We start from the raw sequence: 112716 nt of genomic DNA on the forward strand, positions 1-112716 counted from the left end.
CACGAGGACGTCGAGGCATGGGTCGCCGAGGTACGCCGCGGCGAGCTGCCGCCGCTGCCAGCCGGCGGCGCCTGGCGGCTCGACCTCCGCTCCGAGCGCCCCCTCCACCCGCTGCGCCTGCGCGAGGAGCTGGACATCCTCGGGGGCGGCCCCCGCCGATCGCGCGGTTGCTTCTGGCTCCCGACCCGCCCCGACGACATCTGCGTCTGGGACGGCGCCGGCGGCCAGGTGAGCGTCGGCGCCTCCCGCACCTGGGGCCGCTCGCAGCCCCTCACCCGCATCGTCGTGACCGGCCTCGGCGAGCAGGGCCAGATCGAGGCCGCCTTCACCCGCGCGCTCCTCACCGACGCGGAGATCTCCCAGCGTGGCCAGATCTGGGAGGAGACCTGGGACGGCCTGGAGTCCTGGCTCGGCCCCATCCACCGCGCCGCCTGACCCCAGACCCGCCGAGTCGGCGCAACTGCCCCAGCTTCAGACGCCCAGTCGGCGCAACTGCCTCAGATTCTGACGCCCAGTCGGCGCAACTGCCCCGAGTCCGTGAGGCAGATGCGCCGACTCGACGCGCCACAGCGAGGCAAACGCGCCGACTCGGCGTTTCACAGCGGGGCAGATGCGCCGACTCGGCGTTCCACAGCGGGGCAGATGCGCCGACTCGGCATTCCACAGCGGGGCAGACGCGCCGACTCGGCGTTCCACGGCGGGGCAGATGCGCGGACTCGGCATTCCACAGCGGGGCAGACGCGCCGACTCGGCGTTCCACGGCGGGCATAGAAGAAGGGCCGGATCTGGATCGATCCGGCCCTTCTTCTATGCAGCTAGGGACTCAGCCCGGCCGCCTTCGGCGGCGGGCCTTCGTCGCTCAGCGAAAGTGCACGAGCAAGCTCGACACCTTGCTTCGCTCCTCAGCCCTTGGCGACCCGCTCCTTGAACGCGGAGCCGGCCTTGAACGCCGGGCCCTTGGAGGCCGGGATCTTGATCTCAGCGCCGGTCTGCGGGTTCCGGCCGGTGCGAGCCGAGCGCTCGCGCGACTCGAACGTACCGAAACCAGGCAGCGTGACCTTGTCGCCGTCAGCGACGGCCGCGCTGATCGCCTCGATGGCGGCACCCAGGGCGGCGTTGGCCTGCGTCTGGGTGATCTCGGCCTGCTTGGCGATTTCGCTCACCAGGTCGGTGCGGTTCATGCGATCTCCTTTAATCGTTGATCCGAGCCGCAGCGGTTGACGAGATGCGGCTCATCGCCAGCGTAGGCCAGACCTGGGGATGTTCAATGTTCACGCGCCGTGTGTTTCGCGTCGTTCCGGGCTCTGCGGGGGTTCGAGGAGGCGCCAACCCTCCGCTTGCGTACGTTCGCGCCAGAAGTCGAGGTAGCGCCCACCGCGGGCCAGAAGCTCCTCGTGCGAGCCGCGCTCGACGATCCGGCCACCGTCGAGGACGACGACCTGGTCGGCGGCGACGACGGTCTGCAGCCGGTGGGCGATGACGATGACGGTACGGTCGGCGGCGAGCGCGGTGAGGGCCGACTGCACCGCGGCCTCGTTCTCGGCGTCGAGGGCCGCGGTGGCCTCGTCGAGGAGCACGACCGGGGCGTCCTTGAGGAGCGCCCGCGCGATCGAGACCCGCTGCTTCTCGCCGCCGGACAGCGTGGAGCCGGCCTCGCCGATGCGGGTCTGCCAGCCGTGGGGGAGCCGTTCGACGATGTCGTCTACCCGAGCCAGCCGGGCAGCCTCCCGCAGCTCCTCCTCGGACGCGTCCGGCCGCGACATCACCACGTTCTCCCGAAGGGTGCCCTCGAACAGGTAGACGTCCTGGAAGACGATCGAGACGCGCTGCATCAGGGCCTCGGTGCCGAGGTCGCGTACGTCGACGCCGCCCAGCCTCACCGAGCCGTCCGTGACGTCGTGGAACCGAGCGACCAGACGCAGCAGCGTGCTCTTTCCCGAGCCCGACGGCCCCACGACCGCGGTCAGCGAGCGCGGCGGAGCGGTCAGCGAGACGCCGTCGAGCACCCGGGTCTCCCCGTCGTAGGAGAACCCGACCCCGCTCAGCTCGATCCCGCTGCCGACCGGTGTTCCCGGCGCGGCCGGCTCGGGCAGCGGCGGAACGGCGAGCACGTCGAGCACACGTTGCAACGACCCCTCGGCGATCCGCAGCGCGCTGGAGAGCTCGCCGTAGTCGATCAGCGACTCCACGAACCGCACGGTCAGGACGAGCAGCCCGATCGCCGCGGCAGGCGCGAGCGTGCCGCCGAGGCTGAGGTGGACGGCGAGCGCGATCACCACGGTGAGCAGGGCCTGGATCGAGAGCAGCTGGATCCCGAGGCCGCCGAACCCGGTCACCAGCAGCCGCCGAGACGCTCGCTTCTGCTCGCGCAGCGCGGCCTCGACCAGCTCGTTGCCGTGGACGGTGCGCCCGAAGACCCGCAGCGCGGGCTGGTTGAGCGCGAACTCGACCACCCGCGCCGACCCCTCGGCCATCGCGGCGTCGTAGGCACCTTCGCCGCGGCCGACGATCACCGCGAGCAGCCGGGTGGCGGCCAGCACGGCGCAGACACCCACGAGCAGCGCCAGCGCCAGCCGCCACTCCCAGAACGCCATCGCCACGACCACCGTCACCGGGCTGACCACCGCGGCGATCAGGGGCCGCAGCAGGTGTCCGGGCACCGAGGCGATGTCGGTGGCGCCCTTCGACGCCATCCGGGACAGCTGCCCGGTGCGGTCCCGGTCGTACCAGCCCAGCGGCAGCCGCACCGTGTGCTCGCCGAGGCGGGCGAGGGTGATGTCGAGCAGGTCGCAGGCCAGGTCGTAGCCGTCCAGGTTGCCGATCGTCAGCGCCACGTGGTGGGCGACGAAGAGCCCCAACAGCACACTCAGCCAGGTGGTCGCGGCGTCCCAGTCCTGGCGCAGGGCCGCGTCGAGAACCGGCACGACGCAGGCGAAGGCGAGACCCTGGAGGACGCCGGTGGTGACGAACAGCGCGACCACACGGGCGAGCTGGCGCCGGTGAGGACGGTCCACCAGAGCGGCGAGCAGCCGGACGATGCTGATCATGCCGACTCCTCCTCGGCCCGATCGTCGGCCCAGCCGTCCACCGGGTGGGCGCGCTGATCGGCCGCCCACAGCCGGGCATAGCGCCCGCCACGTGCGAGGAGCTCCGCGTGCGTGCCGCGCTCGGCGACCCGGCCCTCGTCGAGGACGACGATCTGGTCGGCCGCGGTGACCGTGGAGAGACGATGGGCGATCACCAGGAGCGTACGTCCCGCGACCAGGCGCGACAGCGCCCGCTGCACGAGCGCCTCGGACTCGGGGTCGGCGGCCGCCGTGGCCTCGTCGAGCACGAGGATCGGGGTGTCGGAGAGCAGCGCCCGCGCGATCGCGACCCGCTGCCGCTCGCCGCCGGAGAGCTGGGCGTCCTCACCGACCACCGAGTCGTAGCCGCGCGCGAGCTCCTCGATGCGGCCGGAGATCTGCGCGGCCTCCGCCACGCGGCGTACGTCCGCGTCGGGCGCCTCCGGGTGGGCGAGCCGGATGTTGTCCCGGATCGAGGTACGCAGCAGACCGGTGTCCTGGAAGACGAAGGAGACCTGCGCGTAGAGCTGAGCGCTCGTCATCTCCCGCAGGTCGACCCCGCCGATCGTGATCCGCCCCGCGACGGGGTCGGCGAAACGGGGCAGGAGCTTGGCCAGCGTCGACTTGCCCGAGCCGGAGTGGCCGACCAGCGCGGTGACGGTGCCGGGCTCGAGCACGAGGTCGACGTCGCGGAGCACCGCGGGTGAGCCGGGGGAGTAGGCGAAGGAGACGCTCTGGAACTCGACGCGAGCGGAGCCAGGCACGGGGCCGAGATCATCAGGCTCAGGAAGCTCCGGCTCCGCGAGCAGCCGCTGGATCCGCCGGGCCGCCTCGGTGGCCTCGCGCAGCTCGCGGGCGGCGTAACCCGCCACGGTGACGGGCGCGGTCATCGCCAGGCCGAGGACGAGGAAGGGGACCAGGTCGGGCCCGGTGATCCACGAGACGCGCAGCATCCAGACCCCGGCGCCCAGGACGAGCACCAGCGTCAGCGCAGGTGTCAGCGCGAGCTCCATGAGCAGCATCCCGAGAGCGGAGTGGCGCATCCAGGCACGGTTGAAGCCACCGAACCGCACCGCGACCTCGGCCAGCCGCTGATGGGCCCGGCCGGTCGCGCCGAAGGTCTTGATCTCCGCGATCCCGCCGGTGTTCTCGACCGTCGCCGCGGCGAGCTCGGCCAGCCCGGCGTCATAGTCGCGGTAGAGCGCACCCGCGCCGCGCATCGAGATCCGGAAGCCGACCACCCCGAGCGCGAGCGGCACCAGGGTGACCAGGGCGAGCGGCGGCGAGACCACGAAGAGATACACCGCCACCACCACAGGCATCGTGATCGCCGCGGTCAGCTCCATGACCGAGTGGGCGACCAGGTGGTGCAGCGCGGCGACGTCGTCCTGCACCGCCTTCTTGACGGTGCCGGAGTTGCGCTCGGTGAACCAGGCCAGCGGCACCCGGCCCAGCCGCGCCACGAGCCGCCGGCGCAGGTGGATCGAGAGGTCCAGGTCGGCGACGTGGGAGAGCCACGAGGAGCCGAGCACCGTCGCCAGCCGCACCAGCAGCGCCGCCACGCTCACCCAGACCACGACCCAGGCGCGCTCGGCGTCCACCGCAGAGCCCGACGCGGCCGGCAGCAGGATCCGGGCCAGCTCGACGATTCCGACCAGCGGCACCAGCGCGGCGACGGTCGAGGCGACCATCAGCAGCAGGCTGCCGAGCAGCCTTCCGCGGACAGGTCGAAGCGTTTGGAGGAGGGGTGAGCGCAAGGAATGTCCTGCCGAGATCGAGGGGTTGCTGCGTACGAGCCTTGAGGAGCGGTCAGCCGCCGTGGCCGTTCGGAGCCAGGAGCCGCTCGAGCTCGTCCTCCTTCTCGGTCGGGACGACGAAGAGGAGCTCGTCGCCCTGCTCGAGAGGCTGCTCGGGTGTGGGTACGTAGACCTGCCCGTCACGCAGCAGCGTGACCAGCGCGCAGTTCTCCGGGAACGGCACCAGGCCGGTCGGCTTGCCGACGTAGGGGGAGTCGGCCGGAAGCGTGATCTCGACCAGGTTGGCCTGGCCCTGCCGGAAGGTGAACAGGCGCACCAGGTCGCCGACGGTGACGGCCTCCTCGACCAGCGCGGACATGATCCGCGGGGTGGAGACGTTGACGTCGACGCCCCAGGCCTCGGTGAAGAGCCACTCGTTGTTGGGGTGGTTGACCCGGCCGACCGTACGCGGCACCCCGAACTCCGTCTTGGCCAGCAGCGAGCAGACCAGGTTGGCCTTGTCGTCACCGGTCGCGGCGATGACCACGTCACAGTTGTCCAGGCGCGCCTCCTCGAGCGAGGAGAGCTCGCAGGCGTCGGCCAGCAGCCACTCCGCGTCGGCGACCCGCTCGGGCTTGATCGAGCCCGGGTTCTTGTCGATGAGGAGCACCTCGTGGCCGTTGGTGATCAGCTCGCGGGCGATGGAGCGGCCTACGGCGCCCGCTCCGGCGATAGCAACTCTCATCGTCAGTCGTCCTCGGGGCCGTGCTTGATGGTCTTGTAGGCCTGCGCGGTGTTCTCCTCGCGCATCACGATGTGGAGCACGTCGCCCTCCTGGATGACGCTCTCGCGCACCGGCAGGACACCCTCGCCGAGCCGGTCGATCCAGGCGATCCGGCTGCCGGACTGCTGCTGGAACTTCACCGTCCGCTGACCGACCCAGGACTCGGGCATGAGCACCTGGTCGATGCGGATGTTGCCGGACATGTCCCGGAAGTCGGGCTCGGCACCGGCCGGCAGGAGCCGGCGGAGCACCTGGTCGGCGGTCCACTTCACGGTCGCCACGGTGCTGATCCCGAGGCGCTGGTAGACCTCGGCGCGGCCGGGGTCGTAGATGCGGGCCACGACCTGCTGGATGCCGAACTCCTCGCGCGCGACCCGGGCGGCGATGATGTTGGAGTTGTCACCGCTGGAGACCGCGGCGAACGCCTCGGCGCGCTTGATGCCGGCCTTGAGCAGCACCTCGCGGTCGAAGCCCATCCCGGCGACCTTGTCGCCGTTGAAGCCCGGCCCGAGGCGTCGGAACGCGTCGGGGTTCTGGTCGATGACCGAGACCGTGTGGTTGCGGTCCTCGAGGCTCCTGGCCAGGGTGGAGCCGACACGGCCACAGCCCATGATCACTACGTGCACCGTGTCATGATTGCACTCGTCCGGCTGTCGCGTCGCGTACGCCCGCGGGGTTGGCGTGTTCGCGCTGGTGGCGCGCTTCACGCTGATCCGAAAGCGCACGGAAGCGGCGATGTGCCGTAGCGTCTGCGGTTGTGGGTGTTGGTGACGTATCCAAGCGGATCCTGATCGGGCGCAAGCTCCGCAGCTCGCAGCTCGGTGAGACGCTGCTGCCGAAGCGCATCGCCCTCCCCGTTTTCGCCAGCGACGCGCTCTCCTCGGTGGCCTACGCCCCCGACGAGGTCTTCATCATGCTCTCGGTCGCCGGCGCTTCGGCCTACGTGTGGTCCTGGAAGATCGCGCTGGTCGTCGTCCTGGTCATGATCGCGGTGATCGCATCCTACCGGCAGACCGTGCACGCCTACCCCTCCGGCGGTGGCGACTACGAGGTGGCGAGGGTCAACCTGGGTGACAAGGCCGGTACGACGGTGGCCAGCGCCCTGCTCGTCGACTACGTCCTCACCGTCGCGGTCTCGATCTCCTCGGGCGCCAACTACGCAGGGGCGGCGATCCCGTTCCTACGTGGCCACGAGGTCCTGCTGGCTATGGGCCTGGTCGTCCTGCTCGCCGCGATGAATCTGCGCGGCATCCGCGAGGCCGGCACCGCGTTCGCGATCCCGACCTACCTGTTCATGTTCGCGATCGGCGCGATGGCGGTCACCGGCTTCGTCCGGATGGCGACCGGTGACCTGCCGAAGGTCGAGAGCGCCTCGCTCGACATCGCGCCCGTGCCCGGCTGGGAGGAGCCGCTGGGCGGGCTGGCGCTGGCCTTCCTGCTCGCCCGGGCCTTCTCCTCGGGGTCGGCGGCGCTGACCGGCGTGGAGGCGGTCTCCAACGGCGTACCGGCCTTCCGCAAGCCCAAGTCGAGGAACGCCGCCACCACTCTGGCCATGCTGGGCCTGGCCGCGATCACCATGATGATGAGCGTCATCGTGCTGGCCCGCGAGATGGGCATCCGGATGGTCGACCCCGCCGAACAGCACCGGCTGCTGCTCGACGGCGTGCCGCTCTCGGACAGCCACGTCCAGGACCCGGCCATCGCGCAGATCGGGCGGGCGGTCTTCGACGGGTTCCCGCCCGCGTTCTACCTGGTCGTGGTCGTCACCGGCCTGATCCTGGTGCTCGCCGCCAACACCGCGTTCAACGGCTTCCCCGTGCTCGCCTCGATCCTGGCCAAGGACGGCTACGCCCCGCGGGCGCTCGGCGCCCGAGGCGACCGGCTGGCCTACTCCAACGGCATCGCCTTCCTGGCGATCATGGCGATGGTCCTGATCCTCGTCTTCGAGGCCGAGACGACGCGGTTGATCCAGCTCTACATCGTCGGCGTCTTCGTCTCCTTCAACCTCAGCCAGCTCGGCATGATCCGTCACTGGACCCGCGAGCTGCGCACGACCCGCGACCCCGGCGTACGCCTGCGGATGCAGCGCTCGCGGTTGATCAACACCGTCGGACTGTGCCTGACCGCGGTGGTGCTGGTCGTCGTGCTGGTCACGAAGTTCCTGGCCGGGGCCTGGATCGCGATCCTGGCGATGGTGATCTTCTACGCCGGGATGCGCAGCATCAGCCGCCACTACGCGAACGTCGCGCGCGAGCTCGCCGCCGACGAGCAGGACCGGGTGCTGCCGACCCGGGTGCACGCGATCGTGCTCGTCTCGAAGCTCCACAAGCCGACCTTGCGCGCGCTCGCCTTCGCCCAGGCCACCCGGCCGAACGCACTCGAGGCGGTGACCGTCTCGACCACCGACTCCGACACGGCCGAGCTGCTGGAGCAGTGGGACGAGCGCAACCTGCCGATGCCCCTGAAGGTGCTCCACTCGCCCTACCGCGAGCTGGTCCGGCCGGTGGTCGAGTACGCCTCGGCCATCCGGGACGCCAACCCGCGTGGTGTGGTGGCCGTCTACATCCCCGAGTACGTCGTCGGCCGGTGGTGGGAGCAGTTCCTGCACAACCAGACCGCACTGCGGCTCAAGGGCCGGCTGCTGTTCACCCCCGGCGTCATGGTGATCTCGGTTCCCTACCAGCTGGCTTCGGGCAAGGAGCGTGCCAAGGAGATGCGCGACGAATACTGGCTCGCCCCCGGCCTGCGCCGCGGAAGCGGCCGTCGATGAGCCGGGGCAACCGCGGCCGTCGGCCACGTCCGAAGGCGGCCAAGGGCGAGTCCTACGCCGGTCGGCGCTTCGAGGTCGAGATCGGCCCGGTCGCGCACGGCGGCCACTTCGTCGCCCGGTTGCAGATCGAGGACGCCTCCCGGGTGGTCTTCGTACGCCACGCCCTGCCCGGCGAGCGAGCCGTCGTCGAGATCACCGAGGGGCGTGCCGGTGACCGGTTCTGGCGCGGCGACGCCGTCGAGGTCCTCGAGCCGGCGCCGGAACGGTTGGTTCCGCCCTGTCCCTACGCCGGCCCCGGCCTCTGCGGCGGCTGCGACTTCCAGCACGTCGCCCTGCCCGCCCAGCGTGAGCTGAAGGCGAGCGTGCTGCGCGAGCAGCTGGTGCGGCTCGGCGGCCTGGCCGCCACCGACCCGCTGGTCGCCGACCTCAGCGTCGAGGCGGTCCCCGGCGACGTCGACGGCCTCCGCTGGCGCACCCGTCAGCGCTACGCCCGGATGCCTGACGGCGGCCGCGCGATGCGCAAGTACCGCTCCCACGAGGTCATCCCGATCGCCGACTGCCTCATCGCCGCGCCCGACGCCCGCGAGCCGGCTCCCGGCACGGTGGTCGAGAAGGTCGCCGTCGACGGTTCCGAGCACGCCTTCAAGGTCGCCGCCGACGGCTTCTGGCAGGTCCACCCCGGCGCCCCGACAGCGCTCGTCTCGGCCGTGCTCTCCGCCCTCTCGCCGGCCCCCGGCGAGTCTGTCCTGGACCTCTACGCCGGCGTCGGCCTCTTCTCGGCCTTCCTGGCCGACCGCGTCGGCCCGGCGGGACGGGTCGTGGCCATCGAGGGCGACCCGACCGCCTCCTCCCTCTCGGTCGGCAACGTCCCCGCCGCCGAGGTGTCCGCCGGCGACGTCGCTACCGTGCTCGGCGGCCTCGAGCCGGGCCCCTTCGACCTCGTCGTCCTCGACCCGCCCCGCGAGGGCGCGCGTCGCGCGGTCGTCGAGGCGGTCGCCGCTCGGGCCCCTCGCAAGGTGGCGTACGTCGCCTGCGACCCCGCCGCCCTCGCCCGCGACGTCGCGATCTTCGCCGAGCACGGCTACCACCTCCGCTCCTTGCGCGCCTTCGACCTCTTCCCGATGACGCACCACGTCGAGGCCGTCGCGCTGCTCACCCGCTGAAGCGGCCCTCCGGTGGTCGATCTCGTCGAGACCTGGTTGCCCCGGTGGTCGGATATCTGTTGCGCCCGCACCGGATCAGCGCTGTGCTACTCCCGTGAGCGATGACCTGTGGGGTACCGACCGGCTCGACCTGCCCGCCTACCTGGAGCGCATCGGCCGCACCGAGCCGCCGGGCCCTTCACGTGAGGCGCTGGAGGAGCTCTACGACGCCCATCTGCGCACCTTCACCTTCGACAACATCGACGTGCTGCTCGACCAGCACCCTGGCGTCGACCTGCCCGACGTGCAGGCGAAGTTCGTCGGCCGGGGGAGGGGCGGCTACTGCTTCGAGCACGGCACGCTGTTCGCGGCGGTCCTGGACCGCCTCGGCTACGCCGTCGAGCGCCGCCTCGCCCGGGTCGGCGACCCCACCGCCGCAGGACGTACGCATCTGGTGGCCGCCGTCGACCTCGGCGGCGAGCGGCTGCTGGCCGACCCCGGGTTCGGGCTGAGCGTGTGGCGGCCGATCCCGCTGGTCGACGGCGCGGTCGACGAGATGGGCGGCATCACCCACCGGGTGCGGCGAGGGGAGTTCGGCTGGGCGCTGGAGCGCGCCAAGGGTGACGGCTGGGAGCTCATGCACACCCACGACGAGGCGCTGGTGGTGCCCGTCGACGTAGCGATCGGCCACCACTACACCAGCACCCACCCCACGGTGCACTTCCGTCACCGGCTGATCACCACCAAGCTCCTCGCCGACCGCCACGTCAGCCTCACCCACAACACGGTCACCATCCGCCGCGAGGGCCAGGAGACCGAGCACCGCGAGATCGGGCTCGACGAGGTGATGGCCTACCTCGAGGAGCTCGAGGTGCCGCTCACCGACGACGAGCGGGTCCGCCTCCGCGAGCGGTTGGCGTCGCTCGACTAGGGGCAGGCGCGGGGAACTCGGCAGCGTGCTCGATGGCCCACGTGGCGAAGGTGGTGGCTGGTCGCCCGGTGAGGCGTTGGAGATGATCGGTGATGCGGGTTGAGGCCGGTCGCTGCGTCGAGGCCGCGATCAGTGCTTCGACGAGGGGCTGTGGCCGACCGTCAGTGAGCATGCGCGCCCGCGCCTGGTCTACCGGGAGCGGCCGGAAACGCAACGGGCGCTGCAGCGCGGCACCTAGTCGACCCACCTGCTCGGCGCGGGTGAGGGCTTCGGGGCCGGTGAGGAGATACGGGCCGTCGTCGAGGTGGGCGCGCGGCGTGAGCAGTGCGGCGGCGACGGCGCGGGCGACGTCTCGTTCGTCGACCACGGGTGTACGCGGAACGTCTGGGCCGGCGACCTCGTCGGTCACGCGCAGCTGCGCCACCCAACCGCGTGCGTTCGACGCCAGCGTGTCGCTGCGCAGCACGATCGGATCCAGGCCGGCTTCATCCAGCAGGGCCTCCACCTCTGCATGGACCTGGACGATCGGATCGCTCTGCTGAGGTGCGCTGTCGTCGATGGCGGTCGACGACAGGTAGACGACGCGAGGCGAGGTCCTGACGAGCTCGGCGAGGATCTTCCGAGCCGGGCTGGCATCGAGTAGCGGCCAGATCAGGAAGACCGCGTCCATCCCGTGGAGCGCTGCACGTACGTCAGCGGGGTCCGTGAGGTCACCCACCAGCCAGTCGACGTCAGGTCGCGGCCCGGGCGATCGCCGCACCAGGCATCGCACGTGCGTGTCGAGCGCTACGAGCCGATCGACCACTTCCCGACCGACGTTGCCGGTCGCGCCGGTGACGAGGATCGATGGACGGTGACGAGAACCCGCGGGGCCAGGTGTGTCAGGCATGATCGGGACGCTAAGGGTTCATGTCGACATGAAGGCAAGGTGTGATGGTGCGGACGATCGGTGAGGTGGCCGCAGAGGTCGGCGTCGAGCCCCATGTGCTGCGGCACTGGGAACAGGTGGGCGCACTCACTGTGAGCCGCGACGGGAACGGATATCGCACCTATGACGACCGCGCTGTCGAGCAAGCACGCACGGTGCTGAAGCTCCGGCGGGTGGGGCTCTCGCTGCCCGAGGTGATCGCCGCCATGGCGCCGAAGAAGGCAGCCGCGCAAGCGATCGTGACGGCGAAGATCGACGACCTGGAAGGCGAGATCACCCGTACGCGGCAAGCGATCACGTTCTTGCGACACACGGCCGAGTGTCGCCATCGATACCTCGACGACTGCCCCGAATGTGCGAGCTTCGTCCGGGAACCCTGAGTCGCGACCGCGAATCTCGACCGCGGGTCTCGACCGCCGACGTTGCCTGCTCGCCGTCGGCGGGGCCCCATGCGACGGTCAGCGCCCGGCGTCCTCGATCATCTGGATCGCCATCGTCGGGTCCTCGGAGAGGTCGGTGATCAGCTGGCGACGCTCGAGGAGGGCTTCGTCTAGCTGAGGCCCGATGCCGAGCAGCTCGCGCGTCCCGGCGGTCGGCAGCGCGTCGAGCACGCGGCGACGGCGGCGCGAGGAGGGAACCACCCGCGCCAGCACGCCGGCCACCGACCGGGTCGCCTCCGCAAACGGTGCGGTCAGCGGGTCGGTGATCGGGCTCAGCCAGTCGGCGGCACGGACCGCCTCGGCCTGGGAGGTGCGTGCCTTCAGATCCCCGAGACGTACGTCCTGCAGCGCCTGCTCCAGCCGACGCTGCTCGGCAGCGGCGCGGCCGACGAGGACGGCTGCGCCGAGCGCGCCGAGGAGAGCGAGGCTAGCGACCAGCATGGACGCGTACCTCCGCCACGACGCCTTCGTCGGCGAGGCGCTCGCGCAGCGACTCGGCGGCCTGGTCGTAGACCATCTTGGAGAGCAGCGCGGGCCGCACCCGGTGGAGCATCGCGGCGGCCTTGGACTGGGCGGAGGCCAGCTCGAGCGGGTTGAGGATGCGGATGCTGAGCAGCCGGTCCTCCAGCGGCAGCTCGGCCTGAGCGGTGCGCGGGGCCGAGAGGTCGGCCTGCTCGAGCCGCCACATCAGCCCGATGGTCTCGGCGCGCAGCGCTTTGTTGGCGCGCTGCAGGCGCCACGCGACAGCGGCGGCGGCCGTGGCGACCAGCAGCGCGACGACGGCGATCAGGGTGCTCAACGCTCTCCTCGCATCACTCGCGGCCTCGACGGGAACCGTTCTCCCGGGGCCAGGACGGACCAATCATGCGGCATCCGAGGATCGCCGTCAGCGGCGGTGGTCACAACTCGGCACGCCGGGTGATTCGAATTGTCGTTCGATATCGTGTATCTTGATGTCAAGAGATTGAGGCGGGTGACCGCCTCCCAAAGGTTAGGTGAGCCTTCGTTTTCCTGGTGCAGGTGGCCGGGGCAGGATGGGGTTCCAAAGACTTGAATTCGTACGTCTGTGGACGCGAGCAAGGAGATGAACGCGTTGGCCAGCAAGGACAGCTTCGGTGCCAAGAGCACTCTGGACGTGGACGGTAAGTCCTACGAGATCTTCCGCCTGGATGCGGTCAAGGGTGAGGGCCTCGACGTCGCGTCGCTGCCCTTCTCGCTGAAGGTGCTGCTGGAGAACCTCCTGCGCACCGAGGACGGCGCGAACATCACCGCCGACGACATCAAGGCGCTTGCCGGGTGGGACGAGACCGCCGACCCCGTCAACGAGATCCAGTACACGCCGGCGCGCGTGATCATGCAGGACTTCACCGGCGTTCCCTGCATCGTCGACCTGGCCACCCTGCGTGAGGCCGCGGCCGAGCTCGGCGGCGACCCGACCAAGATCAACCCGCTCTCGCCCGCCGAGATGGTCATCGACCACTCGGTGATCGCCGAGGTCTTCGGCACCCCCGAGGCCTTCGAGCGCAACGTCGAGATCGAGTACGAGCGCAACCGTGAGCGCTACCAGTTCCTGCGTTGGGGACAGACCGCCTTCGAGGACTTCAAGGTCGTCCCGCCGGGCACCGGCATCGTCCACCAGGTCAACATCGAGCACCTGGCTCGCACCGTCTACACCCGCGAGGTCGACGGCGTGCTGCAGGCCTACCCCGACACCTGCGTCGGCACCGACTCCCACACCACCATGGTCAACGGCCTGGGTGTGCTCGGCTTCGGCGTCGGCGGCATCGAGGCGGAGGCCGCTCTGCTCGGCCAGCCGGTCTCCATGCTGATCCCGCGCGTGGTCGGCTTCAAGCTCCACGGCGACCTGCCCGAGGGCTCGACCGCCACCGACCTGGTGCTCACCATCACCGAGATGCTGCGCAAGCACGGTGTGGTCGGCAAGTTCGTGGAGTTCTACGGCGCCGGCGTGACCGCGCTGCCGCTGGCCAACCGCGCCACGATCGGCAACATGTCGCCGGAGTTCGGCTCCACCGTCGCGATCTTCCCGGTCGACGAGGAGACCATCAACTACATGCGCCTGACGGGCCGCTCCGAGGAGCAGCTCGCCCTGGTGGAGAAGTACGCCAAGGAGCAGGGCCTGTGGCACGACCCGGCCGCCGAGCCGCGCTTCTCCGAGACCCTCGAGCTCGACCTCGCCACGGTCGTCCCGAGCATCGCCGGCCCCAAGCGCCCGCAGGACCGCGTCCAGCTCACCGACGCCAAGTCCTCGTTCGAGGGTCACCTGCCGACGTACACCTCCCAGGCGGACGCCAAGATCCCGGTCAAGCTGGCCGACGGCACCGAGTTCGAGCTGGAGAACGGTGCGGTCACGATCGCCTCGATCACCTCCTGCACCAACACCTCCAACCCGTCGGTCATGATCGGCGCCGCGCTGCTGGCGAAGAACGCGGTCGAGAAGGGCCTGGCTCGCAAGCCGTGGGTCAAGACCACGCTGGCTCCCGGTTCCAAGGTCGTCACCGACTACTACGACAAGGCCGGGCTGACCCCCTACCTGGAGAAGGTCGGCTTCAACCTGGTCGGCTACGGCTGCGTGACCTGCATCGGCAACTCGGGTCCGATCATCCCCGAGGTCTCCGCCGCGGTGAACGACAACGACCTCGCCGTCGTCTCGGTGCTCTCCGGCAACCGCAACTTCGAGGGTCGCATCAACCCCGACGTGAAGATGAACTACCTCGCGTCGCCGCCGCTGGTCATCGCCTACGCCCTGGCCGGCAACATGAACCTCAACCTTCTCGAGGACCCGCTCGGCCAGGACAAGGACGGCAACGACGTCTACCTCCGCGACATCTGGCCCTCGCCGGCCGAGGTCGAGGAGACCATCGCCACCGCGATCGACTCCGACATGTTCACCAAGGACTACGCCGACGTCTTCGCGGGCGACGAGCGCTGGCAGAACCTGCCGACCCCGACCGGTGACACCTTCACCTGGGACGAGGAGTCGACCTACGTACGCAAGGCTCCCTACTTCGAGGGCATGGCCAAGGCTCCCGAGCCGGTGACCGACATCGAGGGCGCGCGAGTGCTGCTCAAGCTGGGCGACTCGGTCACCACCGACCACATCAGCCCGGCGGGCAACATCAAGAAGGACTCGCCGGCCGGCCAGTACCTCACCGAGCATGGCGTCGAGCAGCGTGACTTCAACTCCTACGGCTCGCGCCGAGGCAACCACGAGGTCATGATCCGCGGCACCTTCGCCAACATCCGGATCAAGAACCAGATCGCGCCGGGCACCGAGGGTGGCTACACCCGCGACTTCACCCAGCCCGACGGCCCGGTCAGCTTCGTCTACGACGCGGCGCAGAACTACGCCGCGGCCGGCACTCCGCTGGTGGTCCTCGGTGGCAAGGAGTACGGTTCCGGCTCCTCGCGTGACTGGGCCGCCAAGGGCACCTCGCTGCTGGGCGTGAAGGCGGTCATCACCGAGTCGTTCGAGCGCATCCACCGCTCCAACCTCATCGGCATGGGCGTCATCCCGCTGCAGTTCCCCGCGGGCCAGAACGCCGACAGCCTCGGTCTGACCGGTGAGGAGACCTTCTCGATCACCGGCATCACCGAGCTCAACGAGGGTCGCACCCCGAAGACGGTCAAGGTCACCACCGACACCGGTGTCGAGTTCGACGCGGTCGTCCGCATCGACACCCCCGGTGAGGCCAACTACTACCGCAACGGCGGCATCCTGCAGTACGTCCTGCGCAGCCTGGTCAACGCCTGATCCTGACCGCTGAACGGCCCGTCACCCCGTGTGGGTGGCGGGCCGTTTCGCATCGGTCGGGTACGACGGGGAGTTCGACAGGGGTTACTGGCGCGTAACCCCCGCCGAACTCCCCGTCGTACCCCGGCAGACCGCTGCCTGGTCCCGCTGCTCCTAGGTTCGTTCTGGCCTGGGGGCGCCTCGGATGATCGCGAAGCATGGGTCTCGGACGCCGGGGACGGTCTCGGTCGCCACGAACCGCAGGGAGAACATGCGATGACGATCAAGCAGCGAGATATCACTGAGACGAAGGTCGTCCTGATCACCGGGGCCTCGAGCGGCATCGGAGCCGCGACCGCACGCCGACTCGCGGGGGAGGGGCACACGGTCGTGCTCGGGGCACGCCGCCGCGAGCGCCTCGAGAAGATCACCGCCGAGATCACCGACGACGGAGGTACGGCACTGGCGGTCCCGCTCGACGTCTCCGAGAAGGAGAGCGTACGAGCCGCCGTCGACCAGGCCGTCGACGCCTACGGCAGGCTCGACGTGCTGGTCAACAACGCCGGTGTCATGCCGCTCTCCCCGCTGGCCGCCCTGCATGTCGAGGAGTGGGAGGCCATGATCGACGTCAACATCCGCGGGGTGCTCCACGGGATCGCCGCGGCCCTGCCCGTCATGGGCGCCCAGCGCAGCGGCCACATCATCAACGTGGCCTCGACCGGTGCCCACGAGGTCGTACCGACCGCGGCCGTCTACTGCGCCACCAAGCACGCCGTCTGGGCGATCAGTGAGGGGCTGCGGATCGAGTCAGAGCCGTGGCTGAAGGTCACCACCATCACCCCCGGTGTGACCGAGTCCGAGCTGGCCGACTCGATCACCGACCCCGGCGCCCGCGACGCCATGCGTGCCTACCGCGCCAACGCCCTCCCCGCCGCCGAGATCGCAAACGCCATCTCCTACGCCGTGACGGCAGAGGCGGACATCAACGAGCTCATCCTCCGCCCGACGACCCAGCGGCCCTGACCGGTTCGCGTACGACGGGGAGCTCGGCAGGGGCTACCTGCCCGTAACCCCTGTCGAACTCCCCGTCGTACCCCCGGCTCCGGCGGGCCTGTGGATAACTTCTGCAGGAAGATCGGCAGCGGGTGATGATCTCGGCATGGTCGTTTCCGCCGAGCTCTTCGAGCCGCCTGCCTTCCATGTACGTCGGCCGGGGCTGGTGCGGCCTGTGCGTATCGATCCAGCGGGGCGGGCCGGGCCGACGCGGGGGCAGGCGGCCGGGAAGGGGTGGCGGCGCACCAGTCGCGGGTTCTACCTCCCCGCTCGGTACGACGCCGACTCGCCCGAGCAGCGGATCGTCGAGGCCGCGGTCACCCTCGGCCCGGACGACGCGGTGACCGGCTGGGCGGCACTGCGCTGGCTCGGCGGGGTCGGGTTCGACGGCGTCGATCTCGGCGGGGAGGTGCCCGTGCCGCTGCTGACGATCGGCCACCGCATCGACCCGCCGCCGGGCGCGTTCGTCACCGCCGAGCGACGCCAGAGCGAGGACCGGCGACGCATCGACGGCCTGATGGTGACCCACCCGCTGCGCTCGGTCTGCTTCGAGATGCGGTACGCCGCGTCGCTGGTCGAGGCGGTCAAGATCTTCGACCTCGCCGCGTACTCCGACCTCGTCTCCAGGAACCAGGCGGCGCACTACGTGAGGCGCCTGACGGCGTGGACCGGGGTCGGCCAGTGCCGCGACGCGATCGTGCTCGGCAACGAGAACACCTGGTCGCCGATGGAGACCGAGATGCGGTTGCTGTGGCGCCGGATCGGCCTGGTCGCCGTAGTCAGCAACCACCCGGTCTTCGACGCCGCCGGCAACCACATCGGCACGCCGGACCTGCTCGACCTCGAGCACGGGGCCGTCGGCGAGTACGACGGTGCCCTCCATCTCCAGGGCAGGCAGCGCGCGAAGGACATCCGCCGCGAGAGCGCCTTCCGTCGGGTCGGGCTGGAGTACGTCACCATGGTCGCCGCCGACCGTCACGACCCGACCGACTTCTTCCAGCGCACCCTGGACGCCTGCCGCCGCGCGACCGGCGGCACCACAGACCGCTGGACCATCACCCCGCCACCCTGGTGGACCCCGACGACCACGGTCGCGGCCAGACGCCGCCTGACAGCCGCGCAAGAGGAGAAGTACCTCCATCCCCGAGCCAGCTGACGCCGTCGTACGCAGCGGCCTCAGGCCAGAGCCGCGATCCGCGCGCGGTTCTCGGCCGACAGCGCGGCCAGGAGGGCATCCGCCGCCTCGCCGTGGTCGGCGGTGGCGGCGACCACGGCTGCCAGGGTCTCGTCGGAGAGGTCGGCGAGGATCGGGTCGAGGACCGAGGGGTCGTCGAGGAAGACCGCGACCTGCAGGATCTCCGCGCCGGAGGCGCCCTCCAGCACCTGGAGCGAGACCTCGGGGGAGACGACGCCCGTGAACCGCGCGAGCGTGAGGACATGACCGGCGGCCAGGAGGCGGCGGCCGATGTCCACGACGACGGCCTGGTCGAGCTTCGCGACGATGCCCTTCACCCTGCTGGGATCGAGGTGGACGGAGAGCTCGGCGAGGAACTGCGGCTTGAGGTGACCGGCCAGCTTCGCGGCGTCGACCGGGTCCATCACCGCGGCCACCCGAGCGCTCAGCATCGGTCCCATCGCCAGCTCGGTGATCTTCGCGACCACCGGGGCGGGCAGCTTGGTGCTGACCGCGGCCAGCCCCTTGACCCGCGACTCGTGACGGCTGAACATCGCGTGCGAGACGATCCCGCGCAGCTCGCGCAGATCATCGGGGGACGAAGCGGCCAGGAAGGCGAGGTCGGCCTCGTCCACGTGCATCTCGTGGGCGAGCTTGGTGATCTCCAGGGAGCTGGTCAGCGCGGTCATCGGGCACCTCCGAGCATCCTCTGGACGACGCCGCGCAGCATCTTCGGCACCATCCGCAGCGCTTGGTTGAGGGAGGCGTCGAAGGCCTCGTCCTCGGCGCGCATCGCTCCCTGGGTCAGATCGTCGAAGCGGCGCAGCTGCTCGTCGTCGTACGCCTCCAGCGGCGCGAGCCGCGTGGTCGGCACGCCGAGCGTGGCAGCGAGCCGGTCGAGTCCCTCACTCATCGATCCCTTTCTGCCGGGGTGGCACCGTCGGCCCCCGGTGGCGCAACTATAGGCAGGCCGAGGAGTCCGTGGGGCGGCCGTTCGCGTGTCGTCTCACGCGATGCCTCAGCACGCCGAGATCTCGCCGGTTCGAGAACCGATCGCCTTCGAGGTGGGTAGGTTGAGAGCATGCTTGTCGCCTTTTCGATCGCGCCGACGACGACGGACTCTGCCGATGGCTCGGTGACCGCTGCGGTCGCCGAGGCGGTCAGGATCGTGCGTGAGTCCGGTCTGCCCAACGAGACCAACTCGATGTTCACCAACCTCGAGGGCGATTGGGACGAGGTGATGGCGGTGATCAAGCAGTGCGTCGACGCCGTCTCCGCCGTCTCTCCGCGGGTGAGTCTGGTGATCAAGGCCGACATCAGGCCCGGCCGGGAGGGGCAGCTGACGGCGAAGGTCGAGCGGATCGAGTCGACGCTGCGGGAGAGCTGACGGTGCCGCGTCCCCGACCTTGAAGGGGACGAGGCACGTGCTCAGTTCATGAACATGCCGCCATCGACGTTCAGCGTCTGGCCGGTGATGAAGTCCGCCTCCGGAGAGGCGAGGAAGAAGATCGGACCGACCAGGTCCTCGGCATGCTGGTCGCGGGGGATGGCCCGGCTCTCCCGCTGGGACTCGATGAGCTCGGGCGGGAAGTGCTCGAGCACCGGCCCGGTCAGTGTCACGCCCGGCGTGAGCAGGTTGACGGTGATGCCGCCGCCGCCGACCTCCCGCGCCAGGCTGCGGGTGAATCCGACCAGCCCGGACTTGGCCGTGACGTAGTGGACCTGGCCGGCCACGCCTGGATACATCGACGCCGAGCCGACGTTCACGATGCGTCCCCACCCGCGAGCGCTCATCAGCGGGAGCAGTGCTCGGGTGACCAGGAAGTAGCCGGTCAGGTTGATGTCGATCACGGTGCGCCAGCGCTCCGCGGTCATCTCGGCGAACGCGTCGAAGGGGAAGAACCCGGCGACGTTGAGGAGGACGTCGACACCGCTGGCCGCCCTCGCGGCGTCGGCGAGGCGGCCGACGTCGTCCTCGTCGGCGATGCTGCCGGCCACCGTGACCAGGTCGCCGCCGGCATCGAGATCGGCGGCGGTCTCGTCGAGAGCGTCTGCGGAGCGGTCGGTGGCGATGACGCGGTCACCGTTGTCGAGGAACCGCTTGGTCAGGGCTGCGCCCATGCCGCCGGCGGCGCCGGTGATCACGACGACCCGCCCGGTGCTGTGCGGGTTGCTCGTCTCGGAAGTGGATGTGGTGGTCATGAGGTCCTTCTTTCCGGGCTCTCTGAGCCCCTGAGGGTGGGCGACGGCTCCGTCACTTCGCCGTGCCGGGGCCGGTGCGGGTGGGGTAGTCGGTGTAGCCGGTCGCGTCCCCGCCGTACGCCTTGCTCAGGTCGGGCATCGCCAGCTCGGCGCCCGCTGCGAGGCGGTCGACGAGATCGGGGTTGGAGATGAAGAGCCGGGCGTAGGAGACGAGGTCGGCTGCTCCGTCGTCGACGAGCGTGAGCCGGTGGGGGTGGTCGAGGGGGTCGGGGGTCGCGGCGTTGAGGATGAGCGCGCCGCCCCAGGCCTCGCGGATCACCGGCGTCAGCGCGGGGTCACCGGCCTCGACCAGGTGCAGGTAGGCCAGGCCGCGGCCGCCGATCCTGAGGTCGTCGAGCTCGGAGACCAGCAGCGGGTACGTCACGGCGTAGTCGTCCTCGAGGGTGTCGCCGAGCTTGTTGTTCGGCGAGATCCGCAGTCCGGTGCGCGCCGCTCCGATCGCCTCGGCCACGGCCCTGACGATCTCGACGGTCAGCCGGATGCGGTTGCGAGGGCTGCCGCCCCACTCGTCGGTGCGCTGGTTGGCGTTGGTGGCGAGGAACTGGTGGAGCAGGTAGCCGTTGGCGCCGTGGATCTCGACACCGTCGAACCCCGCCGCGATCGCGTTGCGCGCGGCGTCGGCGAAGTCGGCGATCGTCGCGACGATCTCGACCTCGTCCAGCTCCCGGGGGACGACGTGGTCCTGGGGGCCGGTCGGGGTGAAGATCTGCCCCGCGGCTCTGACGGGCGAGGGGGCGACGGGGACCAGACCGCCGTTGCCGACAGCTTCCGTGCTGCTGGGGTGGCCGATCCGGCCGGTGTGCATCAGTTGAGCCACGATCACGCCACCCTCGGCGTGCACGGCGTCGGTCACGGGCCGCCACGACTCGACCTGCTCATCGGTGTGCAGACCAGGGGTGGCGGGGTAGCCCTGCCCGACCGGGCTGGGCTGGATGCCCTCGGTGATGATCAGCCCGGCGCCGGCGCGCTGGGCGTAGTAGGTCGCCATGTCGTCGGTCGCCCGGGTGTCGTAGGCCCGGCTCCGGGTCATCGGCGCCATCACGATCCGGTTGCGCAGCCGAAGGTCGCCGACCGTGATCGGCTCGAAGGCGGTGGCGGCCTCGGCGGCAGGCTGGTCGGTTATCTGGTTCATCATCAGCGTTCTCCTCGATGGGAATGGATTGCTCCGTGATTACCTGTTCGAACAAGTAAGTTGTATCTCGCATTCCCTGTCCGAACAACTAATTGCGATAGGATCGAGCCATGAACGGCGAACCACGCATGGAGGCAGGCCCGCTGAGCTCGGCGATCTTCCGCGTCGCGCGGGTGCACAAGGCGCTGGCCGGGAGGCTGCTCCGCGAGCACGGGCTCCATCCGGGTCAGGAGCTGGTGATGATGACGCTGTGGCAAGACGGCCCCCAGCGCCAGGTCGACCTCGCCGAGACGCTGGACAGCGATGCCGCGACGATGACCCGCGGGATCGCCCGGCTGGAGCGCGCCGGTCTCGTGCGGCGTACGCGTTCGACGACCGACCGGCGCGCAGTCATCGTCGAGGCCACCGAGGAGAGCCAGGGGCTCAAGAGGCTGGTCGGGGAGGCCTGGGCAGAGCTCGAGCGGGCGACGCGAGGCGGGATGTCACCTGCCCGCGTCGAGGCGGCCCGGGAGCTCCTCGCCGAGCTGGAGGCGAACGTGACGGCGGTCTATCGAGGCGACGACGCAAGCGCCGGTCCGGAGAGGTCCGGGTAGGCAAGGTCTGAACAGCTGCCGGGCAGCACAGACGACACAGTCCCGCTCCGGGCTCGGAGCGGGACTGTGCGTGGTCCTGGAGGAGAAGGCTGGTGCTCGTGGCGGGAGGGGGATCAGAGCCCCTTCGCCATCGCCTCCTGACCGGTCTTGATGGCCTCGCGGATGCGGGAGTAGGTGCCACAGCGGCAGACGTTGCGGATCGTGTCGAGGTCGGCCTCGTTGATGGCGCGACCCTCGGCGCGGACCTTGTTGACCAGCGCGACCGCGGCCATAATCTGGCCGGGCTGGCAGTAGCCGCACTGGGCGACGTCGTGCTCGAGCCAGGCGTCCTGCATCGGGTGGAGGCCGTCGCCGGGGGCGGTGTCGGCCAGGCCCTCGATGGTGGTGATCTCGTCGTCGGCCTTGATGTCGGCGACCCGCACGGAGCAGGGGTTGAACGCCTTGCCGTTGATGTGGGACGTACAGGCCTTGCAGACGTTGATGCCGCAGCCGTACTTGGGGCCGGTGACGCCGAGGATGTCGCGCAGGACCCAGAGGATGCGGACGTCGTCCTCGACGTCGACGGTGACGGTCTCTCCGTTGAGCTGGAAGGTGTGAGAAGGCATCTTGGGGGACCTCAGAACGTGTAGGCGAGGCCGTCGGTCGGCGACTCGGGGACGGACGGGATGAAGGACTTGGGCTCGAAGTGGAGCGGCTCGTGGAAGTTGATCGGGAACTCGGTCGGCATCTCACCGGTCGCGCGGGCGTAGGCGCAGGCGACGGCGGCCATCGAGGCGGCCACACCGGCCTCACCGACGCCGCCGGGCTGGCTGCCGTGCGACTCCATCACCTCGCACTCGAACTCGAACGGCGTGTTCCACTGGCGGGTGTAGGCCGAGTTGTCCCAGCTGGCCTCGAGGAAGTGCCCGTCGACCAGGTGGTTGCTGTAGGTCAGCGCCTGGCACATCCCGTCGGAGAAGCCACCCATCATCTGGGCCTTCACGCCGGCGGGGTTGATCACCAGACCGACGTCGGCGACCACGACGGCCTTGGTGACGCGGGGGCCGGTGACCGCGTCGCGCACCTCGCGGTTGACAGTCTCGGGACGACAGTCGATCTCGACGAGGACGGCGGTGGCGCCCTTGTACTCCTTGTGGATCGCGATGCCCTGCGCGGTGCCGGCAGGCATCTTCTTGCCCCAGCCGCCGATCTCGGCGGCCCGGTCGAGCACTCGGCGGACGGTGTCGCTCTTGAGGTACTTGCGGCGGAAGGAGACGGGGTCCAGCTTCAGCTTCTCGGCGAGCTGGTCGACCATCAGCTCGCTGGCCGTGGCGACGTCGGGGGAGTAGATGTTGCGCACCGAGCTGGTGTTGAAACGGTCGACGGCCGGCTTCGGCTCGTTGAGCAGCTGGGTGACGACCCCGAAGTTGTAGGGCAGCTCGGTGGCGAGCATGAAGATCGTCTCGGAGAAGGTCAGGTTCGACAGGCCGGTCGGCAGCGCGGCCGCCTCGGCGGTGATCCGCTCACCGAGGCCGTGGGTGAAGTCGGTGGCGACGCTGGAGTGGCGCTGCTCGAAGGTGAGCACGCCGCCGGCCAGCACGGTCGCCCGGACCCGGGAGACCGCCATCGGGTGCACGCGGCCCTGGCGCGGCTCGTCGGCGCGGTGCCACATCAGCTTGACCGGCACCTTGAACGCCTTGGAGGCGTGCGCGGCCTCGAGGGCGGCGTCGAAGAAGAGCTTGCGGCCGAAGGAGCCGCCGCCCTGGACGACGTTCACCGTCACGTCGGTCGGCAGCATGCCGAGAGCCGCGGCGATCTTCTCCTGGGCGGTGACCGGCGACTTGAGACCACCCCAGATGGTGGCCTTGCCGTCGCGTACGTCGGCGACGGCGCAGTTGGGCTCGAGGGACGAGCCGCTGCGGAAGTGGAAGGTGAACTCGCCGTCGACCGAGGTCGCGCCGATCTTCGGCACCGCGAGCGGGATCTGACCCGCCTTGAGCTCAGCCTTGATGTCCTTGGCCGACTTCGTGGTGACGGTGCCGGAGTTCCAGGTGACGTCGAGGGCGCGCACGGCGTCGATGCACTGCCCGAACGTCTTGGCCCGCACCGCGACGCCGGTCGGGATGATCGCGACGTGGGTGACGCCGGGCATCTTCAGGACCTCGCCCTTGTTGTTGATCGAGTGCGCGGTGCCGTTGAGCTCCGGCGCCCGGCAGACCATCGTCGGCAGCGCGCCGGGGACGTCCACGTCCATCGCGAACTGCTTCTTGCCGGTGACCGCCTCCAGGGCGTCGATACGGCGGTGGGGCTTGCCGATGACCTTGTGGTCGGAGGTCTTCTTGAGCTTCACCTCGACCTTCTCGGTCTTCGGCTTGGCGGCCTTCGCCGCCGCCTCGCCGTACGTCACCGAGGAGCCGTCCGGCAGCCCGATGACGCCGCCCTTGGCAACCAGCTGGGCGACGTTGGTGCCGAGCAGGATCGCGGCCGCCTCGAGCAGCGACTTGCGGGCGATGGCCGCGGCGACGCGTACCGGCGTGTACATCGAGATCATCGAGTTGGAGCCGCCGGTCAGCTGGTTGAAGAGCAGCTCGGGCCGCGCCGGGGCGAGGGTCACGTGCACGTGGTCGACGGGGAGGTCGAGCTCCTCGGCGATCAGCATGGCGATGGCCGTGGTGATGCCCTGGCCGACCTCCATGCGGGGGAGCGCGAAGTGGGCGTGACCCTTCTCGTCGATCTCGATCGCGATCAGGTTCGAGGTCGGCAGCGTGCAGTGGGTGAGGAAGTCGTTGAGGTCGTAGACCTCGGGCACCTGGGGCACCGACGGGATCGGCGCCGCGTGCGCCGCCTCCGGCGTCAGGCCCAGGTCAGCGGCAGCGATGAGGGTCGCTCCACCGATGACGTAGCCGACGAACGAGCGGCGGGAGACCCGAGACGGGCCCTCAGTGGGGTGGTTCTCCATGGTGTGTTCACTCCTGGGTCTAGCGGGCCGAGATCGTTGTGACCCTTGACACATGGCTAGCACCATTCAGCAGCCGTAGCGCGTTTGAAAAGGGCGCGTCGGGAAATGTGTGAGTTCGTCATAAATAGCCTGGTGACCGGCTATATATGTCTCCGGATGCCTCGCCGGGTATCCCTTCGTTGCGGCGTCAACGTTGTCGTGCGGCAGGATGTCGTGCGTGAGAGCCATCGCGCCACGGTCATGGCAGGCCGGCACGCCACGAGCGCGGGGCGTCGATCGCCTTGTCGCCGGCCCACAACCTCGAAGGAGGGGATCGCAGTGAGGACCGAGCCGATCAACCGCATCGTCGAAGGCGTCCGGGAGAACCTTCCGGCCACTGTGGCGCTCTTCCTGCAGCGCACCTGGGAGCAGGTGCCGGCGTACGCGGCCAGCCCGGACCCCGACCTGCGCCGCGATGTCGCCCAGCACGCCGACGCCGTCTTCCGGGCCGTGCTGGTCACTCTCGAGGAGGGCCGCGCCGCAGTCCGCGAGGACTTCGACCTGAGCACCGGCCAGGCCGCCAGCCGGGTGCGCCAGGGGATCACGCTCGCCGACTTCCTGCAGGCGTTCCGCCTCGGCCAGGTCGCGCTCTGGGAGAGCATCGTCGACGTGGCCGCCGATGATCCGGACACCGGCCGCGCGGCGCTGGACGCGGCCTCGCACGTGATGCAGGTGATCGAGGTCGGCAGCTCCGTGGCGGCCGAGGCCTACCTCAGCTCTCAGCAGATGGAGCTCGCCGAGGGCGACCGGATCCGGCGGGACCTCGTCGAGGACCTGCTCGCCGGCCGCGAGGTGCCGGCGGGCCCGCGGCTCGACATCGCGCGTGCGGGCGGGCTCGAGCCCGACGGCCGCGCAGTCGTGATGGTCGCGGTGCCGGTGCGTCCGCTGAAGGCCGGCCAGAACCTGCGCGAGGTGCTCCGCATCGTCCGCACCGAGCTCGGCCCGGCCCAGGACGGCCTCGCGGTGATCCGCCAGGAGCAGCTGGTCGGCATCATGCCGATGGCCCACGACGACGCGACGACGGTCGTGCCCGGTATGCGCCGGGTCCACGGCCAGGTGGCCAGGTACGGCATCGAGCTGGCAGTGGGGGTCAGCACGGTCCACACCGGGTGGTCAGGGGTGCCTGCTGCGTACGCCGAGGCGGGGATCGCCCGCGACTCGCTCGGCGAGGAGGCGGGGGTGGTGGCGCTGCCGATGCTCTCGACCGTCGACTACCTGGTGCTGCGCGAGGACCCGACCGCACGGCGGCTCGTCCGCCCGCGGCTTCGCCAGTTCGTGCTCGAGGACCAGGCGCGCGACGGCGCGATGATCGAGACGCTGCTCGCCTACGTCGCCAGCGACCTCAACGCGAAGCTGGCCGCCGAACGGCTGCACATGCACGTCAACACCGCCTACTACCGGCTCGAGCGGATCGCCGAGCGCACCGGCTGCGACCTGCGCCGGTTCGCCGACGTCGAGGAGCTCCTCTTCGCGATCCGGCTGCTCACCGGCGCCCGGGGACGAGTCAGGCCGGCTTCCGGCCGATGAACCAGTAGGCGGCCGCCCCGAGCAGGTTGGTGGTGCCCCACAGACGCCACAGCAGCCGCGGTCCGCGGATCTGGTCGTCGGAGCGGTGCTGCAGGTCCCTGAGGATCACCGGCGCGATCGCCGCCTGGAGCGCGAGCGCGCCGGTGGTCATGATCGCCTTCTGCTTCGAGGTCAGTGCCATGTCGCCAGTCTTTGCCTTGGCTTGTGTCCAGTCAAGGGACGTACGTCTCGTCTGCGTGTCCCGGGCCGGCGGCCGTCGACGTCGCGGTCCGGGGGCGGTGACTAGGCTCGCTCCTCATGACCGAGTTCGCTGCCGTGATCCTTGTCGACCGACGTGGCTGGGTGCTGCTCCAGGAGCGGGACGAGCACCCGCGGATCGCGCCGGAGAAGTGGTCCTTCAGCGGCGGACATCTCGAGCCGGGGGAGGACCCGCTGGCCGGGGCGATCCGCGAGCTCGAGGAGGAGACCGAGGTGCGGCTGAGCCCCGGTGACCTCGAGCTGGTCACCGTCGCCGACGTACGCCACCCCGAGACCGGCAGCGAGGACAAGATCCATCTCTTCGCGGCCGGGGTCGACCTCACCGACGCCGACATCGTGTGCCACGAGGGTCGCCAGATCGTCTTCGTCGACCCGGCGAAGGCGTTTGACCTGGACCTCAGCGACTCGGCCAGGACCGCGCTGCCGTCCTTCCTGGGATCGGCCCAGCACGCGGCGCTATCCGGATCCGCCTCGCTCAGGGCCGAGACGTAGAATCCGGCCCATGGGTCTCCTCGAACGCATCGCCGCGCCGCAGGATCTGCGTGATCTCTCCGACGACCAGCTCGACCTCCTCGCGAGCGAGATCCGCGACCTGATGATCCGGACCGTGGCCACCAACACCGGCCACCTCGGTCCCAACCTCGGCGTGGTCGAGCTGACCCTGGCCATGCACCGGGTCTTCGACAGCCCCAGCGACAAGATCGTCTTCGACACCGGCCACCAGTCCTACGTGCACAAGCTCGTCACCGGCCGCGCCGGCGACTTCGACACGCTGCGCCGCGAGGGCGGGATGAGCGGCTACCCGAGCCGGTCCGAGTCCGACCACGACCTGGTCGAGAACTCCCACGCCTCCACCGCCCTCTCCTACGCCGACGGTCTGGCCAAGGCGTTCACGATCAGGGGCGAGGACCGTCACGTGGCCGCCGTCATCGGCGACGGCGCGCTGACCGGCGGGATGGCCTGGGAGGCGCTCAACAACATCGCGATCCAGCACGACTCGCGGCTGGTCATCGTCGTCAACGACAACGGCCGCTCCTACACCCCGACCATCGGCGGCCTGGCCACGGCGCTGACCTCGCTGCGTACGAACCCCCGCTACGAGGTGCTGCTCGACATGGTCAAGCGCCGCCTCAACGCGGTGCCCGGGATCGGCGCGGTCGCCTACGACGCACTGCACGCGGTGAAGAAGGGGCTCAAGGACGCGGTCGCGCCGCAGGGTCTCTTCGAGGACCTCGGCCTGAAGTACGTCGGCCCCGTCGACGGCCACGACCGGCACGCCGTCGAGCAGGCGCTGGCCTCGGCCAAGCGCTTCGGCGGTCCGGTGATCGTGCACGCGATCACGCGCAAGGGCTACGGCTACGACCCCGCCGAGCGTCACGAGGCCGACCAGTTCCACTCGCCGGGTCCCTTCGACGTCCAGACCGGCGCCGAGAAGCCCAAGGGCCGGATCTGGACCGACCACTTCTCCGACGCGATGGTTCGCCTGGGCGAGCGGCGTCCCGACATCGTCGGCATCACCGCCGCGATGATGCACCCGGTCGGGCTGGACGCCTTCCAGGCCCGGTTCCCCGAGCGCACCTTCGACGTCGGCATCGCCGAGCAGCACGCCGCCACCTCGGCCGCCGGCCTGGCGATGGGCGGCCTGCACCCGGTCTTCGCGGTCTACGCGACCTTCCTCAACCGCGCCTTCGACCAGGTGCTGATGGACTGCGCCCTCCACCGTGCTGGGGTCACCTTCGTCCTCGACCGATCCGGCGTCACCGGTGACGACGGCGCCTCCCACAACGGCATGTGGGACATGTCGCTGCTCCAGGTCGTGCCCGGCCTCCGCCTGGCCGCCCCGCGCGACATCACCCGGCTCAACGAGCTGCTCGACGAGGCCGTCGAGGTCGACGACGCACCCACGGTCGTGCGGTTCCCGAAGGGCCCGCCTCCCGAGGACATCCCCACCATCGACAGGCTCGGCAACGCCGACGTCCTCGTCCGCAACGGCACCAAGGACGTGCTCGTCCTCGGTGTCGGCTCGATGGCCGAGGTCGCGGTGGGCGTGGCCGAGCGGCTCACCGCCCAGGGGATCGGCGTCACCGTCGCCGACCCGCGCTGGGTCAAGCCCGTCGACCCGGCCCTGGTCGAGGCGGCCGCCGACCACCGCCTGGTCGTGACCATCGAGGACAACGGCGTCGCCGGCGGCGTCGGATCCTCCTTCCTGCAGGCGCTCACCGCTGCCGACGTGCGCACGCCGGTCCGGATCCACGGCATCCCGCAGGAGTTCCTCGATCACGCCAAGCGCCCCAAGATCCTCGAGGCGATCGGCCTGACCCCTCAGGCGATCGCCCTGGACACGATCGACCGCCTGGCCACGCTGACCCCCGAGTCCCTCCCCCGAGACGTCAGCATCTGACGCCGAACGGTCGATTTTCGACGCCGAACGGTCGAAATTTGACGTCGAGAGGTCGATCTCTCTGGTCGAGCCACTCGCGTGGACGGCCTGGTTTGGGCTTAGAGTGGAGTCCGTCGGGGGCGACGAGGACCCTCGGCATTCTCACTACAGCACTCGGGGGGTTCAATGCTCTATGACGACATCGTGGCCGAGTTCCGCTGGTCACCCGAGCAGATGTCGGCGCCGTTCGATCTCAGAGCGGCAGATGAGATGATCCGCAAGAAGATCGAGAGCCGGCGCGGCACACCGCAGGCCGCCGGCCGCCAGCAGCGCCCTCGAGCGCGTCAGAGCGCCACCACGTCGGATCGAGCCGTACGCCGCGCCCAGGCCTCCAGCGACAAGGCCTGAGCCGCGGTACGAGACGGCAGGTGCGGTTGACGTACTGCCGTCTCGCGGCCGATATCTGACGCCTCGGCGTCGAGAACTGACGTCTCGCCGCCAGAATCTGACTTCTCGGCGAAATCGGACCCGCCCCCGACCGACTCACGTCGGACGAGGGCGGGTTTCCGGTTCTCCGGAGTCGGGCCGTCAGTGGAACTTCTTGCCGGTGACCTTCTCGGAGATGCCCTCGCGGTCGAGGAGCTGGGTGATGCCGCCGTTCCAGAACTGGAAGCCGGCGCCGGTGATCATCGCCAGGTCGATGTCCTCGGCGGCCTGGGCGACGCCCTCGTCGAGCATCCGGCCGATCTCGTCGGCGATGGCCTCCAGCGACTGCTGGCGGGCCTGCTCGGCGGTCTTGACCACGTCCCCGGAGGTGAGCAGCGCCTCGACCTCGGGGTCGAGGGTGCGGCCGTCGGGGCCGAAGAAGGAGCTCTTCTTCGCCTCCACCACACGGTGGAGGTTCTCCGAGAGGTAGAACCGGTCGGGGAACGCCTTCGCGAGCGTCTCGTTGTTGTGGTAGGCGATCGCGGGACCGACCAGACCGATCAGTGCGAACGGGCCCATGGGCGCGACACCAGCGAAGGCCGACTCGACGACGTCGATCGGGGTGCCCTCGTCGGCGACCTTGGAGACCTCGCCCATGAAGCGGCCCAGGAGGCGGTTCACGATGAAGGACGGGCTGTCCTTGACCAGGATCGACGTCTTCTTCAGCGACTTCGAGACCGAGAACGCCGTGGCCAGCGCAGCGTCGGAGGTCTTCTCGCCGCGGATGATCTCCAGCAGCGGCATGACCGCGACCGGGTTGAAGAAGTGGAAGCCCACGACCCGCTCGGGGTTCTTCAGCTCGGCGGCCATCTCGGTGATCGAGAGGCTGGAGGTGTTGGTCGCGAAGACCGCGGTCTCCGGCGCGACGGCCTCGGCGTTGGCGAAGACGGTCTTCTTGACGCCCATCTCCTCGAAGACGGCCTCGATGATGAAGTCGGCGTCGGAGAACGCCTCCTCGTAGTCGACCGAAGCCGTCACGAGGGCCTTGAGGCGGTTGGTGGCGTCCTGCGAGGCGCGGCCCTTGGCGAGCTTCTTGTCGAGCTCGGCGTGAACGTACGCCACGCCCTTGTCGGCACGCTCCTGGTCGAGGTCGACCATGACGACCGGCACCTTCAGGCGCTGGACGAAGAGCAGCGCGAACTGCGAGGCCATCAGACCGGCACCGATGATGCCGACCTTGGTGACCTTCTGCGCGAGCGCCTTGTCGGGCGCACCGGCAGGCCGCTTGGCGCGCTTCTGCACCAGGTCGAAGGAGTAGAGCGAGGCGAGCAGCTGCGGGGTCTTGGACATCGCGACCAGCGCGTCGTCCTCGGCCGCAAAGCCCTCGTCGCGCGAGGCGGTCTTGGCCAGGGTGAGCAGCTCGACGGCCTTCTTGGCAGCGGGGGAGGCGTCGCCGGTCTTGGCCCAGGCGAAGAAGCCCGCGTTCTTGGCGGCCTCGTCCCAGCCCTCGCCGCGGTCGATCGGCTCGCGCTCGACCTTCTCCTCGCCCGACAGGACGCGGTCGGCCCACAGCAGCGACTGCTCGAGGTAGTCGGCGCCGCCGAACATCGCGTCGGCGATGCCGAGGTCGAAGGCCTCGGCGCCCTTGAGCACCTTGCCGTTGTTGAGCGGGTTCTCGATGAACACCTTGGCGGCCTTGGCCGGACCGATCAGGTTCGGCAGCAGGTAGCCGCCGCCCCAGCCGGGGATCAGGCCGAGCATGACCTCGGGCAGGCCGACGGCCGGCACCGAGTCCAGGATGGTGCGGTAGTCGGCGTGCAGCGCGACCTCGAGGCCACCACCGAGCGCGAGCCCGTTGATGAAGCCGAAGGAGGGCTTCTTGACGCCGTTCGCGCCGTCGCCCAGCTTGCGGAAGACCGCGTGGCCGAGCTCGGCGATCGTCCGGATCCCGTCGGGGCCACCCGCCTGCAGCGAGGTGAGGTCGGCGCCCGCCGCGAGGATGAACGGCTTGCCGGTCACCGCGATCGCGTCGATCTCGTCGTCGGCCAGCGCCGCGTCGTACGCGGTGTTGAGCTCGACCAGCGACTTCGGCCCGAACGTGTTCGGGCGGGTGTGGTCGTGGCCGTTGTCGAGGGTGACCAGGCCCAGCACCTTGCCCGACGGCAGGTTGACCTTCGCCAGCTTGGCCGCGGTCACGACCTCGTCGTCGGAGTAGAGCTTCTCGACGTCGGCGAGAAGAGTGTTGATGTCAGTCACTTCGACTCTCCAGTCCAGTTGGGGTTCTCCCAGATGACCGTGCCGCCCATACCCAGGCCGATGCACATCGTGGTGAGGCCGTAGCGGACCTCGGGGCGCTCCTCGAACTGGCGGGCGAGCTGAATCATCAGCCGCACACCGGAGGAGGCCAGCGGGTGACCGAACGCGATCGCACCGCCGTAGGGGTTCACGCGGTCGTCGTTCTGGTCGATGCCGAAGTGGTCCAGGAACGCGAGCACCTGGATCGCGAAGGCCTCGTTGATCTCGAAGGCCTCGATGTCGTCGATGGTCAGCCCGGCCTTGGCCAGCGCCTTCTCGGTCGACGGGATCGGGCCGACGGCCATGACCTCGGGGGCGACACCGGCGAAGCTGTACGACACCAGCCGCATCTTGATCGGCAGACCGAGCTCGCGGGCGACCTCCTCGGAGGCCAGCAGCGAGGCGGTCGCGCCGTCGTTGATGCCCGCCGCGTTGCCCGCGGTCACGCGACCGTGCGGGCGGAACGGGGTCTTCAGCTTGGCGAGGTCCTCGGTGGTGGTGCCGGGACGCATCGGCTCGTCGGTGGTGGCCAGGCCCCAGCCATTCTCGGCGCTGCGCGTCGCGACGGGGACCAGGTCGGGCTGGATCTTGCCGTCGGCGTACGCCTTGGCGGCCAGCTCCTGGGAGCGCACGGCGAACGCGTCGGTGCGGTCCTTGGTGATCGCCGGGTAGCGGTCGTGGACGTTCTCGGCGGTGTTGCCCATGACGAGCGCCGAGGGGTCGACGAGCTTCTCGGAGATGATCCGCGGGTTGGGGTCGACGCCCTCGCCCATCGGGTGGCGGCCCATGTGCTCGACACCGCCGGCGATGGCGACGTCATAGGCACCGAAGGCGATGCCACCGGCGGTCGTGGTGACCGCGGTCATCGCGCCGGCGCACATCCGGTCGATCGCGTAGCCGGGCACGGACTGGGGGAGTCCGGCGAGCAGGCTCGCGGTGCGGCCGATGGTCAGGCCCTGGTCGCCGATCTGCGTGGTCGCGGCGATGGCGACCTCGTCGATCCGCTCGGGGGGAAGCTCGGGGTTGCGGCGCGTGAGCTCACGGATGAGCTTGACGACCAGGTCGTCGGCGCGGGTCTCGGCGTACTGGCCCTTGGCCTTGCCGAAAGGTGTGCGTACGCCGTCGACGAAGACGACTTCTCGCAGCTGTCGGGTCACCGTGTCACTCCATGTGAATTGCCGGTCGGTTGCCGCTGAACGGCGTTGTCGATTCGGGCACGGGTGGTGCCCGAGCGCTTACATTACCCGCTAGTAACAACGAGCGCACCGAGGGGGAGGTCACACGGTCCGGCAGAGGGGAGCCCGGCCGCGTCCGCGCGTCGGCTTGGGAATATCGTGGGCGTCCAGAATGCTGCCCTGACGTCATGTGGAAGCGTGTATTGAGAAGGTTGAGCTCGCGGGCCGAGACCCCGGGCCGGGCAGACGGCCGAGCAGACGACGGCGCAGACGAGAGCGTGGCCCGTACGGGCCGTACGCGACGGGAGGAGGCACCGATGGCGGGATCGCGACTGGTGCACATCGTGGACGACCTGCCCGAGGAGATCCTCCTCGCCGGCGGTGACCGGCTGCCGCTGGTGGTCGTCCTGGACGGCTTCCTCGACGCGGGCAAGGCGGCTGAGCGCGCCGCCGCCCATCTGATCCAGACCTCGAGGCGGGCGCCCGTGGTGGCGACCTTCGAGGTCGACGAGCTCCACGACTACCGTGCGCGACGCCCGGCGATCTCGTTCGTCAGCGACCACTACGAGTCCTTCGACGCGCCACGGCTGGTCGTCCGGCTGCTCAAGGACACCGGTGACACGCCCTACCTGCTGCTCCACGGCCCCGAGCCCGACAACCGCTGGGAGGGGTTCGCCGGCGCCGTGCGCGAGGTCGTCGAGCGCCTCGGTGTGACCGAGGTGATCTCGCTGACCTCGGTGCCGATGGCGGTGCCGCACACCCGTCCGCTGACCACGACCCGGCACGCCAACGACCCGGCCCAGGAGCTCTCCGGCCAGGTCTTCGAGAGCCCGTGGAAGGGCGAGATCCGCATCCCGTCCTCCGCCCAGGCCCTGGTGGAGGTACGCCTGGGGGAGTGGGGCCACCCCGCGGGCGGCTTCGTCGTCCACATGCCGCACTATCTGGCCCAGAGCGACTTCCCCGCTGCGGCGGTCGTGCTCGTCGAGGAGCTCGAGCGGGCCGCCCGGCTGACCATCCCGGTCTCGGACCTCGAGGCCGAGGCGCAACGCCGCGAGGAGGAGATCTCTGCCTACATCGAGGACAATGCCGAGGTGAGGGAGGTCGTGGCCGCTCTCGAGCAGCAGTACGACACCTTCCAGCGTGGCGAGGAGTCCGGGCGGTCCCTGCTGGCGCCGGACGAGCCGTTGCCGACGGGTGACGAGCTCGGTGAGCAGTTCGAGCAGTTCCTGGCCGGGCTGAACGGCCCCGACCCCGATGACCCTGAGAAGGATTGAGAGAATCCGAAGAATGACGACCGAGGCCGTACCGGCGGCGCAGGCAGTGGCGGAGCTGGTCGGCGTGCTCGACCTGGTCGAGATCGACAAGGATCTCTACCACGGTGCCACCACGACCCGTAACTCCCGTGGACGCGCCTACGGCGGCATGGTGGCCGCCCAGGCGCTGATGGCCGCGGTGCGCTCGGCCGATCCGGACTTCACGGTGCACTCGCTGCACTCCTACTTCCTGCTGCCCGGCGACCCGTCCTACCCGATCGTCTACGACGTCCAGCGGATCCGCGACGGACGCTCCTTCGAGACCCGGCGGGTCCGGGCGCGGCAGAAGGGTCGGGAGATCTACTACCTGAGCGCCAACTTCCAGCGCGCCGAGACCGGCTTCGAGCACCAGGACGCGATGCCCGACGTGCCCGCGCCCGAGAAGTGCGTCGACTTCCTCAAGGTGATGGCCGACTCCGGCAGCCCGGAGGCGGTCTCGCTCGCCCGCGAGTGGGAGGCCGTCGAGGTACGCGCCGTCGGCAACTCCCTGCTCGGCATCGAGCCCGACCCGAAGCGGCCCGCGCAGCAGCGCCTGTGGATGCGCCTCGGCGCCTCGCTCCCCGACGACCCCGACATCCAGCGCGGCGCCTTCACCTGGGCCTCCGACATCTCCCTGCTCGGCGCCTCCATGGCCGCCCACTCGCTGGACCACAAGGGCGTCCAGATGGCCTCGCTCGACCACTCCATCTGGTTCCATCGCCCCTTCCGTGCCGACGAGTGGTGGCTCTACGACCAGGAGAGCCCCTCGGCGTACGGCGGCCGCGGCCTCTCCATCGGCCGGGTCTTCACCGCCGACGGCGTCCTGGCCGCGACGGTCGCCCAAGAGGGCCTCATCCGCCCACCCCGCTCCTGACCCCTCCGCCGACTCGGCGCATCTGCCCCAGATCTGGACGCCCAGTCGGCGCGTCTGCCCCGCTGTGGGACGCCGAGTCGGCGCGTCTGCCTCACCTTTGCTCCAAGTAGGGCGACGCACTATCGCACACCCTGGTCGCCCGCCGCGATAGCGCACCGAGCCCGCGGGCTAAGGTGAGCGCGTGGACCAGATCACCGTGTACGAGAAGCCGACCTGCACGACCTGTCGGAACCTGTTCGCTCTGCTCAAGGACGAGGGCATCGACTTCGAGAAGGTCGACTACCACGTGCTCGGCCTGAAGGCCGAGGAGGTTCGCGACATCCTCGCGAAGACGGGTCTCAGCGCTCGCGAGGTGCTGCGGAAGCGGGAGCCGGTCTACAAGGAGCTCGAGCTCGACAAGCGTGATCTCTCCGAGGACGAGCTGGTCGACCTGATGGTCGAGCACCCGGCGCTGATGCAGCGCCCGATCGTGCTCAAGGGCGACCGTGGCGTGCTGGCCCGGCCGGTCGAGAAGGTGCGCGAGATCCTCTGACGGTCGTGTGCGTGCGGGCTCAGCCGCGGAGCCGCTCGACCGGCTGGCCGGTCGTACGGGTGATGAGGGCGATGTCCTTGTCTGCGTGCAGGACCGTGAGCTCGGCCTCCTCGGCGACCGCTGCGACGAGCAGGTCGGGCACCGACGGCGCGCGGAGCCGGCCGTCGCGGAGCACGAGCCGCTGGATCTCGAGCGCGCGGGCCTCCGTACGCGGCGTGAGGCTCGCGACGGGCATGTGGATCACCGGCACGTCCTCGACGAGCTCGGACCACTCACGCTCGGAGCGCGCGAGGTGACCGATCTCCAGCAGCGTCGTGGTGGTGATGCGTACCTGTCCCAGCTCGATCAGACGGGACCACTTGTCGGCGTCGGGGCTGGATGACATCCGGGCGAGCGCCGAGCGGTGCATCAGCCAGGGTCGACTCACGACCATGCGTCACGCATGAGACCCCGGTCTACCAGCGGGGCGAACTTCTCGAAGTCGGCTCCGGCCACAGGGCGGGCCGGCGGGAGCGGACGCAGCGCGTCGGGGGAGAACCACCGCCGGAGATACTCGTTGCGGGTCAGGCCGAGCCGCGTCGCCTCGCTGTCGATGCGCGCGAGCTCGTCATCCGAGAGGCCTCGGATCAGTACGTCGGACATGTCTGTCCACCTCCTGGGGGCACGATGCTAGCCCAGAGCACCCACCGAAGGCGGGATCAGGGGCGGGTCGCGCGGTGCACCCAGGTCGACTCGACCTCCATGCCGACGCGGCGATAGAGGTCGAGAGCGCCGGTGCGGGAGTCCGTCGAGAGGGTCGCACGGGCGGCCCCGTGGGCGCGGGCGGCGTCGAAGGCGTCGGCGAGCAGCGCCTGCGCCAGACCGCGGTTGCGCTGGTCTCTGCGGGTCGCCAGCCTGCTGACGAAGCCCTCCCGGCCGTTCTCGGTCATCACCAGGACCGCAGCGGCCACCACGGCGCCCTCGGGGTCGGTGACGACGCGGATGTTCCACGGCTCGGCGCCGGGACGCTCGACGTTGGTGGCGACCCAGTCGGCGTAGGTCTCGCGCTCACGCTCGGACCACTCCAGGAATGCGTCCTCGATCACGGTCCAGACCTGCTCGTGGTCCTGCGTGGTGGCAGCCCGGACAGCGTACGCAGCGGGCAGCTCCCGTGCCGGGATCGCTGTCTCCTCGGGCAGCGCCAGCACCCACGACTCCCAGCGGACGAACCAGCCCAGGGAGTCCAGCAGCCGGTCGCCCGGTGAGTCCTGGGGGACCGGCATCCCGATGACCGGCTCGCCGAGCTCGGCCGCGCGGGCGCTGACCCAACCGGCCAGGGCGGTCCCGATGCCCTGGCCCCAGTGGTCGGGGCGGACGGCAGCATCGGCGCGGGCGCCGCCGGAGCACTCCGCGTAGGCCACCAGGTCACCCGACGGCCCGAGGACGCCGACGGTGGCCGCGCCCACGTCGAACGATGGCCGCTGCCACTCCGCGACGATGTCGGCCTCCTCGATGTGGACCTCGCCGGTGGTGGCCAGCTCGTCAGCGGCCATCAGGCGAGCCACGGCGCCGGCGTCGGCGAGGGTCAGCGGGCGCTCGGCGTAGCGAGGTGGGAGGTGGAGCGGGGCAGGCATGGCGACACGTTCTCACCTGCCCGAGGCCGACCGCCACGGGTTATAGCCGACTGGGGCGCCCGTGGCGGTCGGTGATGGACCCGACGGAGATCACAAGGCGGTGGTGCGCCCCAGCAGATGAAGGGTGTCCGAGCCCCGCTTGTGGAGCGAGAAGTCGTAGCCGTCGAGGTGCTTGAGCGACCCGAACGCGACCGAGGACGGCAGGAACACCGGCTTCTTGAACGCCACGTCGACGCGTACGGCATCCGGGAGCCGGTTCTCCAGCGCCGCGATGCAGCGGGCCTTGGTCCACATCCCGTGCGCGATCTGCCGCTTGAACCCGAGCGCCTTCGCGGTCAGCGGGTAGAGGTGGATCGGGTTGTAGTCACCGGCGACCTTCGCGTAGCGCCGGCCCAGGTCGGCCTTCAGCGGGAAGACCGGACCGGAGGGCGCGACGTCGACGAGATCGGAGGGCCAGGTCGCGTCCGGGTTGCGGCGGCCGCGTACGAGGTAGGTCGAGGTGGACTCCCACACGACCTCGCCCTCGACGGTGGCGACGGTCAGGAACCGGTAGGCCTTGCCGACGGGGTGCGGCTCGGGCTGACCGACGGTCGCCGTCACGGCGACCGCCTCGCCGACCGCGATCGGCCGGTAGCCGCTGATGGAGTTCTCGATGTGGACCATGCCCATCGCGGGCGAAGGGAAGTCCGGTGAGGACATCAGCGCCATGTGGAGCGGGAAGGCCAGCATGTGGGGGTAGGGGAGCGGGACGGTGTCCTTGATCGGGAAGCCGCACAGCTCCGCGTACGCAGCCACGTCCTCCCGCTCGAGGACGACCGGCTCGCGGGCCAGGCTGAGCTCCTCGTAGTCGACGCCGGTCTTCTTGACGCCCGGAAGCGTGTTGACGCCCGGGATGGCCGGCAGCGCCGCCCGCAGGAGCAGCGCGGGGCCGGACCGGCCGGAGTAGATGTCGCTCATCAGGCCCCCAGCATCATCTGGCCGCAGACGCGGACGACGTTGCCGTTGACGGCGGTGGAGGCCGGCGAGGCGTACCAGGCGATCGTCTCGGCGACGTCGACCGGGAGTCCGCCCTGCGACATCGCGTTGAGGCGCTGGCCGACCTCACGGGTCGCGAACGGCACCGCGGCGGTCATCTGGGTGATGATGAAGCCGGGGGCGACCGCGTTGACGGTGATGCCGTCGGGGAGCTCCTCGGCCAGCGAGTCGACGAAGCCGATCACGGCGGCCTTCGAGGCGCCGTAGGACGTCTGGCCCAGGTTGCCGGCGATGCCGGCGATCGAGGAGACGCCGATGATGCGGCCGTTGGGACGGATCAGCTTCTGCTCGAGCAGCTCGGCGGTGATCCGCTCGGGCGCGGTGATGTTGATCTCCAGCACCTTGCCGAAGCGGTCGGGCTTCTGGTTGGCGAGCTTCTTGTCGAGAGTGACCCCGGCGTTGTGCACGACGATGTCGACGCCGCCGAACTTCTCCTGGAGGTAGGCGGCGATGGTCGCCGGTGCGTCCTCGGCGGTGATGTCGGCGGTGATGTAGTCGGGGGTGACCTTCTTCAGGTCGTCCTCCGACGGCGGGATGTCGAGACCCACGACGGTGGCGCCGTCACGCTGCAGCACCTTGGCGATCTCCTCGCCGATGCCGCGGGCGGCGCCGGTGACCAGGGCGACCTTGCCGGTCAGAGGCTTCTTCGGGTCGACCTGCTCGGCGGCGGGGGAGGCGTTCTTGGTGCCGATCCGGACCACCTGGCCGGAGACGTAGGCGCTCTTCGGGGAGAGCAGGAAGGCGAGGGTCGAGAGGAGCGAGCTCTCGAAGCCCTCGGCGACGTAGACGAGCTGGACGGTGCCGCCCTTGCCGATCTCCTTGCCGAGGCTGCGGGTGAAGCCCTCCAGGGCACGCTGGGCGACGCGCTCGCGGCCCTCGAGCTGCTCAGGCGGGGTGCCGATGACGACGACGCGCGGGTTGTTCTCCAGGCTGCGCATCACCGGGGTGAAGAACTCCTGCAGCGCGACCAGGTCGGCCGTCGAGGTGAGGCCGGTGGCGTCGAAGACGAGACCCTTGAACCGGGCGCCGGTCGCCGCGGTGTCGGTCGCGGTGATGTCCAGCTCGCCCAGGAGGCCGGTGAGCGACTCGGCCAGACGGCCACGGCCGCCGACGAGGACCGTGCCCTTGACGAGCGGGGCGCCTGATGCGTACCTCTCGAGCTTGGCGGGGTTGGGCAGGCCGAGGTTCTTGACGAGGATCTTGCCGATCGCCGACTGGGTGAAGCTCTGGTACTTGTCGCTCATGGTCTGCTCTGATCCTTCTGGACGTGGTCTCGGAGGGTACGTTGGTATGTTACTGGCCAGTTGTAACTAGGCGTGTAACTCGGTGTCCACTTTTCGTGATCTCCCTGACATACCCTTCTCCAAAGCGCGTCATCAGACAAGGATGAACCCATGACCACCACTCGCCGTGTCGCCATCGTGGGCGGCAACCGCATTCCCTTCGCCCGCTCCAACGGCGCGTACGCGACCGCGTCGAACCAGGAGATGTTCACCGCCGTCCTCGACGGTCTCGCCGCGCGCTTCGGCCTCGAGGGCGAGCGCATCGGTGAGGTCGCCTCCGGCGCGGTGCTCAAGCACTCGCGCGACTTCAACCTGACCCGCGAGTCCGTTCTCGGCTCGCGTCTGGCTCCTGAGACCGCCGCCGTCGACCTCCAGCAGGCCTGCGGCACCGGTCTGCAGGCGGCGACCTACATCGCCAACAAGATCGCGCTCGGCCAGCTCGACTCCGGCATCGCCGGCGGCACCGACACCACCTCCGACGCGCCGATCGCGCTGGGCGAGAAGCTCCGCAAGATCCTGCTCGAGGCCAACCGTGCCAAGACCAACGTCGACCGCGTCAAGGCCTTCGCCAAGCTCCGCCCGGCGGACGTGATCCCCAACATCCCGGCCAACGTCGAGCCGCGCACCAAGCTCTCCATGGGTGAGCACGCCGCACTGACCGCCCAGGAGTGGGGCATCACCCGTGAGGCCCAGGACGAGCTCGCCGCCGCCTCCCACCAGAAGCTGGCTGCTGCGTACGAGGCCGGCTGGTTCGAGGACCAGATCACCCCGTTCCGCGGCCTGGAGAAGGACAACAACCTCCGCCCCGGCTCGACCGTCGAGAAGCTCTCCACCCTCAAGCCCGTCTTCGGGGTCAAGGGCGAGAACCCGACCATGACCGCCGGCAACTCCACCCCGCTGACCGACGGTGCCTCCGCCGTGCTGTTCGCCAGCGAGGAGTGGGCCGCCGCCAAGAACCTCCCGGTCCTGGCCTACTTCGTCGATGCCGAGGTGGCCGCTGTCGACTACGTCGCCGGTGGCGAGGGCCTCCTGATGGCTCCCGCCTACGCCGTACCGCGCCTCCTGGCCCGCCACGGCCTCACCTTCGACGACTTCGACTTCTTCGAGATCCACGAGGCCTTCGCCTCGCAGGTCCTCTCCACCCTCGCCGCGTGGGAGTCCCCGGACTTCTGCAAGGACAAGCTCGGCCTCGACGCCCCGCTGGGCACCGTCCCGCGCGAGAAGCTCAACGTCAAGGGCTCCAGCCTCGCCGCCGGCCACCCGTTCGCCGCCACCGGCGGCCGCATCATCAACAACCTGGCCAAGCTGCTCGATGAGAAGGGGTCCGGCCGCGGCCTGATCTCCATCTGCGCCGCCGGCGGCCAGGGCGTCGTCGCGATCCTGGAGAAGTAGACCTCGGGAACATCCACCCCCTCCCCGACGTACGCGGCGCCCGGCTCTGCCGGGCGCCGTCGTCGTTTGCCGAGACGTCAGCTGCGTCGGTCGAGACGTCAGCTGCGTCGGTCGAGACGGCAGTTCTGTCGGCCGAGACGGCAGTTCTGTCGGTCGAGATGGCAGTTCTCTCGAACGAGACGTCACTTAGGTCGTCCGAGTGCGCAAGGTGACATCTCGAACGACGTACCTGCCGTTTCGATCGTGCGCAGTGACGTCTCGGCCGGCCACAACTGCCATCTCGGGCGACGTACCTGCCGTTTCGGCCGCCACAACTGCCGTTTCGGGCCTGCCGTTTCGGCCGCCGTGTGTGCCATCTCGGCCGACCTAACTGCCGTTTCGGCCGACGTACGCGACGTCTCGGTCGACAGAAGTGACGTCTCGGCGGGGTTATTTGGCGGTGAGGGCGAGGGCGGAGGTGACCAGGAAGTCGCGGACCTGGTCGGGGGAGACGGAGCCTACGGTGGGTACGCCGGGGGCGGACTCGGAGACGAGGATGCCGACGCGAGCGAGCTGGAGGGCGCCGAGGCCGGAGGCGTAGAGGGTGTTGGCGAGCAGGTTGGCGTCCTGGACGTGGAGCTCGCCGGAGGCGGCGCCGTCCTCGAAGACCGTGGTGAGGATGGTGAGGCAACCGTTCATCGCGCGGCCGAGGCGGAAGAGCGCGCTCTCGGAGAGCTCGTCGAGCAGGTCGGAGCCGCTGCGGCGCATCAGGGTCTGGGCGCAGTCGACGAAGGCGGGGTGCTCGATGCCGTAGTCGACGAAGGCGCCGACGACGTCGCGGACCACGTCAGTGGGGGTGCTGTCGCCCTCGGTCGCGGTGAGCATCTGCTCACGGAGCTCGTCGAGGTAGCCGACCAGGGTCAGCGCGAAGATCTCGTCCTTGCCGGTGAAGTGGCGGTAGACGATCGCGCGGTTGATGCCGACCGCCTTGGCGATGTCCTCGATCTGGGCGTCGCTGACCCCGCGCTCGTCGAAGAGCCGGCGAGTGGCGGCAACGATGTCGGCCTCGCGTGCGCGGCGGCGGGCGGCGGCGGCGGAGCGGCGGCCGTCGGCCTCTGTCCCACGGGGAGAAGCGGATCCGGAGGAGGTTGGTCGGGTGCTCACAGGCACACTGTACGCGGTGTGCAACTCGGAGTTGCAGTGCAAGTGTACGTGCTCACACCGGGCTACCGGAGCAGCGCTCGTCGAGCACCTGCGACGTCGTCGGTCGTGACGAAGTCGACTCCGGCCACCGCCGCTCGCAGCACCGCAGCGGTCCCGACCGCAGGCCAGGTGCCGACCTTCGCCTTGCGGCGGTGGAAGCGGTCGACGTGCTCTGCGTCCAGGAGCCGGGTGTGGATGTGCACCTGCGCGTAGGGGCGCCGGTAGTCGTCGGCCGGGTCGGGCTCGTCCTTGACCGCGATCTTCTCCATGCCGGTCCGCTCGACGCCGGGGAAGTCGAAATGGCGCGCCTCGAAGCTCATGAAGAGCGCCTTGTCGTCGTGGCCCTTCTTCGACACCCAGGTCGGACGCAGCCCGACCACCTTGCGATAGAGCGCCTGCATCTCGGCGGCACTCTCCCCCTTGAGCTCGATCACGAGCCGTACCCGGTGCCGGTAGCGCCGCTCGGCGGCCTCGATCGCGTCGAACGCCTCCTCGATGGTCGGCACCCGGCTGCCCTCGAACTCCGTCCCCATCCACGAGCCGGCGTCGAGCGAGCGCACCTCCTCCAGCGTGAACTCCCGCGGGCTGTCGGTCCGGCGCTCCGGGAAGCGCTCCTCGACATCGGTCGTACGCCGGAAGTCACTGTCGTGCAGCAGCACCCACTCACCGTCGGCGGTGGGCTGGAAGTCCATCTCGATGAAGTCGGCGCGATGCCGCACAGCGCTCCGGTACGCCTCGAGTGTGTTCTCCGGATAGTTCGCCGAGTCGCCGCGCCAGGCCATCACACCGACGGGCTTCTTCCCCAGCGCGTACACCGCAGCGGCCCGCCCGATGAACTGAGGTGCGCCCCGATGCGCCCGAGCGACCGTGCGGAACCGGGTCTTCGCCACGTCCGCGGTCTTGAAGACGTGCCGAGCGTGGCCGGTCGCGTCGGCTCTGAGGTCGGTGACCTTCTTCCAGCCGTCTCCGCTGTTGCGCTGGAGCGTCAGCTGCCTACCCGGTCGGGCCGGCGAGGCGAAGAGCGTGATCCGGACGGTCCCGCCGGCACGCACCGACCGCTGCACGCTGGTGGTGACGTTCTGACCCTGCCCGAAGAGCGTACGCGGCGTCGAGACCAGCTCCGCCCCAGCCGATCCTGGACCCTCGACCGCCGGTGCGAGGACTCGCCAGCGCGATCGCCAGGACGGCTGCGTCACGACGAACGAGTAGCGGCCGGAGTCCGCCACCTCCTGTCGCTGCACGGTCTGCCACTCGCCGTGCTGGAAGTGCTGCAGCAGCACCTCCCGGCTCTGCCCGGTGCCGACCGAGCCGTTCAACCGGAACGTCTCACCCATGATCGGGCGCACCACGTCGGCTTCCGGTGCTGCGAGCGTGGTGTCGTCCGCGGCGGTTCCAGCGGCCGCGGACGCCGGGGTGACGTGGCTGGTCCCGAAGGCGATCGTCAGCGTCGCGATGAGCGCGAGGAGGCGAGCGTGTGGGGGCACGCCGAGTGAGGTTATGGGATGAGTCGGGGGCACGGGCACCCGGTATCCACATCAGCTCAAGGTAGATACGCCCTGACCGTGTCGATCGTGTCCGCCTCCTCCGGCTTCTTGTCGTCGCGATAGCGCACCACCCGGGCGAAGCGCAGCGCGACGCCGCCCGGATAGCGCGTGGAGCGCTGCACCCCGTCGAAGGCGATCTCCACCACCTGCTCCGGCCGCACCCGCACCTGCCAGTCGTCGGTGCCGTCGACGGCGAGCTCGGTGAAGCGCTCGGTCTGCCAGGCGAGGATCTGGTCGGTCATCCCCTTGAACGTCTTGCCGATCATCACGAAGCCGTCCGGACCGCGTGCGCCGAGGTGGATGTTGGAGAGCCAGCCTTTGCGGCGCCCCGAGCCCCACTCGATGCCGAGAACGACCAGGTCGAGGGTGTGGACGGGCTTGACCTTGATCCATCCGGACCCGCGCCTGCCAGCCTCCCAGGGGAGCCCGACGCCTTTGACGACCACGCCCTCGTGGCCGGAGGTGATGGCGTCGGCGGCGAACCGCTCGGCCTCCTCGGCATCGACCGTGACCAGCCGCGGCGGTCGGTGCTGCTCGGGGACGATCCGGTCGAGCTCGGTGATCCGCTGGTCGAGCGAGAGGTCGATGAGGTCACGTCCGTCGACGTGGAGGATGTCGAAGAAGTAGGGCGCCACCACGGCGTCGGCCGCCGACCTCGTGGCCGTGCGCGAGGCGGTCTCCTGGAACGGTCGCGGTCGGCCGTCGGGGCCGAGTGTCATCGCCTCGCCGTCGAGCACGAGCGACTCCGCCGGGAATCCCGACACGATCTCGGCGACCTCGGGCAGCCGCGAGGTGATGTCCTCGAGCGTGCGGGTCGCGATGCGTACCTCCGAGCCGGACTTGTGGGCCTGGATCCGGATGCCGTCGAGCTTGGTGTCGACCAGGACGGCCTCGCCGAGCTTGGACATCGCCTCCTCGACCGAGCCTGCGGACGAGGCGAGCATCGGCAGCACGGGCCGCCCCACCACCAGGCCCACCTCGGCGAGCGCCTCCTCGCCGTCGAAGGCGAGTCCGGCGACGACGACGGTCGATCCGGCGAGCATCGCGGCGCGGCGTACGGCCGGTAACGGCACCTCCGCCGCCGCCGCGATCGCCTCCTGGACCAGCGAGTCAAGCGCCCCCTGGCGGACCTCGCCGGTCACGACGCCGCGCAGCCAGGCCTGCTCGGCCTCGGTCGCGGCACCGAAGAGCGCGTCGGCCTCACGCTTCCGTTCGACCTGCGAACCGGCGCCCGCCACCTGTGACATCCGCTCGAACGCCTCGTGGACGTCCTCGACGCTCAAGGACGGTTCTGCAGCCGGCGCAGGGAGATCGTTGAGCGATCGCCACCCCAGTCCGGTGCGCCGCTGCAGCAAGGTGCCGGACAGGTAGGCCGTCACCACCGGCAGCTCGTTGCGCGAGGTGGCGGCAAGGCACTCGGCCAGCGCGGTGACCTTCGCCTTGCGCGACCGGGTAGCGGCGACGGCGTTGGAGGTGGAGACGATCTCGGCGAGGAGCATGCTCCCAGTGAACCCCACACCACCGACAAACGCGCCGAGATCGCCCTGACCTCAGGCTTTCGGCCACATGCCGGGGTCGCGTCCCAGCAGGCGCAGCGCGTCGTCCCAGGTGTTGTCGCCGCGCTCCTCGAGCGCGGTGGCGAAGACCGCCGTGTCGCCCGGACCGGCGGCGATCTGTCGCGCCAGATCGAGCACCACGTCGATCGTCGCCTCGGTGGGCCGGTAGGTCCGCCCGAGCGCGGCGGCTACGTCCCAGGCGTGCACCGCCGCGTCGAGCAGTTGCATGCCCAGGGCGACCGCGACGGTCGGCCGGAACCCGAACTCGGCGAGATGGATCGTCGCCTCCGGGTCGGCGGCGGCGAACGCCTGGCGAACGGCGTCGGAAGACGACTTCCAGCGCCGGGCGACGTCGTCGGCGGTGACCGGCACCGAGACGTACGCCTCGACCGGCGCATCACCGGCAGCGACGGCGGCAGCGAAGCCGAGGTTCTGGCCGATCATGTGGCCGAACAGGTCGGCGAGGTCCCATTCCGCGCACGGCGTCGGCACGCTCAGGTCCAGGGCGTCGACAGCGAGCGAGGTGGTGTCGTCGAGCGCGTGGTCGTACTCCGCGAGCATCTCAGTAAAAGTAAGCATAGGTATATCGTAAGCGCGCGTAGATTATCTGTCGAGCGGTTAGGATTCCCCGGTGGATCGACCCGAGCTCGGCTTCCTGCTGTCCCGACTGATGCGTGAGGTGATGGCCCGTGAGAAGCCGATCCTCGAGGCAGCCGGGCTGGAGATGTGGGACTACGCGGTGCTGACCGCGCTGGCCGACTCCGCCGCGCCCACCCAGGCGCAGCTCGCCGCGACCACGGGACGCGACAAGACCCGCCTGATCGGCAACCTCGACCGACTCGAGGCCGAGGGCATGGTGGCGCGCAGACCGGACCCCGCCGACCGCCGCAACCGGATCGTCTCGCTGACCCCGGCCGGCTCGCGGGTCCTGCGTCGCTGCCGAGAGGCCATCGAGGCGATGGAGACCGAGCTGCTGGCCGACCTCGACCCTGCCGACCGCGCCGGCTTCGAGCGTGCCCTGACCAGCCTTGCCGAGACCGACCGATGAGGACCATGACACCGACGACCGCCCACGCCTGGCTCCAGGACGAGCTGCCGGCCCTGCTGGAGAAGCACCGGGTGCCCGCGGCAGCCGTCGGGGTGCTCCAGGACGGCGAGGTGGTCGACCATGCCAGCGGCATCCTCAACCTCGACACCGGCGTGGAGGCGACGACCGACTCGCTGTTCCAGGTCGGCTCGATCACCAAGCTGTGGACCACCGACCTGGTGATGCAGCTCGTCGACGAGGGCAGGATCGACCTCGACGACGAGATCCAGCGCCATCTGCCGGGCTTCCGGGTCGCCGACGAGGAGGCCGCCCGCACCATCACCGTGCGCCATCTCCTCTCCCACACGGCCGGCTTCGAGGGCGACGTGTTCACCGACCACGGCCCCGGCGACGACGCCGTGGAGCGGTTCGTGGCCTCGATGGGCGACCTTTCGCAGATCTTCGCGCCGGGGGAGCGGTTCTCCTACTGCAACACCGGCTTCGCCGTGCTCGGTCGACTGGTCGAGGTGCTGCGCGAGGCCACCTGGGACCGGGCGCTCCAGGAGCGGCTCGCCGCCCCGCTGGGCCTGACCCACGTCGCGACGACCGCCTACGACGCGATCCGGTTCCGCGCCGCGATGGGCCACATCGACCCCGCCCCCGACCACGTGCTTCGCCCAGGCCCGTCGTGGGGGATGGCCCGCGCCAGCGGGCCGGTGGGAGCGATGCTCTCGATGCGCGTACGCGACCTGCTCGGCTATGCCGCGATGCATCTCGCCGACGGCATGGCCGGGGACGGCACTCGCATCCTCTCCGCAGATGCGTGCGCCGAGGTGCTCACCCGTCAGGTCGACCACCCGGCGTCGACCCGATCCGACGCACGCGGCCTGGGCTGGTCCCTCGACGACCTCGCGCAGGGGATCGTCGGCCACGACGGTCAGACCATCGGCCAGTCGGCCTTCTTCCGGGTCGTGCCCGAGCAGGGGGTGGCGGTCGCGCTGCTCACCAACGGAGGCGACACCCACGGCCTCTACCACGACGTCGTCGGCCGTCTCCTCGACGAGCTCGCCGGCGTACGCATCGCCGCCGACCCGACGTCGCCCGACCAGCCACCGCACGGCTTCGACGCCGGGCGTCTGCTCGGCACCTACCGCGCTCGGATCGTCGACTGGAACCTGCGACAGGCCCCTGACGGCCGCCTCTGGGTCGAGGAGCTGCCCGGCCCCGAGGCCGCGGCCGCGGGCGACAAACCACACAGCTACGAGGTCGTCCCGTACGCCGTCGACCAGGTCGTCACGCGCCACGCGCTGCACGGCGCCCACCACGTCTTCGGCTTCACCGGCCGCGACGACTCCGGGCGGGCGACGCATCTGACCACCAGCCGGGTGATCCCGCGGGCTAGCCTCGACTCATGAGCTCGCAGCGGACGGTCCGGCCGGGGTACCCGGTCGGCGTCGCCTCGATGCTGCGGCCGCTGCGGCGCGGTCCGGGTGACCCGACCTACAAGATCATCGGCGAGGACCACTGGCGCGCCGTCCGTACGCCCCAGGGCACCGCCACGCTCAGACTGCGCCAGCGCGGCACCGAGGTCGAGTCCCAGGCGTGGGGCGAGGGAGCGGAGTGGGTGCTGGAGCAGGTGCCGGCGCTGCTCGGGGCCGAGGACCGACCGGAGGAGTTCCACACCGACGACCCGCTGCTCGCCGGTCTGCTCGAGCGCTTCGAGGTGCCGCGGTTCGGCCGCACGCAGCTGATGATGGAGGCCCTCGTCCCCGCCATCATCGAGCAGAAGGTGACCAGCCAGGAGGCGTTCCGCGGCTTCGGCGCCATGGTGCGCCGCTTCGGCGAGGTCGCTCCCGGCCCCGATCATGGGCTCCGGGTCCAGCCGTCGCCGCAGACACTGCGGACGATCCCGAGCTGGGACTGGCTGCGTATGCCTGTCGACCCGGCCCGCTCCAAAGCGGTGCTCCAGGCGGCCAGGGTCGCCTCCGCGATCGAGCGCACCGTCGACCTGGCCGGCGACGAGGTCGAACGTCGGCTCACCACCATCCCCGGCATCGGCGAGTGGACCGTCGCAGAAGTACGTCAGCGTGCGCTCGGCGACCCGGACGCGGTCAGCTTCGGCGACTACCACATCGCCAAGGACATGGGCTGGGCGCTGACCAACCAGACCTGGAGCGACGATCAGCTGCGGGAGTATCTGGAGAAATTCCGGCCGCATCGGGGGCGGGTCGTCGCTCTTGTCTATCGGGCGGCTGGGAAGCGGCCTCGGCGGGGGCCTCGGATGTCGCCTCGTACGCACTTGCCTCGGTGAACCCCTCATGCCTCGCGGCGAGTCGGGCATCAGCCCCTCATACCCCGCGCCGAGTCGGCGCATCAGCCCCCTCGCGCTCGCTTCGCTTCGCGCGGCACGGGGGCAGATGCGCCGACTCGGCAGTACCAGACGGGGCAGATGCGCCGACTCGGCATGCCTCAGAGCAAGGGTCGCAGAGGGGTGAGCACGAGCTCGGTGAACTTTCGGTGGATGTCGCGGGCGGCCCACTCGTCGGCCGTGAGCTCGAGCGCGTTGGACTCGTCGCGGGAGAAGATCTCCTCCATCTGCTTGGCGACGTCGCGGTCGAAGATCTCGAGGTTGATCTCGTAGTTGCCGGTCAGGGAGAGGCGGTCGATGTTGGCGGTGCCGACGGTCGACCAGAAGCCGTCGACGGTGGCCGTCTTGGCGTGGATCATCGCGTCCTTGAACCGCAGGATCCGCACGCCGGCGTCGAGGAGCTGGGAGAAGTAGCCGCGTGAGATCCAGTCGACCACGACGTGGTTGGACTTCAGCGGCAGCAGGATGCGTACGTCGACCCCGCGCTGGGCCGCGGCCTTGAGCGCGTCCACGAAGTCCTCGTCGGGGACGAAGTAGGCGGTGGTCAGGTAGACGTTGCGGGAGGCACGGTTGATGGCCTCGAGGTACATCGACCGGATGGGGAACATCCACAGCCGCGGCACGTTGCGGTGGAACCGGAGGTCGGGGTCCCACGACGGCGCGGTCTCGATGAGCAGCGGGCCCTCGGCGTCGGTGCGGTGGGTGAGCGGGTGCGGGCGGCGGCGGTTGAGGTTCCAGAAGTCGGCGAAGGCGCGGCGCAGGTCCCATACCCCGGGGCCGGTGATGCGCACGTGCGTGTCGCGCCACTCGGTGGCGTACGCGTTCCCGATGTTGTAGCCGCCGACGAACCCGACGGTGTCGTCGACGACCAGGATCTTGCGGTGGTCGCGGCCGTAGCGGGAGAGGTCGAAGAAGCGCAGGCCCGCCGCGTAGGTGGGGTAGCGCAGCACGTGCACGCCCTCGGGGAACCGCTTGAAGCGCGAGGGCACGACGAGGTTGGCGAGCTCGTCGTAGATGCAGTAGACCTCGACGCCGCGCTCGGCGGCTGCGCCCAGCGCCTCCTTGAACCGCTGGCCGACGTCGTCGCCCTTCCAGATGTACGTCTCGAAGAAGATCTGCTTCTTGGCGCCGTCGATGGCGGCGATCATGTCCTCGTAGAGGTCGTTGCCGAAGGTGTAGGTGGTCACGGTGCCGTCGCCGACCGCGTTGGTGCGCGGCGGGGTGACCGGGAACGGCTTGCCCCTCCGGCCGCGGGCGCCACGGCTGCGATAGCCGTCGACGAGGCTCATCACGACAGCGAGCGCCACCGGAACGCCGAACACGGCGAGGAGCAGGCGGCGTAGGAACCTCATGACGCCCCCCGGCGAAGGTCTCATCACGGTCCCCAATCTAACTGGCGCATCCTGTCGATACACACCGGTGCGGACTTCTACCTCGAGCCGGTGGTCTCTCATCGCACGCACAGGCCGGGACCAGCATGCGAGAACGACCTTCACGAGTCGCGCCGCCGGGGTGGAGGATCTGTGACCGCCGTCACCTACCGGCGGGTAAGTCGTGGGAACGAAATACCTCCCACCCTGTTCTCGGACTTGTCAGGAAGGGTCGTTGCCCTCAGAACTGAAACATGTTCTACTACTGGTTCACAAGCGTGAGCCGAGTCACAAGACCGCGTGCGGAAGGTGAAGGATGGCAGTGCAGTTCGCCTCGCTGGTCCGAGGTGTCGGCGGGATGGGGCTGATGACCGGAGAGGTCGTCAAGGGCACCTTCACGACCAAGTTCCAGCTGCGCGAGTTCCTCGAGCAGGCGTGGTTCATCACCAGCGTCACGATGATGCCGGCGGTGCTGGTCTCGATCCCGTTCGGAGCGGTGATCTCGCTGCAGGTCGGCAACCTCGCCGGTCAGCTCGGTGCGCAGTCCTTCGCCGGTGCGACCGCGGTGCTCGCGGTGGTCAGGGAGGCCGCACCGATGGCGGCCGCGCTGATCATCGCGGGAGCCGCCGGGTCGGCGATCTGCTCCGACATGGGCTCTCGCAAGATCCGCGAGGAGATCGACGCGATGGAGGTGCTGGGCATCGACCCGGTGATCCGGCTGGTGATCCCGCGGGTGCTCGCGTGCCTGTTCGTCTCGGTGATGATCAACGGCATCGTCATCGCGACCGGGATCGGCGGCGGCTACTTCTTCACCGTGATCGTCCAGGGCGGTTCGGCGGGTGCGTTCCTGTCGAGCTTCACCGCGCTGGCCAGCCTTCCCGACCTCTACATATCGATGGTCAAGTCGGCCCTGTTCGGGTTCCTGGCGGCGATCATCGGCGCCTACAACGGCCTCAACGCGCAGGGCGGCCCCAGCGGGGTCGGGCGAGCGGTCAACGAGGCCGTGATCATCGCGTTCATGATGCTGTTCGTCCTGAACTCCATCATGACCGCGGTCTACTTCCAGATCGTTCCTCAGGACGGGTTGTGATCCCCCCGTGTCCAACACGCTCGCCCAGGTGGGCAACCAGATCGTCAAGGAGCAGCGCGAGGCCGTCGAGGGCTACGGCGACCAGCTGCTCTTCTACGCCAAGGCACTGGCCTGGGCGCCCCGCACCGTGCGCCGCTACAAGCGGGAGGTGCTCAACATCCTGGCCGAGGTCGCCTTCGGCGCCGGCGGCCTGACGATGATCGCCGGCACCGTCGGCGTGATCGCGTTCATGGCGTTCTTCGCCGGTTCCGAGGTCGGCATCCAGGGCTACGCGAGCCTGAGCCAGATCGGTGTCGCGAAGTTCTCCGCGTTCATCTCGGCCTTCTTCAACACCCGTGAGGTCGCCCCGCTGATCTCCTCGATCGCGCTCGCCGCGACCGTCGGTTGCGGCTACACCGCCCGCCTCGGCGCGATGCGGATCTCGGAGGAGATCGACGCGCTCGAGGCGATGGGCGTCCCGAGCCTGCCCTACCTGGTCACCACCCGGATGATCGCCGGGTTTCTCGCGGTCATCCCGCTCTACGTCGTCGCGCTGTGCGCCTCCTACCTCAGCCCGCGGCTGATCACGACGCTGATGTACGGGCAGTCGGGCGGGACGTACGACCACTACTTCCTGGCCTTCCTGCCACCGATCGACATCCTCTACAGCTTCCTGAAGCTGATCATCCTCGCGGTCGCGATCATCCTGATCCACTGCTACTACGGCTACACCGCCTCGGGCGGCCCTGCCGGCGTCGGCATCGCGGTCGGCAAGGCGATCCGCACCTCCATCGTCACCGTGGTCGTCGCGGACTTCTTCCTGAGCTTCGCGATCTGGGGCTCGACCACCACTGTCCGGATCACAGGATGAGGTCGGTGCCCACCAGATGCTGATCGGAATCCAGCGCGACACCCGCGCCGAGCACTCCAAGCTCTTCGTCTCCGGGATCGCCTTCACGGTGACCCTGGCCCTGCTGATCGCGCTCTGCGTGGCGATCTACCAGAAGGCGTTCGTGCAGTTCACCACCGTGAAGGTCGAGGCCGAGCAGGCCGGCCTGCAGTTGCCGCGCTACGGCGACGTACGCATGCACGGCGTCATCGTCGGCCAGGTCCGCGAGATCCACCAGGACGGCAAGAAGGCCGTCATCGAGCTCGGTCTCGAGCCGGAGCAGGCCGAGCGCATCCCCGCCAACGTCAGCGTCCAGATCAAGCCGACGACGCTGTTCGGGCAGAAGTACGTCGAGGTCATCGACCCCAGCGGCGACCGCACCGGAGCGCTGAGCAACGGCACGGTCATCCCCGCCGACCGGGTGCGCACCAGCGTCGAGCTCGACGTGATCCTCGCCCGGCTCTTCCCGCTGCTGAAGTCCATCCGTCCCCAGGACCTCAACAGCACCCTGCACGCCCTCGCCACAGCGCTCTCCGGCAACGGGGAGAAGCTCGGCGAGACCCTCGTCAAGCTCAACGACTACCTCGAAGAGATGAACGTCCACCTCCCCACGCTCGAGAAGGACCTCGAGGACATGGCCGACGTCGCGGAGACCTACTCCATGGCCGCCCCCGACCTGGTCAAGGTCCTCGAGAACACCACGACCACCGCCAAGACCGTCACCGACCAGCGCGCCCGTCTGGGTGGCCTGCTCACCTCCGTCACCGGCGTCGCCGACACCTCCGAGAACCTGCTCGCCGAGAACGAGAAGGAGATCAGGTACGAGACGGAGCTGGCCGTGCCGCTGCTGAAGCTGCTGGCCGACTACTCCCCGGAATACACCTGCCTGCTGCGCGGCCTCGACGACTACACCGAGCTGCTGGCGACCGTCTTCCAGCAGAACCGGGTGCGGCAGACGATGGTGCTCGACGGCACCCAGAAGCCGGCGTACGGCCGTGCCGACCGCCCCGAGTGGGGCGAGGTCGGCCACGGGCCGTGGTGCGACGGCCTGCCGACCCCGAAGGTGCCCGCCGGGCCCAAGGAGCTGAAGAACGGCACCGAGGACATCCCGTGGGCGCCGGGGAACGGAGGTCTGCAGTGAACAAGCGCGATCTGAAGACCGCGGTCGCCGGCACCAAGCTGGTCGTCTTCACCCTGGTCTCGATCCTCGTCACCGGCACCCTCGCCTCGATCATGGGCAACGTCGGGTTCGGTGACCGGGTCTCCTACCGGGCCGAGTTCACCACCGCCTCGGGCCTGAGCGAGGGTGACGACGTACGCGTCGCCGGCATCACCGTGGGGGAGGTGCTCGCCGTCGAGATCGAGGGCGGCGACCACGCCATGGTCACCTTCCGCGTCGACAAGTCGGTGCCGCTCACCACCGCCAGCGGTGCCCAGGTGCGCTACCTGAACCTGGTCGGCGACCGCTACCTGGCGCTGACGCAGGACGCCGGCAACCAGGGCGCGAGCGATCCCAGCCCGCTGCGGAAGGGCCAGGCGATCGCGCTGGCCAACACCACGCCCGCGCTGAACCTGACCGAGCTCTTCAACGGGTTCCAGCCGCTCTTCCAGGCGCTGCAGCCCAAGGACGTCAACAAGCTCTCCCTCAACCTGATCCGGGTGCTGCAGGGAGAGGGCGGCACCGTCGCGAGCCTGCTGTCGCAGACGGCCTCCCTCACCAGCGCGCTGGCCGAGCGCGACGAGCTGATCGGCGACGTCATCACCAACCTCTCCAAGACGCTGAACACCGTCAACGAGCACCACTCCGAGCTCGCCGAGCTCATCCAGCAGCTCAGCGGCTGGATGAAGGACCTGGCCCGCGACAAGGAGGCGATCGGCGACTCGATCTCATCGATCGGCGACCTCACCGACGAGCTGGCCGGGCTGCTCACCGACGTACGCCCGTTCCTGAAGGAGGACATCAAGCAGCTCAAGCGCGTGATGGCCGTCCTCAACAAGCCGGGCAACCAAAAGCTTCTCGACAGGACCCTGGAGCGGCTCCCGGCGACCCTGGAGTCGCAGGCGCGGATCGGCAGCTACGGCTCCTGGTACAACTACTACCTCTGCGACCTCGACTTCTCGATCAAGCTGCCCTCCCTCGGCGAGCTGCTCGACAACTCGCCCGCCGTCAAGGCGATCCAGAAGCAGCTCGACAACGTGGCCTTCTACAGCAAGTCCGAGAGGTGCAAGCTGTGAGTCACCACTCCAACACGAAGCTCACCCGCACCGGCGTGATCACGATCGTCGCGATCGTGCTGGTCCTGACGGCGGCGTTCAACCTGCGCAAGCTGCCGTGGTTCGCCGGCACGACCTACCAGGCGGAGTTCTCCGACGCCAGCGGCCTGCACGTGGGCAACCGGGTCGAGATCGCCGGCATCCGGGTCGGCCGAGTCAGCGACATCGAGATCGAGGGCGCCAAGGTCGTGGTCTCGTTCTCGGTCGAGGGCACCGAGATCGGTCACCGCAGCGAGGCGACGATCGGGGTGCTCAACCTGCTCGGGGAGAAGTACCTCGACATCAAGCCGCAGGGCGGCCACCTGCTCGACGCCGGATCGACGATCCCGCTGGCGCGCACCAGCGCGGGCAGCGACATCGTCGGCACCTTCGGCGACCTCACCGAGACGACCGAGGCGATCGATACCCAGCAGCTGGCCAAGGCGCTGACCACGATGTCCGGCACGCTCGACAAGGCCGGGCCCGAGGTGCAGGGTGCCTTCCAGGGCATCGCGGCGCTCTCCCAGACCATCGCCTCCCGTGGAGACGAGCTGGAGTCGCTCCTGCAGGACGCCGAGAAGGTCGTCCAGCTCGTCAACCAGCGCAAGCACGACATCGTCAGCGTGATGGAGAACGGCGACCAGGTCTTCGCCGAGCTCATCTCGCGCCGCCAGGCCATCCACCAGCTGCTGGTCAACGCCACCGCGCTCTCCGAGCAGCTGCAGGCGCTGGTCAAGGAGAACGAGAAGCAGATCGGGCCCGCGCTGGACGCGCTCGAGACGGCGCTGAAGTTCCTCAACGCCCGCGAGAAGGACCTGACCAAGACCATCCAGAACTACGGGCCGTACGCGTCGATCCTGATCAACATCATCGGCACCGGCCCGTGGTTCGACGCCTATCTCGGCAACCTGACCGGCATCGCGAGCGGCGAGTTCGTGCCCGGACGACGACCAGGGATCGTGGAATGACCAACATCATCGAACGACTGACCGAGGTGCCGCGCGGCAGGGGCCGACGGCGTACGAAGGCGCCGGTCGCGGTCGCCGGCACCGAACGGACCTCGCGGCCCAGCCTGAGGTCCAAGTGGGCGGCGCTCCCGCTCGCTCTGGTGCTGATGTGCGGCCTGCTGCTGGTCTCCGAGGTCGCCGCGCCCGACACCAAGCTGGTGACCGCGAGCTTCCCGCAGGCGGTGAGCGTCTACGAGGGCTCCGACGTCGTCATCATGGGGGTCAAGGTCGGCCGGGTCGCGTCGCTGGAGCCCAAGGGTGACCACATCGAGGCCGTGATCGAGTACGAGAGCGACTACAAGCTGCCCAAGGACGTGAAGGCGGCGATCGTCACCCCGACCCTGATCGCGGACCGGTTCATCCAGCTGACCCCGGCTTACACCGGCGGCCCGGCGATGGCCGACGGCGGCGAGATCCCGATCGAGCGCACCGCCGTCCCGGTCGAGCTCGACCGCATCTACTCCAGCCTCTCGGAGCTGACCACCGCGCTCGGACCCAACGGCGCCAACAAGAACGGTGCGCTGAGCGACGTCCTGCGTGAAGGTGCGGCCGCGCTGGAGGGCAACGGCAAGGTCGGCAACCAGGCGATCGCGGACATGTCCGAGGCGGCCCAGGTGCTCGGCGGCAACTCCGAGCAGCTCTTCAGCACCCTGTCGCAGCTCTCCGAGGTCACCACGACGCTGGCGAAGAACGACGAGACGACCGAGAAGTTCCTGACCGACCTCTCGACCGTCTCCACGCAGCTCGCCGGGGAGAGCGACGAGCTCGACCAGGCGCTGGTCGCGATCGCCCAGGCGGTCAAGGTGACCAAGTCGTTCGTCGAGAACAACTCCGACGCCCTGGTCGGCGACGTCAAGGAGCTCAACAAGACGCTCCACATCCTGGCCAAGGAGAAGAAGACCCTCGGCACCGTCATCGACCTGGCGCCGCTCGGTCTCGGCAACCTGGCCGAGGCGTTCGACCCGGCTTCCGGGTCAGTCGGCTTCCGGCTCCAGGTGGGCCCGATGGGCACCGACCTGGCCAACATCCTCTGCATGGCCGTGGAGAACGACAAGATCCCGGCCGCCAAGCAGATCTGCGCACTCTTCAAGGCGCTGCTGCCGACCAGTGCGACCGCGCCGATCGGACAGGCGATCACCGACGCCGGCGTCCCCACCGACCGCAACACCCAGGCCGAGAGCCCCGCCAAGGGCGCCAAGGCGAAGAAGAAGCCCGAGGTGAAGCCCCAGGTGGTCCAGGACGGCGGAATCGGCGCTCTGAGCGGGTCCCTCCAGGACCTGATGTCAGGAGGCAAGAGATGAGGACGCGGGTCTTCTTGGCGATGCTGGGTCTGATGGCCTTGGGAAGCGGCTGTGGCGTACAGGCCTATGATCTGCCGCTTCCCGGCAAGGAGGTCGGCTCGGGTGACGGCTACGTCGTGACCGCGAAGTTCAACGACGTCGTCGACGTGGTGCCGCGCACCAAGGTGATGGCCAACGACGTCCCGGTCGGCCAGGTCGACGCGGTCGAGCGGGAGGGCTGGCACGCCAAGGTCACCATGACCATCCGCAAGGACATCGAGCTCCCGGCCGACGCGCTGGCCAACGTACGCCAGACCAGCCTGCTCGGCGAGAAGTACATCTCGCTGGTGCCGCCCCAGGGCTCCACGGTTGCGAGCGCAGGCAAGCTCGGCGACGGCGCGGTCATCGGGCTCGACCGCACCAACCGCAACCCCGAGGTCGAGGAGGTGCTCGGCGCGCTCTCCTTCCTGCTCGCCGGCGGCGGCGTCGGTCAGCTGAAGACGATCAGCGACGAGCTCAACACCATGATGGACGGGCGCACCGGCGGGATGAAGGACCTGCTGGGCAACCTGGAGACCACGGTCGCCTCGCTCAACCAGCACAAGAGCTCCATCATCCGGGCGATGGAGCAGGTCGACCGCCTCACCCGCACCCTCAACAAGGAGTCCGAGAAGATCGAGGAGGCCATCGACTCCTTCGGGCCCGCCCTCGAGGTGCTGCGCCAGCAGCACGCCGACCTGCTGAAGATGATGAAGGCGCTCGACCGGCTCGGCGTGGTGGCCACCCGGGTGATCAACCAGAGCGGCGCCAACCTGACCACGGCGCTGGACGAGCTGGCGCCGACGCTGCGCGAGCTCGCCGACGCCGGTGCCTCGCTACCGCGCGGACTGATGATGGCGGCCAGCTTCCCGTTCCCGGAGAACGCCGCCGGGCTGGCGATGGGCGACTACTCCAACGCGCTGTTCCACATGGACCTCGACCTCGGCAAGCTCGTCGGCAGCCTCACCAACGGCAAGTCCCCCGGTCTGCTGCCGCAGGTCTTCCAGCTGTGCCTGTCCTACTCCAAGGGCTGCGAGGCGATCCAGCCGCTGGCCAAGGCGCTCTGCGACCTGACCAACCTCCAGCTGACTTGCTCGGTCGTCGGCAAGGAGGACACCCCGGCCAAGCCCGGTGAGAAGACGCCGAAGCTGCCCGACGTCGCCGACCTGCTGCCCAAGAGCTCGACCTCGACCTCGACCAAGACGCCGGGGCTCAGCGGCCTCGTCCCGGAGATCGCCGAAGGACTCTCGGCGCCCGCCGACGCGGACACGCCGAGCGCCGAGCCGACGACCGGCGGCCTCACGGGCCTGCTCGAAGGACTCCTGGGAGGGGGCAAGCGATGACCCGCAGCGTACGCAACAAGCTGGTGGTCTTCCTGGTGATCGCCGCGGTGGGCATCTTCTACGTCTCGGCCGCCTATCTCGGTCTCGTCGACCGGATCCTGGGCCGCCATGTGGAGGTGTCCGTCGACCTGCCGGCCTCCGGCGGTCTCTACGTCGGCAGCGAGGTCAACTACCGCGGCCTCGGCATCGGCCGGGTCTCCTCGATGACCGTCACCGACGACGGCGTCCGCGTCGGCCTGGAGCTCGACCCCGGCACCGAGGTGCCGCGCGATGCTGCCGTGGAGGTGCACAACCTCTCGGCGGTGGGGGAGCAGTACATCAACTTCATCCCCGAGTCGGCCTCCGGGCCCTATCTCGCCGAGGGCGACGTCGTCACCGCCGGCCCCGAGTCGATGCCCGGCACCACCGACGAGCTGCTCACCCAGCTCGACAGCTTCACCACCTCGATCAACGGCGAGGACCTCAGCACCGTCGTCGCCGAGCTCGGCACGCTCTTCCGCGGCAACGCCGAGAACCTGCGTACGCTGCTCGACTCCGGCTCCACGCTGGTCGACGACGCCACCAAGCACCAGAAGGACACCATCCGGCTCCTCGACACCAGCCAGACGGTGCTGAAGACGCAGAAGGAGCACAGCGGTGACATCCGCGAGTTCGCCGACGGGCTTGAGAAGGTGACCGCCACCCTCGACAAGCGCGACCCGGAGCTGCGCGAGATCCTCGAGGGCGGCGAGGCGACCGCGTTGCAGGTGCAGTCGCTGGTCGACGGCCTGCAGCCGCTGCTGCCGGTCTTCCTGGCCAACCTCAGCACCGTCAACGAGGTGCTCACCGCCCGGCTGCCGGCGATCGAGCAGACGCTGGTGACGTTCCCGCGGGTCGTGGCGACAGGGTGGACCGGCTCGCCCGGCGACGGCTACGGTCACCTGTCAATGGGTCTCGTCTACACCACGCCGCCGTGCCAGAAGGGCTACAAGCCCCCGGAGCAGTGGATCCCCGGCACCGTGACCGAGAAGCAGCCGCTCTACCCGGCCAAGTGCACCGACAAGCGGGCCCAGCCCGACTACGAGGGCGACAACCCGATCATGCAGCGCGGGGTCAACATGGTGCCGAAGCCCGAGGGCGTGGAGAAGTACGTGACGTCCTACGACCCCAAGACCGGGCGCACCCGCCTTCCCGACGGGAAGACGGTCACGATGTCCGCCCCGAACGATGACGGAGGCCTGGTCTCCGCCCTGTCCGACGACTCCTGGCGATCGATGATCCTGGGTGAGGAGTGAGCTCGATGCCACCTACCCCCGAAACGGCCGAGAACCTCGACGTGAAGCTGTCGATGGCCAGACTGGGGCGGCTCAACACCGTCCTCGCGGCGGTGGTCGTCATCCTGGTCGTGCTGGCGGCGGCGGTCTTCATCGGCGGTGCCCGGATGCTGCCCTGGACCACCTCCGCCGAGGCCGCGGCCGCAGACTACGACGAGGCCAAGTCGGTCGCCGAGGAGGGTGTGATCGCCTTCCTCGACGTCGACTACCGCGACATGGACCCGCGGATCCAGGCGGTCAAGGAGATCTCCACCGGCACCTTCGGCAAGGAGTACACCGCGATCGCCGAGCAGATCCGGCAGGCTGCGATCCCGGCCCAGACCGTCTCCAAGGGGAAGGTCAAGCAGGTCGGCATCCGCACGATCGGCCCGAAGAAGGCGGTCGTGCTGGTCGCCGTCGACTCGGTCGTCACCAGCAGCCAGACCGCTGAGCTGAAGAAGAGCGAGACCTGCCCCTACGAGGGTGCGCGGTGCTCGAAGTACCGCTTCAAGGTGTCGCTGGACAAGACGAAGGACGGATGGCGCATGTCCGACCTGGCAGGAGTCAACTGATGACAGGCGTACGAGCGAACGGGTCCGTCTCCAGCGACCAGAAGGAATGTCCCTTCTGCGCGGAGACGATCAAGGCGGCCGCGATCAAGTGCCGTTACTGCGGGTCCGACCTGCTGCCGCCCACCGACGAGCCGGAGGACGTACGCGACGAGGTCGCTGCGCCGGAGGAGGCGGAGGTCGACACCAAGCCTCAGGCTGAAGCTGAGGGTGAGGTCGAGGGTGAGGCTGGTGACGACGCCGGTGACGAGGCCGAGGAGAGCACCGAGGAGAGCCCCGAAGAGCGGGCCGGTTTCGCCGAGCGGTGGCTGGGCGATGGCAGCCGGACGCTGACGGCCGTGCTCGGCGTACTCGTCCTGGTGGCCGGCGCAGCGCTCTGGCTGGCCGTCGACCTGGTCTCGAAGGACGACGTGGCGCCCGGCGGTGAGCTGACCGCGGCCGGGTCGCGGGCCGCGATCATGGAGCACTCGGTCGGGCTGACGCAGACCGTGATGTCCTACCAGGCGGCCAGCGCGGAGAAGGACATCGCGGCCGCGAAGAAGCTGATGACGCCGGGGATGCAGAAGGACTACGAGAAGACGCTCCCGGGCGAGGACAAGCGCAAGGAGCAGGCCAAGCTGGGGATCAAGGTCTCCGCGCAGGTCGCCCCGCTCTCCGAGGAGGGCGCCAAGGCGGGCGAGAAGGGCAAAGCGTGCATCGAAGAGGACTGTGCCGCCTCGATCATCTCGGCGACCGAGGACGAGGCCGAGGTGCTGCTCTTCGTCAACCAGAGCGCGAGCGCACCTAAGACGAAGAACACAGTGGTCAGCCCTACCTGGGAGGTGCTGACGCTCGTCAAGGAGGATGGCGGCTGGCTGATCTCCGAGATGAAGGCTGCCTCGTAGATCTCGCGCAGCGGTCCCCTTCGGGGGCACCTCTGTCCCTGATATGGTAGAACGTGTTCTAGTTCTCATGCTCGAGGAGGGCACATGGCCGGCTCCCGCCAGTCCGTACAGCTGACCGATGGCGAGATCGAGGACTTCCTCGGATCGCAGATGAAGGTGCAGGTCGCCACCGTCGGTGTCGACGGCGCGCCACATCTGACCACGCTGTTCTACGTGCTCGACGAGGGGAAGATCGCCTTCTGGACCTACGGGTCCTCGCAGAAGGTGCGCAACCTGCGCCGCGACCCCCGGGTGACCTGCCTGGTCGAGGACGGCGTCGACTACTTCGAGCTGCGTGGCGTCAGCATCACCGGTCACGCACGGCTGGTCGAGGACTACGACGAGATCAAGGACATCGGCTCCCGGGTGATGACCCGGATGGCCGGCGGTGCGGATCTTGGTGAGCTCGGCGACGACCTGGTCTCGAAGCAGGCACACAAGCGCGTCGGCATCGTCATCGAGCCCGACAAGATCGCAAGCTGGGACCATCGCAAGCTGGGTGCGCTGCCCGGTCAAGGATGACGACAACGAGGAGATGACGGACATGGCAAAGGTGATCGCGGACTTCGACCTGTGCGAGTCGAACGGGATGTGTGAGGCGTTCGCTCCCGACGTGTTCGAGATCGACGACGACGACTTCCTGCAGATCGCGGACCCGACCGTGACCCCGGAGAACCGCGACCGCGTCGAGCAGGCCGTTGCCGGCTGCCCCAAGGCGGCCCTGAGGATCGAGGAGTAGCCCCACGTGAGTGTTGATCTGACCGATAAGATCGCGATCGTCACCGGTGCCGGAGCCGGTCTCGGCCGGGCCGAGGCCGTCGCCCTGGCCCGGGCGGGCGCGCGGCTCGTGCTCAACGACCTGCCCGGCGCGGCCGAGGAGACCGCCGAGGAGATCCGCGGCTTCGGTGGCGAGGCGGTGATCGCCGCCGGCGACGTCGGTGAGCGGGCCACCGCCGACGCGATGATGGCCGCCGCCGTCGACGACCTCGGTGGTCTCGACATCGTGGTCAACAACGCCGGCATCACCCGCGACAAGATGCTCTTCAACATGTCCGACGAGGAGTTCGACCTCGTCGTACGCGTCCACCTGCGAGGCCACTTCCTGCTCACCCGCAACGCCTCGGCCCACTGGCGCTCGGTCGCGAAGTCCGCCGGGGCGCCCGTGGACGCCGCGGTCGTCAACACCTCCTCGGAGGCGTTCCTCTCCGGGCCTCCCGGACAGGCCAACTACGGCGCCGCCAAGGCCGGCATCACCGCTCTGACCATGTCGACCGCCCGCTCGATGGGCCGCTCCGGCGTACGCGCCAACGCGATCTGCCCGCGGGCGGCGACCGCGATGACCGAGGGTGTGCTGTCCGGTGACTCCTACGGCCCCGAGCACGTCGCGCCGCTGGTCACCTACCTCGCCTCGCCGGCCGCCGCCGCGATCACCGGCCAGGTCTTCGTCGTCTACGGCGGGATGATCGCCGTGCTCGCGCCGCCGACCGTGGCCGAGCGGTTCGACAACGCCGCCTGGGACCTCGACTCCCTCGACAAGCAGGTCGGCGGCTGGTTCGCCGACCGTGACCCCTCGGCCGGGTTCTCGGCCGACTCGATCATGCAGCTGAAGCTGAAGGACTAAGGAGCAGTCATGGCACGTCTCGAGGGCAAGATCGCGATCGTCACCGGTGGCGCGCAGGGGCAGGGAGCCGCGATCGCGCGCGCCTTCGTCGCCGAGGGCGCGAAGGTGGTCATCGCCGACGTGGCCGACGAGCCCGGCAAGCTGCTCGCGGACTCGCTGGGGGAGTCGGCGCTCTTCGTCCACCACGACGTGAGCTCGGAGGAGTCCTGGACGTCGCTGGTGGCCGAGACCACCGCTGCGTACGGTCCGGTCAGCGTCCTCGCCAACAACGCCGGGATCCTCCGCTTCGGCGAGATCCTGACCCAGCCGGTCGAGGAGTTCGAGCTGCTGTGGCGGGTCAACACCCTCGGCTGCTTCCTCGGGATGCGCTCGGTGATCTCGACGATGAAGGAGAACGGCGGCGGCTCGATCATCAACGCCTCCTCCATCGAGGGCCTCGCCGGGATGGCGTTCGTCGCCGGCTACACCTCCACCAAGTTCGCCATCCGCGGCATGACCAAGGCGGCCGCTCTCGAGCTCGGCCCCAGCGGCATCCGGGTCAACTCCGTACATCCCGGCATGATCGACACCCCCATGACCCGCGGCGTCGGCGCGGACGACGCCGCCATGGAGTTCGGCGCCGGCAAGGTCGCCCTCAAGCGCGTCGGCCACCCCGAGGACATCGCCCCCCTCTACGTCTACCTCGCCTCCGACGAGTCCGGCTACGTCACCGGCGCCGAGATCGCCATCGACGGCGGCGCCACCGCCACCCACGCGTACGGCGGCTGACCCCCTTCTCGCCGAGGCGTCATCCCTGCCGGCCGAGACGTCAGCTCTGTCGATCGAACAGGCAGGTACGTCGGCCGAGACGCCACTTCCGCCGGTCGAGTTGGCGTCGACGTGCCGTCTCGATCGACGTAGGTGACGTCTCGATCGACGGAATTGACGTCTCGGTGAGCGGACCGCGTCAGCGCAGCAGCAGGCGTACGGCTACGTCGATGGACTTCTCGACGTCCTCGGCGTCCATCCGGCCGGTGACCCAGGAGATCAGCGCGGAGAGCCAGACGTCGGAGATGATCCGGATGATCGCGGCCTCCTCCTCGGTGACCTCTCCGAGGGTCGGGGTGCCGTGCATGGCGCGGGCGATGACGGTGGTCAGGCTGGTGCCGACCTCGTGGATCTCGCCGGTCACCGACTGGTCGGCGAACATGAACGCGCGCACCAGGGCCTCGGTCAGCTTCGGCTGCTTCTGCAGGGCGCGGGTGCGGCGGTTGAGGACGTACATGATCCGCTCGTGGGCGGTGTCGCCCGGCGTGGCGCGGACGGCGGAGCGCTCGACGTCCTTGGTGAACTCGCGCGCCAGCGCGGAGACCAGCAGGTGGATCTTCGAGGGGAAGTAGCGGTAGAGAGTGCCGAGCGCGACCTCGGCGTGCTCGGCGACGGCGCGCATCTGCACGGCGTCGAAACCACCCTCGGCGGCGAGCGCGATGGTGGCGTCGAGGATGCGCCGACGGCGCTCTCGCTGGGCCGCGGACCCGCCGGTGGGCGGGGTGGCCGGGGTGGGGCCATCGGTGTCGCGTGGCTCCGTGCTGACGGACGTCACTGGTTGTCCCCCTAGGACTATGACCGGATCTCGATCTGTGGATATCAGGCTAACCGCATCGGCGCCCGAGAGTGAAACACGTTCTGCCGTGAGTCTAGACTTGTAACACGTTCTACATCAGGGTGTATTCCACCGAAGGCTCCGGAAACATTGGAGGTCCCTGTGCCGATCGGCATCACCGACGAACACCAAGCCCTCAGCGAGAGCCTGCGTGACTGGGCGAAGGGCCTGGGTGGGATCGCCCTCGCGCGGGCGGCCGAGGGCGACGCATCCGCCGCCTTCGAGGAGGTGTGGCGCGGTGTCGAGGAGTACGGCGTCGCCGCCATCGCCGCGCCCGAACCGGCCGGAGGCGGCGGGACCCTGCTCGATGCCGCGGTCGCGCTGGAGGCCTGCGCCCACGAGCTGCTCCCCGGCCCGCTTCTCGGCAGCGCCGTCGCTGCCTACCACGCGGGTGCGAGCGGGCTCGGCGACCTCGTCGAGACGATCGCCGCCGGTGGCTGCGGGATCGGGCTCGACCCTGTCCTCGAGGTGGGTGACCGCCTCCGGGGGACCGTCCGGGTCGCCTACGACGGGGGCGGGGCGGCCCAGTTGCTGCTCGGCGCGCGCGGTGCCGAGGGCGAGGAGCGATGGTTCCTCCTCGCCGCAGAGCATGCAGACGTACGCCCTCAGGCCGGGCCCGACCTGACCCGGCGGGTCGCCGAGGTGCAGGTCGACGTGGACGCCGGCACGGCGGTCGAGGTTCCGGGGCTGAGCGGCACTGCGGTGCGGCGTACGGCCCTCACGCTCGCGGCCGCCGAGGCCTCGGGGATCGCGCAGTGGTGCCTGACGACGGCGGTCGAGTACGCCAAGGTGCGCGAGCAGTTCGGCGCTCCGATCGGTTCGTTCCAGGCGATCAAGCACCTGTGCGCGCAGATGCTCGAGACGGCCGAGGCGGTGGCGGCGACCGCCTGGGACGCCGCGTCGGCCGCCGCCGACGACTCCGACCAGTGGTCCTTCGCTGCCGAGGTCGCCGGGGCCACCGCGCTCGACGGTGCGGTCCGGGCGGCCCAGGACTGCATCCAGGTGCTCGGCGGCATCGGCTTCACCTTCGAGCACGACGCTCATCTCTACCTGCGCCGTGCCGTCGCGCTCCGCAGCCTGCTCGACAGCGGTGACGCCCACGCGGCCGCGCTGTCGAGGCTCGCGGTCGACGGCGTGCGCCGCTCGGTGCGGGTCGGCCTGGACGGCAAGGACGAGGAGGTACGTCCTCGGGTGCGCGAGGCGGTCGCTGCCGTCGCCGCGCGGCCGGAGCCCGAACGCCGGGACGCGCTGGTCGACACGGCGCTGCTGGCGCCGCACTGGCCTGCTCCGTACGGCCTCGGTGCGGGTCCTGTCGAGCAGCTCGTCATCGACGAGGAGCTCGCCGCGGCCGGCATCACGCGGCCGGACATCAAGATCGCCGGGTGGGCGGTGCCGACGATCCTGAAGCACGGTACCGACGCCCAGCGGGAGAGGTTCGTGGAGCCGTCGCTGCGCGGGGAGATCGTGTGGTGCCAGCTCTTCAGCGAGCCCGGCGCCGGCTCCGATCTGGCCTCGCTCGCGACCCGCGCCGAGCGGGTGGACGGCGGTTGGCGGCTGACCGGACAGAAGGTCTGGACCTCGCTCGCTGCCGAGGCCGACTGGGCGATCTGCCTGGCGCGTACCAACCCCGACGTGGCCAAGCACAAGGGCATCAGCTACTTCCTCGTGGACATGCGCAGCGAGGGGATCGACGTCCGTCCACTGCGTGAGCTGACCGGTGACGCACTCTTCAACGAGGTCTTCCTCGACGGCGTCTTCGTGCCCGACGAGCTCGTCGTCGGCGAGGTCGACGGTGGCTGGCGGCTCGCTCGGACGACCCTGGCCAACGAGCGCGTCGCGATGGCCTCGACCAACCTCGGCGGCAGCGTCGAGCGTGCGGTCTCGCTGGTCGGGGGTCGCAGCGAGGCCGACCTCGCCCGCGTCGGCCACGCGGTCGCGCTCTCCACGGTCTGCTCGCTCCTCGGCGTACGCTCCACCCTCAAGGCGCTCGCCGGTCGCGGCCCGGGCGCCGAGTCGTCGGTGGCCAAGCTCCTGACCGTGCGCAACCGCCAGGACGCCTCCGAGCTCGTCGTCGACCTCCTCGGAGCGCTGGCACTCACCGACGACCCGCAGGTGCGTGAGGACCTCCACGAGTCGCAGCTCACCCGCTGCCTCTCGATCGCCGGCGGCACCACCCAGGTGCTCCGCAACGTAGCCGCCGAACGGATCCTCGGCCTCCCCAGATAGCCCGCGAGAGGTCAGAGATCGGCGCCGAGACGTCGATCTTTGACGTCGAGAGGTCACTTTCTGAGCGAACTCGCCCAGAAAGTGACCTCTCGCGCTCGATTTTCGACCACTCGACGTGGTTCTCGAAACTAGAACGCGTTACAGTTCTGGCATGGTGGATGACGAACTTGGAGCTGTGCTCGCTGTTGTCCGGGACGTGCTCGCGCGGGAATCGGACCGGGGTGACTGGTCCGCCTGGGCGGGCGCAGGGCTGACCTCGCTGCCGGTGCCGGAGGCGCACGGGGGAGAGGGCCTCGGGCTGGCCGAGATCGCCGTCCTGCTGCGCGAGGCGGGGCGACATGCGGTCCGTGTGCCGGTGTGGGAGACGCTCGCGGTCGGGGCTCTGACCCTGGCGCAGCACGGGACGCCCGAGCAGCAGAGCGCGATCCTCCCGGGCGTGGCGAGCGGCGAGACGCTGCTGACCCCGGCCTGGCTCGAGCCGGGTCGCCCCGAGGCGCCGGCAGCGACTTTCCGCGACGGCACCGTCAGTGGCCGCAAGACCGCCGTGACGTACGCAGCTGAGAGCACGCATCTGCTGGTCACCGCGACCGACACCGACTCCCAGCAGCCGGTGGTCGTCCTCGTCGACCCGCACGGCCCGGGTGTCACGCTCAACGCGTCGAGCGTCTCCGGCGAGGTGCCGCAGCACACCGTGGTGCTCGAGAATGCGCCGGCCGAGCCGCTGACCGAGGGGGCCTTCAAGACCCTGACCGCGCGCGCGACCGCCGGGCTGGCCGTGACCGCCGCGGGCGTGCTCGCCGGAGCGCGCGACCTGACCGCGGCGTACGTCTCCAACAGGCGCCAGTTCGGCAGGGCGCTCGCGGAGTTCCAGGCGGTGGCGCTGCAGATGGCCGACGTCTACGTCACCTCCCGCACGCTCGACCTGGCCGCCGACAACGCGGTCGCCGCCATCGCCGAGGGTCGGGACGCCGCCGTAGACCTGAAGGTCGCCGCCTACTGGGCCAGCCAGGTCGCGCCGCAGGCGTTCCGCACCTGCCACCACCTCCACGGCGGCATGGGCGTCGACATCACCTACCCGCTGCTCGGCTTCACCACCTGGGGCACCGACATCGCCCACCTCGCCGACACCCCGGCCGAGGCGGTGCCCGTCGAGGCGCCCGAGGCCAAGAACCGAGAGCTCACCGAGGCGCAGCGCGCGCTGAAGGCCGAGGTCAGGGCCTACTTCACGAACCTCTCCCACGACGAGGAGCCGGCCGACCCCGGCCCCGAGGGCTCCTGGGACCGGCACGGACCGACCTACCAGAAGCTCATCAAGCAGCTCGGCGACGACGGCTGGATGGGCGTCGGGTGGCCGAAGGAGTACGGCGGCCACGGCCTCGGTGAGGTCGAGCAGACGATCTTCGCCAACGAGGCCCAGTACGCCGACGTGCACCTGCCCGCAGTGACGCTGCAGACGGTCGGTCCGACGCTGATCCGCTACGGCACCTCGATGCAGAAGGAGATGTTCCTCAACCGGATCCTCGCCGGTGAGGTGCACTTCGCGATCGGCTACTCCGAGCCCGAGGCCGGCACGGATCTGGCGAGCCTCCGCACGACCGCGAGGCGGGACGGCGACCACTACGTCGTCAACGGTCAGAAGCTGTGGACCACCGGCGGCCACGCCGCCGACTACATCTGGCTGGCGGTGCGCACCGACCCGGACGCGCCCAAGCACAAGGGCATCTCGATCCTGATCGTCGACACCTCCGACCCGGGTTTCTCCTGGACGCCGATCATCACCGCCGACGGATCCCACCACGTCAACGCGACCTATTTCAACGACGTCCGCGTCCCGGCCGACATGCTGGTCGGCGAGGAGAACCAGGGCTGGAAGCTGATCACCACCCAGCTCAACCACGAGCGCGTCATGCTCGGCCCGGCCGGCCGGATCGAGGGTCTGCGTGACCGCGTCCTCCGCTGGGCGCAGTCGCAGGGCGTGACCGACAACCCCGACGTACGTGCCCTGATCGGGGAGACCACCGCGGTCTTCCGGGTCAACGAGCTGCTCAACTGGGCGGTCGCCAAGGCGGGCGAGGCGGGCGAGATCGAGGTCGCCGACGCGTCGTCCTCGAAGGTCTTCGCCGCCGACCAGGTCCAGCACCTGCTCGCCGACCTGATCACGCTGGTCCACCGACACGGGGATCCGGGCGATCCGGTCACCAAGAGCCTGCTCGACTATCTCGACGCCCAGGCGAAGCGCAACACGGTGCTCACCTTCGGTGGCGGCGTCCAGGAGGTCCAGCGCGAGCTGATCGCGATGTTCGGCCTCGGAATGCCGAGGGTGCCGCGATGAGCGACCCGAAGCAGACGATGGGGGTCTCGACAGGCTCGACCACCGGTGGGCTCGTGGTCAGCGCGATCCACGAGAAGATCATGGCCGCCGCCGAGGAGATCGGGGGGTGGGGCGAGGCCGCCGAGCGCGAGGCCCGCGACCTGGTCAACCAGCCCACGATCAACAACTGGCTCGAGGCGATGGGTCTGGAGTCCCAGCGGTTCCACCAGGGCGAGGCGCCACCCTCGATGGCCCAGGTCTGGACGATGTACGGCCAGGGCGGGGTCTCGACAAGCTCGACCACCGAGGGGTACCGCGACCCCCTGCACGCGATGATGAACGTGCTCACCGACGCCGGCTTCAACGGCGTCCTCGGCACCAACTCCGAGCAGTCCTACGACCGCTACCTCCGCGTCGGCGAGCAGGTGCGGATCACCACCGCGCTCGACTCGGTGGTCGGCCCGAAGAGCACCGGGATGGGCGTCGGCTACTTCGTGACCTCCAGGAGCACCTGGTACGTCGGGGACGAGCGGGTCGCCACGATGCTCTTCCGCGTCCTGAAGTTCATCCCCAAGACTTCCGGAAAGGACACTGCATGAGCGGCCCGGTGCGGCCGGTGATCGGCCGGGACAACGCGTACTTCTTCGAGGGCACCGCCAAGCGGGAGCTGCGGATCCAGAGCTGCAACGCCTGCGGCACGCTGCGGCACCCGCCGGGTCCGGCGTGCCCGGCCTGCGACGCCTACGACCGCGGGCACGTCGTCGCGCGCGGCGAGGGCACCGTCTACTCCTACACCGTCGTGCACGCCCCGAAGCTGCCCGGCAAGGAGCTGCCGCTGGTCATCGCCCTGCTGGACCTGCCCGAGGGCGTACGGATGGTGGCGGAGGTGACGGGCGTGCCACCCGAGGGCGAGGACGGCCTGAGGATCGGCGAACGGCTGGTCGTGGACTGGAACGTGATCCCTCCAACAGGCTCAGGACATCGCGACGAGGAGCTGACGCTCCCGATCTGGAGGAGGCCGTGAAGTTGCAGACCGGAGAGAAGCTCCCTGGCTGGGAGCTCCCGATCACCCCGACGCTGGTGGTCTCGACCGCGCTGGCGACGCGAGACTTCCAAGACGTGCACCACGACCGCGACCGGGCCCAGGCGGCCGGCTCGAAGGACATCTTCATGAACATCCTGACCTCGACGGCGCTCTGCGAGCGCTACGTCACCGACTGGGCCGGCACCGACGTCCAGATCAGGGGCATCTCCATCCGGCTGGGCGCGCCGGCCTACCCTTACGACACGCTCTCGTTCTCCGGCGAGGTCACCGAGGTCGAGGACGGCGTCGCCACCATCGCCGTCACCGGCTCCGTCTCCCTCGGGGCGCACGTGACCGGGACCGTGAGGGTGGCGGCATGAGCCTGAGCGGAAAGGCCGCGATCGTCGGCATCGGCGCGACCGAGTTCTCCAAGGAGTCAGGGCGCTCCGAGCTCCAGCTCAGCGTGGAGGCGACCAGAGCTGCACTCGCCGACGCCGGTCTGAGACCGCAGGACGTCGACGGGCTGACCACCTTCACGATGGACACCAGCTCCGAGATCGCGCTCGCCCGCGAGCTCGGCCTCGGTGACCTGCGGTTCTTCTCGCGGATCAACTACGGCGGCGGTGCCGCCTGCGCGACGATCCAGCAGGCCGCGATGGCGGTCGCGACCGGCGTCGCCGACGTCGTCGTCGCCTACCGCGGCTTCAACGAGCGCTCGGGCCAGCGGTTCGGGCAGGTCCAGTCCTGGGCCGCCCAGCAGGTCAACACCAACGGCATCGACAACTCCTGGACCTACCCGCTCGGTCTCTCGACACCGGCCGCCACGGTCGCCATGCAGGCGCGCCGCTACATGCACGACTACGGCGTGACCAGCGAGGACTTCGGTGCGGTGGCGGTCGCCGACCGGCGTCACGCGGCGACCAACCCAGCCGCCTTCTTCTACGGGAAGCCGATCACCCTCGAGGACCACCAGGCCTCCCGGATGATCGCCGACCCGCTGCACCTGCTCGACTGCTGCCAGGAGTCCGACGGCGCCGTGGCGATCGTCGTGACCAGCCCCGAGCGCGCCCGCGACCTGCCCAACCCTCCGGTCCGCATCGCCGCGGCGGCCCAGGGCAGCGCCGCCGACCAGTACGTGATGACCTCCTACTACCGCGACGAGATCGGCATCCCCGAGATGGGCGTGGTCGCCCGCGACCTGTGGCGCCAGTCAGGTCTGGCCCCGCCCGACATCGACACCGCCGTCCTCTACGACCACTTCACCCCTTACGTCCTCATGCAGCTCGAGGAGCTCGGTTTCTGCGGCAGGGGAGAGGCGAAGGAGTTCGTACGCGACGGGGCCATCGAGCTCGGCGGCCGACTTCCGGTCAACACCCATGGCGGACAGCTCGGCGAGGCGTACCTGCACGGTATGAACGGCATCGCCGAGGGCGTGCGCCAGGTGCGCGGCTCCTCGGTGAACCAGGTCGAGGACGCGGCTCACGTGCTCGTCACGGCCGGCACCGGCGTACCCACGAGCGGGCTGGTGCTCACCTCCTCCTGATGCGCTGAAATTTTGCGCAAGCTCTTGCAGTAGCGAGAGCCAACGGCTTGACGTGTGACGGCGATCACTCTACGGTCTCCCTGCAAGATCTTGCAGCAAGATTCATTCGTTCTTGGGAGGAACCATGGCGCTGAAGCTCGTCTCGGGAAAGGCCATGGCTGCCGCACTTGCCCTCTCGGCAGGCGCCGTCGCCGCGCTCACCATCCCGGCCCCGGCCCCACAGCAGGCCGCGGCTGCGCCGCCGGGGGAGAAGGACGTCACCGCGGTGATGTTCGAATGGAGCTTCGACTCCGTCGCCAGGGAGTGCACCCGGCGGCTCGGCCCCGCCGGCTACGGCTACGTCCAGGTCTCCCCGCCCCAGGAGCACATCCAGGGCAGCCAGTGGTGGACCTCCTACCAGCCCGTCAGCTACCGGATCGCAGGACGCCTCGGTGACCGCGCCGCCTTCGAGAACATGGTCGACACCTGCCACGCCGCCGGTGTGAAGGTCGTGGCTGACTCGGTCATCAACCACATGTCTGCGGGCTCCGGCTCCGGCACCGGCGGATCCTCCTACAGCAAGTACGACTACCCGGGGCTCTACTCCTCCGCCGACCTCGACAGCTGCACCGCGGAGATCACGAACTACCAGGACCGGACGAACGTCCAGGAGTGCGAGCTCGTCGGCCTCGCCGACCTCGACACCGGCGAGGACTACGTACGCGACACCATCGCCGGCTACCTGAACGACCTGCTCTCGCTCGGCGTCGACGGGTTCCGCATCGACGCCGCCAAGCACATGGCCGCCTCGGACCTGGCCGCGATCAAGTCCCGGCTGAGCGACCCCGGCGCCTACTGGAAGCAGGAGGTGATCCACGGGGAGAACGAGGCCGTCTCGCCCAGCGAGTACGTCGGCAACGGCGACGTCCAGGAGTTCCGCTACGCCCGCGATCTCAAGCGCGTCTTCAACAGCGAGAACCTCGCCTACCTGGAGAACTACGGCGAGGGCTGGGGCTACCTGCCCTCCGGAGGCGCGGCGGTGTTCGTCGACAACCACGACACCGAGCGCGGCGGGGACACGCTCAGCTACAAGGACGGCGCGCGCTACACGCTGGCCAACGTCTTCATGCTGGCCTGGCCCTACGGCTCGCCCGACGTCAACTCCGGCTACGAGTGGAGCGACAAGGACGCCGGCCCGCCGAACGCGGGCGCCGTGAGCGCCTGCTGGCAGGACGGCTGGAAGTGCCAGCACGCCTGGCCGGAGATCGAGTCGATGGTCGCCTTCCGCAACGCCGCCCGTGGCCAGGCCGTCACCGACTGGTGGGACAACGGCGCCGACGCCATCGCGTTCGGGCGCGGCAGCAAGGCGTACGTCGCGATCAACCACGAGACCTCCCCGCTGACCCACACCTTCCAGACGTCGCTCCCCGCCGGCACCTACTGCGACGTGCAGAGCGGCAGCACCGTCACCGTGAACGGCTCCGGCCAGCTCACCGCCACCCTCGGGCCCGACACCGCCGTCGCGCTGCACGTCGGCGCGACGGACTGCTGACCCATCACTGCTGACCCACCTCACCTCCCCCACAGACCCAGAGAGGCCTCACGGTGAATCGACGAAGCGGCGCGCGCAGCGTGCCCCGGAAGGCGGCCGTCGCGGTCGCTGCGACCCTGCTCGCGACGATGCTGCAGGCGGGGACGGCAGGCACGGCCGTAGCCGCTGCGCCGAAGCCGCCCTCCGACGCGAAGCTCGCCGCCGAGCCGGCCCGCCACGACGCGACCCGGGAGCAGTTCTACTTCGTGCTGCCCGACCGGTTCGCCAACGGCGCGACCGGCAACGACCGGGGTGGCCTGACCGGCGGGCGGGAACGGACCGGCTTCGACCCGACCGACAAGGGCTTCTACCAGGGCGGCGACCTGAAGGGCCTGACCGAGCGGCTCGACTACATCAAGGGTCTCGGCACCACCGCGATCTGGATGGCGCCGATCTTCAAGAACCGGCCCGTCCAGGGCGCGGGGGAGGACGCCTCGGCCGGCTACCACGGCTACTGGATCACCGACTTCACCCAGGTCGACCCCCACTTCGGCACCAACGACGACCTCGCGAACCTCATCGACGCGGCGCACGCCAAGGGCATGAAGGTCTACTTCGACGTCATCACCAACCACACCGCCGACAACGTCGACTACGCCGAGAAGAAGTACGGCTACCGCCCCAAGGGCGCCTTCCCCTACCTCGACGCCGAGGGCCGCCCCTTCGACGACGCCGCCCCCGGCGCGGACGAGGTGAAGGTCGACGAGGACTCCTTCCCCTACACCCCGGAGAGCACCGGCGATCTGGTGCCGTCCTGGCTCGAAGACCCGCGGGTCTACCACAACCGCGGTGACTCGACCTGGGAGGGCGAGTCGACGACCTACGGCGACTTCAGCGGCCTCGACGACCTGTGGACCGAGCGTCCCGAGGTCGTCGAGGGGATGACGAAGATCTATCAGCGCTGGGTGCGCGACTTCGACATCGACGGCTTCCGCATCGACACCGTCAAGCACGTCGACATGGAGTTCTGGACCCAGTGGGCGACCGCCCTGGACGCCTACGCGGCGAAGCGCGGCCGCGAGGACTTCTTCATGTTCGGCGAGGTCTTCTCCGCCGACACCGACGTCACCTCGCCGTACGTCACCCGCGGCCGTCTCGACGCCACCCTCGACTTCCCGTTCCAGGACGCCGCCCGCGCCTACGCCTCGCAGGGCGCCCCGGCCGACCGGCTCGCCCGGGTGTTCGCCGACGACTACAAGTACGCCACGGACAAGGCCAACGCCTACGAGCAGGTCACCTTCCTCGGCAACCACGACATGGGTCGGATCGGCACCTTCCTGGCTGCCGACCACCCCGACGCGACCGACGCCGAGCTCGTCCAGCGCGCCCGGCTCGCCAACGAGCTGATGTTCCTCTCCCGCGGCAACCCGGTCGTCTACTACGGCGACGAGCAGGGCTACACCGGCGCCGGCGGCGACAAGGACGCCCGTCAGACGCTCTTCGGCTCCGAGGTCGCCGACTACCGCGACGACGACCAGCTCGGCACCGACCGGACGCATGCCGAGGATGCGTACGACACCGAGCACCCGCTCTACCGGGCCATCGCCGCGCTGGCGAAGCTCCGCAAGGACCACCCCGCGCTGGCCGACGGCGCCCAGCAGGAGCTCCACGCCGACGGCTCCGTCTACGCCTTCTCCCGCACCGGCGAGGACCGGGAGCACGTCGTCGCGGTCAACAACGCGGAGGCGGCGAAGACGGTCACTCTCCCCGTGGAGTCGGCCGCCTTCTCCACGATCTACGGCGGCGAGGGGACCGTGGCCGCCGACGGCGGCGAGATCGAGGTGACCGTCCCGGCGCTCTCCTCCGTCGTGCTGCGGGCGGAGAACGAGCTCCCCGAGGCCGGCGCGAAGCCCACGGTCGAGCTGACCGCCCCCGACGCCGGGGCCACCGGCACCGTGACCCTCACCGCGGACCCCGGGACGACCGACGGCGCCCGTGTCGTCGTCGCGGCCCAGGTCGGCAACGGGAAGTGGCGCACGCTCGGTTCCGTCGACCACGCCCCCTACAAGATCACCCAGTACCTCCCGCCGACCGTCGCCGCCGGCACCCCGCTGCGCTACAAGGCCGTCGTCGTCGACCGGGACGGCCGCACCGCGAGCGACCTCGCCGAGACCACGTCGGGGGAGACCCCGGCGCCGGAGCGGCCGAGCGCCGTCGACCGCGACTACGCCGTCGTGCACTACCGCCGCGCCGACGGCGACTACACCGGGTGGACGCTCCGGGCGGACGAGCAGAGCGGAGCGTTCAGCGGCCGCGACGCCTACGGCGCCTTCGCCTGGGTGCGACTCGCCGGAGGTGCGTCCTCGGTGGGCTACACGATCGAGAAGGACGGCACCGCCGACGGCGCCGAGCGGACGATCGACCTCGGCGAGACCGGCGAGGTCTGGGTCGAGGCCGGCACCGACGGCCAGGAGACCACCCGTCCCGAGGGTGTCTACCCCGAGCCCGATACCTCCACGGCGACCATCCACCTGCACCGCCCCGACGGCGACTACGACGGCTGGGGCCTGCACACCTGGGCCGGCGCCGCACAGCCGACCGAGTGGTCGAAGCCGCTGCAGCCGATCGGCGAGGATGCATACGGCGTCACCTTCGAGGTGCCACTGGTCGAAGGCGCCACCTCGCTCAGCTACATCGTCCACAAGGGCGACGAGAAGGACATCCCCACCGACCGCTCGCTCGACCTGACCACCAACGGCCACGAGGTCTGGCTCGAGTCCGGCCGGACGAGCTATCTGCTGCCGTCGGTCGGTTCCGCGCCGGATCTCGACCTGACCGCGGCGCAGGCGCAGTGGATCGACCGGGACACCGTGGTGCTGCCGAAGGACACGGCCAGCGACTCCGCGCTCTCGACCCAGCTGGTCTACGACCGCGACGGAGGCATCGCCGTCGAGGACGGTGCGCTCAGCGAGGAGGGCCGCTGGCTCCGGCTCGAGGAGGCGTCCCTGAGCGACGAGCAGACCAAGAGGTTCCCGCACCTGAAGGACTACGCCGCCTTCCGTGTCGACCGGCGCGACCGCGACCGGGTCCGGGAGGCGCTCGGCGGCCAGGTCGTGCTCACCCAGCGGATCGGCAACGGTGCCCTGGTCACGGGCACCGGCGTGCAGACCCAGGGCATCCTCGACGACCTCTACGCGGCCAAGGCCACGAAGGCCGCGCTCGGACCGGTCTTCGACGGCTCGAAGGTCACCCTGTCGGTCTGGGCGCCGACCGCCCAGGACGTACGCCTCGAGCTCGGCAAACGGACCGTGCCGATGCGCCGCGACGACGCCAGCGGCGTCTGGTCGGCGACCGGATCGGCCGCGGCCTGGCGCGGCCAGGAGTACCGCTACGCCGTGAAGGTCTGGGCGCCCAGCGTGCAGGAGGTCGTCACCAACAAGGTGACCGACCCCTACTCGGTCGCGCTCACCGCCGACTCCGAGCGCAGCCTCGTCGTCGATCTCGATGATCGGAAGCTGGCTCCCAAGGGCTGGTCGGCGCTGAAGAAGCCGGAACCCGTCGCCATGAAGGACGCCCAGATCCAGGAGCTGCACGTCCGCGACTTCTCCGTCGAGGACGAGACCAGCGAGCATCCCGGCGGCTACCTCGCCTTCGCCGACGAGGACAGCGACGGGGCGAGGCACCTGCGGAAGCTGGCCGAGTCCGGCACGTCGTACGTCCACCTGCTGCCGGTCTTCGACATCGCCACGATCCCGGAGAAGAGGAGCGATCAGGCCACGCCCGACTGCGACCTGGCCTCCTACACCTCCGACAGCGAGAAGCAGCAGGAGTGCGTCGCCGCGGCAGCAGCCGGGGATGCGTACAACTGGGGCTACGACCCCTACCACTACACGGTGCCGGAGGGCTCCTACGCCAGCGATCCCGACGGCACCGACCGCACCGTCGAGTTCCGCGAGATGGTCAAGTCGCTCAACGAGGACGGCCTTCGGGTGGTGATGGACGTGGTCTACAACCACACCACCAGCAGCGGCCAGGCGAAGACGTCGGTGCTCGACCGGATCGTGCCCGGCTACTACCAACGCCTGATGGAGGACGGGTCGGTGGCCACCTCGACCTGCTGCGCCAACACCGCGCCCGAGAACGCGATGATGGGCAAGCTGGTCGTCGACTCCGTCGTCACCTGGGCCCGTGACTACAAGGTCGACGGGTTCCGCTTCGACCTGATGGGCCACCACCCGAAGGCCAACATCCTGGCGGCCCGGAAGGCCCTCGACGCGCTCACGCTCGCGAAGGACGGTGTCGACGGGAAGAGCATCATCCTCTACGGCGAGGGGTGGAGCTTCGGCGAGGTCGCCGATGACGGCCGCTTCGTGCAGGCGACGCAGGAGAACATGGCCGGCACCGGTATCGCCACCTTCAGCGACCGCGCCCGAGACGCCGTACGCGGCGGTGGGCCCTTCGACGAGGACCCGGGTGTCCAAGGCTTCGCCAGCGGTCTCTTCACCGACCCGAACTCGTCGAAGGCCAACGGCACCGAGGCCGAGCAGCGGGCGCGGCTGCTCCACTACCAGGACCTGATCAAGGTCGGTCTGTCCGGCAACCTCGCCGACTACTCGTTCACGGACACCAATGGTGACCGGGTGTCGGGCTCGGAGGTCGACTACAACGGCTCGCCCGCCGGGTATGCCGAGCGACCCGGCGACGCGCTCGCCTACGCCGACGCCCATGACAACGAGTCGCTCTACGACGCGCTCACCTTCAAGCTGCCCGCCTCGACAAGCCCCGCCGGCCGCTCGCGGATGCAGGTGCTCGCGATGGCGACCGCCGCGCTCTCCCAGGGCCCGGCACTCTCCCAGGCCGGCTCCGACTTGCTGCGCTCGAAGTCGCTGGACCGCAACTCCTACGACTCCGGGGACTGGTTCAACGCCATCCACTGGGACTGCACCGACGGCAACGGCTTCGGCCGCGGCCTGCCGCCAGCGGCGGACAACACCGACAAGTGGCCGTTCGCGAAGCCGCTGCTGGGTTCGGTGCCGACGCCGGGGTGCGCGGAGATCGAGGGGGCCTCGGCGGCTTACCGGGACCTGCTGCGGATCCGTACGGAAGAGCCGTCGTTCCACCTCGGCACCGCCGAGCAGGTGCAGGAGCGGCTCGGGTTCCCGCTGTCGGGGAAGGACGAGACGCCCGGCGTCATCACCATGACGCTCGGCGACCTCGTGGTCGTCTTCAACGCCACCCCGACGACGCAGCAGCAGACGGTGGGGGAGGCCGAGGGCGCCGACTACCGGCTGCACCCGATCCAGGCCGAAGGCTCCGACGAGACGGTCAGGTCGTCCTCGTTCGAGGCGGGCTCGGGGACCTTCACGGTGCCGGCCCGCACGGTGGCGGTCTTCACCCGCTGAGGAGCGTGAGAACGGACGCGGCCCCGGCTCCTCGAGCCGGGGCCTGCGGCTTCCCGGTGAGGAAGCCGGACGTCAGGATCAGGACGGGCTGTTGCCGGCGACGGCGCCGACCACCACGAGCGTGATGACGACCAGGGCGGCGATGACCATCAGGCCGGCCGGGCTCCGGAAGTCGAACATGGGGATTCCTTTCGGCTAGTTCGGCGACAGGCGTCGAGGGGGAACGGGGCCTGCGGACGCAACAGGATCGAGCGGAGGCTCCGAGCCCGTGGCGTCGCGTATACATAACCAGTCAGCGTCTCACTGCCGTAGGGTCCAAGGTCCTGTATTTTACCGAACCCATTCACCTTCGAATGGATATGTGATATGGCAACAGTTCGTCGGCTGGACGCCTGTCAAGGCTACCGCGTGGCCTCCCGGCTCCGGCGCGGGGACCGTCTGGACGACCCTGGTCTGTGAGGCCGGTCACCGGTCACCGTCCGGCGGCGTGGCGACCGGCTCGCCGGCCGAAGTAGGAGCCGTCGCCGAGCTGCATCCCGGAGGCGTATCCCTTGGCGTCCTGGGCGAGGTTGGCAGCACAGGCGCCGGCCGCGTAGAGACCGGCGACCGCGGAGCCGTCCTCGCGGCGTACCTCGCCCTCGAGGGTCGTCGACAGGCCGCCCATCGTGAAGCCGGCGTACATCGCCTTGCCCAGGGAGAGGTCGTAGGCGCCCCACGGCCCGGTGTCCTGCGGCTCGGTCCACTCCGCGGCCTTGTGGAGCTCGGGGTCCTCGCCGTCGGCGGCGTGGGTGTTGTAGGAGGTCAGCGTCGCGTTCAGGGCGTCGAAGGGTACGCCGAGCCCGGCCGCCATCTCCTCGACCGTCTCCCATCCGTCGATGAACGGGCACAGCGGCATCGTCGGGTGCTCGATGTGCGCGGAGTCGACGATCAGGTAGGCGGCGGAGTCGGGCTGCTCCATGACGAACGCGGCCGTACGCGCGTGGTAGGAGTCCTCGGCGACGAACCGCTTGCCGTGCTTGTTGACGATGATCCCGGTCAGCAGGATCGACGGCGGGTAGAACGGTGCCGTCTGGAACGGCTCGTCCATGAACCGCCAGCGACCGCCCGCCGAGGCGCCCAGGCGCAGGCCGAGGCCGTCGTCGTAGGTCGAGGCCAACGGGAAGAGCTTCTCGCCGAGGCGCGGGGTGTGCTCGGCGACCATGTCGGCGTTGCCGACGAACCCACCGGCGGCGAGGATCACCGCCTTCGCCCGGATCGCGCCGCGCTCCTCGAACCGGCGCCACGCCAGCCCGACGACACGGCCCTCCTCCGTAACCAGGTTGGTGGCACCGGTCTCGTAGCGGATCTCCGCGGTCGTCTCGGCGAGCCGGTCGGCCATCCGGTCGACGACCAGCTTGGCGCCCCCGGTGTCGCCCGGCACCGGTACCTTGTGGCCGCGCGGCGCGGGGACCGCGAGGTCACGGAAGGGATGCACCTTCTCGTTGCCGGTGTACATCAGCCCTTCGGTCCCGGGCTGGATCACGGCCTTGCCCGGCCAGAGACTGCGCTCGAACTCGAACCCGAGCGACTCCAGCCAGTCGAAGTGCTCGACCGAGTCGTCGCAGTAGGCCCGGATCTTGTCGTCCTCGGGCTCCTTGGAGACGGCGTGGATGTACTTGAACATCTCCTCGGCCGAGTCCTCGACCCCGGTCGCCTTCTGCACCGCGGTGCCGCCGCCGAGGTAGAAGTGACCGCCGGCCATCGCCGAGGTGCCGCCGGGCTCGGCGGCACGCTCCAGCAGGATCGTTCGCGCCCCGGAACGCACTGCCTCCAGGGCGGCAGCGCCGCCGGCGACGCCGAAGCCGACCACGATCACGTCGGTCTCCTCCGACCAACCGCCGAAGCGCTCCTCGACGTCGGCGGGGGAGAGCACGTCGGGGAGCCCGGTGCCGCTCATGCCGGCCTCCTTGCCTGTAACACGCTGTTCGTAGGACTATCCGGTCGTTCCAATAGGGCGAGTAGTCCTACGAACGACGTGTTACAGCTCGCGCGGCGGCTCATCGCGACCCCTCCAGGAAACAGTCGGCCAGGACCGGGGCGCCATCACGGTCCGGATCGTCGGAGGAGATCGTGGCGCGGAGCAGGATCCGCGTCCCCTCGTCCCACGCCTCGATCGAGATCGTCTCGCCCGGGAAGACGATGCCGGCGAAGCGGGCGCCGAAGCCGGTGACCCGGGTGGCGTCGCCGTCCAGCAGGAGGCCGGTCGCCTCGCGCAGCACGATCCCGTAGGAGCACAGGCCGTGCAGGATCGGCTTGGGGAAGCCCGCCTTCGCGGCGAAGGCGGGGTCCGCGTGGAGCGGGTTGCGGTCGCCGCACAGGCGGTACAGCAGCGCCTGCTGCTCCGTCACGTCGTACGCAGCGACAGCATCCGGCGCGCGGTCGGGGACGGGCAGCGCCGTCGACGGTCCGCGCTCACCGCCGAAGCCGCCCTCGCCACGCACGAAGATGGAGCTGCGCACCGTCCACAGCGGGTCGCCGCCCGGGGTCGTGGCGACGCCCTCCTGCACGATCACGGCGGCCTTCCCCTTGTCCCAGACCTCGGCGATCCGGGTGTTGACGACGGCGTCGCCGGAGGTCGGGATCGGGCCGTCGACGCGGATCTCCTGGGAGCCGTGGAGCACCGAGGCCAGGTCGATGTCGCAGCCCGGCAGGTCCAGCGAGGGCGGCTCGGTGACGTGGAAGGTCGGTGCGACGACGCCGAAGGACGGGAGCACCGTGAGATCGTCGGAGTCGAGGGTGTAGCGCAGCGCGGCCGGGTCGGTCGCGTCACCCGGACGCGACCCGGCGCCGATGCCGAGGTGGTAGAGCAGCACGTCGGAGGAGGTCCACGAGAACGACTGCGACGGCAGCGAGGCGCCGATGGCCTTGGTGGGGTCGATGGGCATCAGCTGTGCTCCTTGTCGGGGTCGATGAGAGAGACGGCGCAGTCCTCGGCGGCCAGATAGCCGAAGACGAGGGCGGGGCCGATGGTGGCGCCGGGGCCGGCATAGGTGCGGCCCATGACGGCGGAGGAGACGTTGCCGGCTGCGTACAGGCCCTCGATGGTGGAGCCGTCGGGGCGCAGCACACGGGCCCGGGAGTCGGTGACCAGGCCGCCCTTGGTGCCGAGGTCGCCGGGCGCCATCTTGACCGCGTAGAACGGTGCCTGGTCGATGACGTTGAGCGAGCAGTTCGGCTTGATCGTGGGGTCGGAGTAGTACTTGTCGTAGGTCGACTCGCCACGGTGGAAGTCCTCGTCGACACCGGTACGGGCGAACCCGTTGAACCGCTCGAGCGTCTCCCGGAGGCCGTCTGCCGGCACCGAGATCTTCTCGGCGAGCGCCTCGACCGAGGAGGCCTTCACGACCACGCCGTCCTTGAGCCAGCGGCCCGGGAACGGCTGACCCGGGCCGAGGCCGGCGAAGATGTAGCGGTTGCGATAGCGCTGGTCGAAGACCAGCCAGGCGGGGACGTGCGAGACGCCCGCCCCGGAGATGTTCTCAGCCTGGCCGCGGTAGATCTCGTGGACGGCCTCGACGTAGGGGAGCGCCTCGTTCATGAACCGCTTGCCGGCGCCGTTGACGATGATCGAGCCGGGCAGGTTGCGCTCGGCGAGCGCGAACCACGGCCGCCCCGGGAACGGGATCGTCGGACCCCACCAGGACTCGTCCATCAGGTCGGTGTCGGCCCCGGCCGCGATCCCGGCCAGGATCCCGCCGCCGGTGTTGGAGAACGCGCCGGTGGTCCAGTCGACCGAGGTGGGGGCGGGCAGATATTTCTCCCGCATCTCCAGATTGCGCTCGAAGCCGCCGGAGCCGAGGATCACGCCGCGTCGTGCCCGGATCACCTTTGTGGGGCCGGACTCGCCCTCGCGCACCTCGACGCCCACCACGCGGCCGTTCTCGGTGACCAGGCCGACGAGCTCGGTCTCGTAGCGGACCGGTACGCCGGCGTCGACCAGCCCCTTGCGCAGCCCGATCGCGAGCGCTGCGCCCATGGCGTACATCTTCTTGCCGAGCAGGCCCGCCAGGATCCGTGAGACCGCGATCTTGACCATCGTGATCGGGCCCCGGAGCGTACGCATGCCGAGGCTGATCTTCCGGAAGTCGGCCTGGGTGACGACCATGTTGGCCGGTGACTTCGTGTAGGGCGGGTGCAGCCGCTCCAGCTCGGGGCCGAGCAGGCGGGCGTCCAGCGGCACCGGCTCGACCGAGCGGCCCGCGCCACGCCCGCCCGGCGCCTCGGGGTGGTAGTCGGCGTAGTCGGGGACCCACTTGAACCGCACCGGCGTCTTCTCGCAGACGAAGGAGAGCACCTCCGGCCCGCGGCCGAGGAAGGTCTCGCGGCGCTCGGCGGGCACGACGTCGCCGACGATCGACTCCAGGTAGAGGCTCGCGGCCTCCGCGGTGTCCTGCTGGTGGGCGGCCTCCAGAGCATGGTTGCGGGGGATCCAGACCCCACCGCCCGAGCGGGAGGTCGACCCGCCGAAGTACGCGCTCTTCTCGACGACGAGCGTCTCGAGGCCGTGGCGGCGGGCGGCGGCCAGCGCTGCGGTCATCCCGGCGCCTCCGGCACCCACGACGACGACGTCGTAGGTCTCCTCGGCGTCGGCGGGCCCCTCGGTGGAACCGGTCACCGGCTGCTCCGCATCGCTCGCTCCGTTCGTCTGTCCCATGGTGCTCCCTCAACCTCGACTGTCCCAGAACTGAAACACGTTCTACCATAGACGACGACGCGCGAATCGTGTCCGGGGACTCGACAAAACTGAAACGTGTTCTAGTATTGATCCCAGGGCAGCGTCCGAAGCGCCGCTCGATCGACATCTGGTACACCCATGCAGGAAGGCAGAGCGGTGAGCGAAGTGACACAGCGCCCCCACAAGGACGCACAGGCCGTCAAGGACGGGGTGCAGGACCTGCTGCCCACCATCAGAGAGCGCGCGGAGGAGACCGAGCGCCTCCGGGTCGTGCCCGAGTCGAGCGTGAAGGAGCTCGAGGAGGTCGGCTTCTTCAGGCTGCTGCAGCCGGCCCGCTTCGGCGGCCTCGAGGCCGACCCGGTCGACTTCTACACCTGCGTACGCGACATCGCCTCGGCGTGCGGCTCGACCGGCTGGGTCTCCAGCGTGCTCGGCGTCCACCCGTGGCAGATCGCGCTCTTCGACGACGAGGCGCAGCAGGCCGTGTGGGGCGAGGACACCGACACCCGCGTCTCCTCCTCGTACGCGCCGATGGGCAAGGCGGTCATCACCGAGGGCGGCTTCACGCTCTCCGGGCGATGGTCGTTCTCCTCCGGCTGCGCGCACGCCACCTGGGTGCTCCTCGGCGGCCTCGTCTTCAACGAGGAGGGTCAGGTCGTCGACTTCCGTACCTTCCTGGTGCCCCGCGAGCGCTACGAGATCGTCGACGTCTGGAACGTCGTCGGCCTGGCCGGCACCGGTTCCAACGACATCGTGGTCGAGGAGGTCTTCATCCCGGAGACGTTCACGCTCTCGATGGCCGAGACCGGCCGCTGCAAGGGGCCCGGCCAGGCGGTCAACACCGGCGACCTCTACAAGCTGCAGTTCCACTCGCTGTTCACCACCACGATCACCACGCCGATCATCGGCATGGCCCGCGGTGCCTACGAGGAGCACGTGACGATGCAGCAGAACCGCGTCCGCGCCTCCTACGGAGAGAAGGCCTCGCTCGACCCGTTCGCCGCGGTCCGGGTGGCCACCGCCTCCTCCGACATCGACGCCGCCTGGGCGCTGCTGATGAACAACATCCGTGAGCAGCAGGGCTACGTCGCGCGCGGCGAGAAGATCCCGATCACCCAGCGGCTGCGGGTCCGCCGCGACCAGGTCCTCGGTACGCAGCGGGCGATCGACGCGATCGACCTGCTCTTCGAGGCCTCCGGCGGCCGGGCGCTGGCCACCGGCACCCCGCTCCAGCGCGCCTGGCGCGACGCCCACGCGGGTCGTGTCCACGCCGCCAACGACCCCGAGCGGGCGCTGCAGATGTACGGCGCCTCCGAGTTCGGGCACAAGGTCGACCCGGGGATGTACTGATGGCTCTGGTGAAGGACGACGTCGCCCACGACGTCAGGATCGAGACCGAGGCAGCCGGGAAGATCTCGCTGCGCTACTACGACCTGGACGTCCGGGGATCCTCGGCGAACGAGGCCGCCGAGATCCCGCTGGTCATGCTTCACGGCGGGGGCCCCGGCGCCTCCTCGTGGTCCAACTTCGGCTCGGCACTGGAGGGCTTCGCGGCCGACTTCCGCACGATCCTGGTCGACCAGCCGGGCTTCGGCGCCTCCGACAAGCCCGAGGTGGTCGGCAACTACTACCGGTTCGCGGGCGACGCGGTGATCGCGCTGCTCGACGAGCTCGGCCTGGAGAAGGTCCACCTGCTGGGCAACTCGCTCGGCGGCGGCACCGCGATGCGGATCGCGCTGACCTACCCCGACCGGGTCGGCCGGCTGGTGCTGATGGGACCGGGCGGACTCTCGCTCAACCTCTTCCACGCCGATCCCACCGAGGGCGTACAGCGCCTGATGGACTTCTCCGGCGACCCCACCCGCGAGGCGCTGCGGGCGTTCATCTCGACGATGGTCGTCAACCAGAAGCTGGTCACCGACGAGCTGGTCGAGGAACGCTTCGCGGACGCGACCGCGCCCGGCGCCCGGGAGGCGATGGCCTCGATGGGCTGGTCGTTCTACAACCCCGAGACCGCCGAGGACGGCATGCTGTGGCGCGAGGCGCACCAGCTGCGCCATCACACGCTGCTCACCTGGGGCCGCGAGGACCGGGTCAACCCGCTCGACGGTGCGTTCCCGGCGCTGAAGCTGATCCCGAAGGCGCAACTGCATGTCTTCCCGCGCTGCGGGCACTGGGCACAGATCGAGGCCGCCGACGAGTTCCGCGAGGTCGCGGTGGCCTTCTTGAAACGGCACAGGTCGAAGCGACCCGAGGAGCGCGCATGATCGACATCAAGTCCATGGGCTACGTACGCGTCACCAGCACCGACCTGGAGGAGTGGCGGACGTTCGCCGAGAAGGTGCTCGGGCTGATCCCGGCCAAGGGGCCGCACCAGGAGCACCTCTACTACCGGATCGACGAGGTCTCCGCCCGCCTGGTGATCGAGCCCGGCGAGAAGGACCAGCTCAGCTGCGTCGGCTGGGAGGTCGCCGACCACACCGCGCTGGCCGAGGCCCGCGAGCACCTGGAGAAGTCCGGTGTCGAGGTCGAGGAGGGCAGTGCCGAAGAGCTCGCCGAGCGACGGGTGCAGGAGATGCTGCGCTTCCGTGACCCCTTCGACAACGTCTTCGAGCTCTTCCACGGCATCACCTATGAGCGCCGCCCCGCGGTCTCGTCCTACGGCCACACCTTCGTCACCGGCGACCAGGGGATGGGCCACGTGGTGATCCCGGTCTCCGACGACGTCGAGGCGCTGGAGTTCTACCGCGACACGCTCGGCTTCCGGCTGCGTGACTCGATGAGCATGCCCGGCGAGTTCGCCGGCAAGGAGCCCGGCACCAAGATCTGGCTGCGCTTCCTGGGCATCAACCCGCGCCACCACTCGCTGGCGTTCCTGCCGTTCCCGAACGACTCCAAGTGCGTCCACATCATGCTCGAGGTCGACAAGCTCGACGACGTCGGCCGCGCGCTCGAGCGCGTGAAGAAGTACGGTGCGAAGCTGTCCGCCACGCTCGGCCGCCACATGAACGACGAGATGGTCTCGTTCTACGTGAAGTCGCCCGGCGGTTTCGACATCGAGTTCGGCACCGAGGGGCTCCAGGTCGACGACAGCAAGTGGGTCGCCAGGGAGTCCACCGCGGTCTCCTACTGGGGTCACGACTTCGGTGTAGGCCAGTGATCGGGTATGCGTATAGAGGTGCCTGATGGGATGTCTCCCGATGCCGCCGAGAGCTGGCCGCACCCGGAGCTGATCGAGTCCTTCCACGGCCGCTTCGACTTCGAGGCGCCGCCGTCCCCGCCGGAGGCCCCCGCCGACGCGGAGGCCGACGCTCGGTTCCGTACGGTGCTGGGCCGCTTCGCCTCGGGCGTCACCGTGATCACGGCGCAGACCGGCGACGGGCCGGTGGGCATGACCTGCCAGTCGTTCTCGTCGGTCTCGCTGCGGCCGCCGCTGATCCTGTTCGCGCCGACGAAGTCCTCGCGTGCCTGGGCCCGGATCCGCCGCGCCGGCCACTTCTCCGTCAACATCCTCGCCGCCGGCCAGGAGGCGGTCTCCAACCAGTTCGCCTCGCGAGCCGCCGACAAGTACGCCGATATCTCCTGGACCCCCTCGGCCCATCACGGCGACCCGCACCTCGATGGCGCCGTCGGCTACCTCGACTGCGCCGTCCACTCCGTCCACGAGGAGGGCGACCACTACCTCGTCGTCGGCCGCGTCCTCGACCTGGCCGAGGGCCCTGCGACCGAGCCCCTGCTGTTCTTCCGCAGCGACTATCGCGAGCTGGGCTGAATCCGCCGGGCGACAATGGGGTCTCCGGTGATCGAGCTTGTCGAGACCTACCTACCGGCGGTCGAGGTCGCCGAGCCGGCGGATCGCGTCAGCCTCCTCGGGATCCGGCGCGGTCTCGTCGAGGAACGCCTCGGTGACCTCGACAGCAACATCGGGCGCGAGCCGCTTGAGGCTCATCGCGAGCACGTTGGCGTCGTTCCACAGCCGCGCGTTGCGAGCGATCCACGGCTCCCAGGCGAGCGCGGCGCGAACGCCAGGGACCTTGTTGGCCGCGATCGCCGTGCCGGTGCCGGTCCAGCACATCACCACGCCGACATCGGCCCGGCCCTCGACGACCGCACGACCGACGCCGGCCCCGAGGTCGGGCCAGGAGTCGGTCTCGATCAGGTCGACATCGCCACGCTCGCGCAGGTGGTCGAGCACCGCCCGCGTGGTCTCGTTCTCGTCGTCGCTTCCGAAGGCGATCTGCATGCTTCGAACCTATCGAGCCCCGGGAGCCCGTCGCCGATCAGGCGTGCGTTGCCGGTCCTCCCGGTCCGGTCAGCTTCGCACTGGGCTGGTCCTTCAGGCTGGTGGTGAGCTCCCAGGTGCGCTCGTAGCCGGTGTGCGCGATGCGCCAGCCCTGCGGCGTACGCACGTAGCGGTCCGCGTAGAAGGCGGCACCCTCGAGGGCGAACTCGAAGGCCGGCGCGAAGACCTTGTCGTAGAGATACCAGCGCCCGGTCGCCTCGTCGCCGTCCACGGCGATCTCCGGGTGGTGGAGGTGGTGCATGGTGATGATCTCGGCCGGCAGATTGGTGCGCATGTAGTCGACCAGCTCGTCCGGCGAGGTGAACGAGAGCCCGGCGTAGTCGGCGGTGGCGTCCGGTGCGAAGCAGGTCGCGAACTCGTCCCACTGCTTGGTGTCGAGCAGGCGTACGTAGCGGAACTTGAGCTGCTCGATCTCGCGGACGTCTCCGCCGATGTCGGCGGCGCTCATGCGGCCAGCCCCAGTCGGCCGGCGAGCTTGTCGAGGTAGGTGAGCACCCCGGCGGGCTCGGTGTCGGGTACGCCCCAGATCAGCTCGTCGGCGACCGACCACTCGGCGAGGTCCTCGGGGGTGGGCTTCTTCGCGACCAGGACGCGCACCTCGGGCTTGCCCGCGCGGCCGGCGGACTCCCACTCGTCCTGGAGCGCCTTCACCTTGTCGCCGATGCCGGACTCGGTCGGCGTCGACATCCAGCCCTCGGCGTTGCAGGCGATCCAGCGCAGCGTCTTCGGGCCACCTCCCGCGCCGACGATCGTGGGGATCCGGCCCTGCGGTGGCTTCGGGTAGGCCCAGGACGGGCCGAACGCGACGAACTCGCCGTCGTACGCCGCCTCCTCCTCGGTCCACAGCGCCCGCATCGCCTCGAGATACTCCTTCAGGGCGGTGCGCTTGCGGTCGCCGGGGATGCCGTGGTCGGCGAGCTCGTCGGTGTTCCAGCCGAAGCCGACCCCCAGTGAGACCCGGCCGCCGGAGAGGTGGTCGAGGGTCGCGATCGACTTGGCCAGCGTGATCGGGTCCGACTCGACCGGGAGCGCGACCGCCGTGGAGAGCCCGATCCGCGAGGTCACCGCCGCGCAGGTGCCGAGCGTGACCCAGGGGTCGAGCGTACGCAGGTAGCGGTCGTCGGGGAGCTCGGTGCCGCCGGTGGGGTGCAGGGCGTCGCGGCGCACGGGGATGTGGGTGTGCTCGGGCACGTAGAACGTGTCGAAGCCGCGCTCTTCCGCTGCGGTGGCTAGCTCGGCGGGCGTGATGCCTCGGTCCGAGGTGAACAGGACGATGCCGTGGCGCATGACACAACAGTAGAACGTGTTCTAGTCTTTGCGGAAGGGACCACCGGGAGAGAGAAGAGGACATGGAAGCCGACTACATTGTCGTGGGAGCCGGGAGCGCGGGCTGTGCCACCGCCCGCAGGCTGGCCGAGAGCGGGGCCAGCGTCATCGTGATCGAGGCGGGCACCAAGGACACCGCCTTCGGGATCAAGAACCTTCTCGAGCTCCCCGGTGCGGTCGCTGCGATGCTCTCCACGCCCCAGCTGAAGAAGCTGGTCGACTGGGGCTACAAGTCGGTCCCACAGAGCGCCGCCCTGGACCGGGTCATCCCGATGACCCGCGGCAAGGTGCTGGGCGGCTCGTCCTCGATCAACGGCATGCTCTGGGTGCGTGGCAACCGGCAGAACTTCGACGACTGGGCCGCCGACGGCGCGACCGGGTGGTCCTACGACGACGTGCTGCCCGCCTTCAAGCGGATGGAGGACTTCGAGGGCGGCGCCGACGAGTTCCGTGGCGAGGGCGGCCCGGTCAAGGTGCGCTACCAGCAGGGCCTCACCCCGGCCACGCAGACCTGGCTCGACGAGGCACCCAAGCGGCTCGGCGTCAGCGCGCTCGACGACTACAACGGCAAACAGCAGGAGGGCGTCGGCGTCGTCCAGCTCAGCGCCGCCGAGGGCCGCCGCTACTCCGCCGCGAAGGCCTACCTGCGAGAGAAGCCGCTGGACAACCTGCTGATCCTGACCAAGGCCCAGGTCACCCGCGTACGCATCGAGGGGTCGCGGGCCACCGGCGTCGAGGTCGTCGGCGCCGATGGGGAGAAGCAGACGATCCGTGCCACCCGCGAGGTGATCGTCTCGGCCGGCGTCTACGGCTCGCCGCACCTGCTGATGCTCTCCGGAATCGGTCGTTCCGGCCACCTGCGCGAGCACGGCATCGAGGTCCACGCCGACCTCCCCGTGGGCGACAACTTCCACGACCACCTCTTCGTGCCGGTCTCCTTCCGGATGGACTCCGCGCTGCGCAAGCCGACGCCGGCCTACTTCGCCGCGGGCTTCGCGAAGTCGCGGCTCACCCGCAAGGGCTGGGCGGCCGGCTCCCAGTTCGAGGCCTTCGGCTTCGTACGCAGCGAGCTGGCCGACCGTCTGCCCGACCTGCAGCTGCACGTCCTGTACTGGGTCTACCCGTTCCCGAACCAGGACGGCGAGAAGGCGATCCGGCCGCCGACGAACAAGCCCGGCCTGTGCATCCTGCCGACGCTGATCTACCCCGAGAGCCGCGGCACCGTACGCCTGGCCAGCGCCGACCCGATGGCGCACCCGCTGCTCGACCCGGGCTACCTGACCGCCGGCAAGGACACCGAGGTGCTCCTCGACGGGATCGCGAAGGTGCGCGAGATGATGGTCGGCCTCGGCGACAACCAGGGCGAGATCACGCCGGGCCCCGACTACGCCGGCGACCGCGAGACCCGCGAGCTGCTGCCCAACATCGTGCACAGCGTCTACCACGGCGTGGGCACCTGCCGGATGGGCTCGGACGAGCGTGCCGTGGTGGACCCGTCGCTGCGCGTGAAGGGCATCGACGGCCTGCGCGTCGCCGACGCGAGCGTGATGCCGTCGATCACCGGGGGCAACACCAACGCGCCGGCGATCATGATCGGCGAGCGCGCCGCCGACCTGATCCTGGGGGCCTGATGACGGGCTCGACGAACGAAGCCGATCTGCTCCTGAGCGAAGACCGCGACCGGGTCCGGACACTGACGCTCAACCGACCCGACCAGCTCAACGCCTTCAGCCAGGCGCTCTACGTCGCGCTCGCCGACGCGCTGCGAGCGGCCGACGAGGACCCACAGGTGGCCGTGGTGCTGCTGACCGGCGCCGGTCGGGCCTTCTCCGCCGGCACCGACCTGGTCGAGATGAAGGAGACCGCGACCGGCGCCGACGACAGCGCGGGGCACGGGTTCATCGCTCTGGTCGACGCGCTGGCAGCGTTCCGCAAGCCGCTGGTCGTGGCCGTCAACGGGCTGGCGCTCGGCATCGGCGCGACGCTCATCGGCTTCGCCGACCTGGTCCTGGCCTCGACGAAGGCCCGGTTCAAGACGCCGTTCACGACGCTCGGAGTCGCGCCGGAGGCGGCCTCGAGCTTCCTCTTCCCAGGGCTGGTCGGGCGTCAGAACGCCGCCTGGATGCTGCTGTCGGGGGAGTGGGTCGGGGCCGAGGAGGCACGCGAGATGGGCCTCGTCTGGCGGGTGGTCGAGCCCGAGGATCTCCTCGATGCCGCATGGAGCCGAGCGGCCACTCTCGCCGCCCGGCCGATCAGCAGCCTGGTCGCGGTGAAGGAGACGATGACGGCACCGTTGCGACCCGGGATCACGGCCGCGCGCGAGCTCGAGAATGCGAAGTTCGCCGAGCTGATGGGTGGGCCCGCGAACCTCGAGGCGCTCACCGCCTTCGCCGAGGGCCGCGAGCCCGACTTCGCCGGGCTCCCGCCGGGCGTGTGAGGTCAGCGGGGTGGGTTGTCGAAGCTCCCGAAGCGGTCGTGGCCGTCGAGATGGTGCTCTCGCTCCATCTCGGTCAGGTCGCGTTGGATCTGGCGGCCTCGGCGCCGGTCGAGGAAGGCGGCGACCAGCATGATGATCGTCCAGACGACGATCATCCCGACGGTGAGCGCGATGACTGCGGTGCTCATCGGTGATCAGCTCCTCTGGTTGGTTGCGCCCGTGCGGGCATCCCGTGTCGGTACCCGATATCGGCCGTCGCGACCCCCTTGTCGGAAACGAGAACGTGTTCTAATCTGGACACGTGTCCAGCGCAACGAGCACACGACAGGCGGAGACGGTCGAGCGGCTGCTCGCGGCGGGGCTGGAGGAGCTGCGCGAGGTCGGCCACGAGGCGCTGACGATCCGCTCGGTCGCGGCGCGTGCCGGCGTCTCCTCGGCCACGGCCTACACCTACCTGGCCTCCAAGAACCATCTCTTCGTCGAGCTCTTCTGGCGGCATCTGGCCGATGCGCCGGCGGTCGAGGAGACCGGGTCCCGCGCGGAGCGGGTGCAGGCGGCCGTACGCAGCCTGACCACCCGGATCGCGGCCGAGCCCGCGCTCGCGGCGGCAGTCACCCCGGCCCTGCTGGGCAGCGACACGGACGTCGAGCGGCTGCGACTGCGGATCGGGGCCGAGTTCGTGGTCCGGTTCGACGAGGCGCTCGGGCGCGAAACGACCGACGCGGTCCGGCAGGCACTGCTGCTCGCCTTCTCCGGGGCGCTGCTGCAGGCGGGGATGGGCCTGATGACCTACGACGAGATGGCCGACCGGCTCGCTCCGGTCGTTGCCGTCATCGTCGGTGAGGAGTGAGATGACAAGCACCGCCACCGAGATCTTCGACCCCTACGACTACGACTTCCACGAAGACCCCTACCCCGTCTACGCGCGACTGCGCGACGAGGCACCGCTGCACTACAACGCCTCCGACGACTTCTGGGCGCTCTCCCGCCACGCCGACGTGCACGCCGCGATGAAGGACGACGTCACCTTCTCCAACCGGATGGGCGTCTCCCTCGACGCCAGCGCCTGGAACCCCGAGGCCCACCGGGTGATGTCGTTCCTCGCCCTGGACGGTCGCGAGCAGACCAGGCTGCGCAAGCTGGTCTCGGCCGGCTTCACCCCGCGCCGCGTCCGCGAGCTGACGCCGCACATCCAGGCGCTCGCCGACCGTTACCTCGACGGTGTCGTCGCGGTGTGCGCCGAGACCGGTGAGGCCGACTGGATCGCCAACCTGGCCGGCAAGCTCCCGATGGACGTCATCTCCGAGATGATGGGCGTGCCGGTCGCCGACCGCGACGAGGTGCAGCGGCTGGCCGACCTGGTGGTGCACCGCGAGGACGGCGTACGGGACGTGCCGGAGGCCGGGATGACGGCCGCCCTGGAGCTGATCGGCTACTACTCCGAGATGGTCGCGCAGCGGCGCCGGCAGCCGAGCGACGACCTCACCTCGGCGCTCATCGAGGCGGAGGTCGACGGCGACCGGCTGCTCGACCACGAGGTGATCGCGTTCCTGTTCCTGATGGTCGTGGCCGGCAACGAGACCACCACCAAGCTGCTCGGCAACGCGCTCTTCCACCTCGGCGCCCATCCCGATCAGCAGGCGGAGGTCTTCGCGGACCCCGAGTCGGGGCTGGTCGGTCCGTGGATCGAGGAGACGCTGCGCCACGACACTCCCAGCCAGATGCTCGCCCGCTACGTCGCCACCGACGTCGAGCTCCACGGCCAGGTCGTCCCGGCCGGGTCGAAGCTGCTGGTGCTGCTCGGCTCGGCCAACCGCGACGAACGGGTCTTCACCGCGCCGGACGTCTTCGACATCCACCGCTCGCCCGACGAGCTCGGCCGCATCATGAGCTTCGGCGTCGGCCGGCACTTCTGCCTCGGCGCCAACCTCGCCCGGCTCGAGGCGAAGGTCGTGCTGGCGGAGCTGGTGCGGCGTACGTCCGGCTTCGTGGTCCATCCCGATCGCTCGGTGCGCGTGCACTCCACGAGCGTGCGCGGCTTCGCCGAGCTCCCGGTCACCTTCGTCCCCAGGGGTCGCTGATGAGCGCGTCCGAGAAGTACGCCCAGCCCGACCGCCGACCTGCGGTGGTCACCGGCGCGTCGTCGGGGATCGGCGCGGAGACGGCGAGGGCGCTGGCCGCGGCCGGGCTCCCGGTCGCGCTCGGAGCCCGCCGGGTCGGCCGCGTGGAGGAGATCGCCGCCGCGATCCGCGCCGACGGGGGAGAGGCGGTCGCCCACCCCCTCGACGTGACCTCGGACGACTCGGTGGCCGAGTTCGCCGCCAAGGTGACCGCAGACCTGGGCGAGGTCGAGGTCGTGGTCAGCAACGCCGGCGTCACCCACCCGGGCGCGACGGTCGACGTCACCACAGAGGACTTCGCCGACCAGATCGACGTCAACCTGCTCGGCTCCCACCGGTTGCTCCGGGCCTTCGCCCCCGGGATGATCGAGCGCCGGCGCGGCGACCTGGTCTTCCTCTCCTCCGACGTGGCGGTGCGACCGCGGCCGTTCATGGGAGCGTACGCAGCCTCGAAGTGGGGCCTGGAAGGCATGGTCAACGCGCTCCGGATGGAGCTGGAGGGCACCGGGGTCAGGGCCTCGCTCGTGCGGCCCGGACCCACCCACTCCGACATCGGCAACGAGTGGCCCGCCGAGCTCGGCGGGTTCGTGCTCGAGCAGTGGGTTCGTTGGGGGCTGGCGCGGCACCCGCACTTCCTCGAGGCCCGCGCGCTGGCCGACGCGATCACGACCGTGGTGACCGCGGCCCGCGGGGTCCACATCAGCACCGTCGACGTCGACCCCGAAGCACCCATCGAGACACTCGTCGAGGAGGCCCGATGATCCCCACCGTCTCCACGGTCCTGGACGACCAGGACCCCAGCGTTCCCGAGATCATCCGAGGCACCGGTCATCTGCCCGAGATGCGGGTCGACCCGATCTCGCTGTTCACCCGCGTCCGCGAGGAGTGCGGCGACCTCGGTCGCTTCCGGCTCGCCGACAAGGACGTCGTGATGGTCACCGGGGCAGAGGCCAACGAGGCCTTCTTCCGGGCCCCCGACGAGGTGCTCGACCAGGCCGCCGCGTACCCGTTCATGACGCCGATCTTCGGCAAGGGCGTCGTCTTCGACGCCTCGCCTGAGGAGCGCCAGCAGATGCTGAAGAACCAGGCGCTGCGCGGCGACATGATGCGCGGCCACGCGCAGACGATCGAGGCCGAGATCCGCCGGATGATCGCCGGCTGGGGCGACGAGGGCGAGATCGACCTGCTCGACTTCTTCGCCGAGCTGACCATCTACACCACCTCGGCCTGCCTGGTCGGGAAGCCGTTCCGGGAGGAGCTCGACTCGTCCTTCGCCCGGCACTACCACGAGCTCGAGCACGGCACCGACGCGATCGCGTACGTCGATGCGTACGCAGACATCGACAGCTTCCGTCGCCGTGATGCCGCGCGGGAGGAGCTCGTTGGGCTGGTGCAGGCGATCGTCGACAAGCGGATCGCACGTGGGGTCTCGACAGGCTCGACCACCGAAGAACGGGAGCAGCGCGACCTGCTCGACGTCTTGATCCGGATCGGCATGGATGTAGACACCATCACCGGCGTCTTCATCTCGATGATGTTCGCCGGCCATCACACCTCCTCGGGCACCGCCTCCTGGGCGATGATCGAGCTGCTGCGCCACCCGGAGGCGATGGGCGAAGTCGTCAGCGAGCTCGACGAGCTCTACGCCGACGGCAGCGAGGTCTCCTTCCAAGCGCTCCGCTCCATCCCGGTGCTCGAGGCCGCGCTGAAGGAGACGTTGCGGCTGCACCCGCCGCTGATCATCCTGATGCGGCTGGTGCGCGAGGACTTCGAGCTGCTCGGCGAGACGATCCCCGCTGGCACCCTGCTCGCCGCCTCCCCACGGGTCTCCAACCGGATCGAGGCCGACTTCCCGAAGGCGGGATCGTTCGACCCGAGCCGCTACATCGACCCGCGGCAGGAGGACATGCAGAACCGCTGGACGTGGATCCCGTTCGGCGCGGGCAAGCACCGCTGTGTCGGCAACGCGTTCGCGATGATGCAGATGAAGGCGATCTTCTCGGTCATCCTGCGCGACTACACATTCCAGGCCGCGCAACCGCTGGACTCCTACGCCGACGACTTCACCAAGATGGTGATCCAGCTCCAGCAGCCCTGTCGGGTCCGTTATCGGCGGCGGTCGTCATGAGGCTCTCCGTTGATCTGGGGCTATGCCAGGGGCACCAGGAGTGTCTCGCCGAGGCACCGGAGCTCTTCGGCTTCGACGACGACACCGACCAGGTCGTCGTACGTGTCCCCGAACCTGCCGCCGACCAGCTCGGTGCGGCACGGGCGGCCGTGAAGTACTGCCCTGCTTTCGCCCTTTCACTGGAGGACTGAATGTCTGACCTGAACCGTGCCGAGATCGAGGCCTTCTGGTCCCGTTGGCTCGACCTCAACCGTAAAGCTGAGGCTGAGGGTGACTGGGCACAGCTGGCCGAGGTGTATGCCGAGGACGCGACGTACGGCTGGATGTACACCCCCGACGAGCACTTCATGGCGGTCGGGCGAGAGCAGATCCGGGAGTGGGCGCTCGGCACCGAGATGGCCGGCCTCGAGGGCTGGCACTACGACTACCAGGCGACCGTCATCGACGACGTCAACGCGATGGTGATCGGCTTCTGGCGGCAGCGGGCCGGGATCGTCGATGACGCCACCGGCGAGGAGTACGAGATCCTCGGGATCGGCGGCTCCTGGTTCGGGGTCGCGCGGCGTCCCGACGGCGAGGGTCTGGAGTTCGCCTGGCAGCGCGACTGGTTCGACCTCGGCTCCACCGCGACCACCTTCCTCGACATCGTGAAGGCGAAGAAGGCGACCGCCGGGCTGCTGGAGCGGATGTCGCTCGACGGGATGGCACAGCCCGGCCACTACCGCCTCGCCGACCTGCCCTCGACCGTCTGGCCCCCGCCCGTCGCGGCCGGGAGCTTCGTGACCCAGGAGCCCTCGTGACCAACCGCGCCCCCACGAACCCGCCCGCCCAGCAGCTCGTCGACGGCAAGCTCGGCGCGGCCGCCACCGGCGAGACGTACCCGATCCTCAACCCGGCCACGGGCGCCGAGATCGGGCGCGCGCCCGACTCCACGGCGCAGGACATGGACGCGGCCATCGCCGCCGCGCGCCGGGCCTTCGACGAGACCGACTGGTCCACCGACCTGACCTTCCGGATCCGCTGCCTGCGCCAGCTCCACCAGGCGCTCCTCGACGAGGCCGACGCGCTGCGCGAGCTGACCACCGCCGAGGTCGGCGCACCGGCCTTCCTGGTCGCCGGGCCACAGTTCGACACCCCGGTCGAGACGCTGCGCTGGACGATCGACCTCGCCGAGTCCTACGAGTGGTCGCGGGACCTGGGTGTCGGGGTGACGATGGGGATCTCCTCGCGGCGTACTGTCCGGCGAGAGGCCGTCGGGGTCGTCGCGGCGATCACACCGTGGAACTTCCCCAACCAGATCAACCTGGCCAAGATCGGCCCCGCGCTGGCAGCGGGCAACACGGTCGTGCTCAAGCCCGCCCCCGACACCCCGTGGCTGGCCGCGGAGCTCGGCCGACTGGTGGCCGAGCACACCGACATCCCGCCGGGCGTCTTCAACGTCGTCACCCCGCGAGACACCCGGGTGGCCGCGATGCTGGCCGAGGACCCGCGGGTCGACCTGGTCTCCTTCACCGGCTCGACGGCGACCGGCCGGGCGATCATGACCGCGGCCGCACCGAGCCTGAAGAAGGTCTTCCTCGAGCTCGGTGGCAAGTCCGCCGCGATCGTCCTCGACGACGCCGACGTGGCGTCTGCAGCCTCGATGGCGGCCTTCTCGGTGGCGGTCCACGCCGGTCAGGGCTGCGCCCTGACGACCCGGCTGCTGGTGCCGCGGGCGTCCTACGACGCGGCCGTCGAGTCGGCGGCCGCGACCATGGCCTCGCTCGGTGCGGGCGACCCGGCCGATGCGGGCACCATCTGCGGCCCGGTGATCTCCGCGGGCCAGCGCGACCGGATCCTCGGCTATCTCGCGCTCGCCGAGGAGGAGGGCGGCCGATTCGCCACCGGTGGGTCGGTGGCGGTCCAGTCCGGCGATCTCACTGACGGGTTCTGGGTTCAGCCCACCGTGATCGCCGGCCTCGACAACACCGCCCGCGTCGCCCGCGAGGAGATCTTCGGCCCCGTGCTCACCGTGATCCCGCACGACGGCGACGACGACGCCGTACGCATCGCCAACGACTCGCCCTACGGCCTCTCCGGCTCGGTCGAGTCCGGCTCGCTGGAGCGGGCCACGTCGGTGGCCGCCCGGATCCGTACTGGCACCATCGGCGTCAACGGCGGCCAGTGGTTCGGCCCCGACGCCCCCTTCGGCGGCTACAAGCAGTCCGGCCTCGGCCGGGAGATGGGCGTCGAAGGCTTCGAGGAGTACCTCGAGACCAAGCTGATCGCGGAGCCCGCATGATCGCCCACTCGGCGCAACTGCCCCAGAAATTCACGCCCACTCGGCGCAACTGCCCCGCTGTGGGACGCCGAGTCGGCGCAACTGCCCCGAATGGGCAGCTGACCTTGGGGCAGATGCGCCGACTCGACGCGCTCGGGTGGGACAGATGCGCCGGCTGGGCATCGATACGTGAGGCAGTTGCGCCGAGTGGGCGCCCTCACGTGAGGCAGATGCGCCGGGTCGGCGGTCTGGGAGAGGAAGGGGCACGATGAGGTTCAGGGACAAGGTCGTGGTGGTCACCGGCGCGGCGCAGGGGATCGGTGAGGCGTACGCGAAGGGGTTGGCCGCCGAGGGCGCGGCCGTCGTCGTGGCTGACATCCACGCGGACAAGGGGCAGCAGGTCGCCAAGGAGATCGAGGCCTTGGGCGGGGTGGCGCGGTTCGTGCGCTGTGACGTCTCCGACCGCGATTCCGCCGCCGCGCTGGTGGAGGAGACGACCGAGGCGTACGGCGGCATCGACGGGCTCGTCAACAACGCCGCCATCTACGGCGACATGGCCTTCGACCTGCTGATCACGGTCGACTGGGACTACTACGAGAAATTCATGAGCGTGAACCTCGACGGTGCGCTGGTGATGACCCGCGCGGTCTACCCGGCGATGCAGAAGCGGGGCGGCGGAGCGATCGTCAACCAGTCCTCGACCGCCGCCTATCTCTACTCCGGCTTCTACGGTCTCGCAAAGGTCGGCATCAACGGGCTGACCCAGCAGCTCGCCCACGAGCTCGGTGGGATGAACATCCGGGTCAACGCGATCGCGCCGGGGCCGACCGACACCGAGGCGACGCGCATCCAGGCCGGCGAGGCGGCTCAGGACATGACCAGGCAGATGGCGATCAAACGCCTCGGCACCACCGAGGACATGGTCGGGACGTTGAAGTTCCTCCTCTCCGAGGAGTCCTCGTGGATCTCGGGCCAGATCATCGCCGTCGACGGTGGCGGGACGTTCCGGCTGTGAGCACGATGGACGACCTCCGCGCAGGATTCGTGGGCCTCGGCACCATCGGCAAGCCGATGACGCTCCAGCTCGCCCATGCCGACGGGATCGAGCTGTGGGTCCACGACATCGCCGCCGAACCGGTCGCCGAGCTCGCTGCCGCGGGGGCGAAGGCGGCAGCCTCCGTCGCCGAGATGGCGGTCGAGGTCGACGTGCTGGGCGTGATGGTGCGAGACGACGACCAGGTGCGTGCGGTGATCGCGGAGGTGCTCGGCGCCGTCGGCAACCGGACGAGGGAGCATCCGCTGACGGTCCTGGTGCACTCCACGGTCGCCCCGGGCACCCCCGCCGAGCTGGCCGCGAGCGCCGAGCCCCACGGCGTGCACGTGCTCGATGCGCCGGTCTCCGGCGGTCCGATGGGCGCCGCCGAGGGTACGCTGGCGATCCTGGTGGGCGGTCCGATCGAAGGGTATGCCGCCGCGGCCCCGGTCCTGGCGGCGATGGGCACCCGAGTGGTCCACGCCGGCCCGGTCGGCGCCGGCACCCGGCTCAAGCTCGCCCGCAACCTGCTCCACTTCGCCTCCTTCACCGCCGCCACCGAGGCCCAGCGGCTGGCCGAGGCGGCCGGGCTGGACCTGGTGGAGCTCGGCGAGGTCGTACGCCACACCGACGCCATCACCGGCGGCCCGGGGGCGATCATGCACCGCGACACCACCGCGCCGATCGAGGAGACCGACTTCTGGCACGGCGTCTTCGGGCACGTCGTCGCGCTGGGGGAGAAGGACCTCGGCTTCGCGATCGAGCTCGCCGACGAGCTCGGGGTCGAGGTGCCGCTGGCGCGGCTGGCTCTGGAGCGGCTTGCGTCGGGGCTCGGGCTGGGGGCTCGACCTCCGGAGGACGAGAAGTTCGCCGACCTCCCCGCGCTGCGCGCCCGAGGGCTGCGCAAGATGGAGGAGGTCTACGGCTTCGACATGGCCGACGGCGAGGGCGACTTCTTCCGCTACACCGCCGACCACCTCTTCGGCGACATCTGGCAGCGCCCGGGCCTGACCACGCGCGACCGGCGGCTCCTGCTGGTCGGCCTGCTCGCCGGCCAGGGCGCCGCGGACGTGCTCGGGATCCAGATCCCCGCTGCGTACGCCAACGGTGAGCTCTCCGAGGACGAGCTGCGCGAAATCGTGGTCTTCCTGTCCCACTACGCGGGGTGGCCCCACGGTGCAAGGATCAACACCGTTGTCGAGGAGACCATCGGCAAGGCCAGAAGGGAAGCTCGGAGGAAGGCCCGGGAAGAGGCCGAGGGAGAGGCCCGGGAAGGGGCCCAGGGAAAGGCACAGCGCTCATGACTTACGTCATCACCCAGTCCTGCTGCAACGACGCCTCCTGCGTGGAGGTCTGCCCGGTGGACTGCATCCACCCGGCGCCCGACGAGCCCGGGTTCGCGGCCGCGGAGATGCTCTACATCCATCCCGACGAGTGCATCGACTGCGGCGCCTGCGAGGACGCCTGCCCGGTCAACGCGATCTTCCCCGACTACGAGGTGCCGGACGCGTTCGCGCCCTACACCGACATCAACGCCGCGTTCTTCGAGTTCACCGGCGAGCAGGGCGAGCCCGCGCCGGTTCCGTCTCCGGGTGCGAAGGTCGCCGGCGACGGTCCGTTGAAGGTCGCCGTGGTCGGCGCCGGCCCTGCGGGCTGGTACGTCGCCGAGGAGCTCGCCGCGACCCGCCGCTGCGACGTCGAGATCACCGTGATCGACCGGCTGGCCACTCCCTACGGCCTCGTCCGCCATGGCGTCGCGCCGGACCACCTCGACACCAAAGAGGTCGTCTCCGGCTTCGCGAAGACCGCTCGTCACCGCCGGGTGCGGACCCGCTACAACGTCGAGGTCGGCCGCGACGTCACCCATGAGGAGCTCCTCGCTGCCCACCATGCGGTCGTCTACACGACCGGCGCGGGTGAGGGTCGCACGCTCGGCCTGACGGGTGAAGAGCTGCCCGGCTCGACGTCGGCGGCCGAGCTCGTGGGTTGGTACAACGGCCATCCCGACCGGGTCGCGCTCACCTTCCCGCTCGACCACGAGCGCGCCGTCGTCATCGGCAACGGCAACGTCGCCCTCGACCTCGCCCGGTTGCTGCTCGCCGAGGAGGACGTGCTGACCGCCTCAGACCTGGCCCCGGCAGCCCTCGACGCGCTCTGCGCGAGCGGCATCCGCGAGGTCGTGGTCACCGCCCGCCGCGGCCCTGAGTTCGCAGCGTTCACCAGCCCCGAGCTCCGCGCCTTGGCCGACGACTCGCGCATCGAGGTCGTCGTCGACGAAGCGGACCTGGCGACGCTGCCGATCGAAGCCGACCTGCCCGAGCGCACCGCCGGCACCTTCGCGGCCCTCCAGAAGGCAGATCTGCTCCGCGGCCTGGCCGCCCGGCCGCGTACGGACGCCGCGAAGCGGCTCGTCCTCCGCTTCGGCCTCACCCCGATCGAGATCCTCGGCACCGACACCGTCACCGGGGTGCGGTTCGATGGCGGCGAGGAGATCGAGGCCGGCCTCGTCGTCCGTGCCACCGGCTACCGCTCGGCAGGCGTCGACGGCGTCCCCACCGAGGAGGGCACCGGCCGCTTCCCGCACGAGGCCGGCCGGGTGACCGGCGTCGAAGGCACCTACACCGCAGGCTGGGCCAAACGCGGCCCCAGCGGTGTCATCGGCACCAACCGCGCCTGCGCCGCCGAGACCGTACGCACCCTCCTCGACGACCACGCCGCCGGCGCGCTCCCCGCCCCGACCGGGCAGCCGCTCGACGAGCTGCTGACCGACCGCGGGGTGACCGTCATCGACCACGCCGGCTGGAACGCCCTCGACGCCCACGAGCGCAAGTCCGGCAAGGAGATCGGCCGCCCGCGCCTGAAGGTCACCGACCCAGAGGAGCAGGTACGCATCGCAGCACCGGTCCGCGCCTGACGGGCCTCGAGTGTCCGGGGAGTGAGACGTCCGGCGTGGCTTGACGGGCACTTTGTGGACTTGTCGGGTGTGTCAGTGCCCGTCAAGTCCAGGGATACCCGGTCGACCGGGTATCCCACACGATGCACCCACGCCCATTGGAGATCTCTGCAAGAGTGGGTGAAAACCGTTCCTCGGGGGAAAGGCACTCCATGTCAGAGAGCTACAAGGACTGGAACCAGGCGATCATCGACGAGTTCCGGTCGAACGATGGCAACGTCACCTCGGTGCCGTTCGGGCGCGGGTTGGTGCTGGTGCACCACGTCGGCAGGAAGTCGGGCGTGGAGCGGGTGTCGCCGGTAGCCCACATCCGCCAAGACGACGACACCTGGCTGATCGCTGCCTCGAAGGCGGGCGCGCCGGAGAACCCGGCATGGTACCACAACCTCCTGGCCAACCCGGAGACCAAGATCGAGACGCCGGACGACGGGGTCGTCGAGGTCGAGGTCAGCGAGCTCACCGGCGCCGAGCGCGACGCGGCGTGGGAGCGGTTCAAGGAGATGAGCCCGGGTTTCGCCGACTACGAGAAGAAGACCGACCGCGTGATCCCGGTGCTCGCGCTGCGCCGCAGGTAGGCCTCACACCGGTGTGATCGGCAGCGACCGGCGCGGCTCGAAGGCGAAGTCCGCGCCGGTGCTGAACCGCACGACCGCGACCTCGGAGGCTTCGGGGGCGGGTTCGGGGCGGCGTACGACCTCGACCCGCCAGCCGTCCTCGTGACCGAGCGGCGACACGTCGACGTCGAGGTGGGGGTCGAGCGCCCGCACCGCGGCCCGCAGCGGAACCGACCATGCCGGCCCCATCAGCGAGACCCAGGCGCCGTCCTCATCGGCGGCAGCCGGCCGGACGATCAGGGCATCACCCGCGACCTCCACCGAGACGTACGCAGCCGGGTTGAGCATCGGGTGGAGCGCGAGCAGTCGCAGCGCACCCTCCGTGTCCGGCGAGAACGACAGCACCCGCGCGAGGCGCGCCCCGGCGATACCGGCGACCCCGACGAGCTGCTTGCGACGGATGTCGAGGAGCTGCTCGGGCGAGGTCGCCCGCTGCTGCAGCGCGAGGACGAACCCGCGGTCGAGCAGCGCCATCTGCAGGCAGACCTCGTCGGCGATCCGCACCAGCGCCGAGCGGGAGAAGGCAGCGAGGTCGAGGTCGGAGAGGAGCGGACCTGAGTAGTCGGAGACCCCCTCGTCAGCAGGATCGATCGACGTCAGCTCGAGCCGTGCCGCTCGCGACTGTTCGTTGACCGCCAGCTCCGGGACCGCGACCGCCTCGGGGTGGGCATCGTCGATGGTGACCGTCCAACGGCAGTGCGGCGTCCGGTCGGCAGGCACCCGCGGCGGCCGGTGCACGGGCCGCACCTGCGCCCGCGGGTGGGTGGCGATGGCGGTCGCGTCGAAGGTCGGGTCCTCGATGTCGTGGCACATGCCGCGGACGTACTCCTCGCCCATCGGCTCCACGTCCATCAGCGCACCGCAGTGGTCGAGGTGGAACTCCCCGTGGTGCTCGTCGTGCACGGTGTAGCGGAAGTCCATGAACTGCGGCGGGGCGCCGATGTCGATCTGGAGCCCCTTGAAGATGGTCGGCACGTCACCGCGACCGGGCACATCCGGCGCGTAGCCCAACGCGGCCTGCATCCGCCGGGTGTAGATCGGCGAGGCCGCCGCCCACTCGGTGATCGCGATCTGCAGCATCTCCTCGCGCCCGAACGCGGAGATGCACCAGGCCATCCCCGAGCGGTCGATCAGCTGGCCGATCAGGAGGAGCTCGCGCACCACCTCCGCGAGCTCCTCCCGGCTCAGGTCGGCATAGCGGGAGACGGCGGGCGCTGCAGGGCTCAACGAATCCTGAGCTTCCGCATCCACCGCAGCGATGTCTGCATCTGCTTGGCGTAGTCGTCGAAGGTCTGCTTGCCCTGCGGCCCCATGACCTGCTTCTTCAGGGTCGCGACGTTCTGGGTCTCGGTGTACTTCAGCAGCCCCTGGTCGCCGTGACGCGCACCGACGCCGGACTGCTTCATCCCGCCCGAGGGCGTCGACTTCGAGGCGTACGCGGTGGCCAGGCCGTCGTTGATGTTGACGTTGCCCGACTCGATGCGTGCCGCGATCGCCTGGGCGCGCTTGAAGTTCGTGGTCCACACCGAGGCGTTGAGCCCGTAGTCGGTGTCGTTGGCCAGCTCGATGGCCTCCTCCAGCGTGGAGTAGCGGTGGAGCGAGACGACCGGCCCGAAGGTCTCGGTCACGCCGTGGAGCATCTCCTTGGTGGTGCCCTCCAAGATGGTGGGCTCGAAGAAGGTCGGACCGACGTCGGGCCGTGCCTGGCCGCCGGTGAGCACCGTGGCGCCCTTGGCGACCGCATCCTCGACGTGCGACTGCACCCGGGCCAGGTGGTCGGGGGAGACCAGCGCGCCCAGATCCGGACCGAAGGCGTACGCAGCCTCGATCCGCATGCTCTCGACCGCAGCCACGAACTTGTCGCGGAACTCGTCGTACATCGCGTCGGGGATGTAGATCCGCTCGATGTGCATGCAGATCTGGCCGGTGTTGCCGAAGACGGCGAACATCGAGCCGGCGACGGTCTCGTCGATGTCGGCGTCGTCGAGGACGATCATCGGGTTCTTGCCGCCGAGCTCGAGGCAGGCGCCGATCAGGTTGCGCCCGGCCTGCTCCCCGATGACGCGGCCAGTCGCTGTGGAGCCGGTGAACATCGCGTAGTCGACGTTGTCCATCATCGTCGGGCCGACGTCGGGACCCTCGCCGCAGACGACCTGGAACAGCCCCTTGGGCAGCCCGGCCTCCTCGAGCAGCGAGATCCCGAACAACGGCGAGAGTGCGGTCTTGTTGTCGGGCTTGAGGAGCACCGCGTTGCCGGCCATGAGCGCCGGGACCGCGTCGGAGAGTCCGGTCGCGAACGGGAAGTTCCACGGCGCGATGATCCCGATCAGCCCCCGCGGCGGGTGGCGCTCGATGGAGCTCGAGAGCACCGGCATCACGCCCGGGCGCTTCTTGTCCTTGAGGAGCCTCGGTGCCCGCTTGAGGTAGTGGGAGATCACCATCGGCACGTCGCAGACCTCCTCGAAGGCGATCCGGCGCGCCTTGCCCGACTCGGCCTGGATCAGGTCGGCGATCTTGTGCTGGTTGCGCAGGATCAGCTCGTGGGCGCGCTTGAAGACCGCCAGGCGCTCAGGCAGCGGTGTGGCCGCCCACTCGCGCTGGGCGGCCCGTCCGGCCGCGGCCGCCCGCTCCACATCGGCCGGCGAGGACTGGGGCAGCGCCACCAGCACCTCGCCGGTGTAGACCTCGGTCAGCTTCCAGGACGCACCCGTCGAGGACGGCACCCGGGAGACCAGCTCGCCCAGCACTTCCTCGGTGATCCAGTCGGGGCGGCGTACGGCTGCTGTCTTCGCGGTCTCAGTGCTCATGTCTGCTTCCGATCAGCTGTGTTGTCGAGGTCGTTTCAGGAGTCTTCGCCCAGGACGAAGGAGGCGCAACGGTCACCGATCATGACCGCCGGAGCGTTGGTGTTGCCGCCGATGATCGAGGGCATGATCGACGCGTCGGCGACGCGGAGCCCCTCGACGCCGCGTACGCGCAGCTGCGGGTCGACCACGGCACGCTCGTCGACGCCCATCCGGCAGGAGCCGACACCGTGGTAGATCGAGGTCGCCCGGTTGGTGACCTCGTCCTTCATCGCCTCGGCGTCGATCGCCTTCCCGGGATGGATCTCGGACTTCACCTGGTCGCCGAAGGCCGGGGCGGCCATGATCTCGCGGATCATCTCGACGCCCTCGAGGAGCACGCGCTTGTCGTCGGGCTCGGCCAGGTAGTTGAAGTCGATCAGCGGCTCGGCCAGCGGGTCGTTGTTCCGCAGCCGGAGGGTGCCGCGCGAGCGCGGGTAGATCAGCGACGACATCACCGTCAGCGCGGCCCGCGGGTCGACGTCGTGGCGGATCGGCGCGTCCTGGTTGGGGGAGGGGTAGGCCCAGGGGAGGACATGCAGCTGCAGGTCGGGTACGTCGGTGGCCAGCGAGGTGCGTACGAAGCCGACCGTCTCGAAGACCGTGTGGCCCAGGATCGACCTGCCGACCGTCTGCTCCTTGAGCACCGCCTTGCCGAAGTAGGCCGCGGTGCCGTGGTGGACCGCGGTCGGCATCTCCCAGGTGGTCGGCACGAACATGTGGTCGTGCAGGTTGTCGCCGACCGGAAGGTCATGGAGCGTGGTGATGCCGTGCTCGGCGAGGTGGGCGGAGTGGCCGATCCCGGAGAGCATCAGCAGCTGCGGTGAGCCGAAGACGCCGGCGGAGACGATGACCTCCTTGGTGGCCGAGATCGTCTGCGGGCCCTGCCTGCCGAGGATCTCGACGCCGGTCGCGCGGCCGTTCTCGATCACGATCTTCGAGACGTGCACGCGCGTGAGCGTGGTGAGGCTGGCCAGCTCCTGGTCGTGGAGGTAGCCGCGCGAGGTGGAGTAGCGCAGGCCGTCGATGCCGCTTTGCTGGAAGGTCGAGACGCCCTCCTGCTCGGCGCCGTTGTAGTCGTCGAGCACCTTCACGTCGAGCGTCTCGGAGGCCGCGCGCTGGAAGGAGAGCGACGCCTCGGTCGGCCGCGGGTGCTTCATGACCTTGATCGGGCCGCCGGTGCCGCGGTAGTCGGAGCCGCCGCCCTCGTAGTCCTCGACCCGGCGGTACGCCTCGTTGACCGAGTCCGCGTCCCAGCCGGTGTTGCCCTCGGCTGCCCAGGCGTCGTAGTTGGCGCGGTTGCCCCGGACCCAGAGCAGGCCGTTGATGGAGGAGGAGCCGCCGAGCACCTTGCCGCGGGGCTGGGGCAGCTGGCGGTTGCGGGCGTGCTGCTGCGGCACCGTGTGGTAGCCCCAGTCGACCAGCTTCTTCAGCCGGGGCTCGGCGTGCAGCGGGCCGATCATGCCCGGCTTGGTGACCAGGTAGTTGTGCTTGTCGTTCTTGCCTGCCTCGAGCAGGATGACCGACTTCCCGGCCGCGGCCAGGCGGCCGGCGACCGCGCAGCCGGCCGATCCGGCTCCGACCACGACGTACTCGGCCTCGGTTACTTTCGCGCGCGCCATCTCAGATCCTCTCGATGATCGTCGCGGTCGCCTGCGCGCCGCCGGCACACATGGAGACCAGGGCGGTGCTCGCGTCGCGGCGCTCCAGCTCGTGGAGGGCGGCGGTGAGCAGGCGGGTGCCGGTGGATCCGACGGGGTGGCCGAGCGCGATCGCCCCGCCGTTGACGTTGATCTTCTCCTCGGGGACCTGGTGCACCTTGGCCCAGGACATGACCACGCCCGCGAACGCCTCGTTGACCTCGGCGATGTCGATGTCGCCGATCGTCATCCCGGTGTCCTTCAGCGCCTTCTCGGTCGCCTGGACCGGCCCGTCGAGGTGGTAATAGGGGTCCGAGCCGACCAGGTTGGAGGTGACGATCCGCGCGCGGGCCTTCAGGCCGAGCGAGGCGGCGACCTCTGAGTCCATCAGCAGCAGCGCCGAGGCGCCGTCGGAGATCTGCGAGGACGTACCGGCGGTGTGGGTGCCGCCCTCGAGCACCGGGTTCAGCCCGGCCAGCTTCTCCAGGGAGGTGTCGCGGATGCCCTGGTCCTCGGTGACCGTACGCAGCTCGCCGGTCGGGTTGCCCTCCTCGTCGAGCACGGGGGCCTCGACGGCGAAGATCTGGCTCTCGAACCGGCCCGCGTCGCGCGCCTGACGGGCCTTGACCTGCGACCACAGCCCGAACTCGTCGACCTCGTTGCGGGAGAAGCCGCGGTTCTTCACGATCCGGTCGGCGCCCTCGAACTGGTTGGGCAGATCGATGTTCCAGTCCGCGGGACGCGGGTCGCCGGCACCCTTGGGGACGTTGGCGCCGAGCGGGATGCGCGACATCGACTCGATGCCGCAGGCGATGCCGACCTTGATCTGGTCGGAGGCGATCATCGCGTTGATCAGGTGGGTGGCCTGCTGGGCCGAGGAGCACTGTGCGTCGATGACCGTGGAGCCGGTGTGGATCGACAGCCCGGCGTGGAGCCAGGCGCGGCGGACCATGTTGTTGGACTGCTCGCCGGCCTGCGAGACGCAGCCGCCGATGACCTGATCCACCAGGTCAGGGTCGACTCCGGCGCGCTTGAGCACCTCCAGCTGCGCGGCGCCGAGCAGCACGCCCGGGTGGAGACCGGCCAGCCAGCCCTTCCTCTTGCCGATGGGGGTACGGACGGCTTCGACGATGACGGGCGTGCCCATGGAACCTCGCTCTTCGGGGGTGTCGATCAAGTCGCTGGTGCGCGGCCGCGCTGGGTCACGTCCTGGGTGACGTGACTCGGGTTACACTCGATTGTCCCAAAGTAGAACGTGTTCTCGTTTGGCGCAACCCTTGTGCGATGCCCGGGGCTGTGTGACGATAAACTAGAACGTGTTACAGAAATGACCTCGAAGGAGCACACCCGTGACCGCTCTCCCCGTGGATTTCGATCCGACCGATCCCGTGCTCAACGAGGAGCGCGTCCCGCTCCAGGAGTTCCTCGAGCTTCGCAAGACCGCGCCGGTGTGGTGGGTCGAGCAGACGCCGGAGGCTCGCGCAGGCTTCCTCGACACCGGCTTCTGGGCGGTGAGCAAGCACGAGGACATCCTCGCCGTCTCCAAGGACAACGAGAACTTCAGCACCCACGAGAACGGCGTGATCATCCGGTTCGCGCCGGACATGACCCGTGAGCAGGTCGAGCTGCAGCGCGCGATGCTGATCCATCACGACGCACCCGACCACACCAAGCTGCGCCAGATCATCAGCCGCGGCTTCACCCCGCGCGCGATCAACGCGCTCAAGGACCGCCTGGTCGAGCGGGCCAACAACATCATCGACGACGCGCTGGCCAAGGGGGAGGGCGACTTCGTCTCCGAGGTCGCCGCGGAGCTGCCGCTCCAGGCGATCGCCGAGCTCCTCGGCGTACCGCAGGAGGACCGTCGCAAGCTCTTCGACTGGTCCAACCAGATGCTCGCCTACGACGACCCGGACTACGACGCCGACCCCGAGGCGGCCTCGATCGAGATCCTGACGTACGCGATGGCCCTGGCCGCCGAGCGCAAGGCGGATCCCAAGGACGACATCATCTCCAAGCTCGTCAACGCCGAGCTGGAGGGTGGCGCGCTGGGCGACGACGAGTTCGGCTTCTTCGTCATCCTGCTCGCGGTCGCCGGCAACGAGACCACCCGCAACGCGATCTCCCACGGCATGCAGGCGTTCTTCGAGCACCCCGACCAGTGGGAGCTGTGGAAGAAGGAGCGCCCCGACACCATGGTCGACGAGGTGATCCGCTGGGCGACCCCGGTCACGGTCTTCCAGCGTACGGCGCTCAACGACGTCGAGGTCGGCGGCCAGCTGGTCAAGAAGGGTCAGCGAGTCGGCATCTTCTACGCCTCGGGCAACCACGACGAGGACGTCTTCGACGACCCGGACACCTTCGACATCACCCGCGAGCACAACCCCCACCTCGCCTTCGGTGGCCACGGCGCCCACTACTGCATCGGCGCCAACCTCGCGCGGATGGAGGTGCGGATCATGTTCGACGTGATCGCCGACCGGATGCCCGATCTCAAGCCCAACGGCGAGCTGCGCCGCCTGCGCCACGCGTGGATCAACGGCATCAAGGAGATGCCGGTCACCTACGCCTGAGACCCTCGTTCTCGCCGGACCCCGAGAACGGTGGGCGAGTAGGCGGAAGTGGCGGACGAGACGACAGTTTCGTCCGCCACTTCTGCGGTTTCGGCCGGCGGTGGCCGGCTCCTAGGCCTGACCTGGGACCACTGTGTTGGAGAAGTGGGGCCGGCGGAACGGATAGTGCGCGGGCACCCACGTTCTCAGCGCTTCGAAGACCAGTTCGTAGAGCCCCTGCTCATAGGCCTCGGTGGTCACCCACCAGCTGACGTCGACGTCGTAGGTCGCCAGCTCCTCGCTCAGCTCCTGCCGGACCCCGAGCGGATAGAGATAGGCACACCCGACGTAGCCGAGGTCAGGTGTGGAGAGCACGTAGGAGAACGACTTGTTCTCCTTCCACTCGCCCTCGTGCCAGACCAGGTCGATGTAGTCGTCGGCCTCCGAGGTCGGCCCCTCGGGCCAGCCGCCGCCGCGAGTGGCGTTGATCAGCTCGCGATCGGCGTTGATGGCACGTACGTCATCAATCAGGCACTCCCGGGAGAGCGGTCGTGCGGTCAGGTCGCCGTGGGTGAGCACCTGCGGTGCCTCGAACCCGTTCGGGATGGCGAGCAGCTTGCTCAGGCCGACGTAGCTCATCGCGCTCCTCCGAGCTCGCTCTCGAGCTGGTCGGCCAGGACCCGCCGCAGGGCGAGCGCGATCCGGTCGCGCTCACGCTCCGAGATCTGCTCGTCCTCGGGGACGTCGAGGTAGCCGAACACCTTCGGGCCCCTGCGGTCCTCGGGCTGGTCCGGCATCCGCGGCACCAGGTGGACGTGCACGTGCTGATGTCCCGGCGCCTCGGAGAACTGCATGACGTACGTCTTCTCGCAGCCGGTCAGGGTCCGCAGCGCTCCGGACAGCTGCCCGATGAGCGTGCCGAGCTCGGCGTGCCCCTCCGCATCGAGCTCGTCGATCGCGGTCAGGTGCTCGCGGGTGACCAGGACCAGCCAGCCCGGCAGGGACGTGTTGTAGGCGTGCGCCGCCCGCCAGTGAGTGGTCGTGATGATCGATCCACGAGGCGTCTCCGCCTCGGCTGCGGCCATGGCGCAGGTCTGACAATCCATGTCACGGCACGTTAGCCGACCCTGGTTTTCGTGGGGTCCTGTAGACGTGTGGTCGGGTCGAGAAAGTGGTAGTCCAGGGAGTTTCCGTCGGTTACTTGCGAGTACTCCGACGGAAGCTCCCTGGACTATCCCAACTCACACCGTCAGTTCGACGGAGGCTCCGCCCCCACGACCCACATCGAGAAGAACTGCGAGCCGCCGCCGTAGGCGTGGCCGAGGGCGCGGCGGGCGCCGTCGACCTGGTGCTCGCCGGCGCGCCCGCGCACCTGCAGGGCGGCCTCGGCGAAGCGGAGCATGCCGGAGGCGCCGATCGGGTTGGAGGAGAGCACTCCGCCGCTCATGTTGATGGGCAGACTGCCGTCCAGTGCGGTCTCTCCGGCCTCGGTGAGCTTCCAGCCGGCCCCTTCGGGTGCGAAGCCGAGGTTCTCGATCCACATCGGCTCGAACCAGGCGAACGGCACGTAGATCTCGGCGCAGTCGATCTCGCGCGCCGGGTCGGTGATGCCGGTCGCCTTCCACAGCGCCGCCGCGGCCTCGCGGCCGGCCTGCGGGTTGACCTGGTCGCGCTCGGCGGCCGAGGTGGGCTCGGAGCGCATCACGGTGCCATGGATCCAGGCGGGCGCCTCGTACGTCTTGGCGACGTCCTCGGCGGCGATCACCATCGCGCAGGCGCCGTCGGAGGAGGGGCAGGTCTCGTCGTAGTGGATCGGGTCCCAGAGCATCTGCGAGGCCAGGACCGACTCGACCGTGGTGCCCTCGCTGTGCAGGTGGGCATAGGGGTTCTTGAGTGCGTTGTTGCGGTCCTTGGCCGCCACGATCGCGCCGATGTGCGAGGGCGCCTCGGAGCGGCGGATGTAGGAGCGTACGTGGGGTGCGAAGTAGCCGCCCGCGCCGGCGTGGACCGGCATCACGAACGGCACCGGCACCGAGAGCGCCCACATCGCGTTGGACTCGGACTGCTTCTCGAAGGCCACCGTGAGCACGCGTTTGTGGACGCCCGCCTGGACCAGCGAGGAGGCGACGATGGCGGTCGAGCCGCCCACCGATCCGGCGGTGTGCACCCGCATCAGCGGCTTGCCGGCGGCGCCGAGCGCCTCGGCGAGGTAGAGCTCGGGCATCATCACGCCCTCGAAGAGGTCGGGCGCCTTGCCGATGACGATGGCGTCGACCTCGTCGAGGGTGAGCCCGGCGTCCTCGAGGGCGCGGTCCATCGCCTCGCGGCACAGTCCGGCCATCGAGACGTCCTCGCGCTTGGCGCGGTGGTGGGTCTGGCCGATCCCGATCACGGCCGCGGGAGTCTTGCTCATCAGCTGCGTCCTTCCATCACGCCGCGCGACCGGTGGTCGAGCTTGTCGAGACCACACATGCGGATCACCGGCCTTCCATGACACATACGAGGTTCTGCTGGAGCGCCGGCCCGCTGGTCGCGTGGCCGAGCACCTTGTCGGCGGTGCCGTCCCAGATCTTCTTGGCGGCCTCGCCGATCCGGATCGCGCCGGCGGAGAACATCGGGTTGGCGGCGAGCGCGCCACCCGACGGGTTGAGCCGTACGTCCTCACCCAGCCCGAGCGCGGAGCGGAGCACGAGCTCCTGGTGGCTGAAGGGTGCGTGCAGCTCGGCGATCTGGACACCGTCGGTGCCGCCGACGGCGGCGGCCGCCCGTTCGGCGGACCCGGAGGTGGTGAGGTCGCGGGTGCCGAGGTGGAGACCGTCGGAGCTGTGCGCGATCCCGGAGATCCAGGCCGGGCGCTGGTTGGCTTCGCGGGCGCGGTCGCCGGCGGCGAGCACGATCGCGGCAGCGCCGTCGGTGACCGGAGCACAGTCGTGCTTGCGCAGCGGGTCGGCGAACATCGGCCGGGCGAGCAGCTCCTCGACCGAGGAGCCACCGGCGCGCACCGCGTACTCGTTCTTCTCCGCGTCGGTCAGCGACCGGTTGACGACCTCGGCCAGCGCGTTCTCGTCCCAGAGGCCGGCGTCGAGCCCGAGCCGTGCCTGGAGGGCGGCGAGGCAGACGGTGTCCGGCCACAGGGGCGTCATCGTGTAGGGGTCGAGCTGCAGCGCCAGGGTCCGGCGCAGCACGCCGGCCGAGGCCTTGCCGAACCCGAAGACCAGCGCGGTGTCGACCTCGCCGGTCTGGATCTTCAGCCACGCCTCGTAGAGCGCCCAGGCGGCGTCCATCTCGACGTGGGACTCGTTGACCGGGGGCAGCACCCCGATCGCGTCGATCGCGCTCACGAACGAGAACGACCGGCCGGCCAGGTAGTCCGAGGACCCCGAGCACCAGAACCCGATGTCCTTCTTCTGCCACCCGGTCTGCTCGTAGCACTCGCCGAGGATCGGCACGAGCAGCTCGGCCATGCTCGGCGACCCGTCGAAGTCCTTCATCTGTCGCTGGGCGAACCCGACGACGGCAACGTCTCTCATACTCATTCCTTTGTGGTCGAGCCGCTCTCAGAGGTGGTGCTTGTAGGTGTCGAAGTCGGCGTCGGGCTCGCCGGTCGGGGCGAAGTGGCTGATGTTCTCGATGCTGGTGCCCCACTCCTCGCGCGGCTTCCAGACCGCCTTGACCCGCATCCCCATCCGGACCTCCTCGGCCGGGATCTCCAGGATCAGGTGCTGCAGCGCGATGTCGGCACCGTCGAGCAGGACGTACGCGGAGACGTAGGGCGGCTTGATCTTCTGCCCCATGAACGGGACGTTGACGACGCAGAACGTGGTCACCGTGCCGACGTCGGAGAGCTCGACCTCCTCCGAGGTCGGGACCCCGTCGGTGGGACACGCGCCGCGGGGCGGCACGTAGACCTTGCGGCACTTCGGGCAGCGCTGGCCCAGGATCCGTCCCTCGGCGAGACCCCGGAAGAACGAGGACTCCTCAGG

105 protein-coding genes (2 of these 105 cut by a window edge) are annotated in these 112716 nt (G+C 69.8%); 61 read left to right on the forward strand and 44 right to left on the reverse strand.

All coding sequences use genetic code 11. From position 1 onward, the window contains the following. Nucleotides 1–435, forward strand: partial view of a GTP-binding protein gene (locus IEY81_RS01085; RefSeq protein ID WP_229787149.1) — the 3' end only. 642 nt of this gene lie to the left of the window's left edge; 435 of the gene's 1077 nt are visible here — the last part of the coding sequence; the start codon falls outside the window, past its left edge; it ends in the stop codon at nt 433–435. A gap of 467 nt (nt 436–902) precedes the next feature. On the opposite strand, the gene IEY81_RS01090 is transcribed toward IEY81_RS01085, so the two are convergent. The 5 genes from IEY81_RS01090 to IEY81_RS01110 all read right to left on the reverse strand — a co-directional run bounded on the left by IEY81_RS01090 (nt 903) and on the right by IEY81_RS01110 (nt 6211). After that, on the reverse strand, nt 903–1181 hold the full coding sequence (locus tag IEY81_RS01090; protein ID WP_189116593.1) for an HU family DNA-binding protein: 279 nt from the start codon (nt 1179–1181) through the stop codon (nt 903–905). A gap of 90 nt (nt 1182–1271) precedes the next feature. Next, complete coding sequence (locus IEY81_RS01095; protein ID WP_229787151.1) at nt 1272–3047, reverse strand: ABC transporter ATP-binding protein; 1776 nt, start codon at nt 3045–3047, stop codon at nt 1272–1274. Then, complete coding sequence (locus IEY81_RS01100; RefSeq protein WP_229787153.1) at nt 3044–4756, reverse strand: ABC transporter ATP-binding protein; 1713 nt, start codon at nt 4754–4756, stop codon at nt 3044–3046. The genes IEY81_RS01095 and IEY81_RS01100 overlap by 4 nt, the downstream gene beginning before the upstream one ends. A gap of 118 nt (nt 4757–4874) precedes the next feature. Then, nucleotides 4875–5546: a potassium channel family protein gene (locus IEY81_RS01105; protein ID WP_189116594.1), complete on the reverse strand. Its 672-nt coding sequence runs from the start codon at nt 5544–5546 to the stop codon at nt 4875–4877. Nucleotides 5547–5548: 2 nt separating this feature from the next. Then, entirely contained in the window at nt 5549–6211 is a 663-nt protein-coding gene (locus tag IEY81_RS01110) for a potassium channel family protein (RefSeq protein ID WP_189116595.1), read from the reverse strand. Nucleotides 6212–6342: 131 nt separating this feature from the next. Between IEY81_RS01110 and IEY81_RS01115 the strand changes: the two genes are divergently transcribed. The 3 genes from IEY81_RS01115 (at nt 6343) to IEY81_RS01125 (ending at nt 10428) form a co-directional block, all read left to right on the forward strand. Continuing rightward, on the forward strand, nt 6343–8355 hold the full coding sequence (locus IEY81_RS01115; protein ID WP_189116596.1) for an APC family permease: 2013 nt from the start codon (nt 6343–6345) through the stop codon (nt 8353–8355). Next, nucleotides 8352–9518 carry a class I SAM-dependent RNA methyltransferase gene (locus tag IEY81_RS01120; protein ID WP_189116597.1) on the forward strand — a complete coding sequence of 389 codons (1167 nt, stop codon included), beginning with the start codon at nt 8352–8354 and terminating at the stop codon, nt 9516–9518. The genes IEY81_RS01115 and IEY81_RS01120 overlap by 4 nt, the downstream gene beginning before the upstream one ends. A 94-nt stretch (nt 9519–9612) precedes the next feature. Continuing rightward, entirely contained in the window at nt 9613–10428 is an 816-nt protein-coding gene (locus IEY81_RS01125) for an arylamine N-acetyltransferase family protein (RefSeq protein WP_189116598.1), read from the forward strand. Here the strand turns inward: IEY81_RS01125 and IEY81_RS01130 are convergent. Further along, the gene (locus IEY81_RS01130; RefSeq protein ID WP_189116599.1) at nt 10376–11317 is read right to left on the reverse strand and encodes an NAD(P)H-binding protein; all 942 of its coding nucleotides are present in this window, start codon (nt 11315–11317) and stop codon (nt 10376–10378) included. The two genes, IEY81_RS01125 and IEY81_RS01130, sit on opposite strands and share 53 nt — an antisense overlap. A gap of 47 nt (nt 11318–11364) precedes the next feature. Here IEY81_RS01130 and IEY81_RS01135 point away from each other — a divergent pair, with 47 nt between their 5' ends. Then, on the forward strand, nt 11365–11736 hold the full coding sequence (locus IEY81_RS01135) for a MerR family transcriptional regulator (RefSeq protein ID WP_229787155.1): 372 nt from the start codon (nt 11365–11367) through the stop codon (nt 11734–11736). Nucleotides 11737–11814: 78 nt separating this feature from the next. On the opposite strand, the gene IEY81_RS01140 is transcribed toward IEY81_RS01135, so the two are convergent. After that, on the reverse strand, nt 11815–12237 hold the full coding sequence (locus IEY81_RS01140) for a hypothetical protein (protein ID WP_189116600.1): 423 nt from the start codon (nt 12235–12237) through the stop codon (nt 11815–11817). Then, nucleotides 12224–12595: a hypothetical protein gene (locus tag IEY81_RS01145; protein ID WP_189116601.1), complete on the reverse strand. Its 372-nt coding sequence runs from the start codon at nt 12593–12595 to the stop codon at nt 12224–12226. The genes IEY81_RS01140 and IEY81_RS01145 overlap by 14 nt, the downstream gene beginning before the upstream one ends. A 285-nt stretch (nt 12596–12880) precedes the next feature. Between IEY81_RS01145 and acnA the strand changes: the two genes are divergently transcribed. The 3 genes from acnA (at nt 12881) to IEY81_RS01160 (ending at nt 17756) form a co-directional block, all read left to right on the forward strand. Further along, nucleotides 12881–15568: an aconitate hydratase AcnA gene (gene acnA, locus IEY81_RS01150; RefSeq protein WP_271188414.1), complete on the forward strand. Its 2688-nt coding sequence runs from the start codon at nt 12881–12883 to the stop codon at nt 15566–15568. A 255-nt stretch (nt 15569–15823) separates the two neighbouring features. Then, nucleotides 15824–16570 (forward strand): SDR family oxidoreductase, encoded by a 747-nt coding sequence (locus IEY81_RS01155; protein ID WP_189116602.1) that lies wholly within the window; start codon nt 15824–15826, stop codon nt 16568–16570. A 205-nt stretch (nt 16571–16775) separates the two neighbouring features. Further along, nucleotides 16776–17756, forward strand: coding sequence for a hypothetical protein (locus tag IEY81_RS01160; protein ID WP_189116603.1), 981 nt, complete (start codon nt 16776–16778; stop codon nt 17754–17756). A 20-nt stretch (nt 17757–17776) separates the two neighbouring features. Here IEY81_RS01160 and IEY81_RS01165 read toward each other — a convergent pair whose 3' ends face one another. Further along, nucleotides 17777–18463 (reverse strand): hypothetical protein, encoded by a 687-nt coding sequence (locus IEY81_RS01165; protein ID WP_189116604.1) that lies wholly within the window; start codon nt 18461–18463, stop codon nt 17777–17779. Beyond that, nucleotides 18460–18687, reverse strand: a complete 228-nt coding sequence (locus IEY81_RS01170) for a hypothetical protein (RefSeq protein ID WP_189116605.1) — start codon at nt 18685–18687, stop codon at nt 18460–18462. The genes IEY81_RS01165 and IEY81_RS01170 overlap by 4 nt, the downstream gene beginning before the upstream one ends. A 168-nt stretch (nt 18688–18855) precedes the next feature. Here IEY81_RS01170 and IEY81_RS01175 point away from each other — a divergent pair, with 168 nt between their 5' ends. Next, nucleotides 18856–19161 (forward strand): MTH1187 family thiamine-binding protein, encoded by a 306-nt coding sequence (locus tag IEY81_RS01175; RefSeq protein ID WP_189116606.1) that lies wholly within the window; start codon nt 18856–18858, stop codon nt 19159–19161. A gap of 41 nt (nt 19162–19202) precedes the next feature. Here the strand turns inward: IEY81_RS01175 and IEY81_RS01180 are convergent, their stop codons facing one another. Together IEY81_RS01180 and IEY81_RS01185 are read right to left on the reverse strand one after the other, a co-directional pair. Beyond that, nucleotides 19203–19976 carry an SDR family NAD(P)-dependent oxidoreductase gene (locus tag IEY81_RS01180; RefSeq protein WP_189116607.1) on the reverse strand — a complete coding sequence of 258 codons (774 nt, stop codon included), beginning with the start codon at nt 19974–19976 and terminating at the stop codon, nt 19203–19205. Nucleotides 19977–20028: 52 nt separating this feature from the next. Further along, nucleotides 20029–21171, reverse strand: a complete 1143-nt coding sequence (locus IEY81_RS01185) for an alkene reductase (protein WP_229787157.1) — start codon at nt 21169–21171, stop codon at nt 20029–20031. Nucleotides 21172–21278: 107 nt separating this feature from the next. On the opposite strand from IEY81_RS01185, the gene IEY81_RS01190 reads away from it, so the two are divergent. After that, nucleotides 21279–21761: a MarR family winged helix-turn-helix transcriptional regulator gene (locus IEY81_RS01190; RefSeq protein WP_189116608.1), complete on the forward strand. Its 483-nt coding sequence runs from the start codon at nt 21279–21281 to the stop codon at nt 21759–21761. A gap of 113 nt (nt 21762–21874) precedes the next feature. Here the strand turns inward: IEY81_RS01190 and IEY81_RS01195 are convergent, their stop codons facing one another. Both IEY81_RS01195 and IEY81_RS01200 read right to left on the reverse strand, forming a co-directional pair. Further along, nucleotides 21875–22366 carry a (2Fe-2S)-binding protein gene (locus IEY81_RS01195; RefSeq protein ID WP_189116609.1) on the reverse strand — a complete coding sequence of 164 codons (492 nt, stop codon included), beginning with the start codon at nt 22364–22366 and terminating at the stop codon, nt 21875–21877. An 11-nt stretch (nt 22367–22377) separates the two neighbouring features. After that, a complete protein-coding gene (locus tag IEY81_RS01200; protein WP_189116610.1) occupies nt 22378–24699 on the reverse strand; it encodes a molybdopterin cofactor-binding domain-containing protein in 2322 nt (773 codons plus the stop codon). 318 nt (nt 24700–25017) lie between these two features. On the opposite strand from IEY81_RS01200, the gene IEY81_RS01205 reads away from it, so the two are divergent. After that, nucleotides 25018–26265 carry a PucR family transcriptional regulator gene (locus IEY81_RS01205; RefSeq protein WP_229787159.1) on the forward strand — a complete coding sequence of 416 codons (1248 nt, stop codon included), beginning with the start codon at nt 25018–25020 and terminating at the stop codon, nt 26263–26265. Here IEY81_RS01205 and IEY81_RS01210 read toward each other — a convergent pair. Then, nucleotides 26243–26446, reverse strand: coding sequence for a hypothetical protein (locus IEY81_RS01210; protein ID WP_189116611.1), 204 nt, complete (start codon nt 26444–26446; stop codon nt 26243–26245). The two genes, IEY81_RS01205 and IEY81_RS01210, sit on opposite strands and share 23 nt — an antisense overlap. Before the next feature lie 116 nt (nt 26447–26562). On the opposite strand from IEY81_RS01210, the gene IEY81_RS01215 reads away from it, so the two are divergent. From IEY81_RS01215 to IEY81_RS01225, 3 genes are all read left to right on the forward strand, one after another. Next, nucleotides 26563–27015: an NUDIX hydrolase gene (locus IEY81_RS01215; protein ID WP_189116612.1), complete on the forward strand. Its 453-nt coding sequence runs from the start codon at nt 26563–26565 to the stop codon at nt 27013–27015. 10 nt (nt 27016–27025) lie between these two features. Continuing rightward, on the forward strand, nt 27026–28924 hold the full coding sequence (dxs, locus tag IEY81_RS01220; protein WP_189116613.1) for a 1-deoxy-D-xylulose-5-phosphate synthase: 1899 nt from the start codon (nt 27026–27028) through the stop codon (nt 28922–28924). 165 nt (nt 28925–29089) lie between these two features. After that, nucleotides 29090–29311, forward strand: coding sequence for a hypothetical protein (locus IEY81_RS01225; RefSeq protein WP_189116614.1), 222 nt, complete (start codon nt 29090–29092; stop codon nt 29309–29311). A gap of 180 nt (nt 29312–29491) precedes the next feature. On the opposite strand, the gene IEY81_RS01230 is transcribed toward IEY81_RS01225, so the two are convergent. Together IEY81_RS01230 and IEY81_RS01235 are read right to left on the reverse strand one after the other, a co-directional pair. Next, nucleotides 29492–31585: a 3-hydroxyacyl-CoA dehydrogenase NAD-binding domain-containing protein gene (locus IEY81_RS01230; RefSeq protein ID WP_189116615.1), complete on the reverse strand. Its 2094-nt coding sequence runs from the start codon at nt 31583–31585 to the stop codon at nt 29492–29494. Then, nucleotides 31582–32781: a thiolase family protein gene (locus IEY81_RS01235; RefSeq protein ID WP_189116616.1), complete on the reverse strand. Its 1200-nt coding sequence runs from the start codon at nt 32779–32781 to the stop codon at nt 31582–31584. The genes IEY81_RS01230 and IEY81_RS01235 overlap by 4 nt, the downstream gene beginning before the upstream one ends. A 335-nt stretch (nt 32782–33116) precedes the next feature. On the opposite strand from IEY81_RS01235, the gene IEY81_RS01240 reads away from it, so the two are divergent. From IEY81_RS01240 to arsC, 3 genes are all read left to right on the forward strand, one after another. Next, nucleotides 33117–34073: a proteasome assembly chaperone family protein gene (locus tag IEY81_RS01240; RefSeq protein WP_189116617.1), complete on the forward strand. Its 957-nt coding sequence runs from the start codon at nt 33117–33119 to the stop codon at nt 34071–34073. A gap of 13 nt (nt 34074–34086) precedes the next feature. Further along, nucleotides 34087–34965 (forward strand): acyl-CoA thioesterase, encoded by an 879-nt coding sequence (locus IEY81_RS01245; protein WP_189116618.1) that lies wholly within the window; start codon nt 34087–34089, stop codon nt 34963–34965. A gap of 181 nt (nt 34966–35146) precedes the next feature. Continuing rightward, complete coding sequence (arsC, locus tag IEY81_RS01250) at nt 35147–35497, forward strand: arsenate reductase (glutaredoxin) (protein ID WP_189116619.1); 351 nt, start codon at nt 35147–35149, stop codon at nt 35495–35497. Nucleotides 35498–35516: 19 nt separating this feature from the next. Here the strand turns inward: arsC and IEY81_RS01255 are convergent, their stop codons facing one another. The 5 genes from IEY81_RS01255 to IEY81_RS01275 form a co-directional block, all read right to left on the reverse strand. Beyond that, complete coding sequence (locus IEY81_RS01255; RefSeq protein ID WP_189116620.1) at nt 35517–35930, reverse strand: PIN domain-containing protein; 414 nt, start codon at nt 35928–35930, stop codon at nt 35517–35519. Next, entirely contained in the window at nt 35921–36139 is a 219-nt protein-coding gene (gene vapB / locus IEY81_RS24510) for a type II toxin-antitoxin system VapB family antitoxin (RefSeq protein ID WP_189116621.1), read from the reverse strand. The genes IEY81_RS01255 and vapB overlap by 10 nt, the downstream gene beginning before the upstream one ends. 56 nt (nt 36140–36195) lie before the next feature. Beyond that, a complete protein-coding gene (locus IEY81_RS01265; RefSeq protein ID WP_189116622.1) occupies nt 36196–37110 on the reverse strand; it encodes a GNAT family N-acetyltransferase in 915 nt (304 codons plus the stop codon). 90 nt (nt 37111–37200) lie between these two features. Then, nucleotides 37201–38067, reverse strand: coding sequence for a MaoC/PaaZ C-terminal domain-containing protein (locus tag IEY81_RS01270; RefSeq protein ID WP_189116623.1), 867 nt, complete (start codon nt 38065–38067; stop codon nt 37201–37203). Then, nucleotides 38067–39389: a 3-oxoacyl-ACP reductase gene (locus IEY81_RS01275; protein WP_189116624.1), complete on the reverse strand. Its 1323-nt coding sequence runs from the start codon at nt 39387–39389 to the stop codon at nt 38067–38069. The genes IEY81_RS01270 and IEY81_RS01275 overlap by 1 nt, the downstream gene beginning before the upstream one ends. Nucleotides 39390–39539: 150 nt before the next feature. On the opposite strand from IEY81_RS01275, the gene IEY81_RS01280 reads away from it, so the two are divergent. Then, nucleotides 39540–40820, forward strand: a complete 1281-nt coding sequence (locus tag IEY81_RS01280; RefSeq protein ID WP_189116625.1) for an acetyl-CoA C-acetyltransferase — start codon at nt 39540–39542, stop codon at nt 40818–40820. 429 nt (nt 40821–41249) lie between these two features. Here IEY81_RS01280 and IEY81_RS01285 read toward each other — a convergent pair whose 3' ends face one another. From IEY81_RS01285 to IEY81_RS01300, 4 genes are all read right to left on the reverse strand, one after another. Next, nucleotides 41250–41963: a TetR/AcrR family transcriptional regulator gene (locus IEY81_RS01285; protein WP_189116626.1), complete on the reverse strand. Its 714-nt coding sequence runs from the start codon at nt 41961–41963 to the stop codon at nt 41250–41252. Nucleotides 41964–42025: 62 nt separating this feature from the next. Beyond that, the gene (locus tag IEY81_RS01290) at nt 42026–43486 is read right to left on the reverse strand and encodes a glycerophosphodiester phosphodiesterase (RefSeq protein WP_189116627.1); all 1461 of its coding nucleotides are present in this window, start codon (nt 43484–43486) and stop codon (nt 42026–42028) included. Nucleotides 43487–43542: 56 nt separating this feature from the next. After that, entirely contained in the window at nt 43543–45045 is a 1503-nt protein-coding gene (locus IEY81_RS01295) for an ATP-dependent DNA ligase (protein WP_189116628.1), read from the reverse strand. 51 nt (nt 45046–45096) lie between these two features. Beyond that, the gene (locus IEY81_RS01300; protein WP_189116629.1) at nt 45097–45681 is read right to left on the reverse strand and encodes a TIGR03086 family metal-binding protein; all 585 of its coding nucleotides are present in this window, start codon (nt 45679–45681) and stop codon (nt 45097–45099) included. A 52-nt stretch (nt 45682–45733) separates the two neighbouring features. Here IEY81_RS01300 and IEY81_RS01305 point away from each other — a divergent pair, with 52 nt between their 5' ends. Genes IEY81_RS01305 through IEY81_RS01315 form a run of 3 tightly spaced genes read left to right on the forward strand, consistent with a single transcriptional unit; the run spans nt 45734 to nt 48440 of the window. Then, nucleotides 45734–46150 carry a MarR family winged helix-turn-helix transcriptional regulator gene (locus IEY81_RS01305; RefSeq protein WP_189116630.1) on the forward strand — a complete coding sequence of 139 codons (417 nt, stop codon included), beginning with the start codon at nt 45734–45736 and terminating at the stop codon, nt 46148–46150. A gap of 5 nt (nt 46151–46155) precedes the next feature. Next, nucleotides 46156–47544 carry a serine hydrolase domain-containing protein gene (locus IEY81_RS01310; protein ID WP_189116631.1) on the forward strand — a complete coding sequence of 463 codons (1389 nt, stop codon included), beginning with the start codon at nt 46156–46158 and terminating at the stop codon, nt 47542–47544. Then, nucleotides 47541–48440 (forward strand): DNA-3-methyladenine glycosylase family protein, encoded by a 900-nt coding sequence (locus IEY81_RS01315; protein ID WP_189116632.1) that lies wholly within the window; start codon nt 47541–47543, stop codon nt 48438–48440. The genes IEY81_RS01310 and IEY81_RS01315 overlap by 4 nt, the downstream gene beginning before the upstream one ends. Nucleotides 48441–48598: 158 nt before the next feature. On the opposite strand, the gene IEY81_RS01320 is transcribed toward IEY81_RS01315, so the two are convergent. Then, nucleotides 48599–49849: a phospholipase D-like domain-containing protein gene (locus tag IEY81_RS01320; protein ID WP_189116633.1), complete on the reverse strand. Its 1251-nt coding sequence runs from the start codon at nt 49847–49849 to the stop codon at nt 48599–48601. A 334-nt stretch (nt 49850–50183) separates the two neighbouring features. Here IEY81_RS01320 and IEY81_RS01325 point away from each other — a divergent pair, with 334 nt between their 5' ends. From IEY81_RS01325 to IEY81_RS01390, 14 genes are all read left to right on the forward strand, one after another. Further along, nucleotides 50184–50957: an MlaE family ABC transporter permease gene (locus tag IEY81_RS01325; RefSeq protein ID WP_189116634.1), complete on the forward strand. Its 774-nt coding sequence runs from the start codon at nt 50184–50186 to the stop codon at nt 50955–50957. 7 nt (nt 50958–50964) lie between these two features. Further along, nucleotides 50965–51807, forward strand: coding sequence for an MlaE family ABC transporter permease (locus IEY81_RS01330; protein ID WP_189116635.1), 843 nt, complete (start codon nt 50965–50967; stop codon nt 51805–51807). A 16-nt stretch (nt 51808–51823) separates the two neighbouring features. After that, complete coding sequence (locus IEY81_RS01335) at nt 51824–52966, forward strand: MCE family protein (RefSeq protein WP_189116636.1); 1143 nt, start codon at nt 51824–51826, stop codon at nt 52964–52966. Continuing rightward, nucleotides 52963–54060 (forward strand): MCE family protein, encoded by a 1098-nt coding sequence (locus IEY81_RS01340; protein ID WP_189116637.1) that lies wholly within the window; start codon nt 52963–52965, stop codon nt 54058–54060. Before IEY81_RS01335 ends, IEY81_RS01340 begins: the two co-directional genes overlap by 4 nt. Beyond that, a complete protein-coding gene (locus tag IEY81_RS01345) occupies nt 54057–55046 on the forward strand; it encodes an MCE family protein (protein ID WP_189116638.1) in 990 nt (329 codons plus the stop codon). The genes IEY81_RS01340 and IEY81_RS01345 overlap by 4 nt, the downstream gene beginning before the upstream one ends. Then, nucleotides 55043–56386 carry an MCE family protein gene (locus IEY81_RS01350; RefSeq protein WP_189116639.1) on the forward strand — a complete coding sequence of 448 codons (1344 nt, stop codon included), beginning with the start codon at nt 55043–55045 and terminating at the stop codon, nt 56384–56386. The genes IEY81_RS01345 and IEY81_RS01350 overlap by 4 nt, the downstream gene beginning before the upstream one ends. After that, nucleotides 56383–57747, forward strand: coding sequence for an MCE family protein (locus IEY81_RS01355; RefSeq protein ID WP_189116640.1), 1365 nt, complete (start codon nt 56383–56385; stop codon nt 57745–57747). The genes IEY81_RS01350 and IEY81_RS01355 overlap by 4 nt, the downstream gene beginning before the upstream one ends. Then, nucleotides 57744–59021 carry an MCE family protein gene (locus IEY81_RS01360; RefSeq protein ID WP_189116641.1) on the forward strand — a complete coding sequence of 426 codons (1278 nt, stop codon included), beginning with the start codon at nt 57744–57746 and terminating at the stop codon, nt 59019–59021. The genes IEY81_RS01355 and IEY81_RS01360 overlap by 4 nt, the downstream gene beginning before the upstream one ends. A gap of 5 nt (nt 59022–59026) precedes the next feature. Beyond that, a complete protein-coding gene (locus IEY81_RS01365) occupies nt 59027–59611 on the forward strand; it encodes an Rv1363c family protein (protein ID WP_189116642.1) in 585 nt (194 codons plus the stop codon). Continuing rightward, nucleotides 59611–60492, forward strand: a complete 882-nt coding sequence (locus IEY81_RS01370; protein ID WP_189116643.1) for a hypothetical protein — start codon at nt 59611–59613, stop codon at nt 60490–60492. The genes IEY81_RS01365 and IEY81_RS01370 overlap by 1 nt, the downstream gene beginning before the upstream one ends. 84 nt (nt 60493–60576) lie before the next feature. Continuing rightward, nucleotides 60577–61053: a pyridoxamine 5'-phosphate oxidase family protein gene (locus IEY81_RS01375; protein ID WP_189116644.1), complete on the forward strand. Its 477-nt coding sequence runs from the start codon at nt 60577–60579 to the stop codon at nt 61051–61053. A gap of 22 nt (nt 61054–61075) precedes the next feature. Continuing rightward, on the forward strand, nt 61076–61270 hold the full coding sequence (locus tag IEY81_RS01380) for a ferredoxin (protein ID WP_189116645.1): 195 nt from the start codon (nt 61076–61078) through the stop codon (nt 61268–61270). A 6-nt stretch (nt 61271–61276) separates the two neighbouring features. Continuing rightward, a complete protein-coding gene (locus IEY81_RS01385) occupies nt 61277–62152 on the forward strand; it encodes an SDR family oxidoreductase (RefSeq protein WP_189116646.1) in 876 nt (291 codons plus the stop codon). Nucleotides 62153–62161: 9 nt separating this feature from the next. Beyond that, nucleotides 62162–62920 carry a glucose 1-dehydrogenase gene (locus IEY81_RS01390; protein ID WP_189116647.1) on the forward strand — a complete coding sequence of 253 codons (759 nt, stop codon included), beginning with the start codon at nt 62162–62164 and terminating at the stop codon, nt 62918–62920. Between the two features lie 178 nt (nt 62921–63098). On the opposite strand, the gene IEY81_RS01395 is transcribed toward IEY81_RS01390, so the two are convergent. After that, entirely contained in the window at nt 63099–63734 is a 636-nt protein-coding gene (locus IEY81_RS01395) for a TetR family transcriptional regulator (RefSeq protein WP_189116648.1), read from the reverse strand. Nucleotides 63735–63896: 162 nt separating this feature from the next. Here IEY81_RS01395 and IEY81_RS01400 point away from each other — a divergent pair, with 162 nt between their 5' ends. The 8 genes from IEY81_RS01400 (at nt 63897) to pulA (ending at nt 77810) form a co-directional block, all read left to right on the forward strand. Then, the gene (locus IEY81_RS01400; RefSeq protein ID WP_189116649.1) at nt 63897–66020 is read left to right on the forward strand and encodes an acyl-CoA dehydrogenase family protein; all 2124 of its coding nucleotides are present in this window, start codon (nt 63897–63899) and stop codon (nt 66018–66020) included. 151 nt (nt 66021–66171) lie between these two features. Then, entirely contained in the window at nt 66172–68352 is a 2181-nt protein-coding gene (locus IEY81_RS01405; RefSeq protein WP_189116650.1) for an acyl-CoA dehydrogenase family protein, read from the forward strand. Continuing rightward, the gene (locus tag IEY81_RS01410) at nt 68349–68930 is read left to right on the forward strand and encodes an FAS1-like dehydratase domain-containing protein (protein WP_229787161.1); all 582 of its coding nucleotides are present in this window, start codon (nt 68349–68351) and stop codon (nt 68928–68930) included. Before IEY81_RS01405 ends, IEY81_RS01410 begins: the two co-directional genes overlap by 4 nt. Then, nucleotides 68927–69355: a Zn-ribbon domain-containing OB-fold protein gene (locus IEY81_RS01415; RefSeq protein ID WP_229787163.1), complete on the forward strand. Its 429-nt coding sequence runs from the start codon at nt 68927–68929 to the stop codon at nt 69353–69355. The genes IEY81_RS01410 and IEY81_RS01415 overlap by 4 nt, the downstream gene beginning before the upstream one ends. Then, entirely contained in the window at nt 69352–69735 is a 384-nt protein-coding gene (locus tag IEY81_RS01420) for a MaoC family dehydratase (RefSeq protein ID WP_271188403.1), read from the forward strand. Before IEY81_RS01415 ends, IEY81_RS01420 begins: the two co-directional genes overlap by 4 nt. Continuing rightward, nucleotides 69732–70898 carry a lipid-transfer protein gene (locus IEY81_RS01425; protein ID WP_189116651.1) on the forward strand — a complete coding sequence of 389 codons (1167 nt, stop codon included), beginning with the start codon at nt 69732–69734 and terminating at the stop codon, nt 70896–70898. The genes IEY81_RS01420 and IEY81_RS01425 overlap by 4 nt, the downstream gene beginning before the upstream one ends. Before the next feature lie 124 nt (nt 70899–71022). After that, nucleotides 71023–72429 (forward strand): alpha-amylase, encoded by a 1407-nt coding sequence (locus tag IEY81_RS01430; protein WP_229787165.1) that lies wholly within the window; start codon nt 71023–71025, stop codon nt 72427–72429. Nucleotides 72430–72482: 53 nt separating this feature from the next. Further along, nucleotides 72483–77810, forward strand: a complete 5328-nt coding sequence (pulA, locus tag IEY81_RS01435; protein WP_229787167.1) for a pullulanase-type alpha-1,6-glucosidase — start codon at nt 72483–72485, stop codon at nt 77808–77810. A gap of 472 nt (nt 77811–78282) precedes the next feature. Here the strand turns inward: pulA and IEY81_RS01440 are convergent, their stop codons facing one another. The 3 genes from IEY81_RS01440 to kstD form a co-directional block, all read right to left on the reverse strand. Then, nucleotides 78283–79746 (reverse strand): FAD-binding protein, encoded by a 1464-nt coding sequence (locus IEY81_RS01440; RefSeq protein ID WP_189116652.1) that lies wholly within the window; start codon nt 79744–79746, stop codon nt 78283–78285. Nucleotides 79747–79846: 100 nt separating this feature from the next. After that, on the reverse strand, nt 79847–80734 hold the full coding sequence (gene chsH3 / locus IEY81_RS01445) for an enoyl-CoA hydratase ChsH3 (protein WP_189116653.1): 888 nt from the start codon (nt 80732–80734) through the stop codon (nt 79847–79849). Then, nucleotides 80734–82503, reverse strand: a complete 1770-nt coding sequence (kstD, locus tag IEY81_RS01450) for a 3-oxosteroid 1-dehydrogenase (protein ID WP_229787169.1) — start codon at nt 82501–82503, stop codon at nt 80734–80736. The genes chsH3 and kstD overlap by 1 nt, the downstream gene beginning before the upstream one ends. A 177-nt stretch (nt 82504–82680) precedes the next feature. Here kstD and hsaA point away from each other — a divergent pair, with 177 nt between their 5' ends. The 4 genes from hsaA to IEY81_RS01470 are packed head-to-tail and all read left to right on the forward strand — an operon-like array spanning nt 82681 to nt 86296. Further along, nucleotides 82681–83874 carry a 3-hydroxy-9,10-secoandrosta-1,3,5(10)-triene-9,17-dione monooxygenase oxygenase subunit gene (gene hsaA / locus IEY81_RS01455; protein WP_229787171.1) on the forward strand — a complete coding sequence of 398 codons (1194 nt, stop codon included), beginning with the start codon at nt 82681–82683 and terminating at the stop codon, nt 83872–83874. Beyond that, the gene (gene hsaD / locus IEY81_RS01460; protein ID WP_229787173.1) at nt 83874–84791 is read left to right on the forward strand and encodes a 4,5:9,10-diseco-3-hydroxy-5,9,17-trioxoandrosta-1(10),2-diene-4-oate hydrolase; all 918 of its coding nucleotides are present in this window, start codon (nt 83874–83876) and stop codon (nt 84789–84791) included. Before hsaA ends, hsaD begins: the two co-directional genes overlap by 1 nt. After that, the gene (gene hsaC / locus IEY81_RS01465) at nt 84788–85684 is read left to right on the forward strand and encodes an iron-dependent extradiol dioxygenase HsaC (protein ID WP_271188404.1); all 897 of its coding nucleotides are present in this window, start codon (nt 84788–84790) and stop codon (nt 85682–85684) included. Before hsaD ends, hsaC begins: the two co-directional genes overlap by 4 nt. Before the next feature lie 30 nt (nt 85685–85714). After that, the gene (locus IEY81_RS01470) at nt 85715–86296 is read left to right on the forward strand and encodes a flavin reductase family protein (protein WP_189116655.1); all 582 of its coding nucleotides are present in this window, start codon (nt 85715–85717) and stop codon (nt 86294–86296) included. A gap of 51 nt (nt 86297–86347) precedes the next feature. Here the strand turns inward: IEY81_RS01470 and IEY81_RS01475 are convergent, their stop codons facing one another. From IEY81_RS01475 to IEY81_RS01485, 3 genes are read right to left on the reverse strand one after another with little or no spacing between them, the layout of a single operon-like run. Beyond that, entirely contained in the window at nt 86348–86767 is a 420-nt protein-coding gene (locus tag IEY81_RS01475; RefSeq protein WP_189116656.1) for an RpiB/LacA/LacB family sugar-phosphate isomerase, read from the reverse strand. A 37-nt stretch (nt 86768–86804) separates the two neighbouring features. Further along, complete coding sequence (locus tag IEY81_RS01480; protein WP_189116657.1) at nt 86805–87275, reverse strand: nuclear transport factor 2 family protein; 471 nt, start codon at nt 87273–87275, stop codon at nt 86805–86807. Beyond that, nucleotides 87272–88114, reverse strand: a complete 843-nt coding sequence (locus tag IEY81_RS01485) for an LLM class F420-dependent oxidoreductase (RefSeq protein ID WP_189116658.1) — start codon at nt 88112–88114, stop codon at nt 87272–87274. Before IEY81_RS01485 ends, IEY81_RS01480 begins: the two co-directional genes overlap by 4 nt. A gap of 62 nt (nt 88115–88176) precedes the next feature. On the opposite strand from IEY81_RS01485, the gene IEY81_RS01490 reads away from it, so the two are divergent. Together IEY81_RS01490 and IEY81_RS01495 are read left to right on the forward strand one after the other, a co-directional pair. Further along, nucleotides 88177–89784, forward strand: coding sequence for a GMC family oxidoreductase (locus IEY81_RS01490; RefSeq protein WP_189116659.1), 1608 nt, complete (start codon nt 88177–88179; stop codon nt 89782–89784). Beyond that, nucleotides 89784–90590: an enoyl-CoA hydratase/isomerase family protein gene (locus IEY81_RS01495; protein WP_189116660.1), complete on the forward strand. Its 807-nt coding sequence runs from the start codon at nt 89784–89786 to the stop codon at nt 90588–90590. The genes IEY81_RS01490 and IEY81_RS01495 overlap by 1 nt, the downstream gene beginning before the upstream one ends. Before the next feature lie 2 nt (nt 90591–90592). On the opposite strand, the gene IEY81_RS01500 is transcribed toward IEY81_RS01495, so the two are convergent. Then, entirely contained in the window at nt 90593–90778 is a 186-nt protein-coding gene (locus IEY81_RS01500) for a hypothetical protein (protein ID WP_189116661.1), read from the reverse strand. 113 nt (nt 90779–90891) lie between these two features. Here IEY81_RS01500 and IEY81_RS01505 point away from each other — a divergent pair, with 113 nt between their 5' ends. The 11 genes from IEY81_RS01505 to IEY81_RS01560 all read left to right on the forward strand — a co-directional run bounded on the left by IEY81_RS01505 (nt 90892) and on the right by IEY81_RS01560 (nt 101659). After that, on the forward strand, nt 90892–91440 hold the full coding sequence (locus tag IEY81_RS01505; RefSeq protein WP_189116662.1) for a TetR/AcrR family transcriptional regulator: 549 nt from the start codon (nt 90892–90894) through the stop codon (nt 91438–91440). 1 nt (nt 91441) lies between these two features. Continuing rightward, nucleotides 91442–92671 (forward strand): cytochrome P450, encoded by a 1230-nt coding sequence (locus tag IEY81_RS01510; RefSeq protein ID WP_189116663.1) that lies wholly within the window; start codon nt 91442–91444, stop codon nt 92669–92671. Continuing rightward, nucleotides 92671–93471, forward strand: a complete 801-nt coding sequence (locus tag IEY81_RS01515) for an SDR family oxidoreductase (RefSeq protein WP_189116664.1) — start codon at nt 92671–92673, stop codon at nt 93469–93471. Before IEY81_RS01510 ends, IEY81_RS01515 begins: the two co-directional genes overlap by 1 nt. Next, a complete protein-coding gene (locus IEY81_RS01520; RefSeq protein ID WP_229787175.1) occupies nt 93468–94838 on the forward strand; it encodes a cytochrome P450 in 1371 nt (456 codons plus the stop codon). Before IEY81_RS01515 ends, IEY81_RS01520 begins: the two co-directional genes overlap by 4 nt. Then, complete coding sequence (locus IEY81_RS01525) at nt 94835–95029, forward strand: ferredoxin (protein ID WP_189116665.1); 195 nt, start codon at nt 94835–94837, stop codon at nt 95027–95029. The genes IEY81_RS01520 and IEY81_RS01525 overlap by 4 nt, the downstream gene beginning before the upstream one ends. Beyond that, complete coding sequence (locus IEY81_RS01530; RefSeq protein ID WP_189116666.1) at nt 95030–95638, forward strand: nuclear transport factor 2 family protein; 609 nt, start codon at nt 95030–95032, stop codon at nt 95636–95638. Further along, the gene (locus IEY81_RS01535; RefSeq protein ID WP_189116667.1) at nt 95635–97119 is read left to right on the forward strand and encodes an aldehyde dehydrogenase; all 1485 of its coding nucleotides are present in this window, start codon (nt 95635–95637) and stop codon (nt 97117–97119) included. The genes IEY81_RS01530 and IEY81_RS01535 overlap by 4 nt, the downstream gene beginning before the upstream one ends. Nucleotides 97120–97366: 247 nt before the next feature. Continuing rightward, nucleotides 97367–98113, forward strand: a complete 747-nt coding sequence (locus tag IEY81_RS01540) for an SDR family oxidoreductase (RefSeq protein ID WP_189116668.1) — start codon at nt 97367–97369, stop codon at nt 98111–98113. Nucleotides 98114–98118: 5 nt separating this feature from the next. Beyond that, complete coding sequence (locus IEY81_RS24015; RefSeq protein WP_229787233.1) at nt 98119–99435, forward strand: NAD(P)-binding domain-containing protein; 1317 nt, start codon at nt 98119–98121, stop codon at nt 99433–99435. Beyond that, nucleotides 99432–101045 (forward strand): FAD-dependent oxidoreductase, encoded by a 1614-nt coding sequence (locus IEY81_RS01555; RefSeq protein WP_189116669.1) that lies wholly within the window; start codon nt 99432–99434, stop codon nt 101043–101045. Before IEY81_RS24015 ends, IEY81_RS01555 begins: the two co-directional genes overlap by 4 nt. A gap of 191 nt (nt 101046–101236) precedes the next feature. Then, nucleotides 101237–101659: a nitroreductase/quinone reductase family protein gene (locus IEY81_RS01560; RefSeq protein ID WP_189116670.1), complete on the forward strand. Its 423-nt coding sequence runs from the start codon at nt 101237–101239 to the stop codon at nt 101657–101659. 3 nt (nt 101660–101662) lie between these two features. Here IEY81_RS01560 and IEY81_RS01565 read toward each other — a convergent pair whose 3' ends face one another. From IEY81_RS01565 to IEY81_RS01580, 4 genes are read right to left on the reverse strand one after another with little or no spacing between them, the layout of a single operon-like run. Further along, nucleotides 101663–102925 carry a hypothetical protein gene (locus IEY81_RS01565; RefSeq protein ID WP_189116671.1) on the reverse strand — a complete coding sequence of 421 codons (1263 nt, stop codon included), beginning with the start codon at nt 102923–102925 and terminating at the stop codon, nt 101663–101665. After that, nucleotides 102922–104505, reverse strand: a complete 1584-nt coding sequence (locus IEY81_RS01570) for a succinic semialdehyde dehydrogenase (protein WP_189116672.1) — start codon at nt 104503–104505, stop codon at nt 102922–102924. Before IEY81_RS01570 ends, IEY81_RS01565 begins: the two co-directional genes overlap by 4 nt. A 35-nt stretch (nt 104506–104540) precedes the next feature. Beyond that, the gene (locus tag IEY81_RS01575; protein WP_189116673.1) at nt 104541–106163 is read right to left on the reverse strand and encodes a GMC family oxidoreductase; all 1623 of its coding nucleotides are present in this window, start codon (nt 106161–106163) and stop codon (nt 104541–104543) included. 1 nt (nt 106164) lies between these two features. Beyond that, nucleotides 106165–107328, reverse strand: coding sequence for a steroid 3-ketoacyl-CoA thiolase (locus IEY81_RS01580; RefSeq protein WP_189116674.1), 1164 nt, complete (start codon nt 107326–107328; stop codon nt 106165–106167). 202 nt (nt 107329–107530) lie between these two features. On the opposite strand from IEY81_RS01580, the gene IEY81_RS01585 reads away from it, so the two are divergent. After that, the gene (locus IEY81_RS01585; RefSeq protein WP_189116675.1) at nt 107531–108754 is read left to right on the forward strand and encodes a cytochrome P450; all 1224 of its coding nucleotides are present in this window, start codon (nt 107531–107533) and stop codon (nt 108752–108754) included. 111 nt (nt 108755–108865) lie between these two features. Here the strand turns inward: IEY81_RS01585 and IEY81_RS01590 are convergent, their stop codons facing one another. From IEY81_RS01590 to IEY81_RS01610, 5 genes are all read right to left on the reverse strand, one after another. Continuing rightward, a complete protein-coding gene (locus IEY81_RS01590) occupies nt 108866–109372 on the reverse strand; it encodes a GNAT family N-acetyltransferase (RefSeq protein ID WP_189116676.1) in 507 nt (168 codons plus the stop codon). Next, complete coding sequence (locus IEY81_RS01595; protein WP_189116677.1) at nt 109369–109839, reverse strand: HIT family protein; 471 nt, start codon at nt 109837–109839, stop codon at nt 109369–109371. Before IEY81_RS01595 ends, IEY81_RS01590 begins: the two co-directional genes overlap by 4 nt. Nucleotides 109840–109982: 143 nt before the next feature. Then, complete coding sequence (locus tag IEY81_RS01600) at nt 109983–111146, reverse strand: thiolase family protein (protein ID WP_189116678.1); 1164 nt, start codon at nt 111144–111146, stop codon at nt 109983–109985. Between the two features lie 64 nt (nt 111147–111210). Beyond that, entirely contained in the window at nt 111211–112263 is a 1053-nt protein-coding gene (locus tag IEY81_RS01605) for a thiolase family protein (protein WP_189116679.1), read from the reverse strand. Nucleotides 112264–112290: 27 nt separating this feature from the next. Further along, nucleotides 112291–112716, reverse strand: the end of a protein-coding gene (locus IEY81_RS01610) for a Zn-ribbon domain-containing OB-fold protein (RefSeq protein ID WP_189116680.1). 528 nt of this gene lie beyond the right edge of the window; only the last 426 of its 954 coding nucleotides appear in the window; its start codon lies beyond the right edge, outside the window; it ends in the stop codon at nt 112291–112293.

The organism is Nocardioides luteus (assembly GCF_014648595.1).
GTDB classification, from domain to species: domain Bacteria; phylum Actinomycetota; class Actinomycetes; order Propionibacteriales; family Nocardioidaceae; genus Nocardioides; species Nocardioides luteus.

What these genes read in the sequence shown, in the direction of transcription:
- hsaC (WP_271188404.1), top strand. Translation starts at nt 84,788, where the DNA reads ATGATCGACATCAAGTCCATGGGCTACGTACGCGTCACCAGCACCGAC.
- IEY81_RS01335 (WP_189116636.1), top strand. Translation starts at nt 51,824, where the DNA reads ATGCTGATCGGAATCCAGCGCGACACCCGCGCCGAGCACTCCAAGCTC.
- IEY81_RS01570 (WP_189116672.1), bottom strand. Translation starts at nt 104,505, where the DNA reads ATGAGCACTGAGACCGCGAAGACAGCAGCCGTACGCCGCCCCGACTGG.
- vapB (WP_189116621.1), bottom strand. Translation starts at nt 36,139, where the DNA reads ATGTCCGACGTACTGATCCGAGGCCTCTCGGATGACGAGCTCGCGCGC.
- IEY81_RS01175 (WP_189116606.1), top strand. Translation starts at nt 18,856, where the DNA reads ATGCTTGTCGCCTTTTCGATCGCGCCGACGACGACGGACTCTGCCGAT.
- IEY81_RS01375 (WP_189116644.1), top strand. Translation starts at nt 60,577, where the DNA reads ATGGCCGGCTCCCGCCAGTCCGTACAGCTGACCGATGGCGAGATCGAG.
- IEY81_RS01510 (WP_189116663.1), top strand. Translation starts at nt 91,442, where the DNA reads ATGACAAGCACCGCCACCGAGATCTTCGACCCCTACGACTACGACTTC.
- IEY81_RS01605 (WP_189116679.1), bottom strand. Translation starts at nt 112,263, where the DNA reads ATGAGAGACGTTGCCGTCGTCGGGTTCGCCCAGCGACAGATGAAGGAC.
- acnA (WP_271188414.1), top strand. Translation starts at nt 12,881, where the DNA reads ATGAACGCGTTGGCCAGCAAGGACAGCTTCGGTGCCAAGAGCACTCTG.
- IEY81_RS01470 (WP_189116655.1), top strand. Translation starts at nt 85,715, where the DNA reads ATGTCTCCCGATGCCGCCGAGAGCTGGCCGCACCCGGAGCTGATCGAG.
- IEY81_RS01415 (WP_229787163.1), top strand. Translation starts at nt 68,927, where the DNA reads ATGAGCGGCCCGGTGCGGCCGGTGATCGGCCGGGACAACGCGTACTTC.
- IEY81_RS01530 (WP_189116666.1), top strand. Translation starts at nt 95,030, where the DNA reads ATGTCTGACCTGAACCGTGCCGAGATCGAGGCCTTCTGGTCCCGTTGG.
- IEY81_RS01560 (WP_189116670.1), top strand. Translation starts at nt 101,237, where the DNA reads ATGTCAGAGAGCTACAAGGACTGGAACCAGGCGATCATCGACGAGTTC.
- IEY81_RS01100 (WP_229787153.1), bottom strand. Translation starts at nt 4,756, where the DNA reads ATGGTCGCCTCGACCGTCGCCGCGCTGGTGCCGCTGGTCGGAATCGTC.
- IEY81_RS01380 (WP_189116645.1), top strand. Translation starts at nt 61,076, where the DNA reads ATGGCAAAGGTGATCGCGGACTTCGACCTGTGCGAGTCGAACGGGATG.
- IEY81_RS01320 (WP_189116633.1), bottom strand. Translation starts at nt 49,849, where the DNA reads ATGAGGTTCCTACGCCGCCTGCTCCTCGCCGTGTTCGGCGTTCCGGTG.
- IEY81_RS01485 (WP_189116658.1), bottom strand. Translation starts at nt 88,114, where the DNA reads ATGCGCCACGGCATCGTCCTGTTCACCTCGGACCGAGGCATCACGCCC.
- IEY81_RS01195 (WP_189116609.1), bottom strand. Translation starts at nt 22,366, where the DNA reads ATGCCTTCTCACACCTTCCAGCTCAACGGAGAGACCGTCACCGTCGAC.
- IEY81_RS01280 (WP_189116625.1), top strand. Translation starts at nt 39,540, where the DNA reads ATGACCACCACTCGCCGTGTCGCCATCGTGGGCGGCAACCGCATTCCC.
- IEY81_RS01105 (WP_189116594.1), bottom strand. Translation starts at nt 5,546, where the DNA reads ATGAGAGTTGCTATCGCCGGAGCGGGCGCCGTAGGCCGCTCCATCGCC.
- IEY81_RS01300 (WP_189116629.1), bottom strand. Translation starts at nt 45,681, where the DNA reads ATGCTTACTTTTACTGAGATGCTCGCGGAGTACGACCACGCGCTCGAC.
- IEY81_RS01315 (WP_189116632.1), top strand. Translation starts at nt 47,541, where the DNA reads ATGAGCTCGCAGCGGACGGTCCGGCCGGGGTACCCGGTCGGCGTCGCC.
- IEY81_RS01215 (WP_189116612.1), top strand. Translation starts at nt 26,563, where the DNA reads ATGACCGAGTTCGCTGCCGTGATCCTTGTCGACCGACGTGGCTGGGTG.
- IEY81_RS01270 (WP_189116623.1), bottom strand. Translation starts at nt 38,067, where the DNA reads ATGAGCGACATCTACTCCGGCCGGTCCGGCCCCGCGCTGCTCCTGCGG.
- IEY81_RS01185 (WP_229787157.1), bottom strand. Translation starts at nt 21,171, where the DNA reads ATGATGAACCAGATAACCGACCAGCCTGCCGCCGAGGCCGCCACCGCC.
- IEY81_RS01405 (WP_189116650.1), top strand. Translation starts at nt 66,172, where the DNA reads ATGGTGGATGACGAACTTGGAGCTGTGCTCGCTGTTGTCCGGGACGTG.
- IEY81_RS01595 (WP_189116677.1), bottom strand. Translation starts at nt 109,839, where the DNA reads ATGGATTGTCAGACCTGCGCCATGGCCGCAGCCGAGGCGGAGACGCCT.
- IEY81_RS01090 (WP_189116593.1), bottom strand. Translation starts at nt 1,181, where the DNA reads ATGAACCGCACCGACCTGGTGAGCGAAATCGCCAAGCAGGCCGAGATC.
- IEY81_RS01200 (WP_189116610.1), bottom strand. Translation starts at nt 24,699, where the DNA reads ATGGAGAACCACCCCACTGAGGGCCCGTCTCGGGTCTCCCGCCGCTCG.
- IEY81_RS01430 (WP_229787165.1), top strand. Translation starts at nt 71,023, where the DNA reads ATGGCGCTGAAGCTCGTCTCGGGAAAGGCCATGGCTGCCGCACTTGCC.
- IEY81_RS01310 (WP_189116631.1), top strand. Translation starts at nt 46,156, where the DNA reads ATGACACCGACGACCGCCCACGCCTGGCTCCAGGACGAGCTGCCGGCC.
- IEY81_RS01515 (WP_189116664.1), top strand. Translation starts at nt 92,671, where the DNA reads ATGAGCGCGTCCGAGAAGTACGCCCAGCCCGACCGCCGACCTGCGGTG.
- IEY81_RS01490 (WP_189116659.1), top strand. Translation starts at nt 88,177, where the DNA reads ATGGAAGCCGACTACATTGTCGTGGGAGCCGGGAGCGCGGGCTGTGCC.
- IEY81_RS01225 (WP_189116614.1), top strand. Translation starts at nt 29,090, where the DNA reads ATGCTCTATGACGACATCGTGGCCGAGTTCCGCTGGTCACCCGAGCAG.
- IEY81_RS01130 (WP_189116599.1), bottom strand. Translation starts at nt 11,317, where the DNA reads ATGCCTGACACACCTGGCCCCGCGGGTTCTCGTCACCGTCCATCGATC.
- IEY81_RS01295 (WP_189116628.1), bottom strand. Translation starts at nt 45,045, where the DNA reads ATGCTCCTCGCCGAGATCGTCTCCACCTCCAACGCCGTCGCCGCTACC.
- IEY81_RS01095 (WP_229787151.1), bottom strand. Translation starts at nt 3,047, where the DNA reads ATGATCAGCATCGTCCGGCTGCTCGCCGCTCTGGTGGACCGTCCTCAC.
- IEY81_RS01255 (WP_189116620.1), bottom strand. Translation starts at nt 35,930, where the DNA reads ATGGTCGTGAGTCGACCCTGGCTGATGCACCGCTCGGCGCTCGCCCGG.
- IEY81_RS01500 (WP_189116661.1), bottom strand. Translation starts at nt 90,778, where the DNA reads ATGAGCACCGCAGTCATCGCGCTCACCGTCGGGATGATCGTCGTCTGG.
- IEY81_RS01165 (WP_189116604.1), bottom strand. Translation starts at nt 18,463, where the DNA reads ATGACCGCGCTGACCAGCTCCCTGGAGATCACCAAGCTCGCCCACGAG.
- hsaD (WP_229787173.1), top strand. Translation starts at nt 83,874, where the DNA reads ATGGCTCTGGTGAAGGACGACGTCGCCCACGACGTCAGGATCGAGACC.
- IEY81_RS01350 (WP_189116639.1), top strand. Translation starts at nt 55,043, where the DNA reads ATGACCAACATCATCGAACGACTGACCGAGGTGCCGCGCGGCAGGGGC.
- IEY81_RS01245 (WP_189116618.1), top strand. Translation starts at nt 34,087, where the DNA reads ATGACGACCGAGGCCGTACCGGCGGCGCAGGCAGTGGCGGAGCTGGTC.
- IEY81_RS01540 (WP_189116668.1), top strand. Translation starts at nt 97,367, where the DNA reads ATGAGGTTCAGGGACAAGGTCGTGGTGGTCACCGGCGCGGCGCAGGGG.
- IEY81_RS01440 (WP_189116652.1), bottom strand. Translation starts at nt 79,746, where the DNA reads ATGAGCGGCACCGGGCTCCCCGACGTGCTCTCCCCCGCCGACGTCGAG.
- IEY81_RS24015 (WP_229787233.1), top strand. Translation starts at nt 98,119, where the DNA reads ATGGACGACCTCCGCGCAGGATTCGTGGGCCTCGGCACCATCGGCAAG.
- IEY81_RS01120 (WP_189116597.1), top strand. Translation starts at nt 8,352, where the DNA reads ATGAGCCGGGGCAACCGCGGCCGTCGGCCACGTCCGAAGGCGGCCAAG.
- IEY81_RS01210 (WP_189116611.1), bottom strand. Translation starts at nt 26,446, where the DNA reads ATGGCACTGACCTCGAAGCAGAAGGCGATCATGACCACCGGCGCGCTC.
- IEY81_RS01425 (WP_189116651.1), top strand. Translation starts at nt 69,732, where the DNA reads ATGAGCCTGAGCGGAAAGGCCGCGATCGTCGGCATCGGCGCGACCGAG.
- IEY81_RS01525 (WP_189116665.1), top strand. Translation starts at nt 94,835, where the DNA reads ATGAGGCTCTCCGTTGATCTGGGGCTATGCCAGGGGCACCAGGAGTGT.
- IEY81_RS01355 (WP_189116640.1), top strand. Translation starts at nt 56,383, where the DNA reads ATGAGGACGCGGGTCTTCTTGGCGATGCTGGGTCTGATGGCCTTGGGA.
- IEY81_RS01155 (WP_189116602.1), top strand. Translation starts at nt 15,824, where the DNA reads ATGACGATCAAGCAGCGAGATATCACTGAGACGAAGGTCGTCCTGATC.
- IEY81_RS01520 (WP_229787175.1), top strand. Translation starts at nt 93,468, where the DNA reads ATGATCCCCACCGTCTCCACGGTCCTGGACGACCAGGACCCCAGCGTT.
- IEY81_RS01140 (WP_189116600.1), bottom strand. Translation starts at nt 12,237, where the DNA reads ATGCTGGTCGCTAGCCTCGCTCTCCTCGGCGCGCTCGGCGCAGCCGTC.
- IEY81_RS01265 (WP_189116622.1), bottom strand. Translation starts at nt 37,110, where the DNA reads ATGCCTGCCCCGCTCCACCTCCCACCTCGCTACGCCGAGCGCCCGCTG.
- IEY81_RS01410 (WP_229787161.1), top strand. Translation starts at nt 68,349, where the DNA reads ATGAGCGACCCGAAGCAGACGATGGGGGTCTCGACAGGCTCGACCACC.
- IEY81_RS01390 (WP_189116647.1), top strand. Translation starts at nt 62,162, where the DNA reads ATGGCACGTCTCGAGGGCAAGATCGCGATCGTCACCGGTGGCGCGCAG.
- IEY81_RS01600 (WP_189116678.1), bottom strand. Translation starts at nt 111,146, where the DNA reads ATGAGCAAGACTCCCGCGGCCGTGATCGGGATCGGCCAGACCCACCAC.
- IEY81_RS01495 (WP_189116660.1), top strand. Translation starts at nt 89,784, where the DNA reads ATGACGGGCTCGACGAACGAAGCCGATCTGCTCCTGAGCGAAGACCGC.
- IEY81_RS01575 (WP_189116673.1), bottom strand. Translation starts at nt 106,163, where the DNA reads ATGGCGCGCGCGAAAGTAACCGAGGCCGAGTACGTCGTGGTCGGAGCC.
- IEY81_RS01365 (WP_189116642.1), top strand. Translation starts at nt 59,027, where the DNA reads ATGCCACCTACCCCCGAAACGGCCGAGAACCTCGACGTGAAGCTGTCG.
- IEY81_RS01480 (WP_189116657.1), bottom strand. Translation starts at nt 87,275, where the DNA reads ATGAGCGCCGCCGACATCGGCGGAGACGTCCGCGAGATCGAGCAGCTC.
- IEY81_RS01180 (WP_189116607.1), bottom strand. Translation starts at nt 19,976, where the DNA reads ATGACCACCACATCCACTTCCGAGACGAGCAACCCGCACAGCACCGGG.
- IEY81_RS01190 (WP_189116608.1), top strand. Translation starts at nt 21,279, where the DNA reads ATGAACGGCGAACCACGCATGGAGGCAGGCCCGCTGAGCTCGGCGATC.
- IEY81_RS01590 (WP_189116676.1), bottom strand. Translation starts at nt 109,372, where the DNA reads ATGAGCTACGTCGGCCTGAGCAAGCTGCTCGCCATCCCGAACGGGTTC.
- IEY81_RS01170 (WP_189116605.1), bottom strand. Translation starts at nt 18,687, where the DNA reads ATGAGTGAGGGACTCGACCGGCTCGCTGCCACGCTCGGCGTGCCGACC.
- IEY81_RS01275 (WP_189116624.1), bottom strand. Translation starts at nt 39,389, where the DNA reads ATGAGCGACAAGTACCAGAGCTTCACCCAGTCGGCGATCGGCAAGATC.
- IEY81_RS01555 (WP_189116669.1), top strand. Translation starts at nt 99,432, where the DNA reads ATGACTTACGTCATCACCCAGTCCTGCTGCAACGACGCCTCCTGCGTG.
- dxs (WP_189116613.1), top strand. Translation starts at nt 27,026, where the DNA reads ATGGGTCTCCTCGAACGCATCGCCGCGCCGCAGGATCTGCGTGATCTC.
- IEY81_RS01325 (WP_189116634.1), top strand. Translation starts at nt 50,184, where the DNA reads ATGGCAGTGCAGTTCGCCTCGCTGGTCCGAGGTGTCGGCGGGATGGGG.
- kstD (WP_229787169.1), bottom strand. Translation starts at nt 82,503, where the DNA reads ATGGGACAGACGAACGGAGCGAGCGATGCGGAGCAGCCGGTGACCGGT.
- IEY81_RS01475 (WP_189116656.1), bottom strand. Translation starts at nt 86,767, where the DNA reads ATGCAGATCGCCTTCGGAAGCGACGACGAGAACGAGACCACGCGGGCG.
- IEY81_RS01580 (WP_189116674.1), bottom strand. Translation starts at nt 107,328, where the DNA reads ATGGGCACGCCCGTCATCGTCGAAGCCGTCCGTACCCCCATCGGCAAG.
- IEY81_RS01370 (WP_189116643.1), top strand. Translation starts at nt 59,611, where the DNA reads ATGACAGGCGTACGAGCGAACGGGTCCGTCTCCAGCGACCAGAAGGAA.
- IEY81_RS01240 (WP_189116617.1), top strand. Translation starts at nt 33,117, where the DNA reads ATGGCGGGATCGCGACTGGTGCACATCGTGGACGACCTGCCCGAGGAG.
- chsH3 (WP_189116653.1), bottom strand. Translation starts at nt 80,734, where the DNA reads ATGCCCATCGACCCCACCAAGGCCATCGGCGCCTCGCTGCCGTCGCAG.
- IEY81_RS01360 (WP_189116641.1), top strand. Translation starts at nt 57,744, where the DNA reads ATGACCCGCAGCGTACGCAACAAGCTGGTGGTCTTCCTGGTGATCGCC.